Source organism: Cohnella sp. SGD-V74 (assembly GCF_003001675.1).
In the GTDB taxonomy this organism is placed as follows: Bacteria; Bacillota; Bacilli; order Paenibacillales; family Paenibacillaceae; genus Cohnella.
This window is the reverse complement of record NZ_PVYW01000002.1, coordinates 1-115,343: the sequence shown is the minus strand read 5'-3', so window position 1 is coordinate 115,343 and position 115,343 is coordinate 1. Positions and strand designations below refer to the sequence as shown.

At 55.2% G+C, this 115,343-nt stretch carries 85 protein-coding genes, 1 tRNA gene, 6 pseudogenes and 1 other annotated feature (1 of these 93 running past the window's edge); of the genes and pseudogenes, 66 read left to right on the top strand and 26 right to left on the bottom strand.

Going from position 1 to position 115,343, the window contains the following annotated elements:
* On the bottom strand, positions 1–141 hold the 5' end (the start) of the coding sequence (locus tag B0G52_RS03255; protein WP_094042093.1) for a helix-turn-helix domain-containing protein. Its footprint begins 231 nt before the window's first position; 141 of the gene's 372 nt are visible here — the first part of the coding sequence; its start codon is at positions 139–141; its stop codon lies beyond the left edge, outside the window.
* Between the two features lie 242 nt (positions 142–383).
* On the opposite strand from B0G52_RS03255, the gene B0G52_RS03250 reads away from it, so the two are divergent.
* The 30 genes and pseudogenes from B0G52_RS03250 to B0G52_RS03110 all read left to right on the top strand — a co-directional run bounded on the left by B0G52_RS03250 (position 384) and on the right by B0G52_RS03110 (position 32,693).
* Positions 384–842, top strand: a complete 459-nt coding sequence (locus B0G52_RS03250; RefSeq protein ID WP_094042092.1) for a hypothetical protein — start codon at positions 384–386, stop codon at positions 840–842.
* A gap of 22 nt (positions 843–864) precedes the next feature.
* A complete protein-coding gene (locus tag B0G52_RS03245) occupies positions 865–1,950 on the top strand; it encodes an LCP family glycopolymer transferase (protein ID WP_094042091.1) in 1,086 nt (361 codons plus the stop codon).
* Positions 1,951–1,969: 19 nt separating this feature from the next.
* Complete coding sequence (locus B0G52_RS35515; protein ID WP_158223560.1) at positions 1,970–2,122, top strand: hypothetical protein; 153 nt, start codon at positions 1,970–1,972, stop codon at positions 2,120–2,122.
* A 269-nt stretch (positions 2,123–2,391) separates the two neighbouring features.
* Positions 2,392–3,318 (top strand): ABC transporter ATP-binding protein, encoded by a 927-nt coding sequence (locus B0G52_RS03240; RefSeq protein ID WP_094042090.1) that lies wholly within the window; start codon positions 2,392–2,394, stop codon positions 3,316–3,318.
* Positions 3,311–4,096, top strand: coding sequence for an ABC transporter permease (locus B0G52_RS03235; protein ID WP_094042089.1), 786 nt, complete (start codon positions 3,311–3,313; stop codon positions 4,094–4,096). Before B0G52_RS03240 ends, B0G52_RS03235 begins: the two co-directional genes overlap by 8 nt.
* 146 nt (positions 4,097–4,242) lie before the next feature.
* Entirely contained in the window at positions 4,243–5,010 is a 768-nt protein-coding gene (locus B0G52_RS03230) for a tyrosine-protein phosphatase (protein ID WP_094042088.1), read from the top strand.
* Positions 5,011–5,252: 242 nt separating this feature from the next.
* The gene (locus B0G52_RS03225; protein WP_094042087.1) at positions 5,253–5,507 is read left to right on the top strand and encodes a hypothetical protein; all 255 of its coding nucleotides are present in this window, start codon (positions 5,253–5,255) and stop codon (positions 5,505–5,507) included.
* Positions 5,508–5,521: 14 nt separating this feature from the next.
* Complete coding sequence (locus B0G52_RS03220) at positions 5,522–7,006, top strand: glycosyl hydrolase family 28-related protein (RefSeq protein ID WP_094042086.1); 1,485 nt, start codon at positions 5,522–5,524, stop codon at positions 7,004–7,006.
* Positions 7,007–7,314: 308 nt separating this feature from the next.
* Positions 7,315–8,070, top strand: coding sequence for a YveK family protein (locus tag B0G52_RS03215; protein WP_094042085.1), 756 nt, complete (start codon positions 7,315–7,317; stop codon positions 8,068–8,070).
* Positions 8,051–8,716, top strand: a complete 666-nt coding sequence (locus tag B0G52_RS03210; RefSeq protein WP_094042084.1) for a CpsD/CapB family tyrosine-protein kinase — start codon at positions 8,051–8,053, stop codon at positions 8,714–8,716. The genes B0G52_RS03215 and B0G52_RS03210 overlap by 20 nt, the downstream gene beginning before the upstream one ends.
* A gap of 249 nt (positions 8,717–8,965) precedes the next feature.
* Positions 8,966–9,856, top strand: coding sequence for a UTP--glucose-1-phosphate uridylyltransferase GalU (galU, locus tag B0G52_RS03205; protein ID WP_094042083.1), 891 nt, complete (start codon positions 8,966–8,968; stop codon positions 9,854–9,856).
* Between the two features lie 12 nt (positions 9,857–9,868).
* Positions 9,869–10,555 (top strand): sugar transferase, encoded by a 687-nt coding sequence (locus tag B0G52_RS03200; protein WP_094042082.1) that lies wholly within the window; start codon positions 9,869–9,871, stop codon positions 10,553–10,555.
* A 19-nt stretch (positions 10,556–10,574) separates the two neighbouring features.
* The gene (locus B0G52_RS03195; protein WP_158223559.1) at positions 10,575–11,693 is read left to right on the top strand and encodes a glycosyltransferase family 4 protein; all 1,119 of its coding nucleotides are present in this window, start codon (positions 10,575–10,577) and stop codon (positions 11,691–11,693) included.
* A gap of 15 nt (positions 11,694–11,708) precedes the next feature.
* The gene (locus B0G52_RS03190) at positions 11,709–13,700 is read left to right on the top strand and encodes a WecB/TagA/CpsF family glycosyltransferase (protein ID WP_094042080.1); all 1,992 of its coding nucleotides are present in this window, start codon (positions 11,709–11,711) and stop codon (positions 13,698–13,700) included.
* A gap of 113 nt (positions 13,701–13,813) precedes the next feature.
* Positions 13,814–15,313: a glycosyl hydrolase family 28-related protein gene (locus B0G52_RS03185; RefSeq protein WP_094042079.1), complete on the top strand. Its 1,500-nt coding sequence runs from the start codon at positions 13,814–13,816 to the stop codon at positions 15,311–15,313.
* Positions 15,314–15,386: 73 nt separating this feature from the next.
* A complete protein-coding gene (locus B0G52_RS03180) occupies positions 15,387–16,742 on the top strand; it encodes a sugar phosphate nucleotidyltransferase (RefSeq protein ID WP_094042078.1) in 1,356 nt (451 codons plus the stop codon).
* 1 nt (position 16,743) lies between these two features.
* Positions 16,744–17,994 (top strand): O-antigen ligase family protein, encoded by a 1,251-nt coding sequence (locus B0G52_RS03175; RefSeq protein ID WP_158223558.1) that lies wholly within the window; start codon positions 16,744–16,746, stop codon positions 17,992–17,994.
* 1 nt (position 17,995) lies between these two features.
* On the top strand, positions 17,996–19,420 hold the full coding sequence (locus tag B0G52_RS03170) for an oligosaccharide flippase family protein (RefSeq protein ID WP_094042076.1): 1,425 nt from the start codon (positions 17,996–17,998) through the stop codon (positions 19,418–19,420).
* Positions 19,421–19,445: 25 nt separating this feature from the next.
* Positions 19,446–20,426 (top strand): NAD-dependent epimerase/dehydratase family protein, encoded by a 981-nt coding sequence (locus tag B0G52_RS03165; protein WP_094042075.1) that lies wholly within the window; start codon positions 19,446–19,448, stop codon positions 20,424–20,426.
* Between the two features lie 30 nt (positions 20,427–20,456).
* Positions 20,457–21,353: a glycosyltransferase family 8 protein gene (locus B0G52_RS03160; protein WP_094042074.1), complete on the top strand. Its 897-nt coding sequence runs from the start codon at positions 20,457–20,459 to the stop codon at positions 21,351–21,353.
* Between the two features lie 19 nt (positions 21,354–21,372).
* Positions 21,373–22,377: pseudogene (gene galE / locus B0G52_RS03155) on the top strand (UDP-glucose 4-epimerase GalE); the annotation flags it as partial.
* Between the two features lie 31 nt (positions 22,378–22,408).
* Complete coding sequence (locus tag B0G52_RS03150; RefSeq protein ID WP_094042072.1) at positions 22,409–23,608, top strand: glycosyltransferase; 1,200 nt, start codon at positions 22,409–22,411, stop codon at positions 23,606–23,608.
* Positions 23,590–24,672 (top strand): GNAT family N-acetyltransferase, encoded by a 1,083-nt coding sequence (locus B0G52_RS03145; RefSeq protein WP_094042071.1) that lies wholly within the window; start codon positions 23,590–23,592, stop codon positions 24,670–24,672. Before B0G52_RS03150 ends, B0G52_RS03145 begins: the two co-directional genes overlap by 19 nt.
* A 4-nt stretch (positions 24,673–24,676) precedes the next feature.
* Positions 24,677–25,873, top strand: coding sequence for a GNAT family N-acetyltransferase (locus B0G52_RS03140; RefSeq protein WP_094042070.1), 1,197 nt, complete (start codon positions 24,677–24,679; stop codon positions 25,871–25,873).
* On the top strand, positions 25,809–27,491 hold the full coding sequence (locus B0G52_RS03135; RefSeq protein ID WP_143762507.1) for a glucosamine inositolphosphorylceramide transferase family protein: 1,683 nt from the start codon (positions 25,809–25,811) through the stop codon (positions 27,489–27,491). The genes B0G52_RS03140 and B0G52_RS03135 overlap by 65 nt, the downstream gene beginning before the upstream one ends.
* The gene (locus B0G52_RS03130) at positions 27,481–28,377 is read left to right on the top strand and encodes a glycosyltransferase family 8 protein (RefSeq protein ID WP_094042068.1); all 897 of its coding nucleotides are present in this window, start codon (positions 27,481–27,483) and stop codon (positions 28,375–28,377) included. The genes B0G52_RS03135 and B0G52_RS03130 overlap by 11 nt, the downstream gene beginning before the upstream one ends.
* Positions 28,378–28,413: 36 nt before the next feature.
* Positions 28,414–29,307 (top strand): glucose-1-phosphate thymidylyltransferase RfbA, encoded by an 894-nt coding sequence (gene rfbA / locus B0G52_RS03125; protein WP_094042067.1) that lies wholly within the window; start codon positions 28,414–28,416, stop codon positions 29,305–29,307.
* Entirely contained in the window at positions 29,300–30,388 is a 1,089-nt protein-coding gene (locus B0G52_RS03120; protein ID WP_094042066.1) for an acyltransferase family protein, read from the top strand. The genes rfbA and B0G52_RS03120 overlap by 8 nt, the downstream gene beginning before the upstream one ends.
* Positions 30,385–31,671: an L-2-hydroxyglutarate oxidase gene (gene lhgO / locus B0G52_RS03115; RefSeq protein WP_094042065.1), complete on the top strand. Its 1,287-nt coding sequence runs from the start codon at positions 30,385–30,387 to the stop codon at positions 31,669–31,671. Before B0G52_RS03120 ends, lhgO begins: the two co-directional genes overlap by 4 nt.
* On the top strand, positions 31,668–32,693 hold the full coding sequence (locus tag B0G52_RS03110; RefSeq protein WP_094042064.1) for an NAD-dependent epimerase/dehydratase family protein: 1,026 nt from the start codon (positions 31,668–31,670) through the stop codon (positions 32,691–32,693). The genes lhgO and B0G52_RS03110 overlap by 4 nt, the downstream gene beginning before the upstream one ends.
* Before the next feature lie 18 nt (positions 32,694–32,711).
* Here B0G52_RS03110 and B0G52_RS03105 read toward each other — a convergent pair whose 3' ends face one another.
* Complete coding sequence (locus B0G52_RS03105) at positions 32,712–33,170, bottom strand: bactofilin family protein (RefSeq protein ID WP_094042063.1); 459 nt, start codon at positions 33,168–33,170, stop codon at positions 32,712–32,714.
* 5 nt (positions 33,171–33,175) lie between these two features.
* Positions 33,176–34,150 (bottom strand): M23 family metallopeptidase, encoded by a 975-nt coding sequence (locus B0G52_RS03100; RefSeq protein WP_094042062.1) that lies wholly within the window; start codon positions 34,148–34,150, stop codon positions 33,176–33,178.
* A gap of 110 nt (positions 34,151–34,260) precedes the next feature.
* Here B0G52_RS03100 and cls point away from each other — a divergent pair, with 110 nt between their 5' ends.
* Positions 34,261–35,700 (top strand): cardiolipin synthase, encoded by a 1,440-nt coding sequence (gene cls / locus B0G52_RS03095; protein ID WP_233162323.1) that lies wholly within the window; start codon positions 34,261–34,263, stop codon positions 35,698–35,700.
* Here cls and ligD read toward each other — a convergent pair whose 3' ends face one another.
* From ligD to ku, 3 genes are all read right to left on the bottom strand, one after another.
* Positions 35,701–36,591, bottom strand: coding sequence for a non-homologous end-joining DNA ligase (gene ligD, locus B0G52_RS03090; protein WP_094042061.1), 891 nt, complete (start codon positions 36,589–36,591; stop codon positions 35,701–35,703).
* Between the two features lie 40 nt (positions 36,592–36,631).
* Positions 36,632–37,588 (bottom strand): ATP-dependent DNA ligase, encoded by a 957-nt coding sequence (locus B0G52_RS03085; RefSeq protein WP_198960585.1) that lies wholly within the window; start codon positions 37,586–37,588, stop codon positions 36,632–36,634.
* Between the two features lie 75 nt (positions 37,589–37,663).
* Positions 37,664–38,542: a non-homologous end joining protein Ku gene (gene ku, locus B0G52_RS03080; protein ID WP_094042060.1), complete on the bottom strand. Its 879-nt coding sequence runs from the start codon at positions 38,540–38,542 to the stop codon at positions 37,664–37,666.
* A 162-nt stretch (positions 38,543–38,704) separates the two neighbouring features.
* Between ku and B0G52_RS35840 the strand changes: the two genes are divergently transcribed.
* The 3 genes from B0G52_RS35840 (at position 38,705) to B0G52_RS03070 (ending at position 39,746) form a co-directional block, all read left to right on the top strand.
* Positions 38,705–38,869: a hypothetical protein gene (locus tag B0G52_RS35840; RefSeq protein ID WP_198960598.1), complete on the top strand. Its 165-nt coding sequence runs from the start codon at positions 38,705–38,707 to the stop codon at positions 38,867–38,869.
* Positions 38,870–38,873: 4 nt separating this feature from the next.
* The gene (locus B0G52_RS03075) at positions 38,874–39,062 is read left to right on the top strand and encodes an H-type small acid-soluble spore protein (RefSeq protein WP_094042059.1); all 189 of its coding nucleotides are present in this window, start codon (positions 38,874–38,876) and stop codon (positions 39,060–39,062) included.
* Between the two features lie 120 nt (positions 39,063–39,182).
* Entirely contained in the window at positions 39,183–39,746 is a 564-nt protein-coding gene (locus tag B0G52_RS03070) for an FAD-dependent oxidoreductase (RefSeq protein ID WP_094042058.1), read from the top strand.
* Between the two features lie 140 nt (positions 39,747–39,886).
* Here the strand turns inward: B0G52_RS03070 and B0G52_RS36575 are convergent.
* From B0G52_RS36575 to B0G52_RS03060, 3 genes and pseudogenes are all read right to left on the bottom strand, one after another.
* A pseudogene (locus B0G52_RS36575) lies at positions 39,887–40,288 on the bottom strand (AfsR/SARP family transcriptional regulator); the annotation flags it as partial.
* Positions 40,289–40,669: 381 nt separating this feature from the next.
* Positions 40,670–40,975 (bottom strand): annotated as a pseudogene (locus B0G52_RS36570) (LytR/AlgR family response regulator transcription factor); the annotation flags it as partial.
* 15 nt (positions 40,976–40,990) lie between these two features.
* Positions 40,991–44,122, bottom strand: coding sequence for an ATP-binding protein (locus B0G52_RS03060; RefSeq protein WP_094042056.1), 3,132 nt, complete (start codon positions 44,120–44,122; stop codon positions 40,991–40,993).
* Between the two features lie 197 nt (positions 44,123–44,319).
* Between B0G52_RS03060 and B0G52_RS36565 the strand changes: the two are divergent.
* Both B0G52_RS36565 and B0G52_RS03055 read left to right on the top strand, forming a co-directional pair.
* Positions 44,320–45,081: pseudogene (locus tag B0G52_RS36565) on the top strand (NHL domain-containing protein); the annotation flags it as partial.
* A 510-nt stretch (positions 45,082–45,591) separates the two neighbouring features.
* Positions 45,592–49,059 carry a DUF4073 domain-containing protein gene (locus tag B0G52_RS03055; RefSeq protein ID WP_233162321.1) on the top strand — a complete coding sequence of 1,156 codons (3,468 nt, stop codon included), beginning with the start codon at positions 45,592–45,594 and terminating at the stop codon, positions 49,057–49,059.
* 189 nt (positions 49,060–49,248) lie between these two features.
* Here the strand turns inward: B0G52_RS03055 and B0G52_RS03050 are convergent, their stop codons facing one another.
* The 3 genes from B0G52_RS03050 to B0G52_RS03040 form a co-directional block, all read right to left on the bottom strand.
* On the bottom strand, positions 49,249–50,250 hold the full coding sequence (locus B0G52_RS03050) for an NADP-dependent oxidoreductase (RefSeq protein WP_094042054.1): 1,002 nt from the start codon (positions 50,248–50,250) through the stop codon (positions 49,249–49,251).
* Positions 50,251–50,350: 100 nt separating this feature from the next.
* Positions 50,351–50,674 carry an ArsR/SmtB family transcription factor gene (locus B0G52_RS03045; protein ID WP_094042393.1) on the bottom strand — a complete coding sequence of 108 codons (324 nt, stop codon included), beginning with the start codon at positions 50,672–50,674 and terminating at the stop codon, positions 50,351–50,353.
* Positions 50,675–50,995: 321 nt separating this feature from the next.
* Positions 50,996–51,724 carry a CAP domain-containing protein gene (locus B0G52_RS03040; protein WP_106359394.1) on the bottom strand — a complete coding sequence of 243 codons (729 nt, stop codon included), beginning with the start codon at positions 51,722–51,724 and terminating at the stop codon, positions 50,996–50,998.
* 268 nt (positions 51,725–51,992) lie between these two features.
* Between B0G52_RS03040 and thiL the strand changes: the two genes are divergently transcribed.
* The 8 genes from thiL (at position 51,993) to B0G52_RS35510 (ending at position 59,750) form a co-directional block, all read left to right on the top strand.
* A complete protein-coding gene (gene thiL, locus B0G52_RS03035; RefSeq protein ID WP_233162319.1) occupies positions 51,993–53,045 on the top strand; it encodes a thiamine-phosphate kinase in 1,053 nt (350 codons plus the stop codon).
* Positions 53,046–53,048: 3 nt separating this feature from the next.
* Positions 53,049–53,567: a tRNA (adenosine(37)-N6)-threonylcarbamoyltransferase complex ATPase subunit type 1 TsaE gene (gene tsaE / locus B0G52_RS03030; RefSeq protein ID WP_094042052.1), complete on the top strand. Its 519-nt coding sequence runs from the start codon at positions 53,049–53,051 to the stop codon at positions 53,565–53,567.
* Positions 53,564–54,361 (top strand): tRNA (adenosine(37)-N6)-threonylcarbamoyltransferase complex dimerization subunit type 1 TsaB, encoded by a 798-nt coding sequence (gene tsaB / locus B0G52_RS03025; RefSeq protein WP_094042051.1) that lies wholly within the window; start codon positions 53,564–53,566, stop codon positions 54,359–54,361. Before tsaE ends, tsaB begins: the two co-directional genes overlap by 4 nt.
* Positions 54,362–54,365: 4 nt before the next feature.
* Positions 54,366–54,860 carry a ribosomal protein S18-alanine N-acetyltransferase gene (gene rimI, locus B0G52_RS03020; protein WP_233162318.1) on the top strand — a complete coding sequence of 165 codons (495 nt, stop codon included), beginning with the start codon at positions 54,366–54,368 and terminating at the stop codon, positions 54,858–54,860.
* Positions 54,857–55,906, top strand: coding sequence for a tRNA (adenosine(37)-N6)-threonylcarbamoyltransferase complex transferase subunit TsaD (gene tsaD / locus B0G52_RS03015; RefSeq protein ID WP_094042049.1), 1,050 nt, complete (start codon positions 54,857–54,859; stop codon positions 55,904–55,906). Before rimI ends, tsaD begins: the two co-directional genes overlap by 4 nt.
* 149 nt (positions 55,907–56,055) lie before the next feature.
* Positions 56,056–56,988, top strand: coding sequence for a helix-turn-helix transcriptional regulator (locus tag B0G52_RS03010; protein WP_094042048.1), 933 nt, complete (start codon positions 56,056–56,058; stop codon positions 56,986–56,988).
* Between the two features lie 96 nt (positions 56,989–57,084).
* Positions 57,085–57,349: a binding site (T-box leader), on the top strand.
* Between the two features lie 464 nt (positions 57,350–57,813).
* On the top strand, positions 57,814–59,415 hold the full coding sequence (locus B0G52_RS03005; protein WP_233162317.1) for a 2-isopropylmalate synthase: 1,602 nt from the start codon (positions 57,814–57,816) through the stop codon (positions 59,413–59,415).
* Positions 59,416–59,597: 182 nt separating this feature from the next.
* Complete coding sequence (locus tag B0G52_RS35510; protein WP_158223556.1) at positions 59,598–59,750, top strand: hypothetical protein; 153 nt, start codon at positions 59,598–59,600, stop codon at positions 59,748–59,750.
* Positions 59,751–59,761: 11 nt separating this feature from the next.
* Here B0G52_RS35510 and B0G52_RS03000 read toward each other — a convergent pair whose 3' ends face one another.
* Complete coding sequence (locus B0G52_RS03000) at positions 59,762–60,742, bottom strand: glycoside hydrolase family 43 protein (RefSeq protein ID WP_094042047.1); 981 nt, start codon at positions 60,740–60,742, stop codon at positions 59,762–59,764.
* A gap of 210 nt (positions 60,743–60,952) precedes the next feature.
* Between B0G52_RS03000 and B0G52_RS02995 the strand changes: the two genes are divergently transcribed.
* Together B0G52_RS02995 and gluQRS are read left to right on the top strand one after the other, a co-directional pair.
* Positions 60,953–61,029 (top strand) — tRNA-Asp (locus tag B0G52_RS02995).
* Between the two features lie 77 nt (positions 61,030–61,106).
* Entirely contained in the window at positions 61,107–62,066 is a 960-nt protein-coding gene (gene gluQRS / locus B0G52_RS02990; RefSeq protein ID WP_369827003.1) for a tRNA glutamyl-Q(34) synthetase GluQRS, read from the top strand.
* Positions 62,067–62,503: 437 nt separating this feature from the next.
* Here the strand turns inward: gluQRS and B0G52_RS02985 are convergent, their stop codons facing one another.
* A complete protein-coding gene (locus B0G52_RS02985) occupies positions 62,504–64,420 on the bottom strand; it encodes an ABC-F family ATP-binding cassette domain-containing protein (protein ID WP_094042046.1) in 1,917 nt (638 codons plus the stop codon).
* A gap of 155 nt (positions 64,421–64,575) precedes the next feature.
* Between B0G52_RS02985 and B0G52_RS02980 the strand changes: the two genes are divergently transcribed.
* The 9 genes from B0G52_RS02980 to groL all read left to right on the top strand — a co-directional run bounded on the left by B0G52_RS02980 (position 64,576) and on the right by groL (position 72,037).
* Positions 64,576–65,238, top strand: a complete 663-nt coding sequence (locus B0G52_RS02980) for a 5-formyltetrahydrofolate cyclo-ligase (protein WP_158223555.1) — start codon at positions 64,576–64,578, stop codon at positions 65,236–65,238.
* Entirely contained in the window at positions 65,214–65,705 is a 492-nt protein-coding gene (moaC, locus tag B0G52_RS02975; RefSeq protein ID WP_094042044.1) for a cyclic pyranopterin monophosphate synthase MoaC, read from the top strand. The genes B0G52_RS02980 and moaC overlap by 25 nt, the downstream gene beginning before the upstream one ends.
* A 40-nt stretch (positions 65,706–65,745) precedes the next feature.
* Entirely contained in the window at positions 65,746–66,240 is a 495-nt protein-coding gene (locus tag B0G52_RS02970) for a MogA/MoaB family molybdenum cofactor biosynthesis protein (protein WP_094042043.1), read from the top strand.
* Positions 66,237–67,286, top strand: coding sequence for a molybdopterin-binding protein (locus B0G52_RS02965; RefSeq protein ID WP_233162315.1), 1,050 nt, complete (start codon positions 66,237–66,239; stop codon positions 67,284–67,286). Before B0G52_RS02970 ends, B0G52_RS02965 begins: the two co-directional genes overlap by 4 nt.
* A 39-nt stretch (positions 67,287–67,325) precedes the next feature.
* A complete protein-coding gene (tatA, locus tag B0G52_RS02960; protein WP_094042042.1) occupies positions 67,326–67,556 on the top strand; it encodes a twin-arginine translocase TatA/TatE family subunit in 231 nt (76 codons plus the stop codon).
* A 98-nt stretch (positions 67,557–67,654) separates the two neighbouring features.
* Positions 67,655–68,437, top strand: a complete 783-nt coding sequence (gene tatC, locus B0G52_RS02955; protein WP_094042041.1) for a twin-arginine translocase subunit TatC — start codon at positions 67,655–67,657, stop codon at positions 68,435–68,437.
* Positions 68,438–68,596: 159 nt separating this feature from the next.
* On the top strand, positions 68,597–69,868 hold the full coding sequence (locus B0G52_RS02950) for a methyl-accepting chemotaxis protein (protein WP_094042040.1): 1,272 nt from the start codon (positions 68,597–68,599) through the stop codon (positions 69,866–69,868).
* 224 nt (positions 69,869–70,092) lie between these two features.
* Positions 70,093–70,377: a co-chaperone GroES gene (gene groES / locus B0G52_RS02945; protein ID WP_094042039.1), complete on the top strand. Its 285-nt coding sequence runs from the start codon at positions 70,093–70,095 to the stop codon at positions 70,375–70,377.
* 31 nt (positions 70,378–70,408) lie between these two features.
* Positions 70,409–72,037 (top strand): chaperonin GroEL, encoded by a 1,629-nt coding sequence (groL, locus tag B0G52_RS02940; protein ID WP_094042038.1) that lies wholly within the window; start codon positions 70,409–70,411, stop codon positions 72,035–72,037.
* 86 nt (positions 72,038–72,123) lie between these two features.
* On the opposite strand, the gene B0G52_RS02935 is transcribed toward groL, so the two are convergent.
* Positions 72,124–72,504: a type II toxin-antitoxin system VapC family toxin gene (locus tag B0G52_RS02935; protein WP_094042037.1), complete on the bottom strand. Its 381-nt coding sequence runs from the start codon at positions 72,502–72,504 to the stop codon at positions 72,124–72,126.
* Positions 72,491–72,739, bottom strand: a complete 249-nt coding sequence (locus tag B0G52_RS35210) for a hypothetical protein (RefSeq protein ID WP_143762506.1) — start codon at positions 72,737–72,739, stop codon at positions 72,491–72,493. Before B0G52_RS35210 ends, B0G52_RS02935 begins: the two co-directional genes overlap by 14 nt.
* Before the next feature lie 207 nt (positions 72,740–72,946).
* Between B0G52_RS35210 and B0G52_RS35505 the strand changes: the two genes are divergently transcribed.
* Positions 72,947–73,306, top strand: a complete 360-nt coding sequence (locus tag B0G52_RS35505; protein ID WP_158223554.1) for a hypothetical protein — start codon at positions 72,947–72,949, stop codon at positions 73,304–73,306.
* Between the two features lie 531 nt (positions 73,307–73,837).
* Entirely contained in the window at positions 73,838–77,917 is a 4,080-nt protein-coding gene (locus B0G52_RS02930; protein ID WP_094042036.1) for an S-layer homology domain-containing protein, read from the top strand.
* A gap of 131 nt (positions 77,918–78,048) precedes the next feature.
* Here the strand turns inward: B0G52_RS02930 and B0G52_RS02925 are convergent, their stop codons facing one another.
* Positions 78,049–78,582 carry a hypothetical protein gene (locus tag B0G52_RS02925; protein WP_094042035.1) on the bottom strand — a complete coding sequence of 178 codons (534 nt, stop codon included), beginning with the start codon at positions 78,580–78,582 and terminating at the stop codon, positions 78,049–78,051.
* 228 nt (positions 78,583–78,810) lie between these two features.
* Here B0G52_RS02925 and B0G52_RS02920 point away from each other — a divergent pair, with 228 nt between their 5' ends.
* The 3 genes from B0G52_RS02920 to B0G52_RS02910 all read left to right on the top strand — a co-directional run bounded on the left by B0G52_RS02920 (position 78,811) and on the right by B0G52_RS02910 (position 88,205).
* Positions 78,811–79,482, top strand: coding sequence for a response regulator transcription factor (locus tag B0G52_RS02920; RefSeq protein ID WP_198960584.1), 672 nt, complete (start codon positions 78,811–78,813; stop codon positions 79,480–79,482).
* A gap of 177 nt (positions 79,483–79,659) precedes the next feature.
* Positions 79,660–83,061 (top strand): glycoside hydrolase family 44 protein, encoded by a 3,402-nt coding sequence (locus tag B0G52_RS02915; protein ID WP_094042033.1) that lies wholly within the window; start codon positions 79,660–79,662, stop codon positions 83,059–83,061.
* Positions 83,062–83,090: 29 nt separating this feature from the next.
* Positions 83,091–88,205: an S-layer homology domain-containing protein gene (locus B0G52_RS02910; protein WP_094042032.1), complete on the top strand. Its 5,115-nt coding sequence runs from the start codon at positions 83,091–83,093 to the stop codon at positions 88,203–88,205.
* A gap of 194 nt (positions 88,206–88,399) precedes the next feature.
* Here the strand turns inward: B0G52_RS02910 and B0G52_RS02905 are convergent, their stop codons facing one another.
* Both B0G52_RS02905 and B0G52_RS02900 read right to left on the bottom strand, forming a co-directional pair.
* A complete protein-coding gene (locus B0G52_RS02905; RefSeq protein WP_094042031.1) occupies positions 88,400–94,561 on the bottom strand; it encodes a vWA domain-containing protein in 6,162 nt (2,053 codons plus the stop codon).
* A gap of 24 nt (positions 94,562–94,585) precedes the next feature.
* On the bottom strand, positions 94,586–94,945 hold the full coding sequence (locus tag B0G52_RS02900; RefSeq protein WP_094042030.1) for a zinc ribbon domain-containing protein: 360 nt from the start codon (positions 94,943–94,945) through the stop codon (positions 94,586–94,588).
* A 327-nt stretch (positions 94,946–95,272) separates the two neighbouring features.
* Between B0G52_RS02900 and B0G52_RS02895 the strand changes: the two genes are divergently transcribed.
* The 4 genes from B0G52_RS02895 (at position 95,273) to B0G52_RS02880 (ending at position 98,518) form a co-directional block, all read left to right on the top strand.
* Entirely contained in the window at positions 95,273–96,538 is a 1,266-nt protein-coding gene (locus B0G52_RS02895) for a stalk domain-containing protein (RefSeq protein WP_158223553.1), read from the top strand.
* Positions 96,539–96,568: 30 nt separating this feature from the next.
* Positions 96,569–97,054 (top strand): hypothetical protein, encoded by a 486-nt coding sequence (locus B0G52_RS02890; RefSeq protein ID WP_094042028.1) that lies wholly within the window; start codon positions 96,569–96,571, stop codon positions 97,052–97,054.
* Between the two features lie 37 nt (positions 97,055–97,091).
* On the top strand, positions 97,092–97,433 hold the full coding sequence (locus B0G52_RS02885) for a hypothetical protein (RefSeq protein ID WP_094042027.1): 342 nt from the start codon (positions 97,092–97,094) through the stop codon (positions 97,431–97,433).
* Between the two features lie 194 nt (positions 97,434–97,627).
* On the top strand, positions 97,628–98,518 hold the full coding sequence (locus B0G52_RS02880; protein WP_233162375.1) for a sensor histidine kinase: 891 nt from the start codon (positions 97,628–97,630) through the stop codon (positions 98,516–98,518).
* A 13-nt stretch (positions 98,519–98,531) separates the two neighbouring features.
* Here B0G52_RS02880 and B0G52_RS02875 read toward each other — a convergent pair whose 3' ends face one another.
* Both B0G52_RS02875 and B0G52_RS02870 read right to left on the bottom strand, forming a co-directional pair.
* Complete coding sequence (locus B0G52_RS02875) at positions 98,532–99,200, bottom strand: response regulator transcription factor (RefSeq protein ID WP_233162312.1); 669 nt, start codon at positions 99,198–99,200, stop codon at positions 98,532–98,534.
* Complete coding sequence (locus tag B0G52_RS02870) at positions 99,154–101,277, bottom strand: sensor histidine kinase (protein WP_094042025.1); 2,124 nt, start codon at positions 101,275–101,277, stop codon at positions 99,154–99,156. Before B0G52_RS02870 ends, B0G52_RS02875 begins: the two co-directional genes overlap by 47 nt.
* Positions 101,278–101,685: 408 nt before the next feature.
* Between B0G52_RS02870 and B0G52_RS02865 the strand changes: the two genes are divergently transcribed.
* Entirely contained in the window at positions 101,686–106,236 is a 4,551-nt protein-coding gene (locus B0G52_RS02865; protein ID WP_158223551.1) for a family 10 glycosylhydrolase, read from the top strand.
* A gap of 175 nt (positions 106,237–106,411) precedes the next feature.
* On the opposite strand, the gene B0G52_RS36560 is transcribed toward B0G52_RS02865, so the two are convergent.
* The 5 genes and pseudogenes from B0G52_RS36560 to B0G52_RS02845 all read right to left on the bottom strand — a co-directional run bounded on the left by B0G52_RS36560 (position 106,412) and on the right by B0G52_RS02845 (position 114,294).
* Entirely contained in the window at positions 106,412–106,603 is a 192-nt protein-coding gene (locus tag B0G52_RS36560; RefSeq protein WP_255407488.1) for an excalibur calcium-binding domain-containing protein, read from the bottom strand.
* Positions 106,589–107,020: pseudogene (locus B0G52_RS36525) on the bottom strand (NucA/NucB deoxyribonuclease domain-containing protein); the annotation flags it as partial. The gene B0G52_RS36560 and the pseudogene B0G52_RS36525, both read right to left, overlap by 15 nt.
* A gap of 132 nt (positions 107,021–107,152) precedes the next feature.
* Positions 107,153–108,886: a methyl-accepting chemotaxis protein gene (locus B0G52_RS02855; protein WP_094042023.1), complete on the bottom strand. Its 1,734-nt coding sequence runs from the start codon at positions 108,884–108,886 to the stop codon at positions 107,153–107,155.
* Between the two features lie 180 nt (positions 108,887–109,066).
* On the bottom strand, positions 109,067–112,714 hold the full coding sequence (locus tag B0G52_RS02850; protein ID WP_158223550.1) for a glycosyl hydrolase family 18 protein: 3,648 nt from the start codon (positions 112,712–112,714) through the stop codon (positions 109,067–109,069).
* Between the two features lie 410 nt (positions 112,715–113,124).
* Positions 113,125–114,294 carry a M20 family metallopeptidase gene (locus B0G52_RS02845; RefSeq protein ID WP_094042021.1) on the bottom strand — a complete coding sequence of 390 codons (1,170 nt, stop codon included), beginning with the start codon at positions 114,292–114,294 and terminating at the stop codon, positions 113,125–113,127.
* Positions 114,295–114,583: 289 nt separating this feature from the next.
* Here B0G52_RS02845 and mgsA point away from each other — a divergent pair.
* Positions 114,584–114,988 (top strand): annotated as a pseudogene (gene mgsA, locus B0G52_RS02840) (methylglyoxal synthase); the annotation flags it as partial.
* Positions 114,989–115,343: the final 355 nt, after the last annotated feature.

Sequence of the window (115,343 nt, the reverse complement as noted above, 5' to 3'; positions counted from 1 at the left end):
TAGCGTCTCGGTATCGGGTTCTCTGCGGCTTTTCTCGTAGTGGGACAGCGCCGCGCGCGAGATGCCCAGGGAAGCAGCAAGTTCTTCTTGAGTTAAACCGCGTTGATCTCTTAGAAAGGCGAGACGACTGCCAATATTCATCAGATCCCTCCCAGGATGTTCTTTGATTTCATCATAATATGGAACCTGTCCATTTGCATCAAATGAGACAAAATGTCGCATTAAGCACTATTCTATTTTATTATTTACCAAGTCAAATTGCAAATAAATGCAGCAAACTAGCGGTTTTTTATTAAAATTGCCCTTGACTTGATACGAATTGTATCGTAAAGTATAGCCATCGTTTGGTTACAATTCGTATCAATCGGGAGATAGGTAAAGCGATGAACGAACAGATTGCTGTGAATAGACGCGCGCATATCCGATTCAGGCCGCTAACGCCCGTATATGTGGAATTAACGTTGTGGCAGGTGCGGGACAGGGAGCTGAGAAGCCGCGCGCAGCGCGTATTGCTTCGCGATATCGGGTTAGGGGGCTGCAGCTTCGCCACGAACCTGAGACTGCCCGTTCGGGACGACGTGGAATGGATGGTCGAAGTGCAGCTCGGCCATTATGCCGCGAAACCGAGAATCGTCCTGCTGCACTGCGGAGAAGAGGACGGGTTGTTCTTCTACGGCGGGCAGTGGAAGATGGCGGGATTGGAACGGCAAGCCTTCCAATATCGGTTCGACGAATACGTTCGGTTGATGCTGTCCGCCAGTCCGCACATTCATGCGCTGTACAAAAAAGTAATCGACCGCCGGGACGACGGAGAGTTCAAGCGTCTCGACGTGACTTCTTAGAGCTGGAGAGGGGATCGGGAAGGTGAAGCGGGCAACGATCGTTAAGATGGTTTTGTATGCAGTTGCGGTTTTATTGCTCATCGGAATCGGGGCCGGCGGATACGTCTGGGTATCCGCACAACGGACGATGAGCGCTATGTATGAGCCGCTTCCGTCCACCGAGTGGGTGGATCCGGTGTTCGAGGCGGAAGAGGAGACGGAAAGTCCGGCGATCGCCGAGCCAAGCCCGGCAGAGCAAGAAGAGTCCGAGACGGAGAACCCGGAAGCGCTTCCGGTCATTCCGGTGAAGGTCGTGGACCGCGATTCCTCGGAGCCGGTGAAGATCGCCGAAGAGGACATAGCCCGGTTGAGAAATCCGAAAACGGCGGATAAGGAGCCGTTCACCATGCTGCTGCTGGGGGTGGACGAGCGTCCATGGGACCGGGGCCGAAGCGATACGATGATTCTGCTTACCGTACAGCCGCGCAGCGGCAAAGCGGTCGCCCTATCGATCCCGAGGGACACAAGGGTGCTTATGCCGAACTCGGGCAAGTACGACAAAATCAACCACGCCTACGCCTTCGGCGGCACGGCTTTGTCCGTGGAAGCGGTGGAGAGAGCTTTCGGAGTGCCGATCGCTTTCTATATGAAGACGAATATGGAAGGTCTGATCAGCATCGTCGATACGCTTGGAGGAGTCGACGTCAACAACGAGCGGGCTTTCGATTACGAAGGCTATTCTTTTCCGGCAGGCAGTCAGCATCTAAGCGGGGAAGAAGCGTTGGCCTACAGCCGAATGCGCAAGGAAGATCCCCAGGGAGATTTCGGCAGAACGCAGCGGCAAAGGCAAATCTTGTCCGGCGCGATTGATCGGGTAGCCGATGGAGGAACGGTAACGAAGCTTCCGAAGCTGCTGTCGCATTTGTCCGAATATGTACGAACGAATCTCACTTCCGGAGAGATGGTTGACCTGATCGTCAAATACCGGTCCGCGATAGCGAGCGTCGACACGATGTACTTGCAGGGAACAGGAAAGATGATGAACGGGATTTATTACTACACGATCACGCCGGAGGAACGCCGAAGAATTCAATCCGAGATGCTGAAGTGTTTGGAAGCGATTCGATAACGACGATGGAGGGCTGCAAATGAAAGATCAAGCCGTATTATTCTATTGTGTGAAATGCGAGCAGTTGAAGACGATGGAGCAAGCCGGCCTGTTGTTCCGTACCGGTTATTACCGCGCGCAATATCCGCTGGGCTGCTGCATTCATTGCAAGGTGATGGCTCGTACGGTGTAACAACGGCATAATCGGGGGCGAGGGCGTGTATGCAAACCCGCTCAGGGGCATCTATCATCCCCTGCTGCGTCACTTTTGCTTGACGTACCCCCGGTACGCCTTCACAAAAGTTCCTTGCATGGAACGAAAATTCGGCAACATCTGCTTTCCTCGGAGTATGCATACACGCCCTAGCGCGACATGAATTAAATTTACCTAAAGCTTCGGATTTGAAGGGGAATGTTGGTATAATAAATCTGGAACAAATTTACCATGTCGGAGGTTAGCGCATGTCACAGGCCCCTGTCGTCCGGCTGCAGAACGTGACCAAGGTCATCGGCAAACGGACGATCATCGACCGAGTGTCTTTCGAAGTTCGTCCGGGCGAAGTGTTCGGTTTCCTCGGTCCCAACGGTTCGGGCAAAACGACGACGATCCGGATGATCGTCGGGTTAATGGGATTAACCGCGGGAGATATTCACATCGCGGACCACAGCATCAAGACCGAGTATCCCCGAGCGATCGTCCATGTCGGCGCGATCGTGGAAAACCCTGAAATGTACAAGTTTTTGACCGGTTATCAGAATTTGCTTCACTATGCTCGCATGATTCCTTCCGTTACCGAGGAGAGAATTCAAGAGGTCATCGAACTGGTAGGGCTTCAAGGACGCATTCACGACAAGGTGAAGAAGTATTCTCTCGGCATGCGCCAGCGGCTCGGCGTCGCACAGGCGATCATGCACAGGCCCAAGCTCCTCGTATTGGACGAGCCGACGAACGGGCTCGATCCGGCGGGCATTCGCGAGCTGAGGGACTATTTGCGCAAATTGGCTCAAGACGAAGGGACGGCCGTGCTCGTCTCCTCGCATCTTCTGTCCGAGATGGAACTGATGTGCGACCGGGTCGCGATTCTCCAGAAAGGCCAGATCATCGATATTCGTTCGATCAGAGGACAAGCAGCCGAAGGAGAAAATGTCGCGCTGGAGGAAGTGCAATTCGACGTCGACCATCCCGACGCGGCGCTCGGCATTCTGGAAGGTCAAGGAGACGGACGGATCGAGGGCGGCATCTTGACGCTGTCGTCCGACCGCAAGGGCATCGCGGTCGTGAATCGCAGATTGGTGGAGGCGGGAATCAACGTCTACGGAATCCGCGTGAAGACGAAGTCGTTGGAAGACCAATTCCTCGAAGTGACGGGAAGTGAAACCATTGGCTAACTTTATCAACCTGATTCTGAACGAGAATATGAAAATTTACCGTCGAATCCGCACGTGGATCATGTTCGGCTTTATCCTGCTCCTTCCGCCGCTCGTGTCCTTGGCGATCTATCTGGCCGGGGGAGACGGCATTTCCGGATGGAGCATCATGATGACGGAGTCGTACATTCTCTACTCGCTCATTACCATATTCGCCGTCGTGGTGGCTGCCGACAGTGTCGCAGGCGAGTTTACGTGGGGCACGATCAAGCTTCTGCTGATCCGCCCCTGGAGCCGATCGACGATTCTGCTGTCCAAATATTTGGCCACGCTGCTGTTCGCCTTGTTCTTCACGGCGGCGGCGTTCGTCGTGACGTTCCTGTCCAACTGGCTGATCTTCGGATTGGGCGATACGACTCTGTCCACGTCCGGGCTGTCCAATTGGGAGTATATCATCCGGTTCTACCTGTTCCAATTCATTACGCTCATCATGATCGTGACGTTCGGCTTCACGATGTCCTCGGCTTTCCGCAGCGGGGGACTGGCGATCGGCTTGTCGATCTCCTTCCTGTTCGCCGGCAATCTCATCACCGGCTTGTTCGCGCTCGCGAACAAAGGCTGGGTGAAGTACGTTCTGTTCATGCATCTCGACTTGACCAATTACATCGACGGGGGATCGGGACCTATTCCGAATCACCCGACTACGCTGGGCTTCTCGCTCGCGATTCTGGCGGTTTATTTCGTCTTCTTCAACGCCGTCTCCTGGACGGTGTTCAAGAAGCGTGACGTGGCGGCGTAAGCCGCTCCGATCGAACAGAAAGCTATTCAGAGCCATCCTTTGAGGATGGCTTTTTGGCATGGGCGAATCAAGGTAGCTTGACAATGATACGAAATGTATCTAAATTATAAATGAATGATACATAGATTGTTAGTGGAGGGTGACCAATGATCGACACACACTGTCACATTCTGCCGATGTGCGATGATGGGCCCGAAAATTGGGACCAAGCGGTGGAGATGGCCAAGGAGGCAGTTCGACAAGGCATTACCGACGTGATAGCGACTCCCCATCATGGCAAGGCCAACTATATCAATTGGCCCGGCAAAATTGATATGCTTGTCGTTCAGTTAAACGACAGGCTAACCGCTAACGGTATCGCGCTTACCGTCTGGCCGGGGCAGGAGTATCATCTGGCAGGGCGCAATAGCTTGGAAACGGGGACCATTCGTCCGTTGGGCGTCAGCAAGTACGTTCTGTTGGAGCTTCCTTCTAAACAAACGCCTGCCAATTGGCGCTATGCCCTTCGCTCCGTTCGGCATGCAGGATACGCTCCGATCATTGCTCATCCGGAAAAGCACCTTCCTTTCTTGCGGCATCCGAGCAGATTAAGAGAATGGCGCAATGAAGGAGCCTATTTTCAGTTGACGGCTCCATCATTGCTTGGTGATTACGGCAAAGAAATTCAACAAGTTGCTTTTCAAATGGCGACCAGTGGATGGGCTCATCTTCTGGCATCTGATGCACATGATATAAACAAGCGTGCATTTAAACTCCGAGAAGCTTATGGAATACTGGAGACAATGATTGAAAAAAGTAATCTTAATAAACTTTATGAAAATGCAGAAAACTTAATGAAAGATGAAAGCATTGGAAGTATGTTGACTGTGTCCATGCCGCGGGCAAAGAAACGAATAATCGATTTTTGGTGGTAAACTTAGTATCAAACAACCATGTAAGGCTCATAAATCAACAAAGCTCAGAGATAGCTTTCCTGAGCTATTTCGTTTGTTTTCTTAATTACACTTACTTGAAAAATTGGAATACTTGCAACTAAAATGGTTAAAATACGTATACCATTTGAAGGATTATTTTTGTTTAATTTGTAAAAAAAGGGGTGTAAAGGAAGCTTAGCTGTTTCTCGTATTCATCAAATACAAGAAAGAAGGTAGCGAATATGTTATTAACAGACTTGGACGATGTTAATCCGGTGAACAAATCAAATGGAAGAATGATTCAATGGGATGCTTCATCAAACAAACATATTTATGTTATTCCTCCGCTTACCATTGGAGAATCGCTGCCAACCGCCGCGGCAACGTACCGGGGGAAATTTTTTCTTATCATTGGCGTCGCCTTCGAAACCCCGGATAAACTCTATATCTGCATGAAGTTAAGCAATGAAACCTATGATTGGATACAAATAACTTAAGGAGGCAACAACTAATGGCAATTAATGTTTCAGAGGTGAATGTAAAATATTATGGGGCAAAAGGCGACGGCACATCAGATGACACATTAGCAATACAGAATGCTATTGATAGTACAAACGGAGGCGTCATTTTTTTCCCGTTGGGGGTATACAAAATCTCTGCTCCCTTAGTGATTAAAAGAGGGATCACCCTCAGAGGCGTAGGAACGTTTGATGATATTGCAGGAAGTTCTTCGAAAATTGTCCTTGCCGATAACTCAAATTGTTCCATGATTAAGACGCCTGCTGCCGTTGGTGGTTCTGCTACGCATTATATGGCTCTCGAGAACCTTGTTTTTTTCGGGAACAAGTTTAATCAAACGACAGAAAATCCAATGGTTATGTTTTGGGGAGCTTGGGTAGGTTCATGGATTCGAAGCTGTGCATTTTTCGATAATTACGGACCTGCGCTATCCTTTGGTGGTGGAGGTTGTGATGTTGAGTTATCCCATATATGGGTGTCGGGAACAGATACTACGGGCTATGCAGTAGAATTCAATCCCGGTACATCAGGTTCGTGGCGCGATGGGATTATGGGAATGCACGATATCTACATCGAGCGCACAACTAATGGTATGAAAGCCGCAGACCCCACTGACCGAACGAAATACGGGAAATCCATTCATGCAAACCGTCTTGTCCGATTATCTATTACTGAGATTCATTTCGAACATACGTTGATCGGAATGGATATAGATAAATGTATGTCCATACACATTGGAACAGCCTCGAGCGCTCATATGGGGGATCCCGCGAGAGAATCCGCATTGTTTCGATTTCTTGGATCCGATTCTTCGGTAGTAAAGGTAGAAACTGCAGAATCAATTAACTGTTCCTCCAACTTTAATATGGTAATGCCTGCAAGCGGGGTCTCATCCAACGAAATTATGACTATTCCTGCCGGGGCGGGTAATGGGTTTCTGGCAAATTACGGATATTCGGAACAAGACGGTCGTACGGGGTATTTCCTTCCGCAAAGCACCAGAGTTTTGAATCAGTTAAAGCTCGTAAGAAATGGAGGATGGGACGGACAAAGGTTCATCTTGCAGGTTGATGAAAGCGATGAGAATAAATACCATTACTTAAAAGGCGCTTCAGAGCGAGTGGATATTGGAACTCGTTATGGGAAGTCTAGCGAAAAGTACTTAATTAGTTGTCGAAGCGGTGAAGGGGCAGATCCGGGCGATGCCGTGTTTCTTGGCGGGACCTTATACGTAGACAATAGGACGGACGCGGCATATGTGGAGAACGGAGGGATATTCAATATTCAAAACGTTCCTGTGGTCGGAAAAGGATCAAATTTGTTCGAACGAATTTCCACGGTACGCTTGGGGACAGGGGCTCCGACAGCAAACGCACAATTTGTTGGTCAAATCTACGTAGATACAAGCAACAAGAACGGATATTTATCTGTGAATGTTGGATCTGGAGCGAGTGATTGGAAAAAAATCACTCCATAACTTGATTTAGTGGATTAAAAGCGCTGGAAAGAGGAGCTGAGCTATATTCCTCTTTCCAGCGTTTCTTTGTTGTATTACCTCTTCTCTAGCCCTTTGTTCGAAACCTTTCCCCCGCAAGTACCCAATATCTCCCTTTAGCTTCAGGCTATTCCAACGGTTCTCCTCCCCATATGAGGAGACAATTGAGAGATTTCCACAGTCGAGAGAAACAAAAATATGCTTGACATGATACTCAATGTATCATAAATTGAGGATATAAGGATACGAATTGTAACTTTTTCTGATTCTAATGCGTTGGAGGTTACAGAATGGAACTAGGAGTGAAGGATTACTTTAGAGTCATGATCAAGAGATGGTGGATTATTGCAACGATTGTTGTAATAGTATGCGGATTAACTGCCGGTTATGGGAGGTATTTCTCCGATCCTGTCTATGAGACGAATTCGAAGTTAATCGTCATCAGTTCAAAGACTGAGATGAACGTCGGAAGGTTGGATAGCAATGAAATCAGTACAAACATCATGCTAGTTGAGACCTACAAAGAAATTATTACCTCTCCCGCAATATTGGAAAAAGTGATTACCCAGTATCCCGAAATTCAAATGGACCTTAACCAATTGATCTCGAATATCAAAGTAGCTTCTTCTAGCGGATCTCAAGTGATGAATATTTCCATCAGAAGCACCAATCTTGATCAAGCCGTCATAGCCGTCAATGCCGTAGCGGAAGTCTTCAAAGAAGAAATTCCCAAGATTATGAATGTAGATAATATCACGATTCTTAGCCAAGCTAAGGCGTCGGATCATCGAACTCCTGTTTCTTACAGTATCTTCATTACGACGATGATTGCTTTCGTTCTTTCCTTATTCTTCTCGGTTGGTTTTGTATTTTTACTGGAATACCTCGACAATACGTTGAAGTCTGAAAGGGATGTCGAAATGTACTTGGGCATACCTACTCTTACCATACTAGGAAGAATAAAGACGACGAAGGTTGCAAAAAACGCAGGCGCCAAAAATAAATCTGTCATAGGAGAGAGCATTCATGTCAGCGCTCATCAATAAGTCAAGGCTGATCGTGCAATCGACTTCCAAGTCCATAGCAGGCGAAGCCTATCGAACTCTGCAAACTAACATCCAATTTGCTTCTCTCAATAAGGAAATCAAGACACTCCTTGTTACCTCAACCATTCCTGGAGAAGGCAAATCAACAACGATTAGCAACCTTGCTATTGCTTATGCGGAATCTAACAAAAAAGTTCTTCTTATCGATGCGGATCTGCGACGCCCCAGTCTTCACAAAATGTTTTCCACGTCATCACGGTTTGGGTTATCTTACTTGCTTACAAAGCAGTGCAAGCTCGAAGAATCGATCATCGACACGTTCATTCCAAACTTATCACTGATTTCCTCGGGTCCGGTTGTTTCAAATCCATATGAACTGCTAAATTCAGGAGCATTGTCAAGTCTGCTAGATGATCTAAAATCCTTGTTTGACATCATTCTAATAGATTCTTCGCCGCTAATGCCCGTCTCGGATTCACTGATCGTATCTGCCAAGTGCGATGGCGTGCTTTACGTCATTCATTACGGGAAGGTTAAAAAGGAAGCTGCGCAAAAGGGAATTGCGAGTCTCCGCAATGCCGAAGCTAACATTATTGGCGCCGTAATTAATAACAAAAAGAACCATAAGGTCTCCTATTATTACTAAATGATTCAATAGATGTTCTAAGGTAATGTCTACACTACCTTTATCAATGTAGGCACTCGTTCATACTGTGGGTGGCAGGGCCACCTTAGACGTTAATCGTCAAGGGTATGAAGTGAGGGGGGGTTGAATGCCCCATTTTTAAATAACCAAGCTATGTTTTTTTGGATGATTTCGAAGGGAAAGGGCTCTGTAGCTTCACGAAAATATAGCTTGATTATTTAACGCATAAAGCTATTAGGAGGGAAATAAATGAAGAAAAAAGTAAAGAAGGCGATTATACCGGCTGCCGGACTGGGAACACGTTTTCTGCCGGCAACGAAGGCAATGCCTAAAGAAATGCTTCCAATTGTAGATAAACCAACTATCCAATACATCGTGGAAGAGGCGGTAGAGTCCGGAATCGAAGATATTATCATTGTCACAGGGAAAAACAAACGCGCGATCGAGGATCATTTCGATAATGCTTTCGAATTGGAGAAGGTACTGCTTGAGAAGCAGAAACTTAAGCTGCTTGAAGAAGTTCAACGTTCAACCAACATAGTCGACATCCATTATATTCGTCAAAAAGAACCGAAGGGATTAGGACATGCGGTATGGTGTGCCCGCAAATTTATTGGCAACGAGCCTTTTGCTGTCTTGTTAGGAGACGATATTGTCAAGTCTCAGTTGCCATGTCTATTGCAATTAATACGTCAATTCGAATTGCACCAAAAATCTGTTATTGGCATTCAACCTGTTGCGCGCGAAGAGGTTAGTCGTTACGGCATAATCGTTCCAGGTATGAATAATGGAAGGTTATATGAGACTTTAGGATTCGTTGAAAAGCCGGAACAAGAAGAATCGCCTTCCAATTTAGCGATCATGGGGCGCTACATTCTAACTCCTGCCATCTTTGATTTCCTGGAATGTGCAGAACAGGGGGCTGGAGGAGAGATTCAATTAACGGATGCTATTCAAAAGCTAGCCCAAGTGGAACAAGTATTCGGATATCATTTTGAAGGAACGCGTTATGACGTGGGAGAGAAGTTGGGCTTTATTCTTACCACGCTTGATTTTGCCCTGATGAACGGAGAACTGAAGACGCCTTTAATGCAAGCACTTGAAGGAATCATGCAGCGCAATAGTACTCTTGTAAGATAGGAGCAAGATAGGATGAGCATTCGTGAACGCGAGGTTGTAATAGATTCCCAAAAATACGTAATCGGACAAGCTGTTCAGCGGAATCGTGATCACTTTACATCTCCTGCCAGCAAGAGAGGCTTGGATTTATTCTGTGCTACTGCTGGTCTGATTGCGCTTACTCCGCTCTTCATTTTGATAGCGATTCTAATAAAACTTGAAGATCCGAGAGCTCCGGTTTTCTTTTCCCAGGTCAGAGTTGGCAAGGACGGTAAACTATTTAGAATGTATAAATTTCGGTCTATGTTGATAAGGGCGGAAGAAATGCTTCAACCGCTGATTCATAAGAATGAAGTGCAAGGAGCGATGTTTAAAATAAAGAACGATCCTCGAATCACTAAAGTAGGCAGATGGATACGTAAGCTAAGCATAGATGAATTGCCCCAGTTATGGAATGTTTTTAAAGGCGATATGAGCATGGTGGGACCGCGCCCGCCGTTGCCTCGGGAAGTGCAACAGTATACAGCTTACGATCTTCAACGCTTAGTGGTTACTCCGGGATGTACGGGGTTATGGCAAGTTAGCGGCAGAAATAACGTAGGGTTTAAGGATATGGTAGAAATGGATCTCAAATATATCTCCGAAAGAAGCTTCATGTCGGATGTCATTATCCTATTAAAGACTGTCCGCCTCTTCTTCGGATCTAAAGATGCTTTCTAGTGAAGGGGCGGATAATAAGATGGAAAAACCTACCGCCATATGGATAACGAACATTCCTGTACCCTATCGTTATAGGCTTTATGAATCCTTTTGCAACAATGAGAGATTCGATGGCCGAATATGGTTTGATTCGTTGTCCTATGGAGAAAGTTGGGCAACTCAGCTAAACGAAAAAGTGAGTTATGAGATTTTGGGGGGGAGAACGTTAAATAACGAGACAGGGAAAACTCCCATCAGCTTTAATCTCATTCGGCGCCTTAGAGAGCAATCTCCCGATATTGTCGTACTGACTGATTTTTCACCGTTATGGATCTTTCAAACGTTGTTCTACATGGCTACGGTCTCAAAAAAGATTAAGCTTGTATCCATGACCGACGAAAACCGGGATTTCTTTAGCAAGATGTCATTCAAATGGCTACGCTTGTTGTTTCGCAAAATCGTTCTTCAAAACTCACAGTTATGCATCTGCTGCAGCCAACGATCCAGCGATCATATTCAAGCCATTTCTAAGAGTATCAAAGGGAAGACGATAGTTTCATATTTGACGCCAGAAGCAAGCTATTATGGAGACGAGAATACAAGAAACCCCGGAAAGGAAATCCACATTTTAACGGTTTGTCGATTGGTCGAGTTGAAGCGCGTCGATAGGATTATTAAAGCAGTGGCGTTGCTCCATGTCAGGGCAAGTCACTTAAGATGGAAACTATCGATTGCCGGGGATGGGGAGGAAGTTGACAAGCTCCAACAGCTCGCCAAGGAAGTCGGTATTGAAAATAATATTATGTTTTTGGGAAGGGTTATCGGAAAAAAACTGAGGGACGTATACCGACAGTCTGACATCTTTATGCTTACCAGCTACAAGGAACCTTGGGGCGTCGTTGTTCATGAAGCCATGCTGAGCGGTCTGGTTCCAATTGTAACTAGAGCGGTTGGAGCGTCGGAAATGGTTGAAAAAGCGGGAGGCATTGTAGTCGAAGATCAAATTGCCGAGGATACGCTGATAGCTCGATTAGCTGATGCATTAGAAGATTTGATTCTTGATTCGGCTAAGCTAAGAGATTTGCAAATCAAAATTGCGAGAGATGCATCCCAGGTCACTATCGATCATGAAGTCGCAGCTTGCATATCCGCGATATGACGGGAGAAGTGGGGAATGAGCGCACTTAGAATCGCTTTGGTTCACAATTACTATCAACAGTCCGGCGGAGAGGATAAAGTCGTCGAACAGGAAAGAGACCTCCTCAATGAAATGGGACATGAAGTCGTTGTATATCAGCGGCACAATGATAGTATAAGCACAATGACTCGAATGGCTAAGTTAGGGGCGACGTTCGGTACAATTTGGTCATGGAGCTCCTATAGGGACATGAGGGCTTTTATAAGGAGCAACAAACCGGATATCGTCCACTTTCATAATACGTTTCCTTTAATCTCTCCGTCTGCTTACTATGCGGCTAAGAAAGAGGGCATTCCCGTCATTCAAACTTTGCATAATTATCGGTTATTATGCCCGGGGGGAGCACTTTTTAGGAAAAGCGAAGTTTGCGAAAGATGTATAGACCAGAGTCTGATCCATGCGGTTCGCCTGGGATGTTATAGAAGCTCAAGACTGCAGAGCGCAGTTGTTGCTGTCATGTTGGCATTTAATCGCTGGATTGGAACCTGGAATAGAAAGGTTGATCGATATATCGTGCTGACCGAATTCGCGAAGCAAAAGTTCGTAAAGAGTGGGTTTCCCGAAGAACGCATTTGGGTTAAACCGAATTTCAGATCGTCTCATCGGAATACTTCTACTCCGGACAACAAGGCGGAGTTTTTTTTGTACGTTGGCCGGCTATCCGCCGAGAAGGGGATTAAGCAGCTAGTTCAGACATGGATGTTATTGGAAGAGGATAAAAAGCTTGTGATTGTTGGAGACGGTCCTGACGAGCAGGAATTGAAGCAAATCGCGAAGGGGAAGGCCAATATTGCTTTCCTAGGGAAGCGGGACTCCTCCAGTGTTATGAGGCACATGGCAGAAGCACGTTTTTTAATTACCCCTTCCGTTTGTTACGAAGGTTTTCCAATGGCCATTATAGAAGCCTACTCAGTCGGCACACCGGTCATTTGCAATCAGATCGGTTCGCTGCAGGAAATCGTTAAAGAGGGAGTAACAGGATTTCATTACAATGTGAATGATGCGCAAGATCTAATGAGAGTGATTAGGAGAACCGAAGACGAAGCGGTATATCGCGAGTTGACGAATAATGTGAAGCAAACGTTTTTCTCTAAATATACTAAAGACATGAATTCGGTAAATCTCATGCAGTTATACGAGCAGGTCTTGAAACATCCCGACGAAATTTCCGAAACCAGTTCCTTGCTAAAATCGGGTTATGTGCTGGAATCCAGAGTCACTGCACTCAAGTTTCAAGAAACGGTTAGTCTGATAGAAAAATGGATAGCGGATGAAGAGAAAAAGTACGTGTGCGTGTGTACCACTCATTCTCTCGTCACTGCGACCCAACGCGAGGATTTCAAACAAGCGCTTCATGGGGCGGGAATCTGTACGCCCGACGGGATGCCGTTAGTTTGGGCATTAAAGGCTTTAGGGTTCGCCGATCAGGACCGGGTGGACGGCACCTCTCTCATGATGGAGCTTTGCAGGCTTTCTGCCATTAAAGGGTATCGGGTTTATCTCTACGGCTGTACGCCGCAAACATTGGAAACAATAACTAAAAAACTTGAATTCGAGTATCCAGGAATTCATATTGTCGGCGCGGCTTCTCCCCCTTTCAGAACGTTAACGGAAGAGGAAGAGTCCATATATCTTCAGCAAATCAACGATACCAGGCCCGATCTCGTTTTCGTAGCGCTTGGATGTCCTAAACAAGAAGTTTGGATGTACAGAAATCGGAATCAGGTTAAGGGGATTATGTTGGGGGTAGGAGCGGCCTTTGACTATGTGGCAGGCAACATAACCAGACCTCCGGCATTCGTGCAAAAGTGGGGATTCGAATGGTTGTTCCGACTGTTGATGGAACCGAGACGTCTTTGGAAGAGATACTTTTATAATAACTCGGCATTTATTTATAAGTACCTAAAATCGTTTAACCTGAATTACGCTAAAACGAAAAATCCGCGTATGGAATCCGAACCCAGATGACATCCCCTATGAATTGGCCCTTTTTTGGAAGAGCCTAATCATTGCTAGCGAGACAGAATAATATAGTACAAACCAAAGGAGGAAAAGGGAACGGTATAAGGAGGGGCGACAACATGAGCATAACGGGAATATTCGATGTGAAGGCCTATGGGGCTACCGGCAATGGTACCACGGACGATTCGGCGGCGGTTCAGAGAACGATTCAAGCAGCAATGGCATCAAATTCCGGCGGTAAAATCATTTATTTTCCGGAAGGTCGCTACAGGATAGAAAGCTATTTGACGATTAATCATCCTGCTCTAGTTTGGACAGGCAACAATGCTACGTTAACGACAAATGCAGCATCAAGGTATTTAACGATTCAATCCGGTTTGGAGATTTCCAACCTGATATTGGATAAATACTATCTCTATCTTCCTTCAACTCACAAAAACTCAGGGAAGATGTTTATTCGCGGTAATATGTTCAAGAACAGTCCGGCTCAAGCGATTATTAGCGACGCCGGAGCTGAAATGATGCCTTCTAACATCGAAATCAGCAGCAATTCGTTCGATAACTGCTGTTATGCGGTATATGGATCGTATTCAAACTCGATTATCGCCGATAACACGATACAGAATTCAATAAACAGAAATATCGAAATTGCTAGTGGTTCCAACAACCTGATTACGGGTAATCGTATAAGTTCGGGAGTTACGGGGATATGCTTCTTGCTTAATCGCAAGTCTACTCAAGGAATCGGCTTGGATAACAACGTGATTAGCAACAATCGTATCAGCAATATATCCGAAGAAGCAATCAGTCTGGATATCCACGGGAATAACTCTGGTTCCAGCGGGAGCGTAGTCAAGGGAACAGTATCTTCCGTTACGGTCGGCAACTCGCAAATTCGTATCGTCCCCAGCTTTAGATTGGATAATCCTTCTAACGGGTATAAGAATTTGTACGTCGTGTTCTTATCCGGAAAGGCAAAGGGTCAAGCGCTCAAAATCGATTCTATGGGACCTGACGGAAAATCTTATCTCCAACTGGTTGGGGGGAACGCGAAGGATATTGCAGTGGGTGATCGAATTGTGCTGCAGGTCGGGGTGGTCGGAACCATCATATCGAATAATACGATCTCCAATGCTCAAACAGGAATCGACTTGTACGGAGTAGCTATGGAAACGGTTGTCTCAGGGAATCACATTGATACATGCAAGCCCGATGGGATAAGGGTGTCGTCTCTTTACGGAGTGCTGGATGGATCGTATGGCATGGTGTTTAATAATACAATTACTTCCAATATTCTAAAAGATGCCAACATCAATGTCGGCATTATTACATTCGGTCCTCCGATCGACGTGTATGCGTCCGGTAATCAGGTGATTTCTAATACGCTCATCAACGGAAATCTGTTGTACTCGTACCAGGACGAAGTTTTAGTCAGCGACAACGTAGTCGCGGGTTCCGGAGTTACCTCCATCGCGAATTGTTCAACTTCTTTGCCCGTACCTTCTCAAAAATATTTGTCACAGCAACGCTTCCTGAAGGGGAAAGCTGGAACTGAGGACAGTGTGTACGTGTGTGTGCAGACAGCGAATGGCACGTATCAATGGAAAGCGTTGAAATAGCAGGTTAACTTTTTGGAGAATTCCACATCGTGGAATTCTCTTTTTTTGTAAAGCTAAAAGGAGCGGTGAATGGATGAGGCTCATTCTACTTTCCGGAGGATCTGGCAAGAGGTTATGGCCGTTGTCAAACGATGTCAGGTCCAAACAGTTTTTGAAAATACTTAAAGGCCCAGATAATCAGCCTGAATCTATGGTACAGAGAGTGTGGCGACAATTGCTGACGTCGCATCTTGCGGAAAAATGCATATTCGCCACAAGCGCTAACCAGTCCAATATGATTGTGAACCAGCTTGGTACGAAAGTTCCGACAATCGTGGAACCGGAAAGAAGAGATACGTTTCCGGCGATCTCTTTAGCAGCATCTTATCTCTATTCGGTTCAGAGAGTCGATCTAGATGAGACGATCATTGTAATGCCCGTAGATGCTTATGTGGAAGATGAGTTCTTCGAATCGATTAAAGCGTTAGACGACGTCTTAGCTGATAGTTCGTCTGATTTGGCATTGATGGGGGTGCAACCTACATATCCATCAACCAAATATGGTTATATCGTAGCTGAGAGAAATTCGGAAAGCGAATATTTTCTGAACGTTAGGAAATTTCAAGAGAAGCCTTCCGAAGCTGATGCTCTGTCTTTAATAAGTAAGAAAAACGCTTATTGGAACTGCGGAATATTCGCCTTCAAATTAAATTATCTGATTGGAAAAATGAAAAAGGAAGGAATCCCGACTCTCTATGATCGTTTGATTAAACAGTACTCTGTTTTGAAAAAAACAAGCTTTGATTACGAAGTCGTTGAGAAGGAAAATCGTATTGCTATGTTGCCATACCAAGGAGAATGGAAGGATCTAGGTACATGGAACACGCTAACAGAAGAAATGTCAGATTCGCAAATCGGCCTTGGAACAATCAGCAGTGACTCAACGAATACGCACTTGATTAATGAGCTCCATATTCCGGTCACCGTTCTCGGCGTATCCAATTCGATTGTAGTCGTGAGTCCTGACGGAGTTCTCGTTGCGGACAAGGCTTGCAGTCCCAGGCTCAAAGAAATGCTTGCAGTAGATCAACGTCCCATGTTTGAAGAGCATACTTGGGGGACGAGCAAAGTGCTTGATTACGCGAAAAACGGAGAAGAATACGAAATTCTGACAAGAAGGTTGATGATCGGGGCTGGAGAGCAAACAGGGGTGGAAGTTCACTTCAAGCGTCTTGAAGTTTGGAGCGTGATTAGCGGAACGGGGGAGATCTACCTGGATGGCAAAACTTTTTATGTGCAGAAAGGATTTACATGCCAGATTCCCCCCAAAACCAAGCATGGAATAAAGGCTTTTAGCGATCTTTATCTTGTGGAAATTCAAGATGGAAGCCCTCTGGAAATGGACGATGTCGAAAGCTTTACATTTCTCTGGGGGAGCGCGGTGGTATGAGATGCTGATGGCGGAACGAAGTAATCCGTATTTTCCTTTAATCTCGGGCAGCGAACAAGGAAATAGATCATTTACAGTTGCTATGCTAATGTTGATTCTCTTTTGTTGCAGTTTGGTCGATTTGCCGAATAGAGTATCGCTTGGACCGGTCTCCGTTCAGGGTGCATTGACCTTATCATACGGTGGCCTTTCCTTATATATGTGGCTGTATAGGCCTACAAGCACCCTTCGTATTTATCACGGAATGAGTTTTATCTACTTTATTTTGTGGTGTTGGGCAAGCTTCATTTGGCATGAGGTTAACAAATCCGGGTTGCAAAATATATTTGTTTTTATGACGTTTTTTACCCTTATCGTTCTTGTGTCGAGAGAACATGCCCGAGATGGGAATTTTCAAAACCGGATTCGAAAGTATTTGAAGGTTGCTGTCGGGATTGCTATGCTTATTTATTTTCCTTCGTTAGTGACAGACGGTCTAGGAAATGAGAGATGGATCAGCTCAAGGGGATTTGCCTTATTTGCTCTAGTGGGTTTGGCTATGCTTTTGTCCGAATGGAGGTATACCCAGAAGAAGAGATGGTTTTTCGCTTCGCTGGGAGTACTGCTAACGATTACGTTGAGCCTATCTCGAACTGCCATGGTAGCCGGCGTAGTGCTGCTTATTGTATCGCGATACGGGTTTAAGGGAGCTAAGCAGAAATTAAAATTTTTTACTTTCGTAGCCACTTGCCTGGGATTGCTTGGCTACACGGTTTTTAATTTTTCTCCTATCCAAGAAAGGTTTTTTGAGGGGGATACCTCATTGTCCATAGGAGGTATACCAGTAAACGCCATGGGAAGGACGAATATTTGGGATACGGTCATTCAATCATACTGGAACGCGCCCTGGGTCGGAGGCGGAGCAGGGTCGGCGGAAAGCGCTTTGGCTCGAAGATTCGGGGTAGAGACACAGCCGCATAACGATTATTTGAGAATTTTGCACGATTATGGAATGGTAGGTTTCTCTATCTGGTTTGCTTGTTTGGTCGGTATCCTGATCGCTGCTTGGAGATCGTGGAGTAAGGCTGATACACAAGGGAATATAAGCGCGAGAAATCATATGGCCGCTTTTTTAGCTACAGTTGCAATAGCGATCGCTTCATTAACGGATAATGTCGTTATCTATATGTTCGTTATGGCACCGGCAGCTACGCTGATCGGATTATCTATCGGGATGCAACCGACGCCCGATCGTGGAAGCGCGGTGGTGTAAGATGGCGCAGACGAGCTTCCGAAACAAAGTTATTCACGAAGGAACCTACTATATTTTAAGACGCGGATTCGGATTCGTTATCAGTTTCGGCGGCATGTTACTGCTGATGCAGGCTATCGGAGTCGAAAACTACGGACTGTTCGTGTCTATTATCGGCATTATCTCGTTCATGGGCGAGTTGTGCAAGCTTGGAATCAGCCAATATTTGATTCGCAGCGAGTCGGAAGCCGAGCAGCGCCAATACGATGTGGCGTTTACCTTCGTGCTTCTCACGACAGCCGCCGCGGTAGCTGTCGGTGTCGGAATTTCCTTCCTGCTCAAAGCGTGGCTGAACAACGATCACATCCAGCTTCCTTTTCTGGCCACGTTGATCGGAATGCTTAGCGGAGCGTACCTGCTTCCGGCGCTGGCCAAGCTGGAGAGGGGGCTGGAATATCGCAAGGTAGCGGTTTATGAGCTGATGAATCAAATCGTCTACTATGCGTCGGCGTTGGCGCTGGTCTATGCGGGACTCGGGATTTGGGGACTCGTTATCGGCAATCTGCTTCAGGGCGTCATGGCGGTTGCGATCAGCGGCTATTTCTCCCGCTATCGTCCGAGGCTGGTCTGGTCATGGGAACTGCTGAAGACCATGCTGAAGTACGGGTTCGGCAATACGTTATCCAAGCGAATCTGGGAAGTGCGCACGCTTATTAATCCCCTCTTCGTCGCCAAGTTCATCGGGCTGGAGGCGGTCGCGGCCGTATCCATCTCGATTCGGGTTGTCGAGGCGCTTAACTTCATTAATGGAGCCATTCAGACGATTTCCTTTTCCCTTCTATCTAGAATACAGCATGAACGGAAGAGGGTGGAGAATGCGCTGAACGAAGCGATGCTGCTGCAAATTATTTCGATCGTACCGCTGCTGATGGGGTTCGGAATATTGGCGAATTGGATCATTCCGTATTTTTTTGAAGGCGATTTGGACACGGTGCTGCATATTTATCCTTTCGTCGCGATCGAATATAGTATGATCGCGATTTTCAGCATGCCGATCAACATGCTGTATGTTCGAGGAGCGAATTGGGAAGTTTCCAAGTTCAGTTTCGCTTACGTAGGCTTGTTTACACTAACGGCGCTATTGGCGCTGCCGGTATTCGGCATTTACGGTTATGCGGCTGGAGAGATCGTAGCCTTGCTGTCGTACTTCCTTATTCATGCGGAGATTCGAAGAAGCTACACGCTGCAATACAGATTGCCGCTGATCTGTATGGCTACCTGCATTCCGGTCGTGTTTTTGCCAGTACTGCCGTTAAAGTGGGCGCTTCTGGTACTGATCCCGTCAGCGGCGATTATGTTCAGTCTATATCGGAAAATCGATGCGATGTCTTATCTTCACAGGGTGTTGAAAACGAAACAGCTGGGCGTAAGCCCAGGCAGCAAATAAACCAAAATCTATGGAGGGTTCTCGAATGAGCAAAAAAGTATTGGTGACCGGAGCAGGCGGCTTTATCGGCAATCATCTGGTGAATGTGTTGAAGGACAAAGGGTATTACGTCCGCGGGGCAGACCTTAAGAAACCGGAATACTCCGATTCCCGCGCGGACGAGTTTCTGGTAGCGGATCTTCGTTTGTGGGACAAATGCCTTGAGGCGACGGCGGGCATGGATCAGGTGTACGCGTTGGCGGCGGATATGGGCGGCATGGGATATATTACGACCCATCATGCGGAAATTCTGTACAACAATGCTCTGATTAACTTCCATACTTTGGAGGCGGCCAGGCAGAACGGCGTCGGCCGGTATTTGTATACCTCCTCCGCGTGCATCTATCCGGAATATTTACAGACCGAAACGGACGTAAAGCCGCTCAGGGAGGAAGATGCCTACCCGGCGATGCCCCAGGACGCTTACGGTTGGGAGAAGCTCGTGTCGGAGAGGCTCTGCGAGCATTATCGAGAGGATTACGGAATTGAAACCCGAATTGCCAGATTCCACAATATTTTCGGTCCTCTTGGCACGTGGGACGGGGGAAGAGAGAAAGCACCTGCAGCCATATGCCGGAAGGTTGCCTTGGCCAAGCTCAACGGAGAGACCTCGGTTCCCGTATGGGGGGATGGCGAGCAGACCCGCTCTTTCTGTTACGTGGACGATTGCGTCGACGCTATCTATGCCTTGATGCAGTCGGATTATCCTCATCCCTTGAATATCGGGCAAGATCGCCTCATCTCCATTAACGAACTGGTAGGCATCGTTGCCCGCGTTGCAGAGCATGAAGTCGATATTCATCATATCGACGGGCCTCAGGGAGTCCGGGGCAGAAATTCCGACAACACCCGTCTGTACGAGATTTTGCAGTGGCAGCCTGGCGTCACGCTGGAGGAAGGCTTAAGACGTACATACGAATGGATCGAGTCGGAAGTGCGTCAGAAGTATTCGCGAGTGCTTGCCTGATTCCCGGCCGAAAGAGGGGGGATAGCGGCAATGACGGACATTCATGTCGTATCGATCGCGGATAATCACTACGCGCAGCATCTCAGCGTTTCTCTGGTTTCCTTGCTGATGAACAAGTCGCCCGGAAGCAGCGTTCATCTGTACGTGTTAAGCACGGATTTCAACGAAGAGAATCAGTCCAAGCTGCTCGCTAGCGTGGCCGGGTTCGACGCTCACGTCGAATTTATTCAGGCGGACGCCTCCGCTTATCGGGACTTCAGGTTGTTCACCTTCGTGACCAGGGAGACCTTCATTCGTCTCTCGATCCCCGACGTGCTGCCGAATACGGTGGACAAGGTCATTTGCCTGGACAGCGATACGGTCGTAACGGGGGATATCGCCGAACTGTGGCAGATCGACTTCAAGGGGCATGCGATTGCGGCCGTGACCGACGTCGGAGGGCTTTATAGGTGCAAGGATCTAAGCATTCCGGTTCAGCGTTATTTCAACGCCGGAATCTATATGATGAATCTGGCCAAGTGGAGAGAGAAAGAGATCGGCAGCAGAACGTTGGCGTACATCGCTGAGCACACCGAGCGGCTGATCTATCTGGATCAAGACGGTCTTAACGCGATTCTCTACGACGATTGGCTGGAGATAGCGGACAAGTGGAACGTCCAGACCAATATGTTGACAGGGAAGCTTTGGAACAAGAGCAGGAAACCCGGCATCATTCATTACACGGGTCAGATCAAGCCATGGCATTTCAATAGTACCCATCCCTATAAGAAGGCGTACTACGACTATCTGGCCTATACCGAGTGGAGAACATTCCGCCCGAAGATTAACGCCAGGTCAGTCGCGTTAAGAATCGTCCAGCCGGTCAAGAGTTTTCTGAAGAGGATCGCTCCGGAACCGGCGCTTGCGGCGATAAGAAAGCGAACGTAATTCGGAAAGGAGGGACGGCATGTCGATACTGGTTACGGGAGGAGCCGGATACATCGGCTCCCATCTATGCGCGGAACTGCTCGAAGCGGGCTACGATGTCGTCGTCGCCGATAATTTCGTTAACGGAAATGCGGAATCTCTGAGAAGGGTCGAAGAGATCGCGCACAGAAGCCTATCGGTCTATCGCTGCGATTTGCTGGATTCGGCAGGCTTGCGCGGCATTTTCGAAAATCATCGGATCGAAGCGGTCATTCATCTTGCCGGTCTTAAAGCGGTCGGAGAATCGGTAGAGGAGCCGCTCTCGTATTATCGCAATAACGTAGCGGGCACCTTGTCGCTTCTGGAGACGATGCGGCGGTTCGAGGTCAGGAAGCTGGTATTCAGTTCCTCCGCTACCGTATACGGTTCAACGGCTTCCCCTCCGATCTCGGAGGGCTTTTCTTTAGGCGTGACCAATCCTTACGGAAGAACGAAGCTGGTCGTCGAGGAAATACTGGGTGACTTGCACGCTTCGGATCCGAGGTGGAGTATCGCCCTGCTGCGATACTTCAATCCGATTGGCGCTCATTCGAGCGGCAGAATCGGCGAAGATCCTTGCGGTGTGCCAAGTAATCTTATGCCGTATATCACTCAAGTGGCGATCGGACAACGGGAGGAACTGAGAATATTCGGCAACGACTATCCGACGCTGGATGGAACGGGAGTAAGAGATTACATTCATGTCGTAGATCTTGCAACCGGCCATCTGCAAGCGCTGCGGAAGATCGTCGCTTCCCGGGGAATCGACGCCTATAACCTGGGGACCGGCTATGGGGTCAGCGTGCTTCAGCTCGTAAAGGCGTTCGAGAAGGCTTCCGGACGGCAAATCCCGTTTCGGTTCGTCGAGCGCAGGCCCGGGGACGTGGCCGCGAGCTACGCGGATCCGTCCAAAGCCGCCCGCGAGCTGGAATGGAGAGCGACAAGGGGAATCGATGCGATGTGCTTGGACGCCTGGCGCTGGCAACTCGGCAACCCGATGGGGTACGCCGAGATGAGAGAAGGGGGGCAGATTATTCATGAGAATCGCATTCGTCATTCAGTCCTTGCAGTTAGCGGGGTCGGAGAAGGTAGCCTTTGAGCTGATCAGGCACTACCGGGACAAAGGAATGGAATGCTCTCTGTTTACGCTCTTTCAATCGTCCGATCCCGAAGGAAGAGCGCACATGCTGGAACAGCTGGAACGGCTTGAGGTTCGCGTCGTCGAATTGAACAAACGAACCGGACTGTGGAACGCTTTCCGGAACTTGCTGAAGCTGAACCGGGAGATCGCCGCCTTCGGCCCGGACATCATCCACTCTCACGGATGCACGCCGAATATGTATGCAGGTCTGCGCAATGTGTTTTTCCGCAGCATCTATACGATCACCACGATTCATAACGGAGGCGACGATTGGCCCAGCTTCAAGGACCGGCTGTTCGAAAGATTAAGCTTGTACGGCGTCAATCGAATCGTCAGCGTCGCAGAACATGTATCCAGGTACTATCAGGAAAAATTCAGCAGAGCCAGAGGAAAGGTAACGGTCATCGAGAACGGGATCAATACGGAGATGTTCGCGCCGGCCAGCGCTAAAGAGAAGCTGGAGATCCGTCTATCCTTGGGCATTCCGCGCCATACGCCGATTCTGATCCAGGTGGCCAGGCTGGACCCGGTCAAAAACCAGCGCTTCCTTATAGAGACGGCAGCGGTGCTCAAGAAGCAGGGCGTTCCATTCAAGCTTCTGTTCGCGGGGAACATGCTGGATAAGGAATATGCCGATCAAGTGCGTGAAGACATTCAGAGGTTCGGGCTTCAGGACGAAGTGCAGCTTCTCGGGACCAGGGACGACGTCGCCCGCTTGCTGCAGGTCTCCGATGTCTTTCTGTTCCCGTCCCGATATGAGGCTTCGCCCTTGGCGCTGATGGAGGCCATCTTCACAGGAATACCGACGATCAGTTCGGACATACCGGCCACCCGCAAGCTGAAGCAGCTAAGCCCCGTCAATTACATTGTAGAGCAGTCGGCTGAGAAGTGGGCCGGGACAATCGTCGATATCCTGAGCCAGTGCGGGCTGGATAAGCCGCAGATAGCGAATCGTTCGTTTAAGCGCGAGTTTTCGTTCGACCTGGTGGCCGAACGCTATTTGTCACTGTGTCCAGGCAGGCTTCCGCCTAGGCCGCTGCCGCATGGACAACGATCGGAAGACGGAGGAGAAATTCCATGTATGAGGCCAAGCTGATTACCCGACAGGAGTCTTTCATGTCGCTGGAGAACGACTGGGAGGCTCTTGTTCGGCATATCGAGCACGCGGAGATTTTCGATTTCTGGGACTGGAACCGGATTTATGTGAAACATTTTCTCGAAGAAGACCGGCTGTTTGTCGTTGCTTTATACGACGGAGGCCAGTGTATCGCGATTGCGCCTATGCGAATCTATCGTAAGAGATTCAAAAAATTTCCCTTGATGCAGGTTAGGGTCATGCAGCCGATCGACTGCGGTTACAAAGACTATTGCCGATTCTATCTGCACAAAGACTACGACTACTCGGAGTTAATCGACCGATTAATCGACGTGATCGTGGAGCATCGGATGGAGTGGGATTATATAGAGCTTGTGAACTTCAACTCACGCAACGAAACGACTCTTCTGGTCCAGAAGGCGTTCCAAGCGCGCTTAGACACGATGGTGGAACGATACGAGGCGACGCCTTTCGTCGATTACCGCAGACTGTCGAAGGAAACGGTCAATAAGCAGAGACTGAGCGCCATCGACCGCAAGGAAAGGAAGCTGCTCCGCGAAAACCGGGTCAACATTCAGGTCGGACAGCCGTTCGACCAGAAGAAATGGGAGACCATGGTCAATATTCACAAGCTTAAATGGGGAGAAACGAGCGTATTCCGCGATCCCAGATCGATCGCTTTCTGGAACGAGCTGCTTGTCGCTCTGGACAAACGGAACCAGCTGGAATTTTCCTTTCTCGAAGTGGAAGGTCAATTGGCGGCAGCCCACATGGGATTTCAGACGGACAAGAAGATCTACTACTATACCCCGGCCTTCGATCAGGCGTATGCCGATAAGGGAGTCGGCCTGGTCTTGCTCAAGCGAATGATGTCGCACTACCGGGAACAGAGCAAAGAGGAGTTCGATTTCCTGCGCGGAAGCGAGAGCTACAAGTTTTATTGGGCTGACCAGTCGGGGATGAACCATAATATTTACGTTCTTAACGGCGGCATCAAGAAATGGCTGCTTAAAGGCTACGTAGCGATAAAAACGGGATCGAGAAGGATAAGGAAGGAAGGTTAGGCCGATGAACGCGAGAATCGTCTCTACCAGAGCCGAGTTCAAGCTTCTGGAAGAGGATTGGAATGCGTTGACGGACAGTATGGAAAGCTGCGATCCGTACGATACGTTCGATTGGGTGGAGGGGAGCTTGAACCATGTACACCCTCCCGGCTTAAAGTTGTTTATCGTCGTTGTATACGACGAAGCCAAGTGCGTCGCAATCGCTCCTCTTCAAATCGTTACGGAATCGAGAGCTTTCGTGAAAACCAAAGTGCTGCGTCCGTTAAACGAGAACCAAACGCCCTACTGCGGATTCTGCCTGCATAAGGAGTACAGCGAGATTGCTTTGTTAAAGGAGATCATGGAGGCGCTTGAAGAGCGGCGGGGCGAGTGGGATCTGCTTCATCTGACCGATCTGAACACGAAGAGCAACATGACGTTTCTGGTCGAGAAGCTGTGGGGAGATCATTACAAGACCTACGCGCACAAATCAATGATTACGCCGTATTTGAACTTCAAGAACTATCCTTGCAAAATCAATAAGCGTCAAATTCGAGAAATCGAGAGAAAAGAGAGAAAGCTGTGCAAGGAGCACGAAGTCAGCATAAGGATCGATCAACCGTACAGCAAAGAGGTCTGGAACAGGTTGGTTGAACTAAACGTCGAGAAATGGGAAAAGACGAGCAAGTTTCTGAGCGCCGGAAACAGAAGGTTCTACGAGAGCCTTGCCGCAGGATGGCGGAAGGGAAGGCTGAGCTTCTCCTACATCGAAATCGACGGGCGAATAGAAGCGATCAGCGTCTGCGTCGTTTTCAATCGAAATGTGTACGGAAAATTCATGAACTACGCGCCGGAATTCGCGCGCAGAAGCATCGGACTCATCCTGACGAATAGACTTCTGCACTACATGCACGAGCAGGGGATGGAAGAGTGCGATTTCGAGGACGGCACTCAAGCTTACAAATTTTATTGGACGGATACCGTCAGAAACAACTATCACATTCAAGTCGTGAACAACAACGGCAAGAAGCTATGGCTTGTCGTTCAAATCTCCTTGCGGACAATGGCGCAAACGTTCGGCATTCTCGAGTTCTATCATCGTACCCAATCATTCGTTCGTTCCATGATCCGCGTGCGGAAAAGAGGGAAGTCCAAAGATGCTGAGGCTAGGGATATTACTTGGCAGCAAGACGTGGAGATGGTGGGAAACCGAGTGCATTAGAAGCGTGCTCGAATCCGGATACGCCGTCGTTCCCGTCCTGATCGTGCACGACGAGACCTCCCGGAGAGAGGAAGAGACGATTCTGTATCGCGCGATGAAACGGAGAGCCGACCGGTCCGCAAGGACGATGAAACGGCGTTCACTGCGCTCGATTCTGCCGGACGTTCCGGTCGTGGAATGGAGCGAAGGCTCTTCCGATCGATTGGGAGAGTTGTCCGCCTATCGTCTGGATGCGATTCTCAGTTTTCGCCAGGGGCCGTCCGTTCCCGAATTGGCGGGGATTTGCAAATATGGGGTGTGGGAGTTTGCGTACGGGGAAGAGCGACTCTCTTCCGTATTCGATTATTCTTTCCGTTGCTTGCTTAACCGAGAACCGACGGTTACCGTATCGTTAATTCGTCGCGAAACGGGAACTTATGCCGTTCTTAAAGAGGGAACGGTGCGTGCGAAGCTGCAATCCTATTTCCGCAACATCGATACGATTCACGATGCCGGTCTGGATCTGCTTTCGTACGCGTGCCGGGATTTGACGGCCGGAAACGCATCTTATCTGGAACGTTGGCGGGAAGCGGAGATCTTTGCACGGGAATCCACAGTCCGAGGAACCGTTATCGAAGCGATGAAGATCAGTTGGACGATGCTCGGTCGCAAAGCCCGGAACTTGGTCCGCCACTGGCTTGTCGCCGAACACTGGAACGTTGGCATCGTGAACAAGCCGATACAGGCTTTCCTGGATGACCCGGATACGTCTCGAGCCGAATGGATGCCGAAACGGGACGCTTATGCTGCGGATCCGTTCGGAATTTGCGCAAACGGAGTCGGGCGCATTATGTACGAGGAGTTCGATTACAGAACGGGTAAGGGGGTACTGCGAACGGCCGAGCACGACGGACGATTCCTGGCGGACGGACGCGAGACCAATATCGAGCTTCCCGTCCATTTGTCTTACCCGTATCTGTTCTCCGACGGGGAGCGGATTTACTGTATTCCCGAATCGCATCAGGCTTCCATGGTTTCGCTTTACCGAGCCGACGATTTTCCGCATGGATGGGTGAAAGTACGGGATATCTTACACGGGTTCCGGGCAACAGACTCTTCGATAATCCGCCATGAGGGCCGTTGGTGGCTCTTCTGCACTGACGAAGCCGCGGGTCCTGATTCCCACCTGCACATCTGGTATGCTTCCGAACTGGAGGGGGAATGGCTGCCTCATCCCATGAATCCGGCCAAAGTGGATATCCGTTCCGCGCGTCCCGCCGGGACGCCGTTCTATCGAGGGAACAGCCTCTACAGGCCGGCTCAGGATTGCGCTGAGACATACGGCGCGGCCGTAATGCTCAATCGGATTATAACGCTGACCACCGAAGAGTTCGCCGAGACGGCGGAAGCCAGGCTGGCTCCCGATCCGAACGGTCCTTACCCTGCGGGCCTCCATACGCTATCTGCCATCGGGGACCGTACGCTGCTGGATTCCAAGACGGAGACCGTCAATTGGCGTGTGTTCTCCCTAAGGCTTAGAGATCGACTTCGCGACGGGCTGGAGCGGTTGAAGAAGCGCAAGCAGAACCCCGCATTGTCCGGACGGATCGAAGAGAAAGAGGGCTGTTATGCCGAATAAACAGATCATTCCTATCGTCGCTGCTACGGACGAGGGGTACGCTCAGCATTTGGCGGTCGCCATGAAGTCGCTCGCAGCGAATCTGGCAACCGCCGGAGCGAATTTCTACGTGCTGCACAACGGACTGTCGGCAAGAGCGAAGGAAAAGCTTGAACGAAGTCTCGACGGAGAACGGGCGTCCATTCGGTTTATCCCCGTCGATCTCGGAACGTTCGGCAGCTTGCCGACCAATCATCATATCAACGAGATTTCCTACTGCAAGATCATCGTGCCCGAGCTGCTGGAATCCTTGCAACTGCGCAAAGCGATTTATATCGATTGCGATATCGTCGTGAAGCGCGACCTGCTCCCTCTATGGAATCTGGATCTGCAAGGCCATGCATTGGCCGCCGTTCGCGACATCGGAGGAGATTGCCGCAAAGAGGAGCTTGGCATTCCCGTCGACTCCGCTTATTTTAATGCGGGAATCCTCGTATTCGACGTGCACAGGTGGACGGAAGATAGATTGTCCCGCAAAGTGTGGAGCATGGTGGCCCGTCACCCGGAGAAACTGATGTTCCACGACCAGGACGCGTTAAATGCGGTTCTCCACGACGATTGGCTGGAGTTGCCTGCCTGCTGGAACTTCCAAAGCAATATGATTCTTGCCGGCTTGGAACCGGCGGACCCGTGCATCGTTCATTATACGGGAGCGTCCAAACCGTGGCATTACGCCAATCATCATCCTTACGCTGACGATTACTTCAAATATTTGGCCCAAACTTCATGGGCGTCCTTCAGGCCGGAGAGAACGTTGCGCATGACCGTCAAACAGATCGTCAAGACGGCGCTGCCGGCCTCTACGCTGCGGTTGTTAAGCAGGCTGAAACGAACGGCGACGAGTTAATGCAAGGCTATTTTGGCAGAGTCGGGAGAGATTAAAATGAAAGGGATCATCATGGCGGGAGGAAGCGGAACGCGGTTGTATCCTCTGACGAAGGCCGTATCGAAGCAACTGCTTCCGGTCTACGACAAACCGATGATTTATTATCCGTTATCCGTGCTGATGATGGCCGGCATTCGCGACGTCATGATTATTAGCACGCCGGAAGATTGCGAACGCTTCGGGCAGCTGCTGGGAGACGGGACGGAGCTCGGCATCTCGATCCGCTATGCTCGGCAAGCTTCGCCGAACGGCATCGCGCAAGCCTTCGCCATCGCCGAATCGTTCATCGGCGGCGACAGCGTGACGCTGATTCTTGGGGATAATCTGTTCCACGGTCACAGGTTCCCCATGCTTCTGCGCAGGGCGATAAGCCTTAACGACGGGGCGACGATATTCGGCTATGCCGTCCGCGATCCCGAAAGATTCGGCGTCGTCGAGATCGATATCGAAGGTCGGGCCTTGTCCATCGAAGAGAAGCCGCTCCAGCCGAAGTCCAATTATGCGGTGACAGGGTTGTACATCTACGATAACCGCGTTGTCGAGATCGCCGGGAGAGTTCGCCCCTCTTCCAGGGGCGAATACGAAATTACGGATGTCAACGCGGCTTATTTGGCGGCTTCCGAATTGAAAGCGGAAGTGCTCGGGCGAGGGGTGACCTGGCTGGACACGGGCACGCACGAGTCTCTGATGGCAGCTTCCCAGTTCATCGAAACTGTCGAGAAGCGGCGAGGAATCAAAGTGGCATGTCTGGAGGAGATTGCTTACAAGCTGGGGTACATAACCAGGCAGCAGTTGTTGCAATTGGCGGAGCCGATGAAGAAGAACGGCTACGGGCAATACCTGATACGGATTGCCGGAAGAGAAGCGGAGATGAAAACCGTCTATGGCTGATCGCAACGAGGCAATCGATGTTTTCCGGGCAGTCGCCGTATTCTGCGTCGTTATTATCCACACCGAACCGTTCCTGCACTTGACCGGAGCGGGGCACGGAATCGGATTTGTCTTGATTACGGTGTCCCGGTTCGCCGTCCCCTTCTTTTTTCTCGTCTCGGGTTATCTGTTCGCCGCTAAAATCGCCCATTCCGATGCCCCGAACGCCTACTATCGCCAATATGTAGGGAAACTATTCAAAATGTACTTAGCCTGGCAGGCCGTTTATCTGATCTACGATGCCGCGACGTTCCAGGTCGGAGGAGCTCACACGTACAGGCAGGCAATGGCGGACATTCAAGCGATGGGGCTGACGGAGCTCGTCAAGCGTCCGATCGGCATGCTGTATTACGGCCTCTACTCCAGCGGTTACCAGCTCTGGTATTTGACCTCGCTGATTCTCTCCATATCGATTGTCTACCTGTTCCATAAACGAGGGGCGATAAAACTGCTGGTCGTGTCCAGCTTGCTGCTCCATCTGGCGGGAATTGCGGGCGGCTCGTATCTCGGGCTGTTTCCGCGCGACTTTATGGCTCGCGACGCCCTGTTTCTGGGACTGTTCTATACGATGCTGGGCTATGCGTTTCATCGGTACCGGGAGCCTATTCGTTCAAAATTGCAGGGTAAAGCGAAGCCTCTCCTGCTAGTCTTGCTGCTCTCGCTGGGGACCGAAATAGCCGAAAGAACGTTGATTGCCGCCTGGTTCAATACGGAACGGGGAGATTATTTCTTGTCGACCATTCTACTATGCTCGGCTCTGTTCCTGCTGCTTACGCTTCGCCCGGAAATCGGGCGCGGATCCGTGCTGGTGAAGATGGGGAAGCAGGCGGCGGGAATTTATCTGATTCACTTTCTGTACATTAACGGCACTTATCTTGTACTGGAAACAAACCGACTGTCGGGCCTTAGAGAAACCTGGATATGGGATATTCTGTTTACGCCATGCGTGATTGTTCTCTCCTACGTCTCCTATACCGGGCTGCAAACGATGAAAAGGTCGTTGGGAGTAATCAAGAAGACGAGGGAGAGATCGATCGCATGAACGAATTTCCTAAGAGCGGCGTCGGCAGGACGAATTATCTTGTGATCGGAGCGGGAATCGTAGGCTTAACGATTGCCAGGGAACTGAAGCGAAGATACCCCGAGTCTGCGGTATGCGTGATCGAGAAGGAGGGGCAAGTCGCCTTGCACTCCAGCGGCCGCAACAGCGGAGTGCTTCATGCCGGCTTCTATTATCCGGCGGACAGTTTGAAGGCTAGGTTCACCCGTGAAGGGAACCGCGCGATGACCCGCTATTGCGAGAGCAACGGTCTGAAAATCAACAAGTGCGGCAAGCTGATCGTGGCGACTTGCGAAGAGGAGCTCTCCGGTCTGGAAGAGTTGAAGCGGCGAGGAGATCGTAATGGAGTAGAGCTGATCTGGCTGACCGAGGAAGAGGCTCGGGAGATTGATCCCAACGTGCGAACTTTCCGCAAAGCTCTCTATTCCCCCAATACGGCTTCCGTCGATCCCGTGGAAGTATGCCGGCAGTTGAAATGGGACAACTCGCGCAGCGGGGTCGAATTCCGCTTCAACACCCGGTACGTTCGACACGAAGATAATCGGGTTTTCACCGACCGCGGCGTCATCCAATGCGATTATGTCGTCAATGCGGCGGGACTGTACGCCGACAAGATCGCGCATCGTTTCGGTTTCGGGAAGAGCTATACGATTATTCCGTTCAAAGGCATTTACTTGAAGTATGCGAAGAATAAGACCGATGTTTCAACCCACATCTATCCGGTTCCGAATCTGAACAATCCTTTCCTGGGCGTGCATTTTACGAAAACGGTCGACAGCGGCATCAAGATCGGGCCTACCGCGATTCCGGCGCTCTGGCGTGAAAATTATTCCGGTCTAAGCCGGTTTAACGCCGGAGAGTTCGCACAGATTTTGTATTACGAAGCAAAGCTGTTCCTGACTAACTCCTTCCGTTTCAGAACGCTTGCCATCGAAGAGCTCAAGAAGTACAGGAAGTCGAACTTCGTGGGCCTTTCATTGAAGATGGTCCGTCAGTTGGACGCAGGCGGGTTCGGAAGCTTCCTGAAACCGGGGATTCGCGCCCAGCTATTGAACAAGCAGACACTGGAGCTGGTTCAAGATTTCGTGCTGGAAGGAGATCACCGGTCCATGCACGTCCTGAACGCGGTATCTCCGGCATTTACTTGTTCGTTGCCGTTCGCGGAATACGTCGTCGAGGCGATCGCGGCCAAAAGGCGCGAGGCTTCCCAGCAAGCGGTTTCCGGAAGGCGAGTCGATTCGCTTAAGAGAGGGGTAGGAACATGAAAACCGTATTGGTGACCGGCGCGGGCGGGTACATTGGAAGCGTGTTGGTGCCGAAGCTGCTTGATCGTGGGTATAAGGTCAAAGCGCTGGACCGTTATTTCTTCGGAGAGAGGCACTTGAAGGAGCATCGGAACTTGGTTTTGATCAAGGACGATACAAGGCGGATGAAGGAAGAGTATTTCGCCGGGGTAGACGCCGTCATTGATCTTGTCGCGATCTCCAACGATCCAAGCGGTGAGCTGTTCGAAGAAGCTACTTATCAGATCAATCACATCTCGCGGGTCAACACGGCCGCAATCGCCAAGAGGCTGGGCGTAGAACGATATGTACTTCCTTCCTCCTGCAGCATCTACGGCTTCGTCGAACCGAACACGATCGTAGACGAAGAATCGGCAACCAATCCGTTAACGACTTACGCCAGGGCCAACGAGAGAGCCGAACTGGGCGTGCTGCCGCTGGCCGACGACCAATTTACCGTTGTCGTGATGAGGCAGGCTACCGTATACGGTTATTCGCCTCGAATGCGGTTCGATCTGGCCATTAACGGAATGACGCTCGGGGCTTATCGGAACGGCGTTATTCCGCTGATGCGGGACGGCTCGCAATGGCGGCCGATGGTGCACGTTCAGGATACGACGGATGTCATGTGCTTGCTGCTGGAGGCTGATTCAGCAGTCGTTAACCGCCAGATTTTTAACGTCGGCTCGAACCGCAACAATTATCAGCTTGGCCCGTTGGCCGAAGAAATCTTGTCCGCTCTGCCCAAACGGGTCGAAATCGCCTGGTACGGTTCGTCCGATCATCGATCCTATCGCGTCGGCTTCGATAAAATCACACGAATGCTGAATTGGGAGGCTAGATGGACGGCAGCGGACGGTGCAAGGGAAATCTACAACGCTTTGGAGAACGGAGAAATCTCGGAATTCGATCAGACAATCACTCTCGACTGGTACAAGGAGCTTACCAAATGGCATCGGATCATTAAGAATGTCGAGATGTACGGAGCTATTATCGATCTGTGAACGAAGAAGCAGGCGGGGTTAACCCGCCTGCTTGGTTTTGCTGCCGCTGCCGGCAATTGCGATGCCGCCGCCGGGATGGGGGTGGAGGGCGGCGCCCGCCTGCTCATGATCCGGAGCGGCTTTCCCGGGCGAGTCGCCCCTGTCCATCCGGCTGCTGCCGTTCAGGATGCCGCCCTCCTGAACGTGCAGAACGGCGGCTTGGGAATTGCCGTGAAGCTGCCCCGTAGCGGTGATGATCAGCTTGCCGAGCGTATGTACGTCCCCGTACACTTTGCCCGCGATGGTCACGTCTCGCGCCGTGATGTTCGACCGCGCCACGCCGCCTTTGCCTACGACAATGCTGCCCTTGCTCTCGATATCCCCGTGGTACGCTCCCTCGATCCTCACGTCCGCTTCGGATTTCATCAGCCCGTTAAACTCTGTGCCGGCGCCGATTAACGTATCCGTCGTACCGTTTCTGCGCTTGCTTCCGAACATGGCTCTCAATCCTCCTTCACTTGTCGCAAATAGGGGAGCGGGTTGACCGGCTTCTCGCTGGCGACGATCTGGAAGTGCAGATGCGGCCCGGTGCTGCGCCCGCTGTTGCCCATCTCCCCGATCCGGTCGCCCCGCTCTACCCGCTGGCCGATCTTCACTCCGATCTTGCTTAAATGCAAGTAGTGCGACTCCAAACCCGTCCGATGGGCAATGATGATATAATTACCACGTGTGCGATTGAACCCGGCCTCCGAGACCGTGCCGTCTCCGGCCGCGAAGATCGGATCGCCGACGTCGCCGGTAATGTCGACTCCGGCGTGGAAAGCGGATTTGCGCGTGAACGGATCGCTTCGGTAGCCGAACCCCGAGGTCAGCCGTCTGGAGACGGTCGGCCAGGCCGACGGCAGCGCGTCCAGCTCGGCCTGCCGCCGCTCCGCCTTACGGAGATTGGCTTCCATGGAATCGGCCAGCTCGCCCAGCATCTGCGATAATTCCGCGATGTCGTCGATCGTCAGTTCGACCGCGGCGGCCGACACCTTGTCGGATGCGGCGACCGCATAGGAGGATACCGCTACTTCGGAAGCGGGTCCGCCCTGCGGAATCGTCTGTCCGTCGCCGTATTGGCCGATGAATTGCCTGAGCTTGCTTTCCAGGACCGCCAATTCGTTCATCCTCGTCTGCAATTGCTCGGTGTGTTCGTTCAGTTCGAGCAATTCCTGCTTCAGGGAACGAATTTCTCCGTTCTTGGCCGCAAGCGCAGCTCCGCTGCGTGCTGCTCCGGCGTCGAGCAGCGCTTCAAGCTCGTGAATCCGCTGCAGCGCCTCCAGCTCCCGCGCCGCGAACGCCCCGGCGACCGTCAGCGCGGCGGCTACGGGGAGCGCGGCAATCGCTCGCCCGGACACCCGGAACTGCTTCACCCGATAGTCGGCGTCCCGGATCAGGATGAACGACCATTTCGCTTTCCGTCGTCTGTGTGCCATCGGCTCTCCTTTCGGAATCGAGATTTGTCGGGCTCTTCCCTGTACTACTGCTATTTATTCTTGAAAGCTTCCTTTCATTCCTGGAAATCATTAAGAGACGCGAGGGTACGATGGATATGATTGCGTTCGGACTTTGCCTGCTTCTGCTTATCTTTATCTTCCAGGCGGCCACCATTTTGCTGCTCGAGTTTCGGAGGCCGGCCCATGCGACGGCTTGGTTGTTCATCCTGTTTCTGTTCCCGTTCGTCGGCTTTATTCTCTACTACTTTCTGGCGACGGAGTATCGCAGAAGCCGTAAGGCCCGCCGCAGGGGCAGTCTGGACCAGCGCCGCCGCGCCAAGCTGCTCGCGATGACGATGACGGTGACGGACCCCGCCGCGCTGTCGCCGACCGGGATCGCGGAACAGCCTCGCTTGTTCCGCACGCTGCTCAAGCGCGGCGAGCTCCCCGTCTCGGGACGCAACCGGACGGCCGTGTTCAACAACGGCAAGGATACGTACGCTGCGATGCTGCACGCGATCGGCGAAGCGAAGTCGCACGTTCATATTTCGTCCTATATCGTCCGGGACGACGGCGTCGGCAGGCAGCTGCAGCAGATGCTGCTCCGCAAGGCGGCCGAGGGCGTGCAGGTCAAGCTGCTGTACGACGGCATCGGAAGCATCAAGCTTAAGGACTCCTATATCCGGATTCTGAGGGAGGGAGGCGTGGAATGCGCCTGCTTCTTCCCGCTTCGGCCATCGTTTCTCAAGAAGAGAATGAACTACCGCAATCATCGGAAAATCACGGTTGTGGACGGCAAAGTCGGCTTTATCGGAGGCTTGAACTTCGGCGACGAATACATCGGCAAGCACCCCCGTCTCGGCTATTGGCGGGATACGCATCTGATGCTGGAGGGAGATTCCGTCTATTGGCTTCAGGAAGTGTTTCTGAAAGACTGGGAGATCGCGACGCGCCTGAAGTCGGACGATCCGTCGTATTTCCCCGAACACGGAATTCCCGAGGCGGAGGCGGTACAGATCGTGCCGGCGGGACCGAACCGGAGAGGGGATGCGATTCACGATTCGGTGTTCGCGATGGCGAACGCCGCCAAGGAGCGCATCTGGATGACGACGCCGTATTTCATCCCGAGCGCAAGCGTGGCGATGGCGCTTCGCGACGCCGCTGTCAGCGGGATGGACGTTCGGCTGATCATTCCCTATGTTCCGGATACGTGGCTCGTTCACTTGGCGACGCTGTCCTATGCGGAGGAGATGATGCGTTCGGGCGTTCGGGTGTGGCAGTACAAGAAAGGTTTCGTCCACGCCAAGACGCTGGTCGTAGATCGCTTCGCCGCCGTCGTCGGTTCGGCGAATATGGATCTGCGGAGCTTCTACAGCAACTTCGAGATCAATGCGCATCTGTTCGATCCGGCTGCCATTGCCGAGGTGGAGCGGCATTTTCTGCAGGATTTGCAGGACAGCGAGGAGATCAACCTGCAGAAGTTCCTGAAGCGGTCGCGTACCCAGAAAGTCAAGGAAGCGATGGCGCGGATCCTCTCTCCGCTGCTGTAGCTATTTCTTGCCGAGCAGATGGGCGATGACCGGGCCGAGCGATTGTCTGGGCACCGCGGCAAGCGGATCTCCGCGCTCGCGGAGCCGCTGCGGCACATTCAGCAGGTGGAAGTCGGTCGGCTTGACGTCCTTGCGAACCTCGGCGCGGGTCAGCGGGGTCGATACCGTAGCCATGGGACGCGCGCGGGGGGAGTAGGGAGCGGGGAGCGTCTTGCCGGCGTAATGCTGCAAATAATCGAGATAGATCAGCGGACCGCGGTCCTTCTTCAGCCGTTCCACCGTGAAGAGGCGGGGATGGCGCGCGACGAGATATTCGGAGAGAAATTTGCCGAAGCGGCGCAGCTCGTCGAAGTCCGGACCGCGCTCGATCGGCATAACGATTTGCACGCCGGTCGCTCCCGACGTTTTGGCCACGGCGCTCAGACCGAGGGAATCCAGCGCCTGCAGCACATGCTCCGTGGCTTCCATGAGGTAGGGTTCTACGCTAAGAGATGGATCGATGTCGAGCATCCACGTATTGGGCAGCGGGTTGTCGATCTCGTCGGAGGAGACGTGGAATTCGAGGCTGTACAGGCTTCCCATCCAGAGCAGCGTCTTCACGGAGTCCAGCACGACATAGTTGATGCTGCCGTCCTTGGCGGTTCGCACGTATTCCGGGATCGGCTCGGGGCAGTTTTTCTGATAAAAGGATACGCCGTGTATCCCCTCCGGATAGCGAATCGTCGTCAAATAGCGGCCTTCGGCGTACGGAAGCAGGAAAGGTGCCAGCTCTGCCAAGAGCTGCACGTATTTCAGCTTCGTAATGCCGGCTTCCGGCCAGATCGGCTTATCCGGATGGGAGATGGCCAGCTCGTGTTCTCCCAGCCGCACGACCGTTTTCGTTTTGACCATGCTCGAAGAGACCTCCTTTTTCCGACAAATCGGACTTCATCTAATCCGCTCCGTTCTGTCCGACGACGCATTCCGCCAAATAACGCTCAGGCAGCAGCGCCTGAATGCTCGATTGTCTCATCGTTCCCCCTTGGGTCCAGTTCAGGAACTGCACCTTGGCAACCAGATGCGGCCGCACCCAGGTGACGCCTTTCTCCCTGTCGGGCCGGCTTGCGAACGGCATCTCCCGCACGGCCAGCGAAGGAATTCGCTCGGTCAGCGCCCTCCAGTCTTCCCGCGAGAGCTTCCCGGTCCCCGCGTACCCGATATAACGCAGCTTCTCTGTCCCGTCGAACAAGCCGAGCAGCAGCGAGTTGACCGTCGGCCCGTTGTAGGTGACGCCCCCTACCGCGGCATACAGATCGCGCGTCAGCTTCAGCTTGCGCCAGCGGCCGTCCTTCTTGCCGATTCCGTAAGCTTCGCCCAGCTTCTTGCAGACGACGCCTTCCATCCCGCGGGCTTTCATCAGCTCCAGCAGGCCGGCGGAATCGTGAAAGTTGCGGCACAGCTGAACGCGTTCGTTCGGCACGACGATCTTCTCCAGCAAGCTTTGCCTGTGCTCCAGCGGCAGGTCCACGACCCATTTTCCGCCCGAATACAGCACGTCGAAAATCATATAAGTGACGGGAACTCTGGGAAGCGCAGCGGCGATGCCCGATTGCGTGCGCAGGCCGTCGCGTTTCATCACCTCCTGAAAAGAAGGCCGTGCCTTGTCGAAGGCGATGAATTCTCCGTCGAGAATGAAGGAGGAGGAAGAGCAGTAGACGGTCGGATCGGCGAATTCGGGATATTGCGGCGTATGGTCGTTGCGCCGCCGATTGATCAGGCGGGCTTCCCGCCCGTCGAAGTAGCTGAGCATCCGAACGCCGTCCCATTTGATCTGCGCCACCCAGTCGTCCCCTTGCGGCAAGTCCGTCACCGCAATCGGCTCGAACGGAATGACCGGCTCCAGCTTCATGGCCAAGGTCCGGGAGCAAGCTTAAGCGGGAAGAACGGCCTGGCCGGCGGGATCGCATTCGACGCTTTCATACCGTCAAGGCACCGCCCCTTCTTTCTTGCGTCCGCGCGTGCCGCGGGGCTTCGCTTTGCCGCGGTCTCCTCCGGCTCCGGCATCGTCGGAGTCTGCCGGGGCGGCTCCCGGTTGGGCGGCTTCCAGACTGGCTTGAAGCGCGGCCATCAGATCGATGACGTTCGTTCTCTCCACGTCCGGAGCGGTGACGATGTCCGCGCCTTCTCCGGAAATTTTGCGCTGAATCGCTTCCTGCAGGGCGATGCGGTAGTCGTCGGTGTACTTCCCGGGCTCGAACGGGGTCGACAACTGCTCGATGAGCATCTTGGCCATCGTCAGCTCCTTCTCGTTGACGTTCGTCTGCTCGGGCAAGTTGGGGACGAGCTGCAGCGGGCGAATCTCGTCCGGATAATGCATCGTCTCCATACATATGCAGTTGTCGACCGGCCTTATAGCGGCGAGGCTGCTTTTGCTGCGGATGGCGATTTTGGCAATGCCGATTTTGCCGGACTGCCGCATCGCTTCCAGCAGCAGACTATACGCACCCGATCCGGCTTGATCGGGAGACAGGTAATACGCCTTCTGGTAGTACAGCGGATCGATCTCCGTCAGATCGACGAAGTCGAGAATCTGAATCGTCTTCGTATTGTCCGGCTTGATCGCCTCCAGCTCCTCCGGCTCGAACAGCACGAACCGTCCTTTCTCCTGCTCGTAGCCGCGGGCAATCTCTTCCCAAGCGACCTCCTTCTCGCAGTGGGGGCAAGTGCGAACGTTGGCGATCGGCGTGCCGCAGGCTTTGTGAATCATCCTCAGATGAATATCCTTGTCCTCAGTGGCGGTGAACATTTTGACGGGAACGTGCACGAGCCCGAAGCTGATCGCGCCTTTCCAGACCGTATGCATGGCTAACGCTCCTTTGCTGTAGAGGTTCGACGAAATTTGAATTCGGGAAGCCGACAACCGGACTTTTATGAACACGGCTTTAAGTTGCCCATTCGCATGGAAAACAACCGGACAGGGAATATTGGAAAGGACTTATTCCATTGCCGAAGGGGGATGTCGCAAGTGGCTTCAGAAGAAGACGGGAAAGGGCTCGAGGACTCGATTCACGAAGGCAGGGACGAATACGATATGGAAGTCGACCGCATGGTGAACGAAGGGCTGGGCGGCGGACAGGTTACTTTTCAGAACGGATGGGTGCCGGATATCGAGGAAACATTGGAGGACTGATTCTATGGATGCGCAAAGAGCGAAGGAAATTTACGAATCGGCGGATAACATCAAAGTTCGCCTGGACAGCGGAGAGCCGGTCTGGATCGAACGCGTGGACGTCGAGGGAGGCGTGGCGACCGTTCAGGTCGGCCAGAGTCCGACGGACGTGCAGACGGTCGGGGTGGAACGGCTGGAAGAAGTATCCCATTAGCAGGGATGGGCGCGTCGTGCACACGGATTTCCTCGGAGTGGGGCTTACTTTTTGAAAGCGATTCATTCGCGTGTTACAATTAAGTGGAGCTTCCTAATTTTCACATGAGGAGTGAGTGCGATGTACGACGTTGCCATTATCGGCGGAGGACCGGCGGGAGCCAGCGCCGCAATTTTTACCGCCAAGGCCGGCAAGAAAACGCTGGTGATCGATAACGATCAGAGCGTAACGAAACGCGCATGGGTGGAAAACCATTACGGAGCCGAAGGGATCACCGGTCCCGATCTCGTAGCCGTAGGCAAGAAGCAGGCGGTCAAGTTCGGAGCGGAGTTCGTGACGGGCAAAGCGACAAAGCTCGTTCCCGGGAATGGCTCGGTTACGATCGAAGCGGACGGACAGTCTTACGAGGCGCTTCATGTCATTATTGCTACCGGCCTGTTCGCGGACGTCGCCGAGGCAAGCGGCATCGTCACCAAGCCCGGCACGGAGCCGAGGATCAAGACAATCGTCGACTGCGCGCCCGACGGCAAGACGAATCTCGCCAACGTATGGGCGGCCGGCACGATCGCCGGAGTGAGCATGCACACGATCATTACCGCGGGCGACGGCGCGAAAGTGGCAATCAACGTCGTCAGCGAGCTGAACGGAGAGCGGTACGTCGATCATGACGTTCTGAAGGTTTAAGCGGGAATAATTAAGAAGGCTTTGCGTCACCCCGATATGGGGAGGCGCAAAGCCTTCTGTTAGGTTTCGGAACAACTTCGTTCGGGCATCGCCCTTCCACCCCAACTCCCTGTCATCCGTCTGCGCGTCGGATTCCCGGCTTATTGCAGCAGCTCCCTGATTTTCGAATCCGGCTCCATCCCCAGTTCGGAGCGCAGCAGCAGCTCCAATTGCCGGTATTGCCGGATCGCTTCGTTTTTGCGGCCGAGCTCGAGGAAGATGCGGATCAGTTCGATATGTACATCTTCGCGCAAGGCGTCCAGCTTCAAGATTTCGCCATAGCCGTTCAACGCCTGAAGCAGTTGCCCCCGTTGACGGTAATGGCGGGCTTGCAGCTCCAACAGCTCCGTGTACTGACGCTCGAGATTCAGTGCGTATCCGCTGGCCCAATCATAAGCTTTGCCCCGCAGCAGCGGTCCCGAGTATAGCGCCTCGGCTCTTTGGAGCAGGCCGGCGTTTCGTTCCGGGTCGCGTCGGATTTCCTTCAGCAACCGTTCGAATTCGTGCAGATCGCAGTACAACTCGTCCGCGTTGATCCGGATTTCATTGCCCGCCATCGAGATTTCGCATTTATGCCCGTCCGCATTAATTGCCTTGCGAACGTAATACAGCGTGGAATTCAAGTTTTTCCAGGCTTTGTCGGGCACGAATCCGTTCCATAGCGTATCGATGATTTCCTCTCGGTGCACGGTCCGCTTGCACACCAGAAAGGCGAACAGTTCTTCGGTTTTCGGACTTCTCAGCTTGACGGCTTCTCGTACGCCGTCTGCGTCCCGTACGCTTACGGTCATGCCGTTGAACAGAAACACTTCGAGCGGCGGCCTTGACGCCTCGATCGACGGGCGTCCTGCCCGGATTCTCTTCATCGTGACGTTCAGCCGCTCCGCCGTGACCGGCTTCATAATATAGTCCACGGCGTTCAACTCGAAGGCGTGAACCGCATACGCGTCATAACCGGTAACAAAAACGATTTTGATCGACTCGTTAACGTCCGTCAGCAGCTTCGACAATTGCATGCCGTTGATGTCCGGCATGGAGATGTCCAGAAAAGCGACGTCCACGGCATGCGTTTTGGCATATTCGTGCGCTTCCTGCGAGTCCAGAAACAGGACGACTTCGCTAGGCTCGCCGTATTCGGCGACGATGCGCCTCAGTCTCATCGCCGCAAGCTCCTCGTCGTCTACAATCATGATTCGCAGCATCCGTCAACCTCCTTTCGCCATCGGGTTTTCTCCGGGAAGCGCGATCTCGATTCGCGTGCCTCGGCCTTCCTTGCTCTCGATCCGCATTTCCGTACCGTACAGAAGCCGCAGGCGCTGGCTGATGTTCCACAACCCGATGCCTTTCGCCGCCGAATCCGGATGGAGCACGCTGTCCAGCTTCTGCGGGCTCATCCCGCGGCCGTTGTCTTCTATGCATAAAACAATGCCGTTCCCCAAGCCTCCCTTAACGAGAAGGCTCACCTTGCCTCCCCTGGAGTTGGACATGACTCCGTGCCGAATCGCATTTTCCACCAGCGGTTGAACGATGAGCGGAGGGATCAGCAGGTTCGGATCGGCGTCTACCTCGTACTCCACTTGCAGCCGAGCTCCGAAGCGGGCTTGCTCGATCGCGACATAGGAGCGGACCAATTCCAACTCGTTGCTAAGCGTCGTTAACGCGTCCAGATGCTTGAAGTCGAAGCTGCTGCGCAAATAACGCGACAATTGCAGCGTAACCTCCTCCGCCTGCCGGGAATCGGTCACGCACAGCTCGGCGATCGCGGTCAAGGCGTTGTACAGGAAATGAGGCTTGATCTGGGAGCGCAGGAAGGCGATCTCGGCGTCCCGGGCCAGCTTGACCGACGATTTCAGCTTCGAGAGGCTTCTGACCCGGGCCATCAGCTCCTCGGATTCGAACGGCTTGGCGACGAAGTCGTTGGCTCCCAGCTCCATTGCCAGCCGAATGTCCTCGCTGCGGCTTCGCGCCGTCAACATCAGAACGGGCAGCTCGAAGGGAGAGAACCGTTCGCGGATGCGGCGCAGCACCTCGAAGCCGGACAGATCGGGCATCGTAATGTCCAGAATGACGAGCAGAAACTCCTGACGCGAGAGAACGGCTTCCAGCGCCAATTCTCCGCGGTTGACGGCGACGATCGTTTGCTTCTCGAGCTTGAACAGATTGATCATGCTTTGCAGATTCAGTGCATTATCGTCCACGATCAGTATCGATTCCGGCTGTTCGCCTTCGACGCGCAGCGGATATTCCTGATGAGCCAGATCAGCCTCGGAGAAAAGGGTCTCGTTCGCATATCGCGGCGGCTCTGCTTCCGTTTTGACGGATTTGCCAGGCGCAACGGGCAACGTAAACGAGAAGGTTGCGCCTTGCCCAGGAGTCGAGCGAACGCCGATGCGCCCTCCGTGCAGTTCGACGAGACGTTTCGTAATGCTCAATCCGAGCCCGGTTCCGGCGTATTGGGCCCCTTCCGCATGCTCTCCTTGCTCGTAATCCATGAAGATGCGCTCCTGCATGTGAGGCTCTATGCCGATTCCGGTATCCTTGACGCGAATGTCGACCCATTCCCCCGCAACCGCCGCGCTTACTTCCACGACTCCCCGGTCGCAGAACTTGATCGCGTTGCCGATCAGGTTGTGCAAAATTTGCGTAAGCCGGATGCCGTCCGCATGAACGAGAGGCAGGTCGTCCGACACCCGGTTGACGAGCGTCACGTTTTTTCCTTCCAATAAGAAGAGATGAATGCGCATGACCGATTCTACGTACGCCTTCAAGAGGAGACGGCTTTTGTGCAGCTTCATGTCCCCGTGCTTCAGCTTGGAATAGTCGAGCAGTTCGTTGACGAGATGAGTCAGCCGTCTTCCGCTTCCGACTACGAGCGACAGATTTTGCGCCTGCTCTCCGTTGACCGGGCCGTTCACCCCTTTAAGAAGCGTCTCGGAGATGTTGACGATGGCGTTCAGCGGCGTTCTCAGTTCATGGGAAGTGTTGGACAGGAAATCGTCTTTGATTTTGTCCAGGCGCAGCAACTGGTCCTTCATCTCATTGATCGTATGGTACGCTTCGAAAAAACGGAGAACGATGAGAAGAAGCATGGCCAGATTAAAGGCGACGATGCAGAATTGGCTGAATTGCAGCGACGAGCTGACGCTTAACGCGAACAAAATCGTATCTATGGAGTAAAAATTGATCGGCAGGATGGCGATGCACAGCAGAAAGGACTTCCAGCGATGGCCTTCCCCGCCGCGGATATACAAATAAGCAGCTCTTGCGAAAAGCCAGGCGAGCAGCAGTTGGTACATAATGACGATGTAATATTGAATCGGCGTATACGCACTGATGGGGAGGAATACGATGACGATCGCGAAAGCTCCCAGCACGAGCGTTACGGCCAGCATTAGCCTGAAGGAAATGATGCTTCTTTGCAGTTGATAGAACGATAGGGCTATCGCCATGCAAGTGAGAACCGAGGCTACATCTTTGATTTTGTACAGCGTTACGAACGAGACGTCCGGGATCAGCAGCATCAGCGAACGTTCGCCCATCAGACTATGATAGATGCCGGCTACCGCGCAGAGAAGCGCCAGCATCAGCAAGGAGTAATCCTTCCTGTTGTACATAGCCGCCGCAATGAAGCAGATGACGTAGATCAGCGCCAATGTGCCGAGAATCGAGAGAATGACGAATTCCCGCGCCATCGTTTTCTGCTGAAGGCCGTTCAACGCCTCCTGCTTGCCGAACAGGAGAGGGACGACAACGCCGGAATTGACGTAGTCGTAGTTAGCCGCTTGCACGACGATCTCGACCTCTCCGCCGTCGCTGTAGAAAGCGTTCAACTGAGGCCGATTGCCCGGCTCGTAAGCCTGGTCGCCGCTGCCCGGCAGTCCGTCCGCCAGAAGCTCCTCCCCGTTCACGTAAATCCGGCTCGAAAATCGGATGTTCGTTTTTTTCAAAGCGTACACTCCGGAAGACGGGAGATCGGTCAACACCATCCGATACGTCGCCGAGCCGTAGACAGGCAGCTTGTCCCCGTTAACAACTTGTCCGTTCCAGGAGGAGGGAATCGTCATATAGGCGGCGCTTCCGGTCAACGCTTCTCCCTGTGTCCGGAAGTCCTCGGGGGTCAGCAGACGGTTCCAGTAAAATTCCCATTCTCCGTCCAGCTTGACGGCGGGACTCTGCTCGGGGTCCCAATTTTGCAAGCTTGCCGCTCCGCCGCGAACCTGCAGGGAATCTCGTGAGTCGTCTCCGCTTCCCGTCAGCCATAGAGCAAAGAGCGAAGCAAGCAAAAGAGTGATCGCGCCGATCACGATCGACCTTCTCAGCGGCGTTTTTCCGGGCACTGTCTCTCCTCCTTTCTTATGCCATTCTATCAGCTTACCTTATCGGAATAAACAAATTGTAAACAAGGTTCGACAAGAGGCGGGGTTAGGCGCGTTCTTGTTTATTTTTCGTTTATTGTCCCAATGTATAGTGAGGTAGATTATTGTCGAAGTCGAGATAGATAACAGTTTGATTACTAGAATTTGGAGGTATACTGATGCGCAGGAAGCGGCTGAAGAAGTTTTCCATTTTGACTTTATGCTCTACTATAATGCTGCAACTCTTGTCCACGTTGTCTGTACAACAGAGTTTTGCGGCAGAACCTGAAAGAGCTGATCCGAATTCGCACCTCATCTTCACCGTGGCGGGGATGTATCACCAGTTGGGTTATAACGGTGACAATCAACCCGCGATAGAGGCCAAATTGAGCGATCCTGTCGGGGTGACTGCAAGCACTTACGGGATCTATATTGCAGACAGGGGGAACAACCGAATCCGCAAGGTGGATCAGGATGGCCTAATCACCACGGTTGCAAGCTCATTAAACCAGCCTTCCGGAGTGGCAATGGATAGTGAAGGAAATCTCTATATTGCGGATGGGTGGAACAATCGGGTCCTGAAACGAACTGCAACTCCCCCCAATTCCATCATCACGGTGGCTGGGGATGGGAGTGCGGCTTTTGGCGGGGACGATGGGCCGGCGACAAGCGCTCAATTAGACTCCCCTAACGGAATAGTCTTAGACAGTGAAGGAAATCTCTATATTGCGGATACAAATAACCATCGAATTCGGAAAGTAGATTTGACGGGCAAGATCACGACGGTGGCGGGGAATGGGGATAGCGGCTATAACGGAGACAATCAGCCGGCGACAGGAGCCAGTTTAAACTTTCCGATGGATGTCGCCGTTGACAGTGCGGGGAACCTCTATATTGCGGATATGGATAATCATCGAGTACGGAAAGTAGATACACATGGTCAGATTACCACGGTGGCGGGGAATGGACATAACGGTTCTGGCGGAGAGAACGGGCCGGCGATAGAAGCCCGGGTAAATCCCTATGGAGTGGCTCTTGACCAAGCAGGGAATCTCTATATTGCGGATCCGACAAGCGATAAAATTCTGAAAGTAGATTCGGAGGGCATACTCACCAGCGTGGCGGGGGGCGGTATTTCTAGCGGCAATGAAGAGGTGTATGACTTTTCAGCGAAAAAAGCCCATTTGAGCAATCCTTTCGGATTGACCGTAGACAGCTCGGGGAAGACCCTTTATTTTGCGGAGTATGATACCAAATTAATTCGTAAAGTGAGATTAAGGCCAGATGCGCCGAACGTTTCGGTGAACGACGTGGCCAATACAATTACGGGCATAAACGACAGGATGGAGTATTTCGTTAATCCTGGAAGCGGAAGTGTTGACGTCTCTTATCTTACAGAGTGGACAACGTACGATCCCTTAAATCCCCCGGATTTGAGCGAGGAAAAAACGGTGTTCGTGCGCTTAAAGGAAGACACGGCAACAGACACGTTGGCATCCTTCCCGGCGAAGCTGCTGTTCCATCGGGCTCCGCCGCAGCCGGGAGCGCCAAATGTAACGAGTAACGACATGTTAAACCTTATTATGGGCACAGAATTCTATACGGATTATCTGGGGCAGACACTGGAATATTCGACGGATGACGGCGAGACGTGGACTGCCTACGATAAAGCAAATCCGCAGACCTTTGACGGAGCACAGACGGTGCAGGTGAGAATAGCGGAAGATCCGGTTACAGGAGCACCGGCAGGATTGGCCAAAACGATTTGGTTCACTCCGAATCCGCCTCCACCGGCAGCGCCGACCAACTTTTCGGTCGATGATACCGAGAATGTGATCGAGATGTCAGGATCGGGCTTAACAAAATATGAATATTCGACGGATGCCGGAGGGACATGGACACCGTACGAACAGTGGAGTTATCCGCGGCCGACCTTTAGCGGAAATCAGACGGTACTGGTGCGCGTAGTGGCAGATCCGGTAACGGGAACGCCGCCAGGATTGACAACTGCGCTAACGTTTACGGAGAATCCGGAAGCGCCGGGCGTAACGGCGAACGATGATACGAACCTGCTTGAGGGCGCGGACGACACGATGGAGTATTCAACGAATAATGGTAATACGTGGAGGCTTTATAATTCGGCGAATCCCCCAATTTTTAACGGATTTGTTTATGTAATGGTACGTGTTGCGGCGGCAAATGGAGTGCCCGCAGGTGCGTCGAAGGGAGTATCGTTTTCGGAGCCGCCGGCTGCACCGAACGTAACAGCGAATGACGAGACGAACATGATTGTGGGCGCGAACGGCTCAATGGAATACTCAACGGATGGCGGCGAGACCTGGACATTCTATGAGGAGTGGGACCCGCCGACCTTTAGCGGAACACAGACGGTGCAGGTGCGTGTATGGCCGGATGGTGCGGTTAAGACGCTGTATTTTACACCTGAAAACGGTGGGGGCAGCGCAACTGTACCGGACGCTCCGACGGGAGTGGCCGCCGTTGCCGGAAACGGCCAGGCAACGGTAAGTTTTACGCCGCCGCTGAGCGACGGAGGCAGTCCGATTACCGGATACAAGGTTATCTCCCAGCCGGGAGGGCTAATGGCAACAGGAACGACCAGTCCGATCACGATTACAGGCTTAACGAACGGAACGGCGTATACGTTCAAGGTCGTTGCCGCGAACAGCGTTGGAGACTCTCCGGAATCGGCGGCCTCGACAAGCGTTACGCCGACTGCGCCAATCGGATCGCCCGGTTCGCCGACAAATGTGACTGCTGTCGCCGGAAACGGTCAAGCAACGATCAGCTTTACGCCGCCGGCAACCGACGGAGGCAATCCAATTACGGGGTATATCATCACGTCTCAACCGGAAGGATTGACGGCAACGGGGACGACCAGTCCGATTACCGTTACAGGACTGACGAATGGTACGACGTACACCTTTACCGTTGTCGCCGTGAACGGCGTCGGAAATTCTCCGCAGTCGGCACCTTCGGCAAGCGTTACGCCTTTGGCGCCGCCGGATGCGCCGACAGGAGTGACTGCCGTCGCCGGCAATGGAGAAGCGACGGTCAGCTTTACGCCTCCGGCGAACAACGGGGGCAGCGCGATTACAGGCTACAAGGTTATCTCCGAACCGGGAGGAATAACGGCAACGGGGACAACCGGCCCGATTACAGTTACAGGTTTGACGAACGACACGCCCTACACGTTCAAGGTCGTTGCGACGAACAGCGTTGGGGATTCCCCTGAATCGACGCCGTCGACAAGCGTTACTCCGACAGCGCCGGCCGGGTCCCCGGCAGCGCCGACGAATGTGGCTGCCGCCGCCGGGAACGGACAAGCGACGATCAGCTTTACTCCGCCGGTTGATGACGGGGGCAATCCGATCACGGGATACATCGTTACATCCCAGCCCGGAGGATTAACGGCGACCGGAGCGTCCAGCCCAATCACAATTACGGGCTTGACCAACGGCACGAGCTATACGTTCACGGTGAAGGCGATTAACGCAGCGGGCAGCAGTGCGGCTTCGACCGCATCTTCCGCCGTCGTTCCGAGCGCTCCGACCGGCGGCAACGGAGGCAACTCGGGCGGCGATTCCGGCGGCAACGGCGGAGCTGGAGGAGGAACAACTTCGTCCGGCAGCTCGAACGAAGAGGCCGTTATCGTGCTGGTGAACGGCAAGGAGGAAAGCGCCGGAACGGCTACGACCGGCAAGCGCAACGACCAAACTCTCCTTACAATAGCCGTTGACCAGAAGAAGCTGGACGACAAGCTGGCCGCCGAAGGTCAAGGCGCTGTCGTGACGATTCCGGTCAAAACGAAATCGGACGTCATCATTGGCGAACTGAACGGCCAAATGATCAAAAACATGGAGAACAAGGAAGCGGTTCTCGTTCTCCAAACAGACAACGCAACCTATACGATCCCGGCTCACGAAATCAACATCGACGCCATCTTCTCGCAGCTCGGCAAGCCGGCCAATCTGGCGGACATCAAAGTGCGGATTGAAATATCCGCCTCTGCGGCAGAGACGGTCAAGCTTGCGGAGAACGCGGCGGAGAAAGGGACGTTCTCGCTCGTTATGCCGCCGCTCGAGTTCAATATTACAGCGGTCTACGGCAGCCAAACGACTACCGTAACGAAGTTTAATGCGTACGTCGAGAGAACGGTCGCCATTCCGGACGGAATCGACCCGAACAAGATTACGACGGGCGTCGTGATCGAGGCGGACGGTTCGGTGCGTCATGTGCCGACACAGGTGACCAAGAACGGCGCGAGATATTTTGCCAAGATCAACAGCTTGACCAACAGCACGTACGCCGTCGTCTGGAATCCGATTGAGTTCAGCGACGTCGCGAAGCACTGGGCGAAGTCCGCAGTGAATGACATGGGCTCGCGGATGGTCATCGACGGAACGGGAGGCGGCAAGTTCACTCCGAATCGGGACATTACCCGCGCCGAGTTCGCAGCCATTCTCGTACGCGGACTGGGGCTTAAGCCGGAAAACGGCCCTACGGCCTTCTCCGATGTAAAAGCATCGGACTGGTATAGCGGCGTAATCAACACGGCGTATGCGTATCAACTGATTGACGGCTTCCAAGACGGCACCTTCCGTCCGCAAGACAAAATCACCCGCGAACAAGCGATGCTGATTCTGTCCAAAGCGATGGTGCTCACCGGATTGGCAGATACATTGTCGGCCAAATCTGCAGACGCGGTGCTGCATCCTTTCGGAGATGCGGCCAAGGTAGCCAAATGGGCGCAGAATGGCGTTTCGAGCAGCGTAGACGCCGGCATCGTAACAGGCAGAAGCGCGGATACGCTTGCCCCTAAGGCCAACATGACCCGCGCGGAGGTTGCGGCGATCGTTCAGAGGCTGCTGCAAAAGTCGGAGCTGATCGAAATGAAGTAAGTTGAAGATGCGGTAAAGGTTTAGGGGAGAAGCGAGGGACGTACTTTGGTCAGCCGGGTAGATGACTTGAGGTACGTCCCTTCGTGCGCCAAGCCTTTTTAATTCAATTTGTATGTGCAGCATGCAACGGCCTCATCCAGCTCTTCCCTCCGCTTCTGCGGTAAGCACCTTGTAGAGAATTTTCAATATTTATTTGATTTTAACGATAACCTTGCCTTTGGCCCTGCCGCTTTCCAGATATTGAAACGCTTGTCCGGCCTCTTGCAAAGAATACACTTTATCGACAATCGGTTTAATGCGGCCTTCTTCAATCCATTCCTTCAAAATGTTTAATTGCGCTCCGCTCGGTTTCATGAACAGGAAATGGTATTTCGTTCGGGTCTTCTTCTCAAGAGCTGTGAGCTTGCGGCTAACGAGCGACAAAATTGCGGTCTTCATCCAGCCTAACTTTTCCTCTTTTCCGAATCTGGCGTTCGGCATGCCGGAGATCGATACGATCTGCCCGCCCGGCTTCAGGACGCGGAACGACTTTTCCAAGGCGGCTCCTCCTAAAGTATCGTAAACGGCGTCGTAATCGGCAAGCTTATCTTCAAAGTTTTCCTCGCGATAATTCACGATCAGATCGGCGCCCAGCGATTTGACCAGGTCGTAACCTTTTTCGCTTGCGGTCGTAGCGACGTAAGCTCCCATCAGCTTGGCCATCTGAATGGCGAAGGTGCCTACGCCTCCCGCGCCTGCGTGAATCAATATTTTTTGACCTCTCTGCAGGTCTAAAATATCGGAAAAAGCTTGGTAAGTCGTCAGTCCGACGAGCGGGATCGAGGCCGCTTCTTCGAAGCTCAGATTGCGCGGTTTCAGCGCAATATCATCCTCGTGAACGGCGATAAATTCCGCCAGCGTGCCGATGCGGGTTTTGCGGGGTCTCCCGTACACTTCATCCCCGGGCTTGAAGGCACTCACCCGTTCGCCGACTTTCACGACAACTCCGGAGAAGTCATTGCCCAAGATGAGAGGAAACTTGTAATTCAGCAGAAGTTTGACTTTCCCTTCCTTAATCTTAAAGTCGATCGGATTTAAGCTGGCTGCATGAATTTCCACGAGCACGTCCTGTTCTCCGATCTCGGGCATCGGTTGCTCCGTCATATTCAGCGGGACATGTTTTCCGTATTTCTCAATGGTTATGGCCTTCATAATATAATCACTCCTGTTTGGATTATTGGTTTAAACTGATCGACCAATCGTATAAAAAAATAAGGTGCTCTACGCGATTCGCCTTAAACGTGCCGGCAAGTTACCGAGATCCGTCGCACTCGGCTTCGACGGCGGCAATTAACGTTTTGAGCCGTTCAAGCGGTTGGCGGACGGTCAATACGTAATAATTTTCGACGCCTTTTTTCTCGGAGGTAATGAAACCGGACTGCTTCAGCACCTTCAAATGATGGGAGACGGCCGGTCTGGACAAATCGATATGGCTTGCGATCGCATTAACGTGAAGTCCCGATTTGTTCTGCGCCAGCAGCATAATAATCGCTTGACGGTTTCCATCCGTCAGCACTTCCAGCAGTGGGATGCACTCTTTGAATTGCTGCAAAATTTGCTCGGTGTTTTCGCTCATGCGCTCCATCCTTTCGTTCATTCGTTTAATCTTTTAAACCTAATTATAATCATCCGTTCGATAAAATCAAATGTAAGCCCTTATTCGCTGGACGAAAGGGGCTGTTCCATAAGCAGAGTTGCTGAGAAGATCGATAGACAAAGAAGGGGGATGTACCTCCTGGAGAATGCCTCATACGCTTCTGAAACCACCTTATCACGGGTTTACCCATTCAGGTTTCAGGAGCGTATAGCATCGGAAGGAGGTACATCCCCCTTGCACCTTGTTCATCGATTATCTTTCACAGCAACTTAAAGTGCTTATGGAACAGCCCCGTCATTTCTACGAAATAAACTCTTGGACCCAGACGCCGTTGTAATAAGCGACGCCGATCGTCGTGAAGTTGGCGCTGAGAATGTTCGCGCGGTGGCCCGGGCTGTTCATCCAGGCGTTCATGACCTCTTGCGGAGTGCGCTGGCCTTTGGCGATATTTTCTCCCGCGTAACGATAATTGATTCCGTATTTCTTCATCATATCGAACGGCGAACCGTAAGTCGGCGAGTTGTGGTCGAAGTAGCCGTTGTTGTACATGTCCTTCGCTTTGTCCAGCGCCATCTTCGTCAGCGCGGCGTTCGTGGACGCGAGCGGCTTCAGGCCCGCTTTCGCACGTTCCTGGTTAACGAGCGTGACGACCTGCGTCGCGAACGCCGAGTTGGAAACTTCGGAGCCGGAGTTGCCGGTATTACCGCTGCCCGTGTTGCCGTTGTTTCCGGTGCTAGGCTTAGAAGGCTGGGAAGGCTTGCCTGGTTTCGTAACCTGGCCGCTTCCCGAATTGCCGCCGCCCGTGGACGGTTTGGATACGACGGGAGCTTGACCTTGCATGATTTGCTGGAGCAGCGAATTGAGATCTATGCCGAACCGGCTGGCGATTTGCGACAGCTGGTCTTGCGTAATCGCGTTGCTTGCAGGGGCCGCGGACACGGCTCCGGCTCCCGCGGGAACGGAGATCGCGAGCGCCAACGTACCGAGCATCAGAGACTTCTTCAAACCTTTAGCGTTGAACTTCTTCATGAAACGTGATTCCTCCCTTGGCTTGGAATATCTCAAAGTCTATCAGCCCGTATTGGCGAAAACATGCCATAAAATCTGCCATCCCGAATTATGAGAATGACGGATCTAGGCGAGCCAAGGCGTCGGAGTCCAAAATAATATTCTTCTCATAATGCCGATTGGTAGAGTCGCAACCGTAGAAAGCCGGTTCGTTCGTCCGGCTCGGTCTTTGCATGTTCGGGCGCACCCCGATATAATTAGGACAATAATGAGGAAATGGGGTAGCGCCGTGCCGTCATTGGACGAATTCGGACGCATCCGACTCTGGACGGAAGGCCGCCAGACGGCCGATTTTCTGGCTCGTTCCGGCGTTGTGCTCGGCATCGGAGACGATGCGGCGATCGTGGCGGGCGAAGGACCTGGCCGGGAATGGCTTGTCGCCGCGGATACGATGGTCGAGCAGGTTCACTTCCTCGACGCGACGATGGGGGAGGCCGACGTCGGCTACAAGGCGCTGGCGGCCAACGTCAGCGACATTGCCGCCATGGGCGGCGAGCCGAAGTTCGCTCTCGTGTCCGTCTGCGTGCCTCCGGCTTGGAGCGAGGAACGGATGCGGCGCTTGTACGACGGGTTGTACGAATGCGCCGAACACTACGGAGTGGCCGTTATCGGCGGGGATACGACTTCCGCTCCGCAAGATCTTGTCGTAGCCGTTACGGTTATCGGCGCGGTCGAAGCCGGACGGGCGATCCGCCGCTCCGGGGCGAGGCCGGGCCAGGCGGTATTTCTGACCGGCCCGACGGGCTTGTCGGCCGCAGGTTTGCACGCCTTGCAGCGGATTGCCGCGGCGGAGGGAGCGAAGCGCGACAGGTTGGCCGCACTGCTTCCGCCAAGGCTCGCGCAGGCCCATCGCCGTCCCGTTCCGTCGGTGAAGGCCGGACGGATTTTGGCAGAGACGGGTTGGGGTACCTCCTTGAACGACGTCAGCGACGGCGTGGCGAGCGAGGCTTGGGAGCTTGCCGAGGCATCGGGCGTTCGGCTGGTGCTGAAGGAGAAGCTGCTGCCCTTGTCAGGTGGACTGTCCGCGTATGCGGGGGACAACGGATTGCGCGCGACAGACTTGGCACTGTTCGGAGGCGAGGACTACGTGCTGCTCGGAACAGCGGACAAGAGCTGCGAGCAGGAGCTGCGCGAGCGATTGCGGGCGGAGGGCATTCCGCTGTTCGTGGTCGGAGAGGTCGAAGAAGGCCCGCCGGGCGTGGAACTGGAAGAAGCTGATACAGGACTGCGCAAGCCGCTGGCCAAGCGGGGATACAATCATTTTGCCGAAGGGGCCGTGTGAATCATGCATTCGAATCGGACGGGAGACCCGTCGAACCGGTACGAGCTGGAGGCCGCCAACGAGCAGGCTACGGGGGCTTTCGCGAAGGCGCTGGCCGAGCTGGCGTTTCCGGGGGCGGTGCTGGCGATGGACGGGGACCTGGGCGCGGGGAAAACGCATTTCGCCAAAGCCTACGCGGCAGCGCTCGGCGTGGCTGGCATCGTGAACAGCCCGACTTTTACGATTATTAAAGAATACGAGGGGACGAAGCTTCCTTTCTATCATATGGACGTCTACCGGCTGTCGTTGGAGGAAGCGGACGAGCTGGGGCTGGACGAATATTTTCACGGGAACGGCGTAACGTTGGTGGAGTGGGCTTCGATCATCGAGCCGATTTTGCCGCCCGAGCGGTTGCATCTTCGTCTGGAGACGACGGGACCCGAGTCCAGGAGAATCGTCTGCCGGCCTGTCGGGGAGCGCTACGATGCTTGGTGCGCCGAGCTGGGACTCCGTCAGGCGGAAGAGGGGGAACATACAGCATGAAAATAGACGAGGAACTGATCGAGGACAGCGGCTCCGTAACGGTGCTCGCCTTCGACACGTCGACCGCCGCTTTCTCCGCCGCCCTGGTGAGGGATGGCTCGCGGATCGATTCCGTCGCTTCCTTCGCCGAGCGCAATCATTCGGTACGCATTTTGTCGGAGATCAAGGAGCTGCTGGAGCGCAACGGAATGAAGGGGGAGCAGATCGACGCCATCGTCGTGGGCCAAGGACCGGGCTCGTATACGGGGGTGCGCATTGCGGTTACGGCCGCGAAGACGCTTGCTTGGGCGTGGAACAAGCCGCTGATCGGCGTGTCTACGCTTGAAGCGCTCGCTCTCGGCGCATGGCTTAAGCTCAGGACGGAGAATGAGGATCTGGCCGACGACCGGGACATCTGGATCGTGCCGATTCTGGACGCAAGGAGGGGTCAAGTGTATACTTCGCGGTATGCGGCGGACCATTCCGGCGGTTGGCGGACGGTCGATTCCGACGCCATCCGGCTGATCACCGATTGGGCGGAACTGATCGAGGACGAGGGCACCGAGGATGCGCAGGTCGCGGCGATCTGGTTCATCGGCGACACCCCGCTCCATCAAGCCGCGATCGAGGCTGCGGAGCAGTCTGGCACGCGGCTGCGGATGCTGGCCTGGGACATGGACGCAACCGCGCTGGGGCTGCTCGGAGAGCTGAAGTTCCGTCTGGGAGAACGGCATGACGTGCATTCGTTCGTCCCGAACTATACGCAGTTGGCCGAAGCGGAAGCGAAGCTGCTGGCGGCTTCGCGGGGAGAGTGACGAGATGGAATACCGGCTGATGAACCTGGACGACATCGCGGCGATCGTGGAGATCGAGCAGGAAGCTTTTACAGCGCCGTGGACGGCCGAAGCGTTCCGCAACGAACTGACGAACAATCTGTTCGCCAAATATATGGTGATGGAGCTGGACGGGGATGTCGCCGGCTACGGCGGGATGTGGCTCATTATCGACGAGGCGCACGTCACGAACATTGCGCTGCGGGCCAAGTATCAGGGACGCGGATACGGCAAAGCGCTGCTGCGCGAGCTGATGAAGACGGCCCGCTACCTCGGAGCCCGGCGCATGACGCTGGAGGTGCGCGTGTCCAACGACAGAGCCCAGTCGCTCTATCGGAAAATGGGCTTCACCCCGTCCGGCGTACGCCCGAACTACTACTCGGACAATATGGAGGACGCGCTCATCATGTGGGCGGATCTGAATCCTGAAAATATAGGCGAATCGGAAACGGCCGGAGCGTTGGAAGGAGGAGAGGCATGAGCGGACAAGCGAACGAAGCGCCGTCTGAGAGCGGCAGTCTGCTGCTGGCTATCGAGACGAGCTGCGACGAGACGTCCGTAGCCGTCGTGCGGGGCGGCAGGGAAGTGCTGTCGAACGTCGTCTCCAGCCAGATCGATACGCACCGGCAGTTCGGCGGCGTCGTGCCGGAGATCGCTTCGCGCAAGCACGTCGAGACGATGACGATCATTATCGAGGAAGCGGTGCGGGAGGCGGGCGTCAGCCTCACGGACATCGACGCGGTAGCGGTGACGCAAGGCCCCGGCTTGATCGGCGCGCTGCTTGTCGGCGTCGTCGCGGCGAAAAGCCTGGCGCTGGCGCTGGACGTGCCGCTGATCGGGACGCATCATATCGCAGGACATATTTACGCCAATTCTCTCGTCGGCGACATTATATATCCGTCCATTGCGCTTGTCGTATCCGGAGGGCATACGGAGATCGTGCTGCTGGAGGCGGAGGGGAAGTTCCGCATCATCGGCAGGACGCGCGACGACGCGGTCGGCGAAGCGTACGACAAAGTCGCCAGAGCGCTGAAGTTCCCGTATCCGGGAGGACCTCACGTGGACAAGCTGGCCCAGGAGGCGACCGAAGAAGTCGTGCTGCCGCGCTCGTGGCTGGAGCCGGACTCGTACGATTTCAGCTTCAGCGGGCTGAAGTCCGCCGTGCTGGCGGAAATCAACCGCTCGCGGATGAAGGGAGAAGCGCCGGACTTCTCGGCGCTGGCCAGAGGGTTCCAGCAGTCGGTCATCGACGTCGTGACCGGCAAAGCGATTCGCGCGGCGAAGGAGTTCGGCGCCCGGCAGATGATGCTCTGCGGCGGCGTCGCCGCGAACCGCGGCCTGCGCGAGCGGCTGGCCGCGCTGTGCGAGGAGGCTGGCGTGCCGCTGCTCATCCCGCCGAACAAGCTGTGCACGGACAACGCGGCGATGATCGCCGCCGCCGCCGACCTGAAATGGCGGCGCGGGCAATTCTCGTCGCTCGATCTGAAAGCCGAAGCGGTCATGTCCCTGGAGGACTGGTCCGTATGACGCGCCATCCTCGGCAATCGTTCTTCTTCCTTGCAGGAAGGCGATTGCCGGGGTGGCGTTTTTTTCTTTTTCGGGAGGAGATGAGCAAGAGCGGTCAAAACGGAGGGGAGAACGGCCCGTACAATAAAGTCAGAAGGGGGGATTGACGAATGGCGCATACGGACGAGAAGGCGGACGTGCTGAAGGTGGTCGGATGGATCGAAGAGCGATTGGCGGAGAATATCGCTTTGGAGGATGCGGCCCGGCTGGTGGCGGTGTCGAAGTATCATTTTCACCGTGTCTTTCACGCCCATATCGGCATGCCGTTCGCGGAATACGTTCGGCAGCGCAGACTGGCGAATGCGGCGGGAGAGCTTGTTGTCACTGATCGCCGCATTCTGGACATCGCGTTCGATTACGCGTTCGAGTCGCAGGCGGCGTTCGCGAGGGCATTCAAGCGGACTTACCGGATGTCTCCGGGACAGTATCGACGCTTTTTCGGAACGTTCATGGACAAAGGTAGAAATCAATCGGAGGAGGATACGGATATGAAACAGACAGAACAAGCGAGCGGGCCGAACGGGTGGGTTTTGGCGGGCTCCGACCCGGGGGATTACGACATCGGAACGGATGTGACGACGGCGCACCGCGGCAGGGCTTCGGGCAGGCTGCAGTCCAGATCCGAACAGGCGCAAGGCTTCGCAACAATGATGCAGAGCTTCCGGGCGGAGCTGTACCGGGGCAGGCGTTACGAGCTGTCCGCATTCATTCGGAACGAGGAGGTGGCGAGCTGGTGCGGCTTGTGGATGCGCGTGGACGGGAAAAACGAAGACATGCTGCAGTTCGACAACATGGCCGATCGCCCGATCTCGGGGAGCGGCGGTTGGAGCAAATACAGCGTCGTGCTGGACGTTCCGGAGGAGAGCGAGTCGATCTCGTTCGGCGTGCTGCTTGCCGGCGCGGGCAAGGTGTGGATCGACAGCGTCAGATTCGAAGAGGTGTCGCTGAACGTGCCCAGCACCAATATGGAGGAGCCGGTCGTGCTTCCGGATCGTCCGATCAACCTGGACTTTGAGGACATAGCCGGTCCGCCGGAGCTTTAACTTGCCAACCGAAAATATCGATGCTCGCTTGTTGACAGCCGGGTTCCGGCAAGCATATAATAAATTTCAATCCTGGATGACAGGAACATAATTGGAACAAACGCGATGAAAGGGAACAGTAAGGTCATCCCCGACGATCAGAGAGCTGCGGGACGGTGCAACGCAGCGGAAGGGAACCTGAAGCTCGCCCCGGAGCGGATTAGCGGAATATGCGAACCTTGCGTTCGGATGAGTACGCTTGTACGGCTAACCCCCGTGACCGGGTCCCAAGCGGATATTTCCGTCGGCATTGCCCGGCGAACAGGGAATATCAACAAGAGTGGTACCGCGGAAGGCTGACAACAAGCCCGCCGTCTCTTATCGGAGACGACGGGCTTTTTATATTTGAGGAACGCAAGGAACGGGAGCAGTAGGTTTGACCTCGGGCGCAGAGAGCTGCGGGACGGTGCGACGCAGCCGAAGAGGGAACCGAACTCGCCCGGGAGCGGAGCGTTGGAGGGAGCCGATCAAGATCGGTCGGCTTCGGTACATCGCTACGGCTGGCCCCCGATATCGGGCGCTCGCGGAAGCCGATCGACCGAACGGCCGGCATTCGCGACGCAAGTGGAAGGAACGTTCGTCCGTCGGAAGACGAACCCCTTCAAGCGGAGTGGTACCGCGGCGGCCCCAATCAGGCCCGTCGTCTCTGAGCCTAAGAGACGACGGGCTTCTTTGCGCTTCTGCGGAAGCCTCGGGCAGCGCGCGCCCGCGAACGCCCGTCGCTCTCTCGGATTTTAATTCCGGACATCCCGAAAACGGGATGAAAATCTTAGGAGGCGAATGATAATGAGCAAACAAACGAGCGAAGCTAAAATGGACAGGAACGTGCAGGCGGCGGACAAAAGGCGGATTCGCATTTTCGACACGACGCTGAGAGACGGCGAGCAGGCGCCCGGCGCATCGATGAAGCCCGAGCAGAAAATCGTCATTGCCCGCCAGTTGGCCCGGTTGGGAGTCGACGTCATCGAGCCCGGCTTTCCGATCTCGAGCCCCGGAGAGTTCGAGGCGATCCGCCGGATTTCGCAGGAGCTTCAGAACGTGGAAATTTGCGGCTTCGCGCGCTGCGTGAAGGCCGACATCGATTCCGCCGTCGCGGCGACGACGGACGCGGCTAGACGCCGCCTTCATCTGTTCATCTCGTCCTCGCAAATCCATCTGGATTATCAGCTGCGCAAGTCGCAGGACGAAGTCGTCGAGATGATTCGCTCCATGGTTTCTTACGGCAAGCAGTTCGTCGACGAGATCGAGTTTTCTCCGATGGACGCATCCCGTTCCAGCGAAGAGTTTCTGTACCGCGTCGTCGAGACGGCGATCGGAGCGGGCGCGACGATCATCAACATCCCCGACACGATGGGGTATGCGCTGCCCGAGGAGTTCGGCCCGCTCTTTACTCGCATTCGCGAGAACGTTCGCGGCGGGGACCGAGTCGCGTACAGCGCCCACTGCCACAACGATCTGGGGCTGGCTGTCGCCAACAGTCTGGCCGCGATTCGCCACGGCGCGAGTCAGGTCGAAGTGAGCGTTAACGGCGTAGGAGAGCGTGCGGGCAACTGTGCGCTTGAGGAACTGGTCATGGCGATCGAAACGAGGGGAGAGGCGATGGGCGTCGAGACCGGCATCCGGACCGAGCATATCTACGAGACTTCGCGCCTCGTCAGCCGCACGATGCATTTTCCGATTTCGTACAACAAACCGATCGTCGGCCGCAACGCGTTCCAGCACGAATCGGGCATCCATCAGGACGGTCTGCTGAAAAACCGCAACACGTACGAGATCATGGACCCCGAAGCGATGGGCATTCCCCGCAGCATGATCATTCTCGGCAAGCACTCCGGCCGCCATGCGATCCGACACCGGGTAGCGGACTTCGGAATCCGGCTCGACGACGAGGAGATGGAGGATCTGTACGCGCGGTTCAAGGAGAAGGCCGACGAGCTGAAGAGCGTTACGGACGACACGCTGATGCAACTGGTCGGCGAATCAACGGATTCGGTTGTCCAACCTTACTCGCTGGTCGACTTGCAGGTGCTGGCGGGATCGAACCGTTCGCGGATCGCGTCTGTGACGATTCGCCGCTCGTCCGACGGGACGGAGCGGACGTACACGGGCGCCGGGGAAGGGCCGCTCGAGGCGGTCATTCAATGCATTCGCGAAGCGATGCCCGTGGATGCGGCGTTCGAAGATTTGGAACTGCACTCGCTGTCGACCGGGGAGGACGCTTCCGGCGAAGCGGTCGTGACGGTCATCGGCGACGGCAAGCGGAGCGTAGGCACCGCGATCCATCGGGACATTATTTTGGCCGCGGCCAACGCTTACGTGGCGGCGGTGAACGGCGTCATCCTCGCGAGAAGAAGGAAGGATGAGAGGGCGGAAGCGGCCGGAGAGTAAGGCGGATCGGATCGGTTCGGTTCGGGTGGATTGGGGGACGGGGGAGTAGGAAACGATTCAGAAGCGATGTAAACAAAATAATGTCGGAGCTTTGTAGGCCGACAGCGTCGGGTTAGAGCAGGAAACGGCGGCGCGATGGAGCTGCAGCCCGATTTGGCCGGGCTGCAGCGGGAAAATTGGAGGTGGCGAGGTTGCAACCCGACGGGAACGGGCTGCAGCGGCGGCCAAGTGAGCAGTCGAACTCCAACCCGACGGGATCGGGCTGCAAGCGGCGGCCAAGCGAGCAGTCGAACTCCAACCGGACGGGATCGGCTTCGAGTTGGATCACATTTTGAATCGCGCCGCGTCAAGCCTCCCCTTCATATGGATCGATCGTGCGGATGGAGCCGTCGTCCTCGTACACAAGCTCGGCGTACTTCACGCACCGCTTGTTGTCGGCTCCGCCGGACAAAGTGCTGTCGTGGTAGAAGAAGTACCACTTATCTTTGAATCGGACGATGGAGTGATGGGTCGTCCAGCCGACGACGGGCTTCAGAATCTGTCCCCGGTAGACGTATGGCCCCAGGGGGTTGTCGCTTGTAGCGTATACGATGCGGTGTGTCGTGCCCGTCGAATAGGACAGATAATAGAGGCCGTTGTGCTTATGAACCCACGGGCCTTCGAAGTATCTTCTGTCCTCGTCGCCGGCTTGCACCGGATGGCCCTCTTCGTCCAGGATGGCGACTTCCCGGGGAGCTTCTTTGAACGTCAGCAGATCCTCGCTCAGCCCGGCAACCCGCGGTCCGAGAGCGGGCTCTGAACCGGACGGCCCTGCAGCGTCGGGCTGGAACGCGCCGGTCTGCCATTTTTCCAGCTGTCCCCCCCATAACCCTCCGAAGAAGATATACGCCCGCTCGTCCTCGTCGACGAACACGGCAGGGTCGATGCTGAAGCTGCCCGGAATAGGCTGCAGCTCCGCCTTGAACGGTCCGTACGGCGTCTTCGAGGTCGCTGCTCCGATTCTAAAAATATCGTCCTGGTCCCTCGCCGGGAAAAACAAATAATACGTTCCGTTGCGGTAAGCGGCGTCCGGGGCCCAGAGCTGCTTCTTCGCCCACGGGATATCCCGCAGATGAAGCGCTTCCCCATGGTCGGTGCAGGAAGACAGCTCCTCGTCCAGCGACAGGACGCGGTAATCCTCCATATCGTATTGGTCCCCGTTGTCGTTCGATTCGTTCGCATGATCGAGATCGTGGGACGGATAAACGTAAATTTTACCTTCGAAAACGTGGGCGGAAGGATCGGCGGTGTACATGTGCGTGACCAGCGGCTCGCGGGGCTTTGTCATCTCTCGTTCTCCTCCTGTGCGGATTTCCCGAATGGGCGTTATCCTCCTAATCTTATCAGAAGGGCATTCGCTGGAAACTTAAGAAACCTTAGAGGTTAGCCGAGAAAATAAAGAGGTTTTGACGCGAATGTTCGGCGCAATAAAGCTTGTCAGATGGCGTACGTTCGTGGTATGATCTTATTTGTGTCTAAGACACGATTACTATAGTGTGGAGCCGTGGTGTAGAGGCCTAACATGCCTGCCTGTCACGCAGGAGACCGCGGGTTCGAATCCCGTCGGCTCCGCCATGATTTTTCTACATAAGCAACGTGCATCGAGCAGAGCGTACTCTGCTCTTTTTTGTATCTACCGAGGAGGTGCGGCTATGATCCGTCGCGGAAGATTCGCGCCTACGCCCTCTGGGCTGCTGCATATCGGCAACGCGTTCGCCGCTTTGTCCGCATGGCTGCAGATGAGGCAGTGCGGCGGGACGATCGCGCTGAGAATGGAGGATATCGACAAGGCTCGTTCTCGCGCTTCGTTCGCCGAGCAGATTCTGGACGACCTGCAGTGGCTCGGCCTCGACTGGGACGAAGGTCCGCGGGAAGGCGGTCTGCACGCGCCGTATGTGCAGAGCGCTCGCGAGCCGCTCTACGAAGAGGCGCTGGAGAGGCTTCAGGAGGCAGGGCGTCTTTACCCGTGCTACTGCAGCAGAAGCGATCTGGCGACGCTGGCCAGCGCGCCTCACGGATTGGCGAGCGAGGGTGCCGCTTATCCGGGATTTTGCCGAGCATTGACCGACGAAGAGCGGATGGCTAAAGGCGCGCTGAAGTCGCCTTCGCAGCGCTTCGTGATGCCCGCGGGCGCAATCGACTTTTCCGACGGGTGGATGGGGCCGCAGTCGTTCGACGGTTCCGCCCTCGGAGATTTCGTCGTCAAACGCGCGGACGGCATGTTCAGCTACCAGCTGGCGGTCGTCGTCGACGATGCCGCCATGGGGATTACCGACGTGCTGCGCGGGGCGGATCTGCTCGACTCCACGCCCAGACAGCTCGCGCTGTACGACGTGCTGGGCTTGCGGGCGCCGGGGTTCTCCCACATTCCCCTACTGGCCGACGAGACCGGAGCCCGCCTGTCCAAGCGCGACAAGTCGCTGACGCTGGCGTCGCTAAGGGAGAACGGCGCTGCGCCCGAGCGTCTGCTCGGTCTGCTGGCCGCTATGGCGGGGTGGATCGACCGCCCGGAACCGGTCGGCGTTCGGGAACTGATCCCGCTGTTCGAGCCGGTTAGCGGAGAACGACTCGTTTTCGGGGACGACTTGCGAGAGTGGTTGTTGGAGCAATAAGAACGGGGAGCTATCGCGTTTATTCCGAGCGCGGTGGCTTTTTTCATTGGCGCATAAGCCGGGAATAAACCAATGTGGACAAACTTATCCACACCGCATGTGTATAATGTGGGTAAACTCCCAAAAGCGTTGGGGGACAAGAGGTTGCTCGCCGCTGAAAATGGGATTAGTTTTTCACAGCTTTTTTGTGGATAGTGTGGATAAAGGGGATAAAACAGCAGGGAAATGCTCCCGCAACGCCGATTCCGGACAAAAAGGCTTGCGTCCCAACCGATTGAAAGTTATCAGAATATTAACAACCCTCTGAAAGGTGTCCGCAGCCTGTGTATAACCATGTGCATAACGTGGACGACGACTGATCGCCCGGCGAAGTATCCGCTGCACGACCGAAAGAGGCGCGAATCTTCTCGAACGTACCGAGAAAATTCGCGCCCTTGTTAATCTTCCATCAGCGACTCCCAAACCTGATAAACCTCGTCCAGCTCCGCTCGCTTTTTCTCCGCTTCGGCCTGCGTCTCTCTGAGCAGTACGTAATCGATCGCCATCTCGGGAGAAGCCATCTGCTCCTCAAGCTCGGCGATCTCGCCTTCCAGCCGGGCAATGTCGGCTTCCGCTTGCTCGCGCTTGCGGGCGCGCGCCCGATCTTCCCGCTTGGCCTGCTTCTCGGCCTCGTAGCTCGTAACGGCAGGCTCGGACGGCGTCGCGGCGCTGTCGCGATTTGTCGCCTCCCACTCCTCCATTTGTTGTTTCTTGGCGACCATTTCGTCATAATTTCCCAGGAAATGCTCTGCTCCGTCCGCGGACATCTCCACGACCCGATCGGCGATCCGATTCAGGAAATAACGGTCGTGCGAGACGAAGACGAGCGTGCCGTCGTATTCTTCCAGCGCGGCTTCCAATACTTCGCGGCTCATCAGGTCGAGGTGGTTGGTCGGCTCGTCGAGCAGCATGACGTTCGCCTTCAGCAGCATCAGCTTCGACAGCGCCACGCGGGCTTTCTCCCCTCCGCTGAGCGAACTGACCTTCTTGCGCACGTCTTCGCCGCTGAACAGGAAGTTGCCGAGCACGGTGCGGATCTCCGCCTCCGGAAGATGCGGATACGCGCTCCACACTTCCTCCAGCACGGTGTTGGCCGGGTTCAAATTGCGCTGCTCCTGATCGTAATAGCCGAGCGAAATGCCGACGCCCCATTCGATCGCTCCGTCCCGCAGCGACAGCTGGTCCGTCAGCGCGCGGAGCAGAGTCGTCTTGCCGACTCCGTTGGGGCCGAGCAGGGCGACGCGCTCCCCGCGCTTCACCTCGAACGAGACGTTGCGGAACAGCGGCGCCATCTCTTGGTTGGGAGCGGCGGAGCAGCGAATGACCCGCAGCACTTCCTTGCCGCTGCGCCGCTCGGTTGTGAACGAGAAGCTCGCCTGCCTGAGCGTGCTGGGCTTCTCCAGCCGTTCGATCCGCTCGAGCGCGTTGCGCCGGCTCTGGGCGCGCCTTGTCGTCGAAGCCCTTACGATGTTCCGCTGAATGAAATCCTCCATCCGGGAAATTTCCTTGCGCTGCTGCTCGTACAGCTTCAACTGCTGGGAGAACGCCGCGGCCTTCAAATCCATGAATCGGCTGTAGTTGCCCGTGTATCTCGTCGCCTGGTGCCGCTCGATCTCGACGACGGACGTCACCGTCGCATCGAGAAAATAGCGGTCGTGAGAGACGATGACCATCGCGCCGGCATAGGACCTTAAGTATTGCTCCAGCCAGGTCAGCGTCTGAATGTCGAGATGGTTGGTCGGCTCGTCGAGCAGCAGCAGCTCGGGCTGGACGAGCAGCAGCCGCGCCAGCGCCAGCCGGGTTCGCTGTCCCCCGCTGAGCGAGGCGACCTCGGTATCCGGCGCGAAGTCTCCGAAGCCCATGCCGTGCAGAATGCTGCGAATGCGGTTGTTCATCTCGTATCCGCCGTTCTCGCGGAACTTCTCGCTGACGTCCGCATACTGGGCGAGCAGAGCTTCGTAGCGCTGCTCATTGTCCAGCTCCCGCGGATCGGCGATGCGCGCTTCCAGCTCCTGCAGCGCTTTCTCCTGATCGAGCAAGGGACCGAAGGCGGAGTTCATTTCTTCCTGAATCGTGCGGTGCCCCTGCAAACCGCCGTTTTGCGCCAAATATCCGATTTTAAGCTCCCTCGGCTTCGATACCGAGCCGGTATCGGGAACGATCTCGCCCGCCAGAACGCGAAGAAAGGTAGATTTGCCCGCGCCGTTCACGCCGACGAGGCCGATGCGGTCGCGCTCGTTGATCTGCAGGGAGATGCCTTCCAGTACGGGAGCCGCGCCATAATGTTTCGTAATGCCAGATGCTTGAAGAAGCAAGAGGAATCCCTCCGACAAGTTCTTTTCGGTGCTACTTTCCAAGTGTACCGTAAAGTCGCGGGAAAAGTCCAAGCGTTATCCTTTGGCGAAAATAGACATTCAGTGCTAAAATGAAAATAAAGTTTTCATGGATTATCGAAGGCAGGGTTCCGTTCATGGGAAATAGAGAGGCCGAAGCGCTCAAGGCGCAGTGGCGCAGGCGGATGGCGGACGTTCGGGACGGACTGCCCGCGGACGAGCGGGAGCGCATGTCCGCTGGGCTGTGCGCCTTGCTGGAGCGCGAAGCGCTGTCTCCGCTAAGGAGGGAGCTCGGCCGCTCGCTCGGCTTGTGCGCTTATGCTCCGTTTCGTTCAGAGGCGTCCCCGCTGCCGCTTGTCTCCGATTGCCTGAGCCAAGGCGACCGGGTATACGCGCCGCGAATGAGGCCGGACGGGGACGGGCTGGAGCTGCGCGAGATTCGCGGTCCGTCGGACTGGATTCCCGGGAAGTGGGGAGTGCCGGAGCCCGATCCCGCGCGCGCTTCTTTAATAGAAGCATCCGATTCGCTCGACGTTGTGCTCGTTCCCGGAATGGCGTTCAACGGAGCGGGAGGAAGGCTTGGATACGGCGGAGGCTACTACGATCGGCTGTACGCCGAGAGACGGGGCGAGGCGCGGGGCAGAACGCTGTGGATCGGATTTGCCTTCTCCGCGCAAGTCGTCGAGGCCGACCTGCCGTCGGAAGCTCACGATCTCAAGCTGGACGGGCTGGCGACGGACGAAGGCATGACATGGTTCGATAAGGGGGATTCGGAATGGAACGCACGGATGAGCCGCTGACGCATTTTAACGATCAGGGCAGAGCCCGAATGGTGGACGTCTCCGGCAAAGCCGACACCGTCCGAGTCGCGGTGGCGGAAGGACACGTCAAGATGGCGCCCGAGACGCTGCGCAGAATTCGCGAACGCTCGGTCGCCAAGGGAGACGTGCTCGCCGTCGCGCAGATTGCGGGCATTCAAGCGGCCAAGCGGACATCCGACTGGATTCCGATGTGCCATCCGCTTCCGCTGACGGGAGTGGACATCCGCTTCGCGGACGACGGAGCGGAGACGCTGACGATTACGGCGGAAGTGAAAACAACCGGCAAAACCGGCGTGGAGATGGAGGCTTTGACCGCCGTCTCCGCGGCCGCGTTGACCGTGTACGATATGTGCAAGGCGCTGCAGAAGGACATGGTCATCGGTTCCGTGGCGCTGCTCAGCAAGACGGGCGGCAAAAGCGGCGACTACGTTCGTTCGGCGGAATAAACAGACGGGATTCGTACTCATGGGACGGAGGGATGGAGCCATGCGTTGGAAGGTGGCCTTGCTAACGGCTAGCGACAAAGGCGCGAGAGGGGAACGGGAGGACACGAGCGCCCAGGTCATTCGCGAGTTGATCGAGGAAGAGCTGCTCGGAGATATCGTCGACTACCGGATCGTTCCGGACGAGCAGGACGAAATCCGCGCGGCGCTGATCGAGATGGCCGATTATTTTCAGGCGGATTTGATTTTGACGACGGGAGGCACCGGGCTGGCTTACCGCGACGTTACGCCGGAAGCGACGCTAAGGGTGGCGGAGCGTCTCGTGCCCGGCATTCCCGAGGCGATGCGCGCGACCGTATCCCAGCGCTCGCGTCACGGCGTTCTGTTCCGCGGCGTGTGCGCGATTCGCGGCCGCACGCTGATCCTGAACCTTCCGGGGGATCCGAAAGGCGTTCACGAGCATTTGATGGCCGTGATGGATCTGCTGCCGGAGGCGCTCGACCAGGTCAAGGGAATGCGGGGAGGGCGGGAACAATGACGCCGTCGGAAAGCCGCAGCGACGGAACGACGATGATCGGCTCGTCGAGGCTGAGAGAAGTTAAAGTCGAGGATGCCGTCGGGACGGTGCTGGCCCACGACTTGACGCAGATCGTTCCCGGGCAATTCAAAGGCAGGCTCTTCCGCAAAGGGCACGTCGTGACGCCGGAGGACTTGCCGCGGCTCAAAGACATCGGCAAGGAGCATCTGTATACGATCGAGCTCGCCGATGCGGACTTGCACGAGGACGATGCGGCGTTGCGTATGGCGCAGGCGCTGAGCGGCGACAACGTCGAATTCGGGGAGCCCGCGGAAGGCAAAGTCAGCCTGAAATCGACCGTGCGCGGGCTGGTCTCCGTCCCGCGCGAAGTCGTGGACGAGATCAACCGGCTGGGCGACATCGCGCTCGCGACCGTCGTCGATCGCCGCGTAGTGGGGCCGGGAGAGGCGCTGGCGGCGACGAGGGCCATTCCGCTGATCCTTCCGAAAGCCAAGGTCGAAGAGGTCGAGAGAATCGCACGGAACTACCGTTCCGAACGCGGAGCCGCTCCGATCAGCGTGCGCCCTTTCCGCCGGATGACGGCGGGACTGCTGACGACGGGCAGCGAGGTGTATTCCGGCCGCATTCAAGACAAGTTCGGCCCCGCGGTCTCGGCCAAGCTCGCGGAATTCGGCTCGGAAGTCGCGGAGCAGAGGTTCGCGCCGGACGACCGTCATACAATTGTCAATGAAATTCACTATTTAAGGAAACAAGGGTATGATATGATACTGGTAACTGGCGGCATGTCGGTGGATCCCGACGACCGCACGCCGGGAGCGATTGCCGAAGCCGGAGCCGACATCGTCAGCTACGGAACGCCGATGCTTCCGGGCTCGATGCTGCTGTTCGGTTATATGCAAGGCGTGCCGATCTTCGGATTGCCCGGATGCGTCATGCACGACCCTTACACTTCATTCGACGTTTTATTATCCAGAGTATTGGCTGGAGATACGATAGTAAGAGAGGATATCGCCAGCATGGGATACGGCGGTCTTCACCGCTGCTGAGTATTCCGTACGCCGCATATCCAAGAGGAGGTTAAAGACATGTCAGGCATTGGTGCTTCGGGCATTATTCTGCTCGTTCTGATCGCGCTGCTGCTGTTCGGCCCGAACAAGCTGCCGGAGCTGGGCCGCGCTTTCGGCCGCACGCTTCGCGAGTTCAAGAAGGGCGCGAACGATTTGATGGACGATCCGAAGGATCGGGGAACGCAGAGGGTGGACGTATCCGCCGAAGAGGCGGACAAGCCTAAGGCGGATCGTCGTCTCCCGGAATAATCGGGACGGGCAAGGAACATGGACAGGGCTGTCCCTCGGCGCAGATGAGCGATTTGCGAAGGGGCGGTCCTGTTGCTGTATGGAGGCGAAAACAAGCAATGAAAGACACGGCCGCTGCGAAGCGGGACTCGGAGTGGATGCCGCTGACGGAACATCTCGGCGAGCTTCGCAAAAGGATTATCTATTGCCTGATCGTATTCGTGATCGGGCTGGTCGGGGGTCTTTTCGGCTCTCAGCCTCTATTCGACTATTTGGTGGCAGCCGCCCCGATAGACAATTTGGATCTTCATGCTTTCTCCCCGTGGGACGCGATCGGCCTCTATATGAAATTCGCGATTCTGATCTCCTTCGTCGCCGCGATTCCTTTTACGATGTACCAGCTCTGGGCTTTCGTTCGTCCGGCTTTGGGACCCAAGGAGCAGAGAGCGACGCTGCAATTCGTGCCGGGCGCGCTGGGGATGTTCCTGATCGGGCTGGCCTTCTCCTATTTCGTCGTATTTCCGATGGCTTTCCTGTTCACGGAGAAAGTGACGAGCAATCTCGGATTGGAGCAGACGTACGGGGTGACGCAGTATTTCTCGTTCCTGTTCAACATCCTGCTGCCGATCTCCCTGCTGTTTGAATTGCCCCTCCTCATTCTGTTCCTGACCCGGATCGGCATCCTGAATCCGGCGATGCTGAGGAAGATGCGCAAGCTGGCCTGGTTTATTCTGATTTTCGTCGGCGTGCTGGTCACTCCTCCGGACGTCGTGTCGGACCTGCTCGTCGCCGTTCCTTTGATTCTGCTGTACGAATTCAGCGTTCTTCTGTCCTCTATGGCTTACGGCAAGCGTCTTAAGACGCAGCGGCAGAGGGAACTGGAACTGGAGTCGGACGAATAGGGATCTAAAGGTAGTCCCGCCGTCATTCCCGAATTGCAACAATCTGCCCAAAAAGAAAACAAAAAGTGTCATTTTTCGATATTCCAAATGGAAAAATTATGATACACTTGTTTCGAGTAAGGGCTTTCAGGTTGGGTTAGAATCTCGGGAGGGACTATAATGCGGGATATGACTTTGGGACGCAAATTAACGATTGGCTACTCTGCAATGGTGTTGCTGCTGGCTGCCGCATTCGTGCTGCTGCTGTCGGGAACCGATCTGGCGAGCAATTCGGGCACGCTCGTCATGGTTATCGTCATTTTCGCGCTGCTGATCGTCGGGGGCGGCTTCGGCCTCAAGTGGTTGTCAGGCAATCTTACCGCAGCGATCGGCAACGTCACGGCTACGCTTAGAAACATTGCCTCCTCCGGGGGAGATCTGACAAGACGCATACATATTTCATCGACCGACGAGATGGGCGATCTCGCGAACGCGGCGAACCAGATGCTGGACGGTCTTCAGAAAATGATGAAAGAGCTGAAGGACAGTACGGCGGAGCTGGCGGCTTCGGCGATTTTGCTGAAGCAGGGCACCGAGGAGAACGCCCGGGTCAGCAGCGAGGTGTCCAGGGCGGTCGAGAAGGTTGCCGCCGGCTCCGAGACGCAGGTCGCGCAATCGCAGGAAATCTCCGCGACGATGCAGGAGACGATGGATGCCCTGACGCAAGTGGCAGGCACGACGACAGGCGTGTCCGACGCCGCGCAGACGACCGTCGGCCGCGCTGCCGCCGGCTCCGAGCTGCTGCAATCGACTTCCGCCGAGATCGATCAGGTGGGCAAGGCGTTTCGGTCCTTGCAAGAAGTCGTCAGAGGACTCAATCATAAATCCGAACAAGTACGCGAAGTTATCGGATACATTTCCGAAGTCGCCAATCAGACGAACCTTCTGGCGCTCAACGCCGCGATCGAAGCGGCTCGGGCCGGCGAGCACGGACGGGGCTTCGCCGTCGTCGCCGGAGAGATCCGCAAGCTTGCGGATCAGACGCAGCAGTCCGCCGTCCAGATCGGCGATACGATCGGAACGATGTCGGGAGACATCGGACAAGTGGCCACGATGTTCGAACAGAGCGCGGGGCAAGTATTCGCGGCGGTGGAAGGCATGCAGAACGCGGAAGAGACGTTCCGCGACATCGTCGACAAGGTCGGACAACTCAGCAGCAATATCGTGGAAGTGGCGGCTTCCGTCGAGCAGATGACAGCCGGCAGCGCGAGCGTCGTTCAATCGATTCAGGATATCTCCCGGATCACGGAAGAGACGGCGTCCTTTACGGAGCAGGTGTCGGCTATGACCGAAGAGCAGCTCTCCTCCACGGAGGAGATGGCGCGCACTGCCGACAACTTAAGCTCGATGGCTTCCCGCCTGAAGGGCTTGGTCGGCAACTTCAAAGCTTGAATACCCGGCCTTCGCCTGGGGAATGATAGAAATGCCAATAGTTCGATGCGGATTCGCGGCGATTGCGGATCCGCATTTTTTTTGTGCAGGTTTAACTCAAAAGGACTTGAAAACCGGCTTCAAATTCCGTATCATAGAAAATGGTTATTAGCACTTAAGACAATTGAGTGCTAACAAAATGGCTTCAAATCCAAAAAAGCAAAATTTAGAAGGAGGCTACTTACATGATTAAACCTCTAGGGGACCGCGTTCTCGTGGAACCGAACGCCAAGGAAGAAAAAACGATTAGCGGCATCGTATTGCCGGATACGGCTAAAGAGAAGCCGCAAGAAGGAACTGTCGTTGCGGTAGGCATTGGATCGTTGACCAAAGATGGCGAACGGGTCGCGCTGGAAGTGAAAGCGGGCGATCGTGTATTGTTCTCTAAATATGCGGGCACGGAAATCAAATACGAAGGCAAAGAGTATTTGATCATGAAAGAAAGCGACATCCACGCGATCGTCGGCTAATACTTAGAATATTCAAGGAGGCTCTTTAAAGATGGCTAAAGAAATCCGTTTCAGTGAAGACGCTCGCCGCGCGATGCTTCGCGGCGTGGATACATTGGCGAACGTGGTTAAAGTCACGCTCGGACCGAAAGGCCGCAACGTCGTTCTGGAGAAGAAATTCGGCTCTCCGCTGATCACGAACGACGGCGTTACGATCGCCAAAGAGATCGAGCTGGAAGACGCCTTCGAAAACATGGGCGCTCAGCTCGTTAAAGAAGTCGCTACGAAAACGAACGATATCGCGGGCGACGGTACGACGACGGCTACGGTTCTGGCTCAAGCGATGATTCGCGAAGGCTTGAAAAACGTGACGGCCGGCGCTAACCCGATGGTTATTCGCAAAGGCATCGACAAAGCGGTTAAAGCGGCAGTCGAAAGACTGAAAGAAATCTCCAAGCCGGTCGAAGGCCGCAGCAACATCTCCCAAGTCGCGGCAATCTCTGCGGCTGACGAAGAAGTCGGCGAACTGATCGCGGACGCGATGGAGAAAGTCGGCAAAGACGGCGTTATCACGGTTGAGGAGTCCAAAGGCTTCAACACCGATCTGGAAGTGGTTGAAGGGATGCAATTCGACCGCGGCTACATCACTCCGTACATGATCACCGATACGGACAAAATGGAAGCCGTGCTCGAAAACCCGCTGATCCTGATCACCGACAAGAAAATCTCCAACATTCAAGAAATCTTGCCTGTTCTGGAGAAAGTCGTTCAATCCGGCAAGCAATTGCTGATCATCGCAGAAGATATCGAAGGCGAAGCGCTGTCCACGCTCGTCGTGAACCGTCTGCGCGGCACGTTCACTTGCGTCGGCGTTAAAGCTCCGGGCTTCGGCGATCGCCGCAAAGCGATGCTTCAAGACATCGCGGCTCTTACGGGCGGTCAAGTGATCACGGAAGAACTCGGCCTCGAGCTGAAGTCCACTTCCCTGCAGCAACTGGGTACGGCGCGTCAAGTGCGCGTAAACAAAGAAAACACGATCGTCGTTGACGGCGCCGGCGATAAAGCCGACATCGAAGCGCGCGTGAACCAAATCAAAGCGCAAATCGAAGAAACGACTTCCGATTTCGACCGCGAGAAGCTGCAAGAGCGTCTGGCCAAGCTGGCTGGCGGCGTTGCGGTTATCAAAGTCGGCGCAGCTACCGAGACCGAGCTGAAAGAGCGCAAGCTTCGCATCGAAGACGCTCTGAACGCGACTCGCGCGGCTGTCGAAGAAGGCATCGTATCCGGCGGCGGCACGGCGCTGGTTAACGTTTACGAAGCGGTTGCAGGCGTTCAAGCCGACGGCGACGAGAAGACGGGCGTTAACATCATCCTGCGCGCTCTGGAAGAGCCGATCCGCACGATCGCGGCTAACGCCGGCCAAGAAGGCTCCGTTATCGTCGAGCGCCTGAAGAAAGAGCCGGTAGGCACAGGCTACAACGCAGCTAACGGCGACTGGGTGAACATGTTCGAAGCCGGCATCATCGATCCGGTGAAAGTAACGCGTTCCGCTCTGCAAAACGCGGCTTCCGTAGCGTCCGTCTTCCTGACGACCGAAGCGGTTATCGCCGACAAGCCAGAGAAAGACAAAGCTCCTGCCGGCGGCGGCATGCCTGACATGGGCATGGGTGGCATGATGTAATGAAATCATTATCGAAGTAATTCGATGATGAGAATAAAAGAAGGCTTCTCACGAGTTCATTCGAACTTTGTGGGAAGCCTTTTTTATTAAACGTTGCGAAGTTCATCAAGCATTTGGTTAAGCTTCTTGTCAAAAGTGAAAACGGTATGTCCACCGATTTTCGAGTAGGCGAAGAGCAGAGAGTCAACAAAATCGATTTTGATTTCACTGTAGACCTTTAAAGCTTCGATTAGAATGTTTCTGTCGTGCATGGATATGTTGCTGTAGGAGAGTAAGTTCGATAACGAATCAAAGATGTGAACTCGCTCCACTTTGTATACCTTTTCCAGTACATAGACGACTTCGGCGATGACTTCATTGGGAATAAAAATGTTGTGGTCTTCTATTTTATCTCGTGCTTGTTCAATGAACTGAGCCGAATCTTGAAGCAAATAACGAAGTATTAAATTTGCATCAACGATGTTCATGTTTTTCTTGCACACCCTTTTCCCAAGCGTCTTGTTCGAATGGGATTAAATCCAAGTTGGCGTATTGCTTTAGAGCACCTCTGGCGGTAGGCGAAGGGGGTATTGATTGTTTGAATGGAGATGGTTCTCCGATAGGTAATATAATTAATTCAACATCCTGATTCTGAAGTTCTTCAGGGAGATCGACGATATGCTTTAATGCATCACTGTTGGTTATTTTTCTGACGAAGTTCATGGTAATCACCGTCCTTGGTTTAAGTATAGCTGGTTTTTACAGCCGCATCCAGATGCACTGATTTTATGCAATACCTTTCCACAAAACAGAATCAACTTGATTGGGATGAAATTGCGAAGTTGGAGCCGGATGCTGCCCCGTTGAGCGAAGAAGAAGAGCGCCAATTAAATAGCGAGAGCGGATTTATGTCTTGGGAGGAAGCAATGAATGAGCTTAACTTACCGACCGACATTAAATCGTGATGCCGTTAAATTTGAGGCCAAACAAGAAAAGGCTATCCAGGAACGCATCCGCCAATCATTGCTTGGCTTAACTGTTCGACCACCGGCTGGTTACATAAAGCCGTTAATCACGGTGACGTTTATTAATTTGAGGAGACATCTCCCCAGCCCTCCCGTGACTCATGGACATGATCTAATAACTGTTGCGCTTCCCCGGGCTTCAGAATTCCAGCTGCACTTAAAATGTCATCGACTGAATATCATCAGGGCTCTCGATGGTTTCTGCTTCAAGATCTATGACAAGCTTCTTGGTGGAAATATTGTTTTCAGATACAAATTCCCTTAAGTCTTTTACTATATGAGGATGGAGTTTGCGTACCATTGACATGGAGAACCACTCCTTTTTCAAAGTATAGTGTTAAAACTTTTCGCTTCTCGCGATCTTCTTCGATCTTTACTTATAAATAATTATACCCGATAATGGAACGAACGAATACGGCCGTGCAAACAGAACGAGTCTATTATTGTGTGCTTTTACAAATACCCACCAATAGACTCAAAAAAACACATAGAATGTATTTGTCTCATGGGCGGCATGATGTAATATCGGCACCATATGAATAAAATAGGCTTCTCGCGAGTTCAGTTGAACTTCGTGAGGAGCCTATTTTTATTATGCGTTGTGCGTTGTGTAGTTCAATCAAGCATGCCTGTAATTTTCTCTGAAACTATTAAGATTTCTTTAAGAGTTTACAGGAGGACTGCTAAGTATAATTTTCTGGTAGGAACAATTCCTCCAATATCACTCCAAAAAGGTTATAGGCTTTCTGTCCAAATTATGGTTATATTAAGCTAGTATTTCTTCGGGGGGACTGAAATGACGAAGCTGCTAAACCGCAAGGGATGGACCTTGCTGCTCGCCATCATCGTATTTATGACTGCGGTATTGCCTTTTGGCACAGAAAACAAAGCGTTTGCATCCGCATGCGATGGCGTAACGCCCGGAACGACTCCGGATTGTCCCATTTTGATTAATGACGCTTCCGGGCTAAACGCCATGCGGAATAATCTGGAGGGCCATTATGCGCTCGGCGCGGATATCGATATGACCTTATATAGCGGCGGGGCGGGCTGGGAGCCAGTGGGGACCGGAGGCCATCTGTCCAATGCTTTCAGCGGTACATTTAACGGCAACGGCCATACGATCTCCAATTTAAAAATGGATACAACGGCCGGCGCAGTCGGCTTATTCGGCGTAACTTCGAACGCTGCGATTCGCAATATCGGTTTGATCGATGTAGATATTGTGGGGAACGGTGCAACGAGCAACGTCGGCGGTTTGGTTGGATATACTGTCGGCACAACCATTGAAAACGTCTACGTTACCGGAACTGTGAAAGGCGCAGACCGTGTCGGCGGATTGGCTGGATATGCCCTCGGGGTAACTGTAGCGCCCAGCCGGATTCGCGCTTCTTACGTTTCTGTCAACGTAATCGGCCCCGGCGAAGTCGGAGGGCTCGTCGGTCGTGCAGATGGCGACGGCCTCAGCATAACTGAATCATTCTACAATAGCAGCTTGACCGGCTTTTCTACGGCTGGAATAGGCTTGACAACATCGCAAATGAAGTCAGCCGCCAATTTCGGCTCGTGGGACTTTTCTCCGGAAGGCGAGTGGGGCATTGTTGAAGGCATGACATTTCCGATGCACCGCACGACGCTAAATCAAATTGCATTGGACGAGTTGACCGTCGACGATGGCGCAATTGCGTACGAGCCGGCGTTTGCCCCTCATGTATCGGCCTATTCAAGTCGGGTAAAGGGCGAGGTCGACAGCGTAACCGTGTCCGTATATTCGGACAGCGCCCGCATGAGCGTATCGATTGACGGCGAGGTTACGGATTCCAAAGTCATTGATCTGGTTCCTGGCGATAACAATGTCAGTATCGCGGTTTCAACCGACGTTGCCGTACCCGGAGCCGCTGCGAATCCGTTCGCCGTGAACTATACGCTGCAAATCATTCGTGAAGATGGAGTCGATTATCCCCATCGCATCACGACCGCCGCACAGCTGGCCGCGATAGGAAACGCTCCTTACGAGTTAAGCGACAGTTACGAGTTGATGAACGATTTGGATCTGGCAGGTCTGAATTGGAACCCGATCGGAGACGGCGGGCAGCCGTTCACGGGAACCCTCGAAGGCAACAGGTATGTCATCCGTAACTTGACCGTCGCTGGCTCGGATGACGATGCAGGACTGTTCGCGGCTTCTTCGGGCACGATTCGAAATATCGGCCTGGAGAGCGTGTCCGTATTGGGCGGCAATCGGGTCGGAGGACTGATAGGAAGCAATTTGGGAACCGTATCGAATGTTTATGTAAAAGGCAGCGTGACCGGTGAAGAGCAGGTCGGCGGATTAATCGGTTCTAACGGCGGAGCCGCAACGGTGGAATATACCTATTCCGCAGGGTATGTCAGCGGCGCTGATCGCGTTGGAGGGCTGATTGGAGAAAGCACGGCGGGAACGGTGACCGCCTCTTACTGGGACGCCGAAGTCGGCGGACTTAGCGCTTCCGACGGCGGCGAAGGAAAGACAACGGCAGACATGAAGCTCGCAGCAACCTACAGCGGTTGGGATTTTGCCGGCGCCTGGGCGATGATGAACGGGACAACGTATCCGATGTTTATTCGCCATTTCGACGCCGTGAAGCTTCAAGCCTTGGGAGTGACATCGACGGCCGGCGTTTTGTCCTGGAATTCGGGTGCTTTCGCATCTGCTCAAGGCGCATACGAACTGTTAGCCGACAGCTACATCCAGTCCGTCGATATTACCGCCAATACCGCCGATGCCACTACGACGGTGACAATTGACGCGGTGGAATCGGTTTCGGCGCAAGTCGCCGTAAAACCGGGGATCAATACTGTCCTGGTCGGAACGACGGGCATTAACGGTATGCCCGATGGCGCGTACCGGTTGACGATCGAGGTGCCCGCACCCGAACTGACCGGGCTTGTCGTCCCATCCGCCCGATATTACGGCATCGGCGACCTTCTGACTTTCACGGTGAGCTACGAAGGGGACGTCGATGTCGTCAACACCCCGACGATTCCCGTTACGATCGGAGAAGGGACCGACGCCACGACGGTTAACGCAGCCTATACCGGGCAACCTGTCGGCGAGCGGAACAAGCTGATCTTCACGTATGTCGTACAGGAAGGACTTGTTCATTCGAACGACATTGAAATTGGGACTGACATTCAATTGCCGGACGGCGCAGAGATCAATGCCGCCGCGACGATCGTTGCGGTTCCGCTTGCCTTGCCTGCTCCGGCCACAACGGGTATCATCATCGATTCCGTAAGGCCGGAAATTACGTTGTCCCAGCTGCCGGCGAGCACGGTAACGACCAGCGGTCCCGTCACGGTAACGGCAACAATAGACGGTACGGGAAGCGATGTTGCCGCGACCAAGTGGGCGGAAGGAGCGAGAGCCGCCGACTATTTTGCGACAGGTGGCCAGTCGCTTGCGGGGGACAGCTTCCAGGCAACCGCTAACGGAACGTATTCGGTTTACGCGGTAGACGAAGCAGGCAATGAAGCTGTGACGCAGATTGCGATTGCGAATATTCGCAACTCTTCAAGCAACTCGGGAGGCCCGGGGAGCTCGGAAACTGCACCCGAACCGTCGACATCTCCTACAGGTCAGGCCATAGCGATCGATTCCGGCGGCGGTATCACAATTCGGATGGACTCTTCATCTATCGTTAAGGAAAAGCTGGATGACGGCACAATCGTCGAGCATGTCGCTTTAACCGATAGAATGATCGATCAAGTGCTGGAATTGCTAGTAAAGGCGCGAAAACCGGTCATCACTGTTTTGATCGATGACTCCGGGCAGGCCGTCCAGACGCAATTTTCCTGGACCGCCCTTGCCAAAGTGAAGAGCGCCTATCCAACTGCCGTCTTCAAGGTCGAACTGAACGCTTCCAGTTATGAGCTGCCGGTGAACGCGTTGAATCCGGGGCCGCAAACGAAACACGCGAATGTCCTCATCTCCAAGCTGGTTGGACAAGAGAAGGAACGGCTTGAGCAAGCTGCAGCCAGTGCCGGATATAAGCTGATTAGCGATGCGGTGGATTATAAAGTGACCGTGTCGGCCGACGGGCAGGCGGCGGAAGTTCGCGACTTTGGCGGAATGTACATGATTCGGGGGATCATGCCGAACAAGGGAATATCGGGCGAAAGCATGACCGCCGTTCTGTACGACCCCGCAACCCGGACGTTTTCCTTCGTCCCGGCCGTGACCTCGACAAGAGCGGACGGCAGAGCGGAAATATCAATCAAGGTTCCGCATAACAGCATCTATGCGATTCTGGAATCAGGCAAGAAGTCTTTTTCCGATCTCAACGGCCACTGGGCGAAAGCCGACGTGGAGCTGCTGGCGTCCAAGCTGATCGTAAGCGGGGTATCCGGCACGAAATTCGCGCCCGACAGCTCGATTACAAGAGCCGAGTTCACAGCTTTGCTGGTTCGCGCTCTAGCATTGAAAATCGAGCCGACTGCCGGGGGCTCCGGCTTCGTCGATGTTTCCAATGCCGATTGGTTCGCGACGGTCGTTGAATCGGGGGTCAAGGCCGGATTGGCCAAAGGGTTGTCGAAGACCGAATTCGCGCCCGACGCCCGCATTACAAGAGAACAGATGGCCGTCATGTTCGGCAATGCGCTTGCGTTGCTGGGTCATTCTGAAATGGATGCCGATCGCGTACCGGTCGCTCTAAGCAAGTTCGGCGATCGTGCCGCTATTTCCGCGTGGGCCCGGGCGGCAGTTGCGCAATCCGCCGAGCTAGGCATCATTTCCGGTATTAAGGAGGACGCGATCGCGCCTTCCGATGCTGCGACCAGAGCGCAAGCCGTTGTGATGTTGCGGCGTTTCCTGCAATCTGTCGAGTTTATGGACTGAAACGGAAGATAGCCGGCTCTAACCTGCATGAAGCTGCTGCAGAAATCCGGGTTGATCTGAACATGGTGAAGCGAGATTGGAATACCAAGGCCCGCCGGCGATTGCCGGCGGGCCTTGAAATCATCCATCATTTAGTAGGCTTTGCGAGCCTTCTCTTGCAGAACGTAGAGCGCAAATACGACGTAGCAGAGCCCCCAGGCGGCCGATCCCAGATCGGAGACGGACGGAATGAAATAGATGCCCGGGTATACGATGAACAGAATCAGACTCCAGATCGGATAGACGCGCGCGCGTATAGCGGTCGCGGCGAATACGATTTGACCGACAAGCGTCAGAGCGGAGTTGATGGGCAGCAGGGTCGAAATGTAGTCGTGGTCCTCCGGCAATAAGCCGAGCATGTTGTTCCAGACGAGCGCCGCCGTCAACGCGCTGGAAACGGAAATGATTAGAACCGAGATCAACCCGAGAATACTGCTTCTGGGCGCCTGATAAAGGTAGACTCCAATGATGCCGATGCCCATCAGCACGCAAGCGGCGAAGCCGCTGATCAGCTCCGGCATGCTGTCGGACCCCCAAATATAGGCGGACGGCATCATGCAGATTCGCGCGATTCCTCCGAGCAGCGCGATGATGGCCAAGCCTTTAATCGCCTGTTTTACATCCATGAAACATAGCCTCCTCAATGAGATGCGATAGTGTCGCCGCTCTGTCTCGAAACAGCGGAAATTCTTCACTTATCGTAGGTCTTATTTCCCTGGTCGACCAGTTACGAGTTGTCACATTCTTCGTCATGACTGTCACGATCGCGTTCGTACCCCTGTACGATTCGAACCGGGTTTGCTACACTCTAATCAAGTTTGAAGAGGATGGTAAAGGGCAGAGGGTGGGGTAATTTGATTTCCATCATCATTGTGGATGATCAGAGGCTGCTTCGGGAAGGTCTGCATACGATACTTCAATCCGAAGAGGGATTGGAGATCGCGGCGATGTGCGCCAGCGGGAAGGAAGCCTTGCAAGCGGTACAAGAGCATAAACCGAACGTCGTGCTCATGGACATCAAGATGTCCGGAATGGACGGCATCGACGCCATGAAACGAATCAAGCGGGAGTACCCCGATACGATCGTGCTGATGCTGACGACGTTCGCGGAGGATCGTTTTATCGTTGACGCCATGGCGGGCGGCGCCGACGGATTTCTGCTCAAGGATATGTCTTCGAGAATCATCGTGCAGACGATACGCGACGCGATGAACGGAGAAGTGATTTTGCCGGCCCCGATCGCTTCGAAGCTTGCCGCGAAGCTGTCCGCGTTGTCCGATACAAGGGTCGATGCTTTCGACGAGAACAAACTGAGGGAAAGCGGGTACAGCTTCACGGCGCGCGAGCGGAAAATCATGGAGCTGATGATCGAAGGCTATACGAATCGGCAAATCTCATCTTCTCTGTTCATGGGGGAAGGGACGGTTCGGAACTATATTAGCGTCATTTACAATAAAATCGGCACGAACGACAGGCAAGCCGCGATTTCCATTCTGAAAGAGTTTCTTCTGGAAGACGCGTATTAGACCCGAATTCGGAACGAACGCTTTTCAGCCGCTTTCGATGCAAAGCGGCTTTTTTGCCGTGTCCGCAAGTCTTCCTGGCTTCCGGCGCATGACAATATCAGTGACAGTCTGTAACTATCGGGGGAACAACCTGTCTCTTAGAATGAGATTGTCGCAAATTGGAAAGGAGAAATGCGCATGGGTACGAGTATAAAAGCAAAGGGTCCTTCGAAAATGGCGCTGCTGCTGACGACATCGCTGCTGTTCGTTCAGCTTGCGGTTCCAGGCGAGCGAACCTTCGGTTCCGAAGCCTCCAGGCTGAACGTGTTCGACGATCGGCTGGAGGAATCGTTTCACAACAACAGTTGGGCAGGCGTTAGTCTGGAAGAGACGGGGACGGTCTACGAGGGAAGCCGTTCGATCCGGTTCGAGGCCAAAGAAGGGCAGGCCGTTTATCTGTACAAGGACCGCATCATGAATGCGGGCGAGTACGACAGCTTCAGCTTCTGGCTGCGCGGGAGCGGTCAGGGAGGGCAGTCCTTCAAGCTGGCGTTCACGCTGGGAGGACAGGCGCTTGCGGAGCTGGACTCCGCCGATCTGCTGCCTGACGGCATTCCGGCGAACGAATGGGTCCAAGTCACCGTTCCCCTTGGCGATGCCGGCGTGCAAGGATGGATGGACGGTATCCTGATTTGGGGTGCGGGACAGCAAGGACCGCTGTTCTTGGACAATATCTCGTTTACCGGCCAAGGCGGAGGAGAGGAGCCTGGCGGAAATCCGGGCGAGGAACCCGGTGGAGAGCCTGGCGGTGAAAATCCGGGAGAAGAACCGGGCGAGGAGCCAGGCAATGAAGAGCCGGGAGATCCGATCGAGCCGGTTGAAGGATTTTATCTGTACGACGACAAGCTGGCGGATTCGGTGACGAACTACAGCTGGGGACAGGTCAACCTGACGGACAGCTCGGTAAAGCGGACGGGCTCCCGTTCGATTCGCTTTACGCCGAATGGAGACGGAGCGTTGTATTTGTACAGCAGTCAATTGCTGACGGTGAACGATTACGACAAGCTGAGACTGTGGGTGCATGGAGGCTCCGAAGGCGGACAGAAAGTACAGCTCGCGCTGACCGCAGGAGGCGCAACGGCGTTCGAGCGTCCGCTGGAGCACTGGCTGCCCGAAGGCGTCCCGGCAGGGGAATGGGCGCTGATTGAGCTGAACCTTGCCGAACTGGGGCTGGAGCACCGTCTGTTCGACGGCATTCGCTTGACCGGCCTGGAGCCGGGCAAGCAAGCGCCGCTCTATCTGGACGACATCGCGATCACCTCCCGGCAAGCGGCGCAAGCCGCCGTGCTTGAGCTGAGAATCGATCAGCCGCGTCTGGTGATGCTGCCGGGAGAGCGTCGTCAGATTCAGGCGGAGACGCTCCTGCAATCCGGCGACACGGCCATCGTGACAGGCGACACGCAATGGACGATTGACCAACCGGAGCTTCTGTCCGTCGAAGGCGGCGAACTCGTTGCACTGCAGCCGGGCATTGCGAAGATTACGGCAACCCACAAAAATTTTACGACCGACGGGTTCGTGCAAATTACGGAAGTTCAGGCAGAGTCGGTGTATGAAGAATCGCTTGCCCCAGGCTTCCACAACTACAGCTGGCACGAAAAGGACTTCGCCAATACGGAGCAGGCCAGAAGCGGCAGCCGCTCGATCAAGTTCGAGCCGGACGGCTGGGACGGCGTATGGGTTTCCGGCGAGTCCAAAAAGTCCGTGGAGGATTATTACGGCATCCGGTTCTGGCTGCATGGGGGCAGCACCGGCGGTCAGGAACTGTTGTTCCATTTTTACAACGGCAATCAGTCGCTCGGTTCGCTTGATCTGAACGAGGTGTTCCCGAATGGCTCTCTGCCGGCCGGTCAATGGACGGAAGTAACGGTCGGCATGGCCGATCTCGGCCTCGATCTCGGATTTTTCGACGGTTTTATCGTACAGGCTGCAACGGAGAACAACCAGGAAGCGATCTATATCGACGATATCGCGTTCCTGTCCAATCCGAATGCAGGGCAGCTGCCTGAGCCGGAGCTCCCGCTCGTTACTGTAACCGTCGATCAGACCTCGGAACGGAAGCCGATCAGCAACGATATTTACGGTATTAACTATGACGAAGGCCATCCGACGACTTCCACTCTGCCTTTTACAGTGGAACGTTGGGGAGGCAATCAGACGACACGCTACAATTGGCAGTTGAATGCGGCGAATCGCGCCAGCGACTGGTTCTTCATCAACTACCCTTACGATGATCAGGATTGGGAGCCTTCGCAGGGCTCGCTGTCGGATCGGTTTATCGATCGCGTGCTCGGGCGGGGTAACCAGGTGCTGATGACGATCCCGACGATCGGCTGGACGCCGAAGGATCGCACGGTCAGCTACGGCTTCTCGCAGCAAAAATACGGAAGCCAGCAAGAGGGCGCATGGGAGCTGCCGGATGCCGGGAACGGAGTATTCAGGGACGGAACGTTAGTGACGAACAACGATCCTTCCGATACCTCGGTTCGCGTCGGAACGGAATTTGCTGCCGACTGGGTTCGCGATATGGCGGCGAAGTCGAACGACAAAGTCCGTCTGTACGCGCTGGACAATGAGCCGGACTTGTGGCATGTGACGCATCGCGACGTCCATCCCGAGGCTCCGACCTATGATGAGCTGTGGAATAAAACGGTGGAATACGGAACGGCGATTAAGCAAGCCGACCCCGATGCTCAGCTGTTGGGCCCTGTTTCGTGGGGATGGTGCGGTTACTTCTATTCCCCGGCCGATTGGTGCGCCGACGGTCCGGATCGCCAAGCGCACGGCGGAACGCCTTTCCTGGAATGGTACTTGCAGCAGGCGAACCGTCATGAGCAAGAGACCGGCGTGAAGCTGATCGATTATTTGACCATCCACTACTATTCTCAGGAGGGCGTGGTTCCGTCCGAAAATGAAAGCCCGCAAGTCTCGAAACGCCGCTTCCAGGCGCTCAAGGCGCTGTACGACGATCAATTCGTCGATCAATCTTGGATTCAGGAGCCGATCCGGCTCATTCCGCGCATGAAGGAAATCATCGAGCGCAATCGGCCCGGGCTGAAGCTGGCGATTACGGAGTACAACTTCGGCAACGGCTTCGGCGTTACAGCGGGGCTGGCGCAAGCGGAAGCGCTCGCCATCTTCGGCAAGGAGGGCGTCGATCTGGCGACTCGCTTCGGCAACTTCCAGGCGGACACGCCGATCGAGGATGCGTTTAAGCTGTATCTGGATTACGACGGTCAAGGCTCCAAAATCGAAGGAAGCAGCGTTAGTACCGATTCGTCCCGCTTTGATGCGGTCGGCGCTTATACGATCGAAGGAAATGACGGCAAGACCTACGTGCTGCTGTTCAACAAGGACACGTTAAGCCGGGATGTTCAGTTGGAACTGGGCGAAGGCTTTGATACTGCGGAGGCGTATACCTTCGATGCGATTCGTCGCCTGGCCAAAACCGGAGACCTCGCGGCAAGCGAGAACGGCTCCGTGTCGTTGAAGCTGTCGAAGCGTTCGGCAACGCTGCTTGTCGTGAACCCTTCGAACTGATCTCGACTGATTTAAGGAGGAAAATATAAATGGAGTTGAAGCAGAGGCAGAAGAGCGGCCTGTTGCGCTTGATCGCTCTTGCGATGGCTGTCTGCCTGCTGAGCTCCGCGTTTCTGGAGAGAGCCGCCTCGGCGGCTTTTTCTCCTGCGGACATTCGCGGAGCTTGGTCGGAGCGGATTTTGCTGGAATGGATGAACAAGGGCTGGTTAACCGGCTATCCGGATGGAACGGTAAAGCCCAAGCTTGAGGTGACGAGGGCCGAGTTTTTCTCGCTGGCGAACAAATCCCTCGGGTTTGTCGATGAAGCGGCGATATCGTTCAGCGACGTAAAGCCGGGAACCTGGAAAGCGAAACAAGCCGCGATCGCGGTGCAGGCCGGATACGCCGAAGGCTATCCGGACGGAACGATGCAGCCCGATCGCCAAATTACCCGCGAAGAAGTATCGGTTATGGTGGCGAAAGCGTTCGACCTGAAGCTTAGCCCGGAAGAAACGGCTGTTTTCAAAGATGCGGCGTCTATCTCGAACGCCGGCAAGGGCGCGGTCGGCGCTTTGGTCGTGAACGGGATTCTCAAGGGGTATCTGGACGGAACGTTCAGACCGAAAAAGGTCATTACGCGCGAGGAAGCGGTCGCCATTCTGGACGGTGCGCTGAAGAAGCTGGAGCGGGGAAGCGACAAGGCTCGGACTTTCTCCGCCGCGGGCGTTTACGGTCCGGCCGACGGAACGGAAACGATTGCGGGCAATGCGGTCGTTGCGGCAAGCGGCGTGACTCTTCGCAACATGGACATCCAGGGCGATCTCCTGCTCTCTGCCGGTATTGGCGAGGGAGAAGCCGCTTTGGATAACGTAAAGGTTAAGGGTACGGTTACCGCAAACGGCGGCGGCCCTAATTCGATTCACTTGGACAACTCCCAGTTGGAAAGCCTTATTGTCGACAAGAAAGACGGCAATATTCGCATCGCAGCGAAAGGAAACACGATGGTGAAGCGGGTGGACTTGCGTTCCGGCGCCAAGCTGGAGTCCGGCGCGGCCAAGGACAAAGGCTTCAGAACGGTGAATCTGGCGAAGGAAATGCCTGCCGGATCGAAGGCGAGCCTGCAGGGCGAGTTCGCGGAAGCAAACATAGCTTCTTCGAATGTTGAGCTGGAGCTGCTCGGGGGGACGATTGAGAAGCTGAACGTGTTGTCCGGAGCTTCCGGGAATACGATGAAGCTGCAAGAGGATACGAAGATTGTCGATCTGACGCTTGAAGAAGAAGCGAATGTACAAGGAAAGGGCACGATCGATCGTGCGATCGTCAACGATCAGGCCAAGGACTCGAAGTTCGAGCGAGTGCCGGGCAAACTGGAAGGCGGCGGCGCTCCTCCTTCATCTCCGGGACCCGTCGGCGGTGGCGGCGGAGGAGGCGGTGGAGGAAACCCGGATACGACGCCTCCGGCCGCTCCCGTAGTAACGGGTGTTCAGGATCAAGGGATCTATGCGGGGGCGGTGACTCCGAACTGGAGCGATGCTTCCGGCACGACCAGTACAGCAACCTTGACCAAGAACGGTTCCAATAAAGTCAGCTATACGAGAAATACCGAGATCGTCGAAGACGGCACCTATATCCTGAGCGTTACGGCGGTAAAAAGTTCAAACGGAATGAGAGCGACGACGACGATCCAATTTACGATCGATTCCGTTGCTCCGGCAGCTCCAAGGATCGAAGGCGTCGCCAATGGCGGCCGCTATTTCTCCGTTTTGCCGGATTGGACCGACGCGCCGAACACGGTCAGCGAAGCTATGATCAGCCAACACGGGCATGGGGCCAAGCCTTACGAACGCGGAACGCGGCTTGAGGAGGAGGGCGACTACGTCCTTACGGTAACGGCGAGGAAGGCAAACGGCTTAACGGCCGCGACGACGGTTCGTTTCTCGATCGATTCCTCCGCTGCGATTCCGGCGGCAATAGAGGGCGTGGAAGAGGGCGGCACGTATTCATCCGCAATTGTAACCTGGACGGATGTGTCCGGCATGAACAGCACCGCCACACTGGCCAAAGACGGAGGCGCAACCGCTCCGTTCAATAGCGGAACGGAGATCACGGAGGAAGGCGACTACGTTCTGACTGTGACAACGCGGAATGTGCTGAGCAACGAAACCGTTGAGCAGCAAATTCATTTTACGATCGATACCGACCTGCCGCAGCCGATTGTAACGGGCGTCGCGGATAACCAGATCTATTTCGAACCGGTCACGATAATCTGGGAGCCACCCCCAGGGACGACGATTGCCGGGGTCTCGCTCAGAAATCTGACGACAGGAGAAGTTACGGATAACCTCTCAAGCCCGACGACGATTACGGATGATGGGACGTATGCCTTGTCGGTGAATGTGGAAAGAGATGGCGCAGTGATCCCCTATAGTTACCAATTTGTAATTGCAGGCATCCGCGGGTTAAATGACGGAGAAACCTACCAGGGCGTGACGCCTGATTGGGTCGAACCGCTCGGATTCGGCTCAGTCGGCAAAAGCGAAGCGATGTTGAGCAAGAACGGAGATCCTGCTGTACTGTATACGAAGGGAACAACGATTGACGAGAACGGTGAATATGAATTAACGGTAACCTGGCATACGAGGAACGAAAATTCAGCAACGCAATCGGTTAACTTTACGATCGTTTCTCCGCCTCCAACGCCTGACATCAGCATTCTTGGCACTGCGAGATCAATTGGCGGGGTGTACTATCATTACAGCGCGACTCCGCACTGGACAGACCCGCCAGGCACATCAAGCACGGCTGCGCTAAAAGTAGGCGATGCAGATCCTGTTCCATACGTGGGCCGCAAAACCATTGAAGAAGACGGCGAGTATGAGTTGACCGTGACATGGACGGATTTGTCCACCGGTCTGACCGCAACGAAATCGCAGCAGTTTAAGGTGAACATCGGAGCTGCTCGTCCGATTCTCTCCGGCATCGAGGATAAAGGGATCTATTTTGAACCGGTGACGATATCCTGGACTCCTCGAGAAAGTACGGAGATCGCTTCAGCCAGCCTGACAAATGTGAATACGAATGAACGGATCGATGACCTTCCGAACTCAACGGCCGTCGCTGAAGACGGCGAATATGAGTTTAGTGTGGAGGTAAGCAGAGACGGTGAGGTTAAACAGTACACCTACCCGTTCATCATTGCGGGAATCCGTGACGTAGAAGACGGAGGCGTGTACATGAGCAGCGTGACGCCTACCTGGTTCTCGCAGAGCATATTCTCCACCCGTAACGAAATGTGGCTGACGAAAGATGGCGAGCAAGTTCTAGCGTATAACAAAGGAGACGCGCTATCCGAGCCTGGAGAGTATGTATTAAATATTTACTGGTTGGTTTATCAAGAAAGCATACTGCAAAGGGTCCACTTTACGATAGTTGAATCTGTTGAGATAACAGGTGTCGAGCATGGCGGTACGTATGCATCGGCAGCTCCGACGTGGACGGATGTACCTGGATGGACCAGCACGGCAACGCTTATCAAAGACGCTGGCGAAAGTATGGCCTACACAAGAGGGACCGTGATTGCGGAGGACGGCAGCTATGTGCTGACATTGACGACCCGCCTGGATTCAAACGGCCGCGAGGTTCAACAGCAAATCTCGTTCACGATCGATACCGTTCCTCCGGGTGAAGCGACAATAGCCATTGGGGGCAATTCCAGGGACTTGTCCGGGGTAACGGCTTATTACAACGCAACGCTGACTTGGACGGAGCCAACCGGCACGACCAGCACAGCTGTGCTGCGGAAGGACGGCGCAGAGCCTGTCCCGTACACGATGGGCGCTCTCATTGATCAGGATGGAGACTACGAACTCATCGTGACGACCACGAAGCTGTCCAACGGCGCGACTTCAACGGCCACGCGGACGTTTAAAGTGGATGTCGGTCCGGCCCGGCCTGTCCTATCGGGCTTCTCAGATGATGCAGTCGTATTTAACCCGGCTGAGATTGCCTGGGCGCCCGGCGGGGGGACGCAGATCGAGTGGACCAGTCTGTTGCACAAGAACAATAATTCGACCAGACACAATCCTTCCAACCCATGGACGATTACTGTGGCCGGGGAATATGTGCTCACTGTTCAAGTGAATGACGGCCAAGAAAGTGTACAGTACGCCTATCCATTCATCGTTGCCGAGCTCCTCGGTGTAGAAGAAGGGGGAGCATACTCAAGAGCATCGGCCAGGTGGTATGTGCCGCAATATTTTGGTGAAGTTGAAGCGGAGCTGACGAAAGATGGCGGTTCTCCAACACCGTACTCAATGGGAACAATGATTAACGAGCTTGGAGAATACGTTCTGACCGTAACCTGGCGTACCAACGCCGGCAGTTCGGAAACGAAGTCGATTCGCTTCACGATCGTTCCTCCGCCTCCTGCGCCTCATCTGACGGGCTTTTCGGATAACGCGATCTTGTTCGGGTCGGCAGAGATTGCCTGGACGCCCAGTGAGGGAACTCAGATTGAAAGTACCAATCTGTGGCACAGAAACAGGAATTCAAATCGCCATAACTTTCCGAGCCCAATAGTCCTTACTGAGGTAGGCGAGTACGAGTTCTATGCAATTGTGAATAAAGACGGGGTGACCGGCCGGTACGATTATAAATTCATGCTTGTCGAGATTAGCGGCGTAGAGGAAGGGGGCGCATACGCAAGCGCAGCGCCTGAGTGGTATGAGCCGCAATATTTTGGCGAAGTCGAAGTGTCGCTGGCGAAGGATGGCGGTTCTCCAGTACCGTACGCTAAGGGAGAAACGATTAACGACCCCGGAGAATACGTCCTGACCGTAACCTGGCGCACGGACTCCGGCAATTCGGAATCGAAGTCGATCCGCTTCACGATCGAAGGGGAAGGTCCTGCGGCTCCGACGATTGAATTGACCGGTGCGCCAAACGGCAGTTACTACTTCAGCGTCGCGCCTACTTGGACGGATGCTGAGGGTACGACAAGCATAGCGACATTAAGCAAGGATGGAGCTGCTTCCGTCGAGTACAATAAAGGAACGTTAATCGAGGAAGATGGCGAATACGTCCTGATTGTGACTACAACGAAAACAGCTAACGGCTTAACGGCCGAGGCGACGATTACCTTTACGATCGATAGCCGCCCTGTATAAGCGAATTTTGTAGAAACGGCTGTCCGCCCGTCGATCATGACGGATGGGCAGCCGTTTCTTTCGTCCGCTAACTGCTGCGGTTGCCCGATCCGTCCATGTGCTGGCGTTCTGCGAGGCCGACCATCCAAGCTATGAAAAAAGGGATCGTCCCAACAGGCGGCGCAATCGCTGCCTGCGGGATGATCCCTTTCGTTTTACTTGGCGGAGCCTCCGCTCGGAGGTCCGTTCTTGACGGTCGGCTTCTGGATGGCTTTCTCCGCTTGTTCGAAGTAGTAAGCGGCGCCGATCTGGAAGCCGAGCCCGAAGCCTACGACGTCGCCGGCTCCTTCTACCGCTTTGCCCGATTTCAAAATGTGGAACTGTTTGGCCAGCTTATCCTCATCGAAATCCGTTATCTTCAGCTTAAGCGAGCCGATGCTGTATTCGAGCTTGGGGAGATCCTTGTTGCTCATAAAACCGCTCAGAACTTCGCCCAAGCCGTACGTGTACGCTTTGGCGGCCTTGATGATTTGTTCGTAATCGTCGAGCATTAACGAGAAGGAGCTGACGTTCCACACCGACGAGCTGACGCCGATAAACGCGCCGGCCATGAAAGCCATATAATCGTCGCCCGTCGGAGAAACGGGTTCCATCGCCATCAAGTACTCCGCGAAGCTGCCGTGTTCGCCCGTATCGGTGACGGAGATCGTCTCGTAGGTGTCCGGGTCGATCTCCAGCCAGGCCCAACGGCTTTCGCCCTGAATGCTTGCCGGTCGATTAGGGATCAGCATGGCCGCGGTGGAGGTTTTGGCCCGCTCAAGGAGCGCGTCCGGGAAACCATGCTCCTCCATATATATCAAATCCTCTTTCCGGTTGTTCCCGAGGCTCAGGAACAGCGACGTGCTTTCCGGGCTGTTCTGCCAGACGTCCATGAAATCCGTCTTGTCGCCCGGCAGCGCCGCGCCTTCGAGCCGGGAAGCGAACAAGCCGCTCATGATCTGAAAGCCGTGGACGGCTTCCTCCGACCCCCGATGAATCCGGTTCGCGATCTGCTGCAGGTCGACGCTTGTTCGGAGCTTCGAGTTCGCCCGGTCGTTGCGGACGGTTACGAAGATCACCCGTTCCTTGTCGACGCGTCCTGCCGTAACGTCCAGAACTTCCGCAAGCTCTCTCTCGTAGGCGGTCTGATTGGCAATGATCCGATACAGAATGCTCCGGGTATACCACACAAGCGCGGAGTGGTCATCCGGCTTCGCCGTCGCCTTGTGGACTCGGCCCGCTGCCTGCTGCAGCGCTTCGGCCGCTTCGGCGGACAGATCGGGGAGATTAACGGCAACCGTATGGAAAATGTCTGCGATCTCTTCCCCGTCCTTGAGCTGCGTTTCGTGTACGAGCTTCTTCTTCGGCAGTTGAACCTCGATGCGCACGCCGACGATCTTCTGTTCGTTCGTGTCGATCAGACGATTGCCGACGATCTGCAGCGTCTGGCTTTCCAGCACGGCCGTGTACTTGCCGCCGGAACCGCCCGCGCGGATATCGATCGGCTCGCGGCTCAACTGCTCAAGGTCCAGCGCGGCATCCAGAACGCGAACTTCCTCGATGAGCGGCCCTTCGTCGCTGCCTCCTCCGCCGAGCGCGCCTCCGATGTCTCCGGTGATGCCGCCCACTCCCCGGTCTTCTTTCGCTTCGGCCATGAAATAGACGCTGATCGTGCTTTGCGCGGACGTCATGCGCTTGCTTTCCTGACCGCCGGGGAAGAAGGCCAGACCGTCCAGCTCCGACAGGTCCTTCATGAACGGCACGACGAAGATTTTCGTCTTTCCCTGTTCGTCGGAGTAGGACCATGCGGGCAAATGCTTCAGATTTACCGCATCTACCGAGCCGAGTTCCTCAAGCGCTTTCCTTCCCTTCTCGGTGACCTGCACCACTCTAAGCGCCGGGCTGTAACCGAGCTTGGCGAGCAGGCCGCCGGTCAGGTTGGCCAAGTCTCCTTCCGTTCCCCAGCCTTGGGCCAGCACGGCTTCCGGAGCGTTGCGGTAGATCGAATACAGGTCGGCGGAGGGCAGCCATCTGAGTCCGTCCACCAGCGTCTGGAAGTCGGACCGCGTCTTGACCGATTCCAACTGCAGCATGCCGTGAACGATGGGCAGAGGAGCCGGAATACCTTCTTTGCGGCCTTGACCGGCATCGAAATCGACTGTCTGCACGGCATTGGCCGACGCTTTGGCGGCTTCAAGCGAACGGTGGCGGCTGATCGCATCCGTCAGCGCAGCGGAGAGCTGAACGTCGAACTTGTCGTCCAGAGGCGGCTCTACCCGTTTGACGAGCAGATCTTCTTCCGAATAGACTTCGGTCCCGACGGGAAGGTTCAGACCGACGAACAGGTCGGATTGCAGCGTCCAGTTCAGATCCGCCTGATTGTTAGGGATCGAGAACACGAGCAGCCCGCGCCGCGAGGCGCCGTCGAATACGGACCAATCCTTGCCGACGCCGAGCAGCAGCCCGTCGGTGATCGGGTCCGCTTGCAGGTCCGCAACCTCGCGATCTGCCGGGGCGTGAACCGGCGCAAGCTTAAACGTCTCGCGGAACCCGGACGATCCGAAGCCGTCGGACTCGTCGGCCACCGTCACGTCGGCGATAACGAAGTTGCCGCTGCCGGACTCCATGTCGCGAATGCGGGACAGCGAGTTGACGGTCAGCGTTACTCCCTTGCCCGGGATCGCCGCAGCGCCGTCTTCGTCCGATGTCCCCGCCGAGCCGCTTGCACTCGAATTGCCCGCCGCGGAACCGCCGCTTACCGGAAGCACTGTCGCGCCGCCGAAGAGATCGACGCACAGCTCCATCGGCATTGTTCCCAGCGCATTCGGAGTCTGGAAGGCCAGGCGGGCTTTGTTGGAGGACCCGGGACCGAATAGGACGGGCCGCAGCAAGCCGTGAGGCAGCAGAGCGGTGGCCGTATGAACGGGAATCAGGAAAGGGCCCTTGGCGGTCTTGACGTTCAGATAAAACCGCTCCTGCGGGTTCAGCTTCAGATCGGCCTGAACGAGAGATTTCAATTGAGCTTCCACGATTTTGAACACGCTCGTTTTGCGGGTCAGCGCCACCTTCTCGATATGATCCGTTTCACCGACTGCCGTCAGGATCAGCTCGAACGTATCCGAAAGCTTGCCCGCGGCGCTTGTCGGCATGCCGGCCAGCACGTCGGGGTCCTCCTTCGGCAGGGGACCTGCCAAGGCGAGCGACATATGGCCGTGTTCGATATCGTAGTAGTGGACGGAAGCCTGCTCTATCTTCTCGTCGGGGACGAGGAACACCAGCATTCCCCTAATCGTCTCGCCCTTCCTGACCGTGACGTCTCCTTGTCCGGGAGGCGCCAGCGGCTGCTCTGTCAGCCAGGTCGCCGTGGAAGCCGGATAGGTGCCCGCACCGTTGACGTTCATGAAGAAATGCGAGGCGAAATCCGGAATCAAATAGGCGGCTCCGTCCGGATGAACGTTTGTCAGCTCCATCTCGATAGCGGCAAAGCTGCGATTGGTCGGCGCGTCTACGCCTTTCAGCTTTTTGAGGAAGAGAAGCTCTCGGGCCGTCCATTCGACTGCCTTGTTTTTCCCCTGGCTGTTCAGCGGAAGACGTTTGTAGATTTTGACCTCCTCGCTCGGCAGATCGCGTCCGTAGACGAGCGCAGCCGTCGCTTGCTCGTATTGCGCGACCTTCTTGCCCGTCTCGAAGCCGATCGTCTGAAATTCGACCTTGTCGCCTGCGTCGAGCAGAACGGGGAAATCGACCAATTGATCGTCTGAATAAATGCGGGCGAGGCCGTCAGCGGATTCGTTGCGGACGGCGAGCGTCAGCGGAATCTGCTTGGAAGGACGCTTCTGAACTTCGGCAAGCGCATCTTGGAACGCCTTGGCCAATACAGCCGGATCTTCCGAGATCACGTACTTGCCTCCCGATTTTTCCGCCGCCCATTTGAACGCTTCCTCGCTGTCGCTCGTTCCGAGACCCACCCACAGCACTTGGATGCCTTCTTCTTTGATCCCGTTCAGCATTTCTCCGAAAAAGGCTTTTTTGTCCTCTTCGACATCAAGCGCCGCATCGGTTACATAGACGACGACGCGCTTTTCGGAAGGGATTTGCTTTAACGAATAGTACGTCACGTAGACGGAATTCAAAATGTCGGTTCCTCCGACCGCCTTCAGATTGCCCAGCGCCTGCAGCAGCTCGGATTTGCGAGAGGTGAACACCTGATCGAACTTCAGCTCCGTCGAGAAGCTGAGCAATTGCATCAGGCTATTGTCCGGAAGCTGGCCGATGAAGTCATGGAACAGATGCTTGACCTTGTCGATGCGGTAATCGCCGTTGCCCGAAGCGGGATCGACGTCCATCGAGCCGCTCACGTCCAGCGTCATGGCGATGACCGGAACGTCGGATGGAGACTGCTCCTTCGGCCGCTCGTAGGTGAGCTCGAACCGGTTGCCCAATCTGTCGTTAATGGCGGCGAACACATGGTTTAATGCGGCTGCGTCCTGCGCGGAATAATACGTGCCTGCCGACATTGCGGCCAGCTCCAGCAGCGTCGAGTTGTCGTGATCCGGACCGAAGCCGATCGAGTAGATCGGAATGCCGGAGCTCTTCACGGCTTGCTCGACTTCGCTTTTGCTCGCCTTGCTGCCCGTGCCCGCTTTCTCGGCGTTGCTGTCCACGCCGTCGGTGAACACGACCAGCGTCGGCCGCTGCTTCTCGCCCAGCAGGCTCAGTCCCTCGATGACCGAATCGTACAGCTTCGTATTTCCTTTCGCCTTGATTTGATCGAGATTCGCCAGCACTTCCTTCTTGCTGCTGCCCTCCAGCACCCGGATCTCGGAGTCGAAGTCGATCACCTGGATATGGACGTTGTCGGGGAGTCTTTGAATAAAAGCGCGGGCGGATTCCAGCACTTGCCCCATCGACTTCGACATGGAGCCGGAGGAGTCCAGCGCCAGCACGACGCTTGGCGGCGTCGCGATCCGCTCGAGCTTGACCGGCTTGCCCGATCTGCCTCCCTCTACAATATCGATATCCTTCATATCGGGCGTAAATTTGGGATTTTGAGAATCGAGCAGCATGAAGGTCAAGCGTGCCTGATCGCCCAGCTCGACGGCTTCCTCGATTTTCAGCTTGCTCTCTTCGCCGCTGGCATCGCCTATTCCGTCGTTCCGGTAGGCGCTCTGCAGCAGCGGCTTGATCTCCACTTCCGTCATCTCTCCCGCGCTGACGGGAACAAGCCTTGTATTGAGAGGGATTTTGTTTTCCGGCTCAACCACGACGTTCCAGAAACCGGAGGGAAGCCAGAACAGCGTGTCTCCTTCCGGCGTTTTGTCGCCTTTCAGATGAAGCTCCGGATGGGTCAGCGTAACTCCCGGAGGCGCTTCGACCGTGATCTGACCCAGCGCGTCCCCGCGCACCTTAAGCGCGCCAAGCCGTTCCCCGTCCTTGACCGGACGGATGTCCTCGCCTTCGTCAAGCGTGAAGACGATTTCCTTCGGATCGGAGTCCGGACTCCAGGTCAGCTTCCACAGCAAGGGGGAGGACGTATCTTGCGGAATATCGTCCAGCGTATAATGGTTTGTTTTGTAGGCGTACAGCTCCTGATTGTAAGCCAAATCTCTGCGGTATTGGCCTTGCGAATAGAAGCCTTTGCCCGCCAGCCGGACTTGGCCTTCCGCCAGATCGACTTTAAGACTCTGGTATTTATGCTGTTCGTTGGACGTCATAAAGTAGATTTCCTGATTCGGGTAAGCGGACGTCTGGAAGATGACGGACTCCCCATGCTTCAGACGAAACTCTTTATAAACCTTAAGCAGATACCCCTCGCCATTCTTCGAAGCGATTCCCCACCAGACGGTTCCTTCCGGATCGTCCGCGCGAAGCACCCAGCTGTCCTCGGAAGCGCCCATATAGAACTTGCCTCCGAGCTCGGTAACGTACAGCCTCAGATCCTCCCAGGGGTCGGCTTGCGCATCCTTCCACTGCACCTGCAACTGCCATAGATCTCCGCCGGTGATTCGGGACGTTTCCATATTTTCTTCATCGACGTATTTGAATTCCTGGGTCTGATTGGGGGTGTAATCGACGGATTGATAGTTGCCCTGGGATCCGAACGGATTCAAATAGGGGATCGCAATGTCCCACTTGCCGATCGGATACGTCTTTCTGCGGGGCAAATCTTTGACGGCATCGGCGCTTCCGGGCTTTCCCGAAGCGACGGACTCGACGGCCGTGCCGCCGGAGCCCCCATTGTCTCTAACAAACAGGGCAATAGCGCCGAACGCCAAGAGCGCGCCGACGAGAAGAAGAAGGGCGATCTTGGCGTTCTTATTCGCAAGCAAGCTTTTCATGGACTGTCGTTCCTCCGTTCCCGCTTAATCCGTCGCCGCAAAAGTATGCCCGCAGGACGGACAGAACCGGGCGTCCAGAGGGGATGCTTTGCCGCAGACGCAGTCTTTTTCGTTCGCAAGCGTTTTGATCTGTTTGTGGTTATCCTCGATTTCTTGTTCCAGCCGCACGATGTCCGCTACGTTCGATTGATAGTCCGACTCCGCGACTTCCGGCATCCGACCGACCGCGTTCAGGAAAAACAGGCGGCCGATGTTCTGGTACAGCTTCTCGATCTCCTTCTGCTTGTTGCTGTTCTGAAGCTTGAGCTTGTTGACCTCCACGACGATTTTCGCTTTGCTGCCCGCCTCGGAGAACCCCGATTTCACTTTGTCCATGAAGCTCATATCCATTCCTCCCAGAGATAAAGGTTGATTATGCTCATTGTAAAAGAATGCCGAGGTCCCCCCTAGTTACATGTTGTCATTGTTTTTGTCACCTTTGTATGAATGGCACGGAAGGGGGGAGGCGATCCAGGGACGGCTTTGTACGATATGACTCCCTATGACAACGAAAATGACATCGTGTAACTGGCGCATGACTTTCAAAAGGTTTACGATTTTAACGAATTTCGTGCAATCGAGCCAAAAGTTGAAAAGATGTTCCACATCGCTGCGATAGAAGCCAGCGCGGAATTCGGAGTGACCTTGCGGAAAAGGAGAGGGTGTGAGAGGGTGAGAAAATTATCGACCAAGACGCTGCTGTGGCTGTCAAGCTTGATGCTGATCCTGGCGGGCACCGCTTCGTTCGCTATGGCGAAGGATGACAAGGTGAAGGTCTATATCGAAGGCAAGCTGCTCGAATACGAAGGCCAGCAGCCGGTTATTCGCGACGGTACGACGCTTGTGCCTTTCCGTGCGACCTTCGAAGCGCTGGGGTACAAAGTCGAATGGAACGGCGCCGATCGGAAAGCGACGGGGAAGAAGCCAGGGGTGGAGATTGAGCTGACGCTGGGCAGTCAGACGGCCACAGTCAACGGCAAAGCCGTCAAACTGTCCGTCCCGGCGCAGACAATCCGCAGCAGCACGATGATTCCGCTGCGATTCGTGTCGGAGAACAGCGGGTATACGGTGACGCCTTCGAAGGTGTCCGGAACGACGATCATTCAGATCGGCAAGGGCGCTCCTGCCGGACAGCCGCAAGGCGGAGGCGCCGAACGACCGGAGCCGTACGTCGTGAAAGGCAGAGTCGTCAACCCGCAGGGCGAACCGATCCAAGGCGCTTTGATCACGATTGACAACCAACTGCTGTACAACAGCAATTCGCAGACGAAGACGGACGCGAACGGGCGGTATCGGATCGAGCTGACGAAAATGGCGGCAACGTATATGGCGTATGCGGAATTTTCGGTCATGTACGAGGGCGTGAAGCACAGCGTTGATTTGATTCCCGACGACGACAGCCCATTCGCCGGCAACGAGGGCGCCGTCCGCAACTTTACCGTCAAGCTCGACAGCGCGACCGGAACGGGCGGAAGCGGAGAGGTGCTGTTCTACATGATGGATCTCATCCACCCGCTGAATCCGGTTCTTGAGCCGCCCAACCGGGACGATGTCACCCTGACGCTCGAACCGGTGGACAAAATGCTGGACGGAACTTCCGGCAAGAAAATCGTCAGCAAGGGCAGTCGGTCGAACAACGGCTACGGCGTCCATAACGTGCCGATCGGCAAGTACAAAGTAAGCGCGGTCTATGCGCCTCCCGGCGCCGAACCTCAGCAAATGCTGATCAGGGTTGTAAACCCGGGTCAGGATGATCCTTTTCATCAATCGGTTGTTGCGGGCTTTCAAAAAGTCACGAATAAAATCCACAAAATGGAGCTTGAGCTGAAGCTCGATGTCGTCAAGCCGCCGGCCGAAGATCCGAATGAATGGGACTGGGACGCTGTCTACGATGTCAATGGGAATCGCATAGATCAGAACGAGGAATGGACCTGGTAATGGACCAATACAAACGAGGGAGAGCGCAAAATGAAAAACAGACAAAAATGGAGCAAGGCTTTGTTCGCCGTCATGCTGATCGCCATGATTGTGGCGACAGGCTGCTCGAAGGTTGAAAAGGCGATAACAGAGGCGGAACAGGGAACGACGACAATCACCAAGGAAGACGGCGAGGAGATTAAGCTGTCCGGCAAAGCGGACATCCCGGAGTTGTTCCCGTCCGATATCCCGATTCCGGATGAAATTCAAGTCACGTCGTCGATCAGCGGCAGCGATTCCGTCACGCTGACGATCGAAACGGAGATGCCCTTCGAGGACATAGTCAAATTGTATTCCGACTACGCTCAACAAGCGGGCTATTCGGAGGTTCATAAGCTGGAGGCCGATAAGACGATTAACCATTCGTTCCAGAAAGGCATGGAGAGGTTCGTGTATATGCTGCAGCTCGATCTGGAGGATAACAAGACGGTAACCGGGGCTCTCGTCTATTCGAACAGGCCCGATGCCGAGCAATAATCGCAATCTATCATTCGATTAAGAAGGGAACATGACGATGAACGGGGAACCTACGAATATACAGCAAGCCGAACCGAAGGATATCGCGGACAACAAGGCGATGGCCGTATTGGCCTACATCCTCTTTTTTGTCCCGCTGCTCGCAGCCAAGCAATCGAAATTCGCCATGTATCATGCCAACCAGGGATTGACGCTGTTTCTGGCGCTGGTCGCCGTCAATATCGTCAGCTCGATCATCCCGATCATTGGCTGGCTGATCATCGGCCCGCTCGCGAATCTGGGCTTGTTCATTCTCGCGATCGTCGGAATCTTGAACGCGGTCGGAGGAAGATGCAAGCCGCTTCCGCTGATCGGCGGGTTCCGGCTCATCCAGCACTAAACGAAACGAATACCCGGCGATCGGGGCTGTCCCGTCAGCGGTCAGAGAGCGCAATCCGCGCCTTCGGACCTAGGGACAGTCCTTTTTGCGCACGATCCATTCCCGCTCGGCTCCCGGCAATTTCCCGACCTTGCCGGGAACGGGACTCTTGTGACCGGGAACGGAACGCCGGTATGATGGATGGTGTCGAGGTGATGAAAATGGCCTTTTACGAGAATAGCGATCTCCAGCCGCCTGACCGCCGGCGCTTGCTGGCCTGTCTTGCGGTTGCCTGCATGGCGTATCCGCTCGCCCAAACCTTCCTGCTGCCAGCTGTGCTGCTCGTCGTCCTGGGCGGGCTTGGCGCCGTTTGGGCTTATATTCGCCAGATCCGCCTGGAGGCGGAACGCAGCGCGAAGGAACTGCAAAATAAGTGCAGGGAATTGGAGCAGGTGCGCCGCAACACGGCAAGCCTTGTCGAGATGTCCGTGCAGGAGGAGCGCAGCCGCATCGCGCACGAAATCCATGACGTTGTCGGGCATACGCTGACCGCCGCGATTATTCAGCTCGAAGGGGCGAAGAGAATGGCGGAACAGTACGGCTGTGTTCCGCCCGAAAAGCTGGAATTGCTGAGCGGACTCGCGCGGAAGGGATTAAACGATATTCGCAGCGCGGTTAAGGCGATTAGGTCGGAAGGAGTGCGGGCGATGCCGCTGGAGGCGGCGCTGCGCGAACTGATTCAATGTACGGAAGAGACGATGGAGATCGCCATCGAGGCTGATATTTCGCTTCCGGCGACGCCGGATTGGGGCAGGCTGACGGAGCAGGCGCTGTACAGCGCGCTGCAGGAAGGATTGACGAACGGCATCCGTCACGGCAGATGCTCGCAGGCGCGCTTCTCGCTGCGAGCGTCCGAAGGCAGGCTTCGGTTCAGGCTGGTTAATGACGGGGAGCCCTACGGCTCCGCGGTTCCCGGCTTCGGACTGTCGTCAATGATCGAACGGGTGAAGCTGCTGGGCGGAAGAGTAAGCATTCGTTCCTCTGCCGACGCCGACGGCAATCCGGCCGGCTGCGAGCTGTCCATCGATTTGCCGCAGGCCGGTTAAACCGGCCTTCCGTTTAGGAGTCGCGGCCCATTCCCGCCTCCCTGGCCATCAGGACCGCCTGCGTCCTGTCGGCGGCTTGCAGCTTGCTCAAAATATTGGATACGTGGTTGCGCACGGTTTTGAGCGACAATCCCAATCTCCGGGCAATGTTCACGTTGCTCATGTCCCGGGCGATCCACTGCAGCACTTCGCGTTCCCTCGCGGTAAGCTGGGGGAACTGGACATTCTCGGCTTTGTTTACGATCGCGTCGAAGTAGAACATCATTTTGCGCGCGATCGTCGCGCTGAAGATCGCTTCGCCTCCGCCGACCGCATGGATCGCCCTGAGAATCTCCTCTTTCTGCGCGCCTTTGAGCAAGTAACCGCGAGCTCCGGATCGCATGGCGGAGAAGACGGACGCATCGTCGTCGAACATCGTCAAGATCAGGATTCCGATATGCGGGGACGTTCGAATGATTTCGCGGGTCGCCTCGATTCCGTTCTGGCCCGGCATGTTCACATCCATTAAAATCACGTCGGGCTGCAGCAGCTCGGCCAGACGCACGGCCTCGTTTCCGTCGGCGGCTTGTCCCGCTACCTCGATCCCTTCTTCGTTTTGCAGATTCGCAGCCAATCCTTCCAGAAACATCGGATGATCATCCGCCAGCAAGAGGCGCAGCCGTTCCGTCTCCATTCCGTTCATTGTCCGTTCTCCTTTCCTCGTTGGGCAAGATGACATGGATTTTCATTCCTTTTCCCGGCACGGATTCAAGCTCGAACACTCCGCCGAGCTCTTCCGCGCGCTCCCGGATGGAGCGCATGCCTATGCCGGGCTTGACATGCGCGGGCAGGCCTCTTCCGTTGTCCGAGATCCGGATATGGAGCCTATCGTTCTCCTCGTTCAGCCGGATATGGCATTTGCTCGCATGGGCATGACGCGTGACATTCGTGAGCGCCTCCTGCACGATCCGATATACGGCCACTTCCGAAGCCGCCGATAGCGCGAGCTTCCGGTCGGCTCCCTCCAGGGAAATCTGCAGCGAGGAGCTTTGAACCTGCATGGACAGCTCCTGCAAAGCGAAGGCGAGTCCGAATTCGTCCAATGCGGGCGGCCTAAGGGAATAGACGAGCCGCCTGATGTCGTCGATCGATTCGCGCATCTGCTTCTGCACGAGATCGAGCGCGTGCCTGGATCGCTCGGGATCGTCCCGGTGATGGCGGACGGCTTCGTTGATATGCAGCGTCATGCTGGCCAGAGAGGAGCCGAGTCCGTCGTGCAAGTCCCGGCGAAGCCGCCTGCGCTCCTCTTCGCGCGCGTTCACGAGCCGTTCGCGCGAACGGCGCAGATCTTCGGTGAGGCTGTGCGTTTGGACGGCGATGCTCACCTGACGGGCGAGATCTTCAATCATATGGTGCGTTCCGGGAGGCAAGGCCTCTTCCAGCCGATGAACGCCGAGGATGAGCCGTCCGACGGACATACCCTTGACTTCCAACTCGATCGAGACGGAATGTTGGGCCGGGGCGCCGTACACCGCCAATTGTTCGATACCGCTCTGCGAATATGTTTCGATGGCGACATAAGGAATTTGCAGCGCGCTGGCTACTTTCTCCGCGACGGAGGAGAGCAGCGAGGCGTGCGTCAACGAAGATTCCAATTGCTCCGTCAGCTTGGAGAGGATGCGGTAAGGATCGTCGCGTTTGCCGTAAACCAGTTGATTGACCGCTCTCTGAACTTCCGCTCTGAGGGGCTGGAACATGACCGCGAGCAGTCCGGTCGCCAGCATCGTGACGACGGCATGCGCCTTGCCCTGGATCATGTAGCCGATCGTGCCGACCAATAGGGCATAGGCGCTCACGATAATCACGCTCAGCACGATATAGACCATCGTCCGGTTGAAGGCGTTCGGGAGATGCTTCGAACGGCGTTCCAGCACGATTACGCCAATGGAGAAGGGGACGAACATCAGGCTGGAATAGACCGCGATCTGCACGAGCATTCTGGCGAACCCGTGCCCGTCTTCTCCGAACAGCGAAGCGACGTTGCCGAGGATGCCGGCAGCCACGTAGACGCACAGGCTCGTCAACAGCCAGCGCAGCTGACGCTGCGTTCCGGCCGAGGTCTCCCGGGAATAGCGATAGACGAGCACGACGAAGGTCAGAACGTGCGCGACGGCGATGAACCCGTAGGTCCATGCGGAAGGAATCGGCAGCAGCTGCACGCCGAACAAATAAGGCGGGACGAGATTGAGGAGCAGATGGGCGACCCAGAGCCAGGCGAGAACGGCCGTCCAACGCGGCCTGAATCGTCCTTCGGGAAACAGCAGCAGGAAGAAGAGGTAGGAGGCTCCCAGAATATTGAGCCCCTCGAACGCCTTGACGAGAAACGGATAGCTCCCGAACAGCTCGTCGTTCGCGCTGAAGATCGTGCCGGTCACGATGAGCGCGATGGAGGCCGTTACGCAATATAGATCCTTCCGGCCGTACCGGTACAGCAGCAGCCCGACGACCCAGAAGCTCAAGTTTTGAAGCGCCAGCAAAATAAAGATCAGGCTGCCGTACAGATCTGGGCTGATTCCGACTTCCTCCAACTGTTGGAGTTGGGCGGACTTTAACTGAAGATACGTGCAGGGCGCGTCCCCGCAGGAGGTGGTGTAGATGCCGACTCCCAGTCCGTGGCTGGAGACGGAGACGACGAAGGAGGCCGCAAGCAGCGCCCACCAGAGCGCATGCAGCCCCGCATTACGATAGAGCTTGCTTGCCCGAGAAGGATGAATTCCCATGTCCGAGTTCCTCGCAAAAGTCCATTTGATGCTAGTGTATCATAGGGATTTCGTGCGGTCGCGGGAAAAGCGGGCAATTCCCGGCCGACCCGGGAAACTTTCTTCGGCGGAAAGCTGAACGCCGGGAAGTTGAGCTGGGAGATCTGTTCGCAAGCGATGTCAACCCGTGCAATCGACACCGCGCATTTACAGGAATCGACGGCGTTTGACCGCGATGTCGCGCGATAAATTAGGTATTTACTTTTCCGCAAAAACTTCTATACTGAGTGTTGAAAATAATAAAGTTTCTAAAAATACATTATTTCCTGAAACTTTATTTTTAAAATGGATCGGGGGAGGGACACGCCGGAGCGTAAAAGAAAGCCGCTGCATGGTGCAATTTCAATCCAAGGGGAAGGAAGTGCACGTATGACACGTTCTTTGTTCTCGCTTAACAAGTCTCTAAGTATATTGCTGGTCATAAGCCTGATTGCAAGCGTATTCACCGTTGTTGCGGCGCAGCCTGCGTACGGAGCTGAACAACAATTGGATTCCGAGGCGGGGTCTGTGGAGGTCGATCACCCGAATGGGGAAACCCCGCCAGGTGAGGACGGAGAGGAGGGGGAGCATCCCCTTCCGGATTCGGACGAGGAGTCGCAGGGGAACGATTCGGAAGGCCGGACAGAGCTGGAGCCGGACCAACCGCCTGACGAAAGCGATCCGTTCGACGAGTTAACACCGCTTATACCGCTAGCTGAACCGCTGGCTGCTCCCGGCGCAGGCTGGAAGCTCGTCTTCGAGGACTTCGAGGACATAACCGATTTGCGGGCCACGGGCGCTCAGGCCAATGCCAACGTGCTGACGCAAGCCTCGCGTCCCGAGCCGGTCAAGTACGGCTCGAAGTCGGCGAAGCTGGAATACGATTTTCTCGGGATGTCCGGAACTTCGGCGGCGTACATACGGTTCAGAAATACGCTGGGAGCGGACGGCCGGGATATTCCCGGCGCGCCTGCGAAGATCGGCTTCTGGATTTACGGGGAAGACAAGGCGCACTGGATTCGCGGTCAAGTGCAGGGAGCGGGGCAAGCCGGGGTAACGATAGACTTCAACGCCGCCGCTTCGGTCATCAACGGCTGGAAGTACGTGACCGCGGATATTCCGCCGACTGTCGCATCTCCGATGAAGCTTAACTTTATTTACGTGGTGGAGACGGGCACGAAGAGCTCGGGGAAAATCTATGTCGACGAATTAAGCGTACTGTACGAAAATACCGATCTGTTCGCGTTGGAGTGGGCGAACGTGGCGCCGATGACGGTCGGAGAGACGCGAGCCGGGAGAGTGCTGGCGACGCGCAAGAATGACGCGGAGCCTCAGTCGGCAATCGGCGGCCTGACGTATTCGAGCAGCGACGAGAACGTCGCCACCGTTGACGGGAACGGAATCATCACGGCGCATCATGCAGGAGAAACGGAGTTGACAGCTGTGTACAACGAGAGATATCCGGCCGTGTATCGCTTGGTCGTATCCGACAACGAGGCGGTTCCGGACGAGGTGCAGATCGAAGGGCCGACATCGATGGTGTTGACGGAAACCGGATTGTTGAAGGCGTACGCCGTGTTTAACGGCGCTGAGCCGGTGGACATCTCTGACCAAACGATATTTACCGCGGAGCTTGGCAATCCCGTCGCTCATGTGAGCGGGCGAACGATTCAGGCCGCGGCGGTCGGCCATATCGAGATTACGGCGACGTATAGAGGCGTATCCCGAAGCTATACGCTGGAGGCGAAAGCCGGCGAGCTGAAGACGATTGAAATTCGCGGCGTGTTCTCCGCAATCGTCGGAGGGGAGCCGGTGACGGCGAAAGTGTTCGGCGATTACAAAGTCGAAGGCTACAAGGAAATACCGTCCGGGGCGACGTTCACCAGCGACAATCCGGCCATCGCGTCGATCGATCCGGTCACCGGCGTAATTGTCGGAGCCGCGCCGGGAACGACGTCGATTACGGCGACGTACGAGGGCCAGCTGGCCAGGCAGATGATCGTCGTGACGAACCCGGTGTCCTATCCGAAAGAGGAGCTGCGCGGAGCCTGGATTTCCACGGTCGAAAATATCGACTGGCCGAACGCGACCGACTTCGATCCCGAGAAGCAGAGGGCGGATTATATCCGATTGCTGGACCAGTTGAAGGAGACGGGTATCAATGCGGTATTTACACAAATTCGCCCGACGAGCGATTCTTTCTATCCGTCGGAATATTTTCCATGGTCGCATTGGTTGACGGGAGAGCAGGGGAAGCCGCCAAGCGACGGCTACGATCCGCTGGGCTTCATGATCGAGGAAGCGCATAAGCGGAACATCGAATTCCATGCCTGGATCAACCCGTACCGGATCAGCATGCACGCCGATCCGTCCAGGCTCGCGCCTGAGCATCCGGCCAGGCTTCACCCCGACTGGGTCGTCTCCAACGGCGGCAAGCTGTATTTCAATCCCGGCATACCTGAGGCAAAGGACCATATTATCGCCGGCGTGAAGGAAATCGTGGAAAAGTACGATGTAGACGGCATTCATATGGACGATTATTTCTATCCTTATCCCGGCACCGAGGAGTTTAACGACGCCAGAGAGTACAATGCTTACCGGGACGGCGGCGGCGCGATGAATTTGGCGGACTGGCGTCGCAACAACGTCAACAACATCGTCAGAGACCTGCATGCAGGGATCAAAGGCTTAAAGCCGTACGTCAAATTCGGCATCAGTCCGTTCGGAATCTGGCGGAACAAGGGTACCGATCCGACCGGATCGGATACGACCGGCCAGCAAAACTACGACGGTCTGTACGCGGATACGAGAACGTGGATCAAGCAAGGCTGGATCGACTATATCGCTCCGCAAATCTACTGGCACTTCGGATATTCCGCGGCCGCCTACGAGAAGCTGATCGATTGGTGGACGAAGGAGATCAACGGGCAGAACGACAATTCCGGCAAGCACGCCGTCCACCTGTACATCGGTCAGGCGCCTTACCGGGTCGGTGTCGACGCGAACTGGACGAATCCGGATCAGCTTCCCGCGCAGCTCAGGTTCAACCGCGACCGGGGGGCGGACGTGTCCGGCAGCATCATGTTCAGTTCGTCGCATTTGCTGGCCAACCCTCTCGGAGTCAGGGATACGGTCGCCTCAATGTACTCCCGTCCGGCTTTGATTCCGGATATGCCGTGGATGACGGGCGTCGAGCTGCCGGAAGCTCCTGAGATCGCGGGACTGAAGCTGGTCGACGGCGGCAGCCAGCTCGGTTGGAAGGATGGCGGAGACGAGACGCCGGCCTACTATGCGATATACCGGATTCAAGGAGCGGGAAAGCCCGATCCGAGCGATTCGTCGCATTTGCTGGCGACGGTCAGACGGAGCGAAGGCGAGCTTCAGCTCTATACGGACAACACCGCGATGGAATGGCAGGAGTACACGTATGCGGTATCCGCGGTTAACCGCCTGCATCGCGAGAGCGGATTAAGCGCTTCGATATCAGAGCCTTCCGTTCGAATCGAAGCGATCGAGCTGGGGCCGTTAACGGGTATGAAAGTACCGGGGACGCAGCAAGTTCGAGTGTTTGCTTTGACGAGCATGGGAGACCGGGAAGAGATCGCTTCCGGAGTTGTTTTCACCAGTTCGAACGAGCGGATCGCCACCGTCGGCAGTACCGGTCTGATCAAGGCGTTGGCTGCGGGAACCGCCGTCATTACCGCCGAATACGAGGGGCTCAGCGCGTCCTATACGATGAACGTCCAGGCGGCGGACGCTTCGGGAGGCTCGGGGGGAAGTCCGAGCGGCGGAACGCCTGCGACTCCGTCTGTCGTATCGAAGGATGCCCGAGTCGTGACCGGCGATGAACTGGAAAAGGCGGTCGGAGGAAAGCTGAGCCTGGCGGCGGGAGAGGGCAAGACACAGGTGCAATTGCCGGGAGACGCGGGCGACCGGCTGGGCGAGCAAGGCTTGCTGAGCATCGAGTTCGACGGAGCGACGGTATCCGTGCCGGCTTCGTTGCTGAGAGAGGCGGCGAAGCTCGCTGCGAACGCGGCGGGCAAGGATCTGACGATCGCCATCGAAGGGCGTCCTCTTGCCGATGGAGACGCGACCAAGCTGCTGCAAAGCTCGCAGCGGTTGGCGGGAGCGGCGCTGTCCGGGAATCGGATCGTGGAAGTTCGCATCTTCGCGGCGGCGAAAGACGGCGGCATAACCGAGCTGGAACGGTTCGCCGAGCCGCTCACCTTGACGCTGGAGCTGCCGAAAGGCGCCAAGCCGGTGCGAGTCGGCGTGTACCGTCTCGTCGATAACGGCGCTCCGGTCTACGCGGGAGGACGCTTGACGGACGACGGGCGCATCGTCGCCGAGATCGACCGATCGGGCAGGTTCGGCGCGATCGCGTACAACAAGCAGTTCCCGGATATTCGGGCGAACCACTGGGCTGGCGAAGCGATTAAGGACATGGCGGCACTTCACGTCATTACGGGGCTGCCGGACGGAACATTCTCTCCGGATCGAGCCGTCACCCGCGGCGAATTGGTCGCGCTGCTCGTTCGGCTGCTGCGGCTGCCGGCGGGGGAAGGAGCGGCTTTCGCCGATGTGAAGGCGGACGACTGGTATGCCGATGAAGTCGCGGCCGCCGTCAAGGCGGGCATCGTGCGCGGCTCGGGCAGCGGCAAGTTCAATCCGAACGCGGCCATTACGAGGGAAGAGATGGCCGTCATGCTCGTGAACGCGTATCGCGCAGCCGGCGGCGGCTCCGGAGCGGCAAGCGCGCCCAGGCCGCAGTTCGGCGACGGCGGAGAGATCAGCGCCTGGGCCGCGGAGTCGGTCGACGCGGCCGTACGGGCAGGCTTGCTTCGCGGCAGCGGGAACAACAAGTTTAATCCGGCCAAGCCGACGACGCGCGCGGAGAGCGCCCAGCTGATGGTCAATCTGCTGGAGGCGCTGAAGAAATAGCGAATCAAGCAAAAACGCCTTCAGCGTCCCCTGGACGATGAAGGTGTTTTGTCGGAGACGATTCAGATAAGAATAGCGGATTTTATACATTCTGTCCTGAATCGCAAATAAAGGTGCACCCGTCTCCTGCGGGCAATTTGCCCGACGAAGGAGGTGAGGTGCACCTTTGGTCGTTCTATTCGCAAGCGACGCCGTCGCCGTCCCGGTCCAATTTAGCGGAGTAGCCGGGATCTCCCTTGCGCAGAGGCGCTTTGCCCGCCTCGCGCACGGCGGCGCAATTGGGATAGCGAACCTCGTTGTTGCCGGCCGGAGCCGCGGTTGCCGGCTGGTTCGGAAACAGAACTTTGGGTTTCTCTACGATAAACAAAATTTTCGTGCCGTCTTCATAGGCCGACAGCTGATGCCCGACCCAGCTGCCGGCTCCCCGGTTGTCGCTGGCATCGATGTAGGCGACGCTTGCGCCCGCTCCGCCTTCCTCGCACATCGCCATCGGCCATTCGTCGCGGTCGTAGCCCGAGCGCGTCTCTATTCCGGCCAGCGATTGCTTGCGGTTCTCTTCCGCCCCGCCGCGGTCGATCGTGCATACGTCGGAATACCCTTGCTCGATCGCCCCGAGAATGTGCAGCGCCGTTTCGGGATAGTCGTCGCTTGGAAAGATCAGCTCGTAGTCGTAATCGTCGTGCTCCGTCTGCCGCGGCGCGTCGGCAAGGGGCTTCTGCGCCAGTGCGCACCCGGTCGCAACCAGGACGAGGACAAGAAGGAAAGGAATAAGCCGTCGTTTCAAAGATGTCGCTCCTTCATTCGTTACAGCCGAACTTATGTTTGCGTTCGGGTTATATAGGAATTCTATGCCAGGAATCGAATTGTGTCAAAGATTATTCGCAAGGCTGATCGAATAGCGCCCGGCGATTCCCGGCTACAGCTTGAAGTAGCGTACCGATTTGTTCAATTCGTCCACGATGGATTGCAGCCGCTCGGACGCGTAGGCGATATTCTCGACGAGCGCGAGCTGTTCCTCCGTCGCCGCCGCGACGCTCTGCGCCTTGTCCGAGATTTCCCGGGCGGAAGAGGAGGATTGCTCCATGCTGGCGGACACTTCCTCGGAGCTCGCCGACATCTGCTCGGTAATTGCGGACGTGTCGTGAAGCTGCCGGGCGACCTGCTTGATCGATTCGGCGATCACTTCGAATCCGTGCGCCACTTCGCCCAGTGCAGCGGAGCCTTCGTCGCTGTTGGTCACCGTAACGTTCATGTATTCGGAGGCGAGCGCGATCTCGCCGCGGGTATCCCCGATCAATTGGTTGATATGCTGAGCCGATTCGAGGGAAACGGCCGCCAGCTTACGGATTTCCTGAGCGACGACGGCGAAGCCTTTGCCGTGCTCGCCGGCCCGGGCCGCTTCGATCGAGGCGTTGAGCGACAGAATGCCGGTCTGGTTGGCGATCGTCGTAATCTTGTCCGTAATCTCGCCGATCTTGTCCGACTTCTCGCTCAGCACGGCAACGCTTCGACTCAGATCGCCGATCGTGCCGGCCATCCGTTCCATTTGTTCCTTCATCCTGGCCAGCAGCACGGTTCCTTCATCGGCCATCGTGTTTGTCTGTTGGGAATGGTCGGAAATGACGTTCGTGCTTTCGGCGATCTTCTGCACGCCGACCGCCATCTCTTCCATCGCGACGGTCGATTCGCGCGCGATCGAGGACTGGGTTTCGACGAGCGTCGTCACCTGTTGAATATTTTCCGCCACATGGGAGGCGGCGTCCGCTGATTCCTTGGCGCTGTGGGCCAATTCTTCCGACGCGGCGGCGACTTGGCGGCTGTTGTCGGCGATGGCCCCGATCAGTTCGCGCATCTTGGCGATCATGCCGTCGACCGAGAATAGAATCTGCCCCAGCTCGTCTTTGTCGTATTTGGCTTGAGGCGTGAAGTTTAGATCTCCGGCGGCGACTTGTTGCGTTTTCGCTTGCACGAGGGATACGGTACGGCTTAGCTTGCGAATCACGAGCAGTCCCAGGGTGATGAGCAAGATCCATTCCACGATCAAAATAATGTAGGTGGACGTAGTCGTCGAGGCGTTCTCGGCGGTTACCGCATCCACTTCCTGTTCGGCGTAAATCTCCAGTATTTCTCCGAAATCGTTGATGTTGCCGCGGGCCTCGTCGAATTCCGCCAGCAGCTTCGCTTCCTTTTCGATCGAGTAGTCGCCGGCTTGGAATTGGGCTTCAGCCAGCTTGACCCACTCGTTAAAATGGAGGTCCATCTCCGTAATCGTATCGTTAATCGATTTGCCGCTGTCCGGGTGAGTCCTATCGGCGATGCCGTGCTCCGTCACGATCCGCAGCGCCTGGGCGATGCGGTCGTTCGTTTGCTGAACGTTCTCGGAGAAGTCGGCTTTCGCCTGCTCCTTGTCTTCTGCGGAGACGAACGGAGAGCTTAACCGCTGATAGGCCGCCAATGCCTGGTACATATCCCTATCGGAGTTGAGTACGAGCGTAATCGATTGATTGCTTGTCGTGAACAGGGAGGTTTTCAGCCTGTTAATGTTGGATGAATTCAGCTCCAGCAAATAAATCCCCGTCACGGCGAACAAAATCAGGGGGATGAGGAGCAATACGAGCAGTTTGATGCGAATCGAAACGTTGTTGAGCATAGTGGCCTGGTCTCCTTGTTAGTAGATCGTCGAATGCTGATATGACATATATCGGCGAAAATGTAGGCAAATGTAGATAGCGTTGGCGGTATTTCACACAATGTTAGAAAAATTAGAAGAAACCTCTCCTCCGCCGGGATGAACCCGGATGGAAGAGAGGCCGGATGCGGAGGAAGGAGGTTAATCGGTCAGCTTAAGCGCCCGAAGCATTCTCATAACCGAGACGGTAGCCTGGGCTTTGGTCACCGTGCCTTGCGGAGCGAGCTTCGTCGCCGAGACGCCGTTTAATATGCGCTGCTCGACCATCAGCGCCATTGAAGATCGGGCGTACGGCGCAATGGAGGAACGGTCGGCGAACGGAGCCAGCGCGCTCTCGGAAGCCGCGTTCTCGGCGCCGGCGAACGCCATCGCCTGCTCCAGTACGGCGGACAGCTCTTGTCGGGTGATCAGCCCTTCGGGATCGAAGCGGTCGGCCGATTTTCCATTAATAATGCCGAGCTTCCAAGCGGCGATAATCTCTGGCGCGAACGGCGTGTTCGCATCGACGTCCTTGAACGGCGAGCTGTGGGAACCGGGCGAGATTCCCAGCCCGTTCACGATGATCGCGACCAGCTCGCCGCGGGTAATGTCCCGCTTCGCTCCGAAGACGCGGGCGTTGTCTCCGAAGGCGATGCCTTTGGCGGCGGCTTGCCGGATGTCTTCTCTGGCCCATGCGACATTCCAGTCGAGGAAGCTCGGAGCGCTCTGGACGATCGCGTAAATGCTGTTGCCCGGGCGCTTCAGCTCCGCCGACGCCGATCCGTCTTCATGCACTATGAACAGAGTGGGCACATGGCGGTACGACTGCTTGTCGGGATCGTACAGAACCCCGGTTGCCAGCGCGGGATCGACTTGGGCTTCCGCGTTCAGCTCGAAGAACCGGCTGACATAGACGGGGCCGAAGTCGTCCAGGGCGGAAGCCGCGTTCCCGGAAGAGAGCGCTTCGACCTTGAAGTCGAGCGGGCCGGCAAGCACTTGGGCGCCATTGCTCTTGGCGGCTGCGCGGAAGGCGTCCGCCGCTGCTTGATCAGGCGGTTGAATGGTGATGCGCACGCTGGCGACACCTTCGCCGAGCTTCAGCGCCTGAATCGGAAGGCTGAATTCCACTCCGTTCACGATCAGGGACAGAATGCCCGAAGCTCCTCTGTCTGCGATTGCTTGCAGGATCTCTTTGGCGATGACGGTTTCTACCGCGGCCGCGTCGGTGACGACGATGATTTGCGTCTTCGCCGATTTCGCTTCTTTGATCGACTTCACCGCGTCTTCCGTGTTTAAGCTGACCGTCGCTTTGCCGCCTTCCAGCTTTGTCGTCGGCTTCAGCCTGTTCGCCGCAGGATCGCCGATGCCGCTCGTGTCCGGCTCGGGCGCTCCACCGCCTCCCCCTCCGCCACCTCCGGAAGACGGCGATGCCGTCGTAAGGCGCAAGAAGCTGCCCGGGGATACGGCTGTAGCGCGACCGTCGTCTTTGGCGACGGCGACCACTTGAACGTCGTAGCCCGTTCTGGAAGCCAGGCCGGTCAGGCGGAAAGACGTGTCCGTCGTATAGCCAAGCCATGCGCGGTCGGCAAATATGTCATAGCCGGAAGCTCCCGCAGACGCGTCCCATGCAATCGTCGCCGAGGTCGTTCCGGCGGATAGCGCCTTCAGATTTGCGGGTGCGGCGAGGCCCGAGGCGGCCGTCGCTCCGTCGATCGGCAGTTCTCGGACGAGCGCGGTCGTCAGCGTCCGGTTGCGGTCGCTGCTGATATCCCAGCTCATCGTGCCGGCCAGGTCCAACGTTCTGACGAGGGCTGCTTTGTATAGAAGCGACTCTGCGTCGTCGTAAGAGATGAAGCGCTGCTTCTCCTCGTTGTACAAGTAGGGAACCTTCGCGGCGTCATTCCAATGCTTTACGTATCCGTTCTTATCAATATAGTTTTCTTCCAGATCGGTATAGTCGAATGTGAACGGCTCGTAAGTGCCGAACGTCTCGCCAGGAGGAACAGAGCCGCCTGCGCAGGCTTGGAACTGTCCGGGCGGAGGGCAATTCAGCCATCCCGGACCGTAGAACGGCACACCGAGCACCAGCTTGTAGCTTGGAACGCCTCCGTTCAAGTGTCCTGCGACACCCCCGGCGACGTTCAGCCGCGGACCGGAAACTTTCGGATGATTCTTGTCGTAGTAGAGCGGCGCGTTATGATGGGCGAGCTGCTCCCAATCGCCCGCGTAATCGTACGTCATGATGTTGATGAAGTCGAGATAAGCCGTCGATCGGGCCAGGTCGGCGTTCACGACGAAAGCGTCCGATTGCGAGGAGGCGATGGTCAGCAAGTAGTATTTGCCGTCCACAGAACCGGCGGCGTCGAGCGCTTCGCGCACGACCTTCATCAGCAACGTGAAGTTCTCCCGATCAAGCGGACTTCGCGAATTGGACTCCTCGCCGCCTTCGACCGGATACTCCCAATCGACGTCGATGCCATCGAGATCGTACTCTCGCAGGAAGTCGACGACAGAGTTGGCGAACGCCCTCCGGGTTTGCTCTTCCATCGCCACGCGGGAGAAATGGTCGGACCACGACCAGCCGCCTACCGAGACGAGCAGCTTCAGATTGGGATTTTCGGTTTTACGGGCGTTCAGTTTCGCGAAGTTGCCAATATCGACCTCCGCATCGCCGATGATCATCTCCCCATTGTGGACGTACTCCTTCTGCAGCTTGATGCTGTCGACCGTACAAGGCCGTCCGCCCGAGGAAAAACCATTCCAGCAAAGATCGGAGAAGGCGTAGTTAATATGAGTTAATTGTGCGACATCGATATCCTCAGGCATGAAGTTGCGTTCATATACGGACCATGACGTATAGTAGGTGATGATGTTGTACCGGCTTCCCGGCTTGACGCTGACGCTGGCGCTATCCGGCGAAGTCCATAGCTTGTTCTTGGCGACGACCTTGAACGCATAGGTCTGGCCCTCGGTCAGTCCGGCAGCGACGAACCGATTGCTCGCGCTCGTTCCGGCAAGAACGCCGTCTCGATACACCTCGTAAGAGGTTGCCCCGGGCGAGGGGGCCCAGCCGAGCGCGACGGTTGTCTTCGTTGCCGTGACGACCTGGACGTCTCGCGGCGCTTCAAGCTGTCCCCACGTCAAGGTGACGGCGTTGCTGAGACCGGATTTGTCCGGGAGCTTCTGAGCCGCGACCGCAAACGAATAGACGGCGCCGGTCACGGTCGCTTCCGCAACGGGAAACGTGAAGCTGTTGGAGCCGTCCCATACGCCGGCCTTCCAGTCTCCGTTAATGTACACGTCATAACCGTTCGCTTCGGGCGAGCCGTCCCAGTTCAACGTGAGACCGGTTTCCGTCACGTCCGTTATCCGCAGATTGTGCGGAGGCAGCAGCGGCGCCTTCGGAATCGAGTTGGGATCGGCCGCCTCTGTCGTTATCGTGACGACGTTGCTTTTCAGGCCGGTTTTCCCGGGGGAAATGTAGAAGGAATACTCGGTTTCGGGCTGCAATCCGCCTACTTCAACGGGCGGGCCGGCGATCCATCTTATGTAGCCGCCGCCGCCGAAGTAAACGTTGTAGCCGTCGTCCGGGGTGATGCCGTCCATCAAATCCCAGGTCAACGTGACCTTATCGTGTTTGATGCCATCGTTCGGATCGGTTTCGACGTCGAGCACCCGCAGACTCTGCAAAGCCGTATTTTCTTCCGCGGAAGCCGGGGTTGCGGACAAAAAAGGGAGAGCGGAAGAGACGAGTAGAACGAAGCTCAGTATCAGTGCCGTCATTTTCAGGCGGTAGTTGCCGTAGACCATAACGCCAATTGCTCCTCTCTTAATGGGAATTAACGAGATTAAATATTGTAAGCGCTTACAGATTTTTCGACAGCCACCTCCTCGTTTCGAGCGTCGGGATGCTGTGCCGCTGAATGCAGTCTCGTTCGTTGTCGTCGTAGGCTTCGGGGGCGGGCTTCTGTTCGTTTCCCGTAAGCATGAGAGATTGTAAATGACCGGACGAACGAAAACGAGAGGAGAAAACAACGATTTTTTATAGATTCGCGTGTTCATTCCGATAAGAAGCGCTCAATCCGCTCGCAGACCAGAAAAAAACGGCCGAAAAGGAGCGATGCGCACCGCATCCGCCTCTTGGCCGTTCATTTGTTGGATCCTCTGTTAGCGTTCAGCTTCGAAAAAAGGGCAATCCGGCTTCGACAAAACTCGCCGGATCAGCGTCGCGCGAACTCTTCCCTGATCCGCTTCAGCAGCGAAGCGTCCGTCAGTACGTCGCAGCCGGTATAGGCGAGCATCGTCGCTCCGAACACCATCGCTTCGTATGCCCGATCGGTCTGCGCCGCGTCCCGGAATTCGATCGTGTGCAGCTGGTAAGGCTCGTCGACGACTTTAATGTACGGATGCGCGGCCGGGCAGCGCAGGCTGACGTTGCCCAGATCGAGGGAGCCGTTGTCGTGGCCGTGCACGATTTGATCCTCGGGGATGCCGCTTGCGATCAAATTCGCCGTAAAGGCGCCGGACAAAGCTGCGTTCGTCCGCAGCTCGTCGTAGGAATATTCGTAATTGCTCACGTTCAGCGAGCAGCCCGTCGCGATCGCGGCCGCCTCGGCGCAGGCTCTGACCTTGCGAACGAGCTCGTCGGTATAGGCGCGCGTCGCGCCGCGGACGTAGAAGCGGGCTTCGGCGTAATCCGGAATCATGTTAGGCGCCTGTCCTCCCTGCGAGATAATGCCGTGAATGCGGGCGTCGCTGCGGGTTTGCTGGCGCAGGGCGTTGACCGAGTTGAACAGCTGAATGACGGCGTCGAGCGCATTGATGCCGAGCTCCGGATTGGCCGCGGCATGAGCTGCTTTGCCGCGATACTCGAACTGCAGCGCGTCGATTGCGAGCGACGAGCCCGAACGTTCGTAGCTGTGATACGGATGCGCCATAATCGCGATGTCGCAATCGTCGAACAGACCGGCGGCGGCCATGTCCACCTTGGCGCCCTTCGTCTCTTCCGCTGGCGTGCCGTAGACGCGGATCTTGCCGCCTGTCCGGTCGGCGATCGCTCTTAAACCCGACGCCGCGCCGAGCGCCATCGTGCAGATCAGATGATGGCCGCACGCATGGCCGATTTCCGGCAGCGCGTCGTATTCGGCAAGCAAGCCGATCGTCGGCCCGTTCGTCCCGGAATCATATTCCGCGATGAACGCGGTCGCGAGTCCGAGCACGCCGCGCTCGACGCGATAGCCGAGCGATTCCAGCTCGGACGAGAGCAGGGCGGACGCCTGCTTCTCCTCGTGGCCCAGCTCCGGATGCGCTCCGATGAACGCCGCAATCTCCTTAAGACGGCCGGAATAGGCTTGTATATGGTCGTGAATGACGGTTTTCAGTTCGGTCATGGGTAGATCTCCTTTGCCTGTTTGAGATGCCGGTCATCGGCATTCTTCGCCTTCGATAGGCAATTTCAGAATAACGCACTAAGAGCAGAAACGCCAGAATTCTGCGCTCCGGGCGGGACGGTGTCCTATCGCTTTAAGGTGGGCGAAACGCAGAAAAACGCGTTATGTATATGTTATTTATAATTACATATATTGATGGTTTATTGTGGGTTTTATCGATTTATCTGCAATATAGTTAGTTTTATGTTATATTTACTTACATATAAAATGAAGCCGGAGCGTGATTGCCATGAACATTGCTTTCGTTGCCCACGATCAGAAGAAAGAGGAATTGGTCAATTTCGCGATTGCCTATCAACACTTGTTCCAGCATCATCGGCTCTTCTCGACGGGAACGACCGGCAAGCGGATTATGGAGAACACGGGCTTGTCGATCTTTCGTTTCAAATCCGGACCGCTCGGCGGAGATCAGCAGCTCGGGGCGATGATCGCGCAGAATGAGCTTGATCTGCTTCTCTTCTTCCGCGACCCTCTCGTCGCTCAACCACACGAGCCGGATATTACTGCGCTGCTAAGGCTTTGCGACGTGTACGGCATCCCGGTTGCGACCAACATGGCAACCGCCGAGCTGCTGATCCGCGCCTTGGAAAGAGGGGATTTCAGCTGGCGCGATATCATTCACCAGAATCAACCCGTCAACATCGCGGGCCGCAAGGAAAAGTCTGCCGCCAAACCTGTGGCTGCCGCAGGTGACAGACCAGTTGCCGCCGAGGGCAACTGAATCGCTTTCTCCAAGCCTTCGCAAGAGGAAGTTGTCACAAAAGAGTAGGTTCGCTCACTGCACAATAAATCTGGGAAAGTAAAGAAATGGCGATGCTGAGGGAGTTCATCCCCGCATCGCCATTTCTGATCTATATAGCTGCCTTCTTGAGTAAACTGTGGGCAGGCTTAGAGGTAAGCGTCAAATAGCCCCCACCTTGAGATCAGTGGGAGCTGGCGTAGGCTAAGTATTAAGACTGATGCATTCGGCACGTGTTCGGCAACGATTG

Bases quoted from the DNA above. Each gene is read 5' to 3' on its own strand.
- B0G52_RS02970 (WP_094042043.1), top strand. From the start codon at position 65,746: ATGCGTTGGAAGGTGGCCTTGCTAACGGCTAGCGACAAAGGCGCGAGA.
- B0G52_RS03190 (WP_094042080.1), top strand. From the start codon at position 11,709: ATGAGCGCACTTAGAATCGCTTTGGTTCACAATTACTATCAACAGTCC.
- B0G52_RS03195 (WP_158223559.1), top strand. From the start codon at position 10,575: ATGGAAAAACCTACCGCCATATGGATAACGAACATTCCTGTACCCTAT.
- cls (WP_233162323.1), top strand. From the start codon at position 34,261: ATGGATATGATTGCGTTCGGACTTTGCCTGCTTCTGCTTATCTTTATC.
- B0G52_RS02930 (WP_094042036.1), top strand. From the start codon at position 73,838: ATGACGAAGCTGCTAAACCGCAAGGGATGGACCTTGCTGCTCGCCATC.
- tsaE (WP_094042052.1), top strand. From the start codon at position 53,049: ATGCATTCGAATCGGACGGGAGACCCGTCGAACCGGTACGAGCTGGAG.
- B0G52_RS02935 (WP_094042037.1), bottom strand. From the start codon at position 72,504: ATGAACATCGTTGATGCAAATTTAATACTTCGTTATTTGCTTCAAGAT.
- B0G52_RS03145 (WP_094042071.1), top strand. From the start codon at position 23,590: ATGTATGAGGCCAAGCTGATTACCCGACAGGAGTCTTTCATGTCGCTG.
- B0G52_RS03100 (WP_094042062.1), bottom strand. From the start codon at position 34,150: ATGGCACACAGACGACGGAAAGCGAAATGGTCGTTCATCCTGATCCGG.
- B0G52_RS03085 (WP_198960585.1), bottom strand. From the start codon at position 37,588: ATGAAGCTGGAGCCGGTCATTCCGTTCGAGCCGATTGCGGTGACGGAC.
- B0G52_RS02870 (WP_094042025.1), bottom strand. From the start codon at position 101,277: ATGGGAATTCATCCTTCTCGGGCAAGCAAGCTCTATCGTAATGCGGGG.
- tatC (WP_094042041.1), top strand. From the start codon at position 67,655: ATGAAAGACACGGCCGCTGCGAAGCGGGACTCGGAGTGGATGCCGCTG.
- B0G52_RS03185 (WP_094042079.1), top strand. From the start codon at position 13,814: ATGAGCATAACGGGAATATTCGATGTGAAGGCCTATGGGGCTACCGGC.
- B0G52_RS02950 (WP_094042040.1), top strand. From the start codon at position 68,597: ATGCGGGATATGACTTTGGGACGCAAATTAACGATTGGCTACTCTGCA.
- B0G52_RS03220 (WP_094042086.1), top strand. From the start codon at position 5,522: ATGGCAATTAATGTTTCAGAGGTGAATGTAAAATATTATGGGGCAAAA.
- B0G52_RS35210 (WP_143762506.1), bottom strand. From the start codon at position 72,739: ATGAACTTCGTCAGAAAAATAACCAACAGTGATGCATTAAAGCATATC.
- B0G52_RS02850 (WP_158223550.1), bottom strand. From the start codon at position 112,714: ATGGTCTACGGCAACTACCGCCTGAAAATGACGGCACTGATACTGAGC.
- B0G52_RS03240 (WP_094042090.1), top strand. From the start codon at position 2,392: ATGTCACAGGCCCCTGTCGTCCGGCTGCAGAACGTGACCAAGGTCATC.
- B0G52_RS03130 (WP_094042068.1), top strand. From the start codon at position 27,481: ATGCCGAATAAACAGATCATTCCTATCGTCGCTGCTACGGACGAGGGG.
- groES (WP_094042039.1), top strand. From the start codon at position 70,093: ATGATTAAACCTCTAGGGGACCGCGTTCTCGTGGAACCGAACGCCAAG.
- B0G52_RS03040 (WP_106359394.1), bottom strand. From the start codon at position 51,724: ATGAAGAAGTTCAACGCTAAAGGTTTGAAGAAGTCTCTGATGCTCGGT.
- B0G52_RS02855 (WP_094042023.1), bottom strand. From the start codon at position 108,886: ATGCTCAACAACGTTTCGATTCGCATCAAACTGCTCGTATTGCTCCTC.
- B0G52_RS03000 (WP_094042047.1), bottom strand. From the start codon at position 60,742: ATGACAAAGCCCCGCGAGCCGCTGGTCACGCACATGTACACCGCCGAT.
- B0G52_RS03045 (WP_094042393.1), bottom strand. From the start codon at position 50,674: ATGAGCGAAAACACCGAGCAAATTTTGCAGCAATTCAAAGAGTGCATC.
- rimI (WP_233162318.1), top strand. From the start codon at position 54,366: ATGGAATACCGGCTGATGAACCTGGACGACATCGCGGCGATCGTGGAG.
- galU (WP_094042083.1), top strand. From the start codon at position 8,966: ATGAAGAAAAAAGTAAAGAAGGCGATTATACCGGCTGCCGGACTGGGA.
- B0G52_RS03210 (WP_094042084.1), top strand. From the start codon at position 8,051: ATGTCAGCGCTCATCAATAAGTCAAGGCTGATCGTGCAATCGACTTCC.
- B0G52_RS03230 (WP_094042088.1), top strand. From the start codon at position 4,243: ATGATCGACACACACTGTCACATTCTGCCGATGTGCGATGATGGGCCC.
- B0G52_RS03225 (WP_094042087.1), top strand. From the start codon at position 5,253: ATGTTATTAACAGACTTGGACGATGTTAATCCGGTGAACAAATCAAAT.
- B0G52_RS03215 (WP_094042085.1), top strand. From the start codon at position 7,315: ATGGAACTAGGAGTGAAGGATTACTTTAGAGTCATGATCAAGAGATGG.
- B0G52_RS03050 (WP_094042054.1), bottom strand. From the start codon at position 50,250: ATGAAGGCCATAACCATTGAGAAATACGGAAAACATGTCCCGCTGAAT.
- B0G52_RS03140 (WP_094042070.1), top strand. From the start codon at position 24,677: ATGAACGCGAGAATCGTCTCTACCAGAGCCGAGTTCAAGCTTCTGGAA.
- lhgO (WP_094042065.1), top strand. From the start codon at position 30,385: ATGAACGAATTTCCTAAGAGCGGCGTCGGCAGGACGAATTATCTTGTG.
- B0G52_RS03005 (WP_233162317.1), top strand. From the start codon at position 57,814: ATGAGCAAACAAACGAGCGAAGCTAAAATGGACAGGAACGTGCAGGCG.
- B0G52_RS02845 (WP_094042021.1), bottom strand. From the start codon at position 114,294: ATGACCGAACTGAAAACCGTCATTCACGACCATATACAAGCCTATTCC.
- B0G52_RS03200 (WP_094042082.1), top strand. From the start codon at position 9,869: ATGAGCATTCGTGAACGCGAGGTTGTAATAGATTCCCAAAAATACGTA.
- gluQRS (WP_369827003.1), top strand. From the start codon at position 61,107: ATGATCCGTCGCGGAAGATTCGCGCCTACGCCCTCTGGGCTGCTGCAT.
- B0G52_RS03165 (WP_094042075.1), top strand. From the start codon at position 19,446: ATGAGCAAAAAAGTATTGGTGACCGGAGCAGGCGGCTTTATCGGCAAT.
- B0G52_RS02880 (WP_233162375.1), top strand. From the start codon at position 97,628: ATGAAAATGGCCTTTTACGAGAATAGCGATCTCCAGCCGCCTGACCGC.
- B0G52_RS03170 (WP_094042076.1), top strand. From the start codon at position 17,996: ATGGCGCAGACGAGCTTCCGAAACAAAGTTATTCACGAAGGAACCTAC.
- B0G52_RS02965 (WP_233162315.1), top strand. From the start codon at position 66,237: ATGACGCCGTCGGAAAGCCGCAGCGACGGAACGACGATGATCGGCTCG.
- B0G52_RS03160 (WP_094042074.1), top strand. From the start codon at position 20,457: ATGACGGACATTCATGTCGTATCGATCGCGGATAATCACTACGCGCAG.
- ku (WP_094042060.1), bottom strand. From the start codon at position 38,542: ATGCATACGGTCTGGAAAGGCGCGATCAGCTTCGGGCTCGTGCACGTT.
- ligD (WP_094042061.1), bottom strand. From the start codon at position 36,591: ATGGTCAAAACGAAAACGGTCGTGCGGCTGGGAGAACACGAGCTGGCC.
- B0G52_RS03070 (WP_094042058.1), top strand. From the start codon at position 39,183: ATGTACGACGTTGCCATTATCGGCGGAGGACCGGCGGGAGCCAGCGCC.
- B0G52_RS02885 (WP_094042027.1), top strand. From the start codon at position 97,092: ATGAACGGGGAACCTACGAATATACAGCAAGCCGAACCGAAGGATATC.
- B0G52_RS03120 (WP_094042066.1), top strand. From the start codon at position 29,300: ATGGCTGATCGCAACGAGGCAATCGATGTTTTCCGGGCAGTCGCCGTA.
- B0G52_RS03135 (WP_143762507.1), top strand. From the start codon at position 25,809: ATGCTGAGGCTAGGGATATTACTTGGCAGCAAGACGTGGAGATGGTGG.
- B0G52_RS03175 (WP_158223558.1), top strand. From the start codon at position 16,744: ATGCTGATGGCGGAACGAAGTAATCCGTATTTTCCTTTAATCTCGGGC.
- moaC (WP_094042044.1), top strand. From the start codon at position 65,214: ATGGAACGCACGGATGAGCCGCTGACGCATTTTAACGATCAGGGCAGA.
- B0G52_RS03250 (WP_094042092.1), top strand. From the start codon at position 384: ATGAACGAACAGATTGCTGTGAATAGACGCGCGCATATCCGATTCAGG.
- B0G52_RS03150 (WP_094042072.1), top strand. From the start codon at position 22,409: ATGAGAATCGCATTCGTCATTCAGTCCTTGCAGTTAGCGGGGTCGGAG.
- B0G52_RS02910 (WP_094042032.1), top strand. From the start codon at position 83,091: ATGGAGTTGAAGCAGAGGCAGAAGAGCGGCCTGTTGCGCTTGATCGCT.
- B0G52_RS03180 (WP_094042078.1), top strand. From the start codon at position 15,387: ATGAGGCTCATTCTACTTTCCGGAGGATCTGGCAAGAGGTTATGGCCG.
- B0G52_RS02915 (WP_094042033.1), top strand. From the start codon at position 79,660: ATGGGTACGAGTATAAAAGCAAAGGGTCCTTCGAAAATGGCGCTGCTG.
- B0G52_RS03110 (WP_094042064.1), top strand. From the start codon at position 31,668: ATGAAAACCGTATTGGTGACCGGCGCGGGCGGGTACATTGGAAGCGTG.
- tsaB (WP_094042051.1), top strand. From the start codon at position 53,564: ATGAAAATAGACGAGGAACTGATCGAGGACAGCGGCTCCGTAACGGTG.
- tsaD (WP_094042049.1), top strand. From the start codon at position 54,857: ATGAGCGGACAAGCGAACGAAGCGCCGTCTGAGAGCGGCAGTCTGCTG.
- B0G52_RS03075 (WP_094042059.1), top strand. From the start codon at position 38,874: ATGGATGCGCAAAGAGCGAAGGAAATTTACGAATCGGCGGATAACATC.
- tatA (WP_094042042.1), top strand. From the start codon at position 67,326: ATGTCAGGCATTGGTGCTTCGGGCATTATTCTGCTCGTTCTGATCGCG.
- B0G52_RS02865 (WP_158223551.1), top strand. From the start codon at position 101,686: ATGACACGTTCTTTGTTCTCGCTTAACAAGTCTCTAAGTATATTGCTG.
- B0G52_RS02890 (WP_094042028.1), top strand. From the start codon at position 96,569: ATGAAAAACAGACAAAAATGGAGCAAGGCTTTGTTCGCCGTCATGCTG.
- groL (WP_094042038.1), top strand. From the start codon at position 70,409: ATGGCTAAAGAAATCCGTTTCAGTGAAGACGCTCGCCGCGCGATGCTT.
- B0G52_RS02900 (WP_094042030.1), bottom strand. From the start codon at position 94,945: ATGAGCTTCATGGACAAAGTGAAATCGGGGTTCTCCGAGGCGGGCAGC.
- B0G52_RS03105 (WP_094042063.1), bottom strand. From the start codon at position 33,170: ATGTTCGGAAGCAAGCGCAGAAACGGTACGACGGATACGTTAATCGGC.
- B0G52_RS35505 (WP_158223554.1), top strand. From the start codon at position 72,947: ATGAGCTTAACTTACCGACCGACATTAAATCGTGATGCCGTTAAATTT.
- B0G52_RS03010 (WP_094042048.1), top strand. From the start codon at position 56,056: ATGGCGCATACGGACGAGAAGGCGGACGTGCTGAAGGTGGTCGGATGG.
- B0G52_RS02980 (WP_158223555.1), top strand. From the start codon at position 64,576: ATGGGAAATAGAGAGGCCGAAGCGCTCAAGGCGCAGTGGCGCAGGCGG.
- B0G52_RS02905 (WP_094042031.1), bottom strand. From the start codon at position 94,561: ATGAAAAGCTTGCTTGCGAATAAGAACGCCAAGATCGCCCTTCTTCTT.
- rfbA (WP_094042067.1), top strand. From the start codon at position 28,414: ATGAAAGGGATCATCATGGCGGGAGGAAGCGGAACGCGGTTGTATCCT.
- B0G52_RS02875 (WP_233162312.1), bottom strand. From the start codon at position 99,200: ATGAACGGAATGGAGACGGAACGGCTGCGCCTCTTGCTGGCGGATGAT.
- B0G52_RS35515 (WP_158223560.1), top strand. From the start codon at position 1,970: ATGAAAGATCAAGCCGTATTATTCTATTGTGTGAAATGCGAGCAGTTG.
- B0G52_RS02925 (WP_094042035.1), bottom strand. From the start codon at position 78,582: ATGGATGTAAAACAGGCGATTAAAGGCTTGGCCATCATCGCGCTGCTC.